The sequence below is a fragment of the Mesorhizobium sp. B1-1-8 genome, assembly GCF_006442795.2.
In the GTDB taxonomy this organism is placed as follows: Bacteria; Pseudomonadota; Alphaproteobacteria; order Rhizobiales; family Rhizobiaceae; genus Mesorhizobium.
Map to the genome: position 1 here is coordinate 4,286,781 of NZ_CP083956.1, position 108,712 is coordinate 4,395,492.

The 108,712-nt window shown below is 63.5% G+C and carries 123 protein-coding genes (2 of these 123 only partly in view); 37 read left to right on the plus strand and 86 right to left on the minus strand.

The annotated features are described in order from the left end of the window. From FJ974_RS20875 to FJ974_RS20930, 12 genes are all read right to left on the minus strand, one after another. Positions 1–287 carry the 5' portion of a hypothetical protein gene (locus FJ974_RS20875; protein ID WP_226891320.1) on the minus strand. It extends 157 nt beyond the left edge of the window, so the window shows 287 of its 444 coding nt (coding positions 1–287); the start codon lies at positions 285–287; its stop codon lies beyond the left edge, outside the window. Between the two features lie 92 nt (positions 288–379). After that, entirely contained in the window at positions 380–571 is a 192-nt protein-coding gene (locus FJ974_RS20880; RefSeq protein ID WP_140536723.1) for a hypothetical protein, read from the minus strand. 2 nt (positions 572–573) lie between these two features. Further along, positions 574–963 (minus strand): SMI1/KNR4 family protein, encoded by a 390-nt coding sequence (locus FJ974_RS20885; RefSeq protein WP_140536725.1) that lies wholly within the window; start codon positions 961–963, stop codon positions 574–576. Beyond that, positions 960–3,389, minus strand: coding sequence for a hypothetical protein (locus FJ974_RS20890; RefSeq protein WP_181177234.1), 2,430 nt, complete (start codon positions 3,387–3,389; stop codon positions 960–962). Before FJ974_RS20890 ends, FJ974_RS20885 begins: the two co-directional genes overlap by 4 nt. A gap of 1 nt (position 3,390) precedes the next feature. After that, positions 3,391–3,903, minus strand: a complete 513-nt coding sequence (locus FJ974_RS20895) for a hypothetical protein (RefSeq protein ID WP_226891321.1) — start codon at positions 3,901–3,903, stop codon at positions 3,391–3,393. 3 nt (positions 3,904–3,906) lie between these two features. Then, positions 3,907–4,551, minus strand: coding sequence for a hypothetical protein (locus tag FJ974_RS20900; RefSeq protein WP_140536728.1), 645 nt, complete (start codon positions 4,549–4,551; stop codon positions 3,907–3,909). 325 nt (positions 4,552–4,876) lie between these two features. Further along, positions 4,877–7,357, minus strand: coding sequence for a hypothetical protein (locus FJ974_RS20905; protein WP_140536730.1), 2,481 nt, complete (start codon positions 7,355–7,357; stop codon positions 4,877–4,879). Further along, positions 7,357–7,956, minus strand: coding sequence for a hypothetical protein (locus FJ974_RS20910; protein ID WP_140536733.1), 600 nt, complete (start codon positions 7,954–7,956; stop codon positions 7,357–7,359). Before FJ974_RS20910 ends, FJ974_RS20905 begins: the two co-directional genes overlap by 1 nt. A gap of 179 nt (positions 7,957–8,135) precedes the next feature. Next, positions 8,136–8,729 carry an outer membrane protein gene (locus tag FJ974_RS20915; RefSeq protein WP_264296774.1) on the minus strand — a complete coding sequence of 198 codons (594 nt, stop codon included), beginning with the start codon at positions 8,727–8,729 and terminating at the stop codon, positions 8,136–8,138. 315 nt (positions 8,730–9,044) lie between these two features. After that, positions 9,045–10,034: a Coat protein gene (locus FJ974_RS20920; RefSeq protein WP_140536738.1), complete on the minus strand. Its 990-nt coding sequence runs from the start codon at positions 10,032–10,034 to the stop codon at positions 9,045–9,047. A gap of 45 nt (positions 10,035–10,079) precedes the next feature. Beyond that, positions 10,080–10,985 carry a hypothetical protein gene (locus FJ974_RS20925; protein WP_140536741.1) on the minus strand — a complete coding sequence of 302 codons (906 nt, stop codon included), beginning with the start codon at positions 10,983–10,985 and terminating at the stop codon, positions 10,080–10,082. Between the two features lie 217 nt (positions 10,986–11,202). Beyond that, positions 11,203–11,775 carry a hypothetical protein gene (locus tag FJ974_RS20930; RefSeq protein WP_140536744.1) on the minus strand — a complete coding sequence of 191 codons (573 nt, stop codon included), beginning with the start codon at positions 11,773–11,775 and terminating at the stop codon, positions 11,203–11,205. A 67-nt stretch (positions 11,776–11,842) separates the two neighbouring features. On the opposite strand from FJ974_RS20930, the gene FJ974_RS20935 reads away from it, so the two are divergent. The 3 genes from FJ974_RS20935 to FJ974_RS20945 all read left to right on the plus strand — a co-directional run bounded on the left by FJ974_RS20935 (position 11,843) and on the right by FJ974_RS20945 (position 12,956). Next, positions 11,843–12,031 carry a type II toxin-antitoxin system HicA family toxin gene (locus FJ974_RS20935; RefSeq protein WP_140536747.1) on the plus strand — a complete coding sequence of 63 codons (189 nt, stop codon included), beginning with the start codon at positions 11,843–11,845 and terminating at the stop codon, positions 12,029–12,031. Positions 12,032–12,035: 4 nt separating this feature from the next. Beyond that, the gene (locus tag FJ974_RS20940) at positions 12,036–12,437 is read left to right on the plus strand and encodes a type II toxin-antitoxin system HicB family antitoxin (RefSeq protein WP_140536750.1); all 402 of its coding nucleotides are present in this window, start codon (positions 12,036–12,038) and stop codon (positions 12,435–12,437) included. 201 nt (positions 12,438–12,638) lie between these two features. After that, positions 12,639–12,956, plus strand: a complete 318-nt coding sequence (locus FJ974_RS20945) for a YMGG-like glycine zipper-containing protein (protein WP_140536753.1) — start codon at positions 12,639–12,641, stop codon at positions 12,954–12,956. A 47-nt stretch (positions 12,957–13,003) separates the two neighbouring features. Here FJ974_RS20945 and FJ974_RS20950 read toward each other — a convergent pair whose 3' ends face one another. The 11 genes from FJ974_RS20950 to FJ974_RS21000 form a co-directional block, all read right to left on the minus strand. Then, entirely contained in the window at positions 13,004–14,167 is a 1,164-nt protein-coding gene (locus FJ974_RS20950) for an IS4 family transposase (RefSeq protein ID WP_140539332.1), read from the minus strand. 302 nt (positions 14,168–14,469) lie between these two features. Further along, positions 14,470–14,928: a hypothetical protein gene (locus tag FJ974_RS20955; protein ID WP_140539273.1), complete on the minus strand. Its 459-nt coding sequence runs from the start codon at positions 14,926–14,928 to the stop codon at positions 14,470–14,472. Between the two features lie 579 nt (positions 14,929–15,507). After that, a complete protein-coding gene (locus FJ974_RS20960) occupies positions 15,508–16,128 on the minus strand; it encodes a T6SS immunity protein Tdi1 domain-containing protein (RefSeq protein ID WP_140539274.1) in 621 nt (206 codons plus the stop codon). Next, a complete protein-coding gene (locus FJ974_RS20965) occupies positions 16,128–18,839 on the minus strand; it encodes a hypothetical protein (RefSeq protein WP_181177350.1) in 2,712 nt (903 codons plus the stop codon). Before FJ974_RS20965 ends, FJ974_RS20960 begins: the two co-directional genes overlap by 1 nt. Before the next feature lie 692 nt (positions 18,840–19,531). After that, a complete protein-coding gene (locus FJ974_RS20970) occupies positions 19,532–19,855 on the minus strand; it encodes a hypothetical protein (RefSeq protein WP_140539275.1) in 324 nt (107 codons plus the stop codon). Then, positions 19,852–21,660 (minus strand): portal protein, encoded by a 1,809-nt coding sequence (locus FJ974_RS20975; protein ID WP_226891322.1) that lies wholly within the window; start codon positions 21,658–21,660, stop codon positions 19,852–19,854. Before FJ974_RS20975 ends, FJ974_RS20970 begins: the two co-directional genes overlap by 4 nt. A gap of 335 nt (positions 21,661–21,995) precedes the next feature. Further along, positions 21,996–22,190 (minus strand): hypothetical protein, encoded by a 195-nt coding sequence (locus tag FJ974_RS20980; RefSeq protein WP_140539276.1) that lies wholly within the window; start codon positions 22,188–22,190, stop codon positions 21,996–21,998. Next, complete coding sequence (locus FJ974_RS20985) at positions 22,132–22,659, minus strand: hypothetical protein (protein WP_140539277.1); 528 nt, start codon at positions 22,657–22,659, stop codon at positions 22,132–22,134. Before FJ974_RS20985 ends, FJ974_RS20980 begins: the two co-directional genes overlap by 59 nt. Positions 22,660–22,839: 180 nt before the next feature. Next, the gene (locus FJ974_RS20990; protein WP_140539278.1) at positions 22,840–23,109 is read right to left on the minus strand and encodes a hypothetical protein; all 270 of its coding nucleotides are present in this window, start codon (positions 23,107–23,109) and stop codon (positions 22,840–22,842) included. Further along, positions 23,106–23,297 carry a hypothetical protein gene (locus tag FJ974_RS20995; protein ID WP_140539279.1) on the minus strand — a complete coding sequence of 64 codons (192 nt, stop codon included), beginning with the start codon at positions 23,295–23,297 and terminating at the stop codon, positions 23,106–23,108. Before FJ974_RS20995 ends, FJ974_RS20990 begins: the two co-directional genes overlap by 4 nt. A 156-nt stretch (positions 23,298–23,453) precedes the next feature. Then, complete coding sequence (locus FJ974_RS21000) at positions 23,454–23,717, minus strand: hypothetical protein (protein WP_226891323.1); 264 nt, start codon at positions 23,715–23,717, stop codon at positions 23,454–23,456. A 122-nt stretch (positions 23,718–23,839) separates the two neighbouring features. Here FJ974_RS21000 and FJ974_RS21005 point away from each other — a divergent pair, with 122 nt between their 5' ends. Continuing rightward, positions 23,840–24,211 (plus strand): nuclear transport factor 2 family protein, encoded by a 372-nt coding sequence (locus tag FJ974_RS21005; RefSeq protein WP_140539280.1) that lies wholly within the window; start codon positions 23,840–23,842, stop codon positions 24,209–24,211. A gap of 256 nt (positions 24,212–24,467) precedes the next feature. On the opposite strand, the gene FJ974_RS21010 is transcribed toward FJ974_RS21005, so the two are convergent. Further along, positions 24,468–24,869, minus strand: coding sequence for an avidin/streptavidin family protein (locus tag FJ974_RS21010; protein WP_140539281.1), 402 nt, complete (start codon positions 24,867–24,869; stop codon positions 24,468–24,470). A gap of 241 nt (positions 24,870–25,110) precedes the next feature. Here FJ974_RS21010 and FJ974_RS21015 point away from each other — a divergent pair, with 241 nt between their 5' ends. Beyond that, positions 25,111–25,665 (plus strand): hypothetical protein, encoded by a 555-nt coding sequence (locus FJ974_RS21015; RefSeq protein WP_140539282.1) that lies wholly within the window; start codon positions 25,111–25,113, stop codon positions 25,663–25,665. Between the two features lie 61 nt (positions 25,666–25,726). On the opposite strand, the gene FJ974_RS21020 is transcribed toward FJ974_RS21015, so the two are convergent. From FJ974_RS21020 to FJ974_RS21055, 8 genes are all read right to left on the minus strand, one after another. Further along, positions 25,727–26,068: a hypothetical protein gene (locus tag FJ974_RS21020; protein ID WP_140539283.1), complete on the minus strand. Its 342-nt coding sequence runs from the start codon at positions 26,066–26,068 to the stop codon at positions 25,727–25,729. Between the two features lie 229 nt (positions 26,069–26,297). Further along, entirely contained in the window at positions 26,298–26,885 is a 588-nt protein-coding gene (locus FJ974_RS21025; protein WP_140539284.1) for a hypothetical protein, read from the minus strand. Further along, the gene (locus FJ974_RS21030; protein WP_140539285.1) at positions 26,882–27,649 is read right to left on the minus strand and encodes a hypothetical protein; all 768 of its coding nucleotides are present in this window, start codon (positions 27,647–27,649) and stop codon (positions 26,882–26,884) included. Before FJ974_RS21030 ends, FJ974_RS21025 begins: the two co-directional genes overlap by 4 nt. 160 nt (positions 27,650–27,809) lie before the next feature. Further along, complete coding sequence (locus FJ974_RS21035; RefSeq protein WP_140539286.1) at positions 27,810–28,259, minus strand: hypothetical protein; 450 nt, start codon at positions 28,257–28,259, stop codon at positions 27,810–27,812. Between the two features lie 373 nt (positions 28,260–28,632). Further along, positions 28,633–29,388: a terminase large subunit domain-containing protein gene (locus tag FJ974_RS21040; protein ID WP_140539287.1), complete on the minus strand. Its 756-nt coding sequence runs from the start codon at positions 29,386–29,388 to the stop codon at positions 28,633–28,635. 191 nt (positions 29,389–29,579) lie between these two features. After that, on the minus strand, positions 29,580–30,284 hold the full coding sequence (locus tag FJ974_RS21045) for a terminase large subunit domain-containing protein (protein ID WP_226891324.1): 705 nt from the start codon (positions 30,282–30,284) through the stop codon (positions 29,580–29,582). Then, on the minus strand, positions 30,214–30,657 hold the full coding sequence (locus tag FJ974_RS21050; protein ID WP_226891325.1) for a hypothetical protein: 444 nt from the start codon (positions 30,655–30,657) through the stop codon (positions 30,214–30,216). Before FJ974_RS21050 ends, FJ974_RS21045 begins: the two co-directional genes overlap by 71 nt. Beyond that, entirely contained in the window at positions 30,650–31,039 is a 390-nt protein-coding gene (locus FJ974_RS21055; RefSeq protein WP_140539290.1) for a hypothetical protein, read from the minus strand. Before FJ974_RS21055 ends, FJ974_RS21050 begins: the two co-directional genes overlap by 8 nt. Before the next feature lie 572 nt (positions 31,040–31,611). Here FJ974_RS21055 and FJ974_RS21060 point away from each other — a divergent pair. The 4 genes from FJ974_RS21060 (at position 31,612) to FJ974_RS21075 (ending at position 33,576) form a co-directional block, all read left to right on the plus strand. Continuing rightward, the gene (locus FJ974_RS21060; RefSeq protein WP_140539291.1) at positions 31,612–31,935 is read left to right on the plus strand and encodes a hypothetical protein; all 324 of its coding nucleotides are present in this window, start codon (positions 31,612–31,614) and stop codon (positions 31,933–31,935) included. A gap of 124 nt (positions 31,936–32,059) precedes the next feature. Next, on the plus strand, positions 32,060–32,578 hold the full coding sequence (locus FJ974_RS21065; RefSeq protein ID WP_140539292.1) for a hypothetical protein: 519 nt from the start codon (positions 32,060–32,062) through the stop codon (positions 32,576–32,578). A gap of 232 nt (positions 32,579–32,810) precedes the next feature. Further along, positions 32,811–33,080: a hypothetical protein gene (locus FJ974_RS21070; RefSeq protein WP_140539293.1), complete on the plus strand. Its 270-nt coding sequence runs from the start codon at positions 32,811–32,813 to the stop codon at positions 33,078–33,080. 190 nt (positions 33,081–33,270) lie between these two features. Beyond that, entirely contained in the window at positions 33,271–33,576 is a 306-nt protein-coding gene (locus tag FJ974_RS21075; RefSeq protein ID WP_127293368.1) for a hypothetical protein, read from the plus strand. A gap of 91 nt (positions 33,577–33,667) precedes the next feature. Here FJ974_RS21075 and FJ974_RS21080 read toward each other — a convergent pair whose 3' ends face one another. The 6 genes from FJ974_RS21080 to FJ974_RS21105 form a co-directional block, all read right to left on the minus strand. Then, the gene (locus FJ974_RS21080) at positions 33,668–34,831 is read right to left on the minus strand and encodes an IS4 family transposase (RefSeq protein ID WP_140539332.1); all 1,164 of its coding nucleotides are present in this window, start codon (positions 34,829–34,831) and stop codon (positions 33,668–33,670) included. A 138-nt stretch (positions 34,832–34,969) separates the two neighbouring features. Continuing rightward, a complete protein-coding gene (locus FJ974_RS21085; protein ID WP_413468362.1) occupies positions 34,970–35,326 on the minus strand; it encodes a DoxX family protein in 357 nt (118 codons plus the stop codon). A gap of 263 nt (positions 35,327–35,589) precedes the next feature. Next, complete coding sequence (locus FJ974_RS21090; RefSeq protein ID WP_140538945.1) at positions 35,590–36,381, minus strand: tryptophan 2,3-dioxygenase family protein; 792 nt, start codon at positions 36,379–36,381, stop codon at positions 35,590–35,592. A 523-nt stretch (positions 36,382–36,904) separates the two neighbouring features. After that, entirely contained in the window at positions 36,905–37,261 is a 357-nt protein-coding gene (locus tag FJ974_RS21095) for an SPW repeat protein (protein WP_140538946.1), read from the minus strand. 156 nt (positions 37,262–37,417) lie between these two features. Then, the gene (locus FJ974_RS21100; RefSeq protein ID WP_140538947.1) at positions 37,418–38,455 is read right to left on the minus strand and encodes a sensor histidine kinase; all 1,038 of its coding nucleotides are present in this window, start codon (positions 38,453–38,455) and stop codon (positions 37,418–37,420) included. Between the two features lie 169 nt (positions 38,456–38,624). Next, positions 38,625–39,032, minus strand: a complete 408-nt coding sequence (locus FJ974_RS21105; protein ID WP_140538948.1) for an HD domain-containing protein — start codon at positions 39,030–39,032, stop codon at positions 38,625–38,627. Between the two features lie 300 nt (positions 39,033–39,332). Between FJ974_RS21105 and FJ974_RS21110 the strand changes: the two genes are divergently transcribed. The 3 genes from FJ974_RS21110 to FJ974_RS21120 all read left to right on the plus strand — a co-directional run bounded on the left by FJ974_RS21110 (position 39,333) and on the right by FJ974_RS21120 (position 41,092). Then, entirely contained in the window at positions 39,333–39,536 is a 204-nt protein-coding gene (locus FJ974_RS21110; RefSeq protein ID WP_140538949.1) for a CsbD family protein, read from the plus strand. A gap of 195 nt (positions 39,537–39,731) precedes the next feature. Next, positions 39,732–40,244: a ferritin-like domain-containing protein gene (locus FJ974_RS21115; protein WP_140538950.1), complete on the plus strand. Its 513-nt coding sequence runs from the start codon at positions 39,732–39,734 to the stop codon at positions 40,242–40,244. A gap of 338 nt (positions 40,245–40,582) precedes the next feature. Then, on the plus strand, positions 40,583–41,092 hold the full coding sequence (locus FJ974_RS21120; RefSeq protein ID WP_140538951.1) for a hypothetical protein: 510 nt from the start codon (positions 40,583–40,585) through the stop codon (positions 41,090–41,092). Positions 41,093–41,098: 6 nt separating this feature from the next. On the opposite strand, the gene FJ974_RS21125 is transcribed toward FJ974_RS21120, so the two are convergent. The 4 genes from FJ974_RS21125 to FJ974_RS21140 form a co-directional block, all read right to left on the minus strand. Continuing rightward, the gene (locus tag FJ974_RS21125) at positions 41,099–42,019 is read right to left on the minus strand and encodes a YihY/virulence factor BrkB family protein (RefSeq protein WP_140538952.1); all 921 of its coding nucleotides are present in this window, start codon (positions 42,017–42,019) and stop codon (positions 41,099–41,101) included. 30 nt (positions 42,020–42,049) lie between these two features. Then, positions 42,050–43,153, minus strand: coding sequence for a flavodoxin family protein (locus FJ974_RS21130; protein ID WP_140538953.1), 1,104 nt, complete (start codon positions 43,151–43,153; stop codon positions 42,050–42,052). Positions 43,154–43,286: 133 nt separating this feature from the next. Then, positions 43,287–43,487: a hypothetical protein gene (locus FJ974_RS21135; protein ID WP_140538954.1), complete on the minus strand. Its 201-nt coding sequence runs from the start codon at positions 43,485–43,487 to the stop codon at positions 43,287–43,289. Between the two features lie 842 nt (positions 43,488–44,329). After that, positions 44,330–44,557, minus strand: a complete 228-nt coding sequence (locus FJ974_RS21140; RefSeq protein ID WP_140538956.1) for a hypothetical protein — start codon at positions 44,555–44,557, stop codon at positions 44,330–44,332. 128 nt (positions 44,558–44,685) lie between these two features. On the opposite strand from FJ974_RS21140, the gene FJ974_RS21145 reads away from it, so the two are divergent. Both FJ974_RS21145 and FJ974_RS21150 read left to right on the plus strand, forming a co-directional pair. Further along, positions 44,686–45,198, plus strand: coding sequence for a DUF6932 family protein (locus FJ974_RS21145; RefSeq protein WP_140538957.1), 513 nt, complete (start codon positions 44,686–44,688; stop codon positions 45,196–45,198). Beyond that, a complete protein-coding gene (locus FJ974_RS21150) occupies positions 45,173–46,132 on the plus strand; it encodes a hypothetical protein (RefSeq protein WP_140538958.1) in 960 nt (319 codons plus the stop codon). Before FJ974_RS21145 ends, FJ974_RS21150 begins: the two co-directional genes overlap by 26 nt. Positions 46,133–46,325: 193 nt before the next feature. Here the strand turns inward: FJ974_RS21150 and FJ974_RS21155 are convergent, their stop codons facing one another. The 3 genes from FJ974_RS21155 to FJ974_RS21165 form a co-directional block, all read right to left on the minus strand. Beyond that, positions 46,326–47,273: an IS1595 family transposase gene (locus FJ974_RS21155; protein ID WP_140538959.1), complete on the minus strand. Its 948-nt coding sequence runs from the start codon at positions 47,271–47,273 to the stop codon at positions 46,326–46,328. Positions 47,274–47,547: 274 nt separating this feature from the next. Further along, a complete protein-coding gene (locus tag FJ974_RS21160; RefSeq protein ID WP_140538960.1) occupies positions 47,548–47,862 on the minus strand; it encodes a hypothetical protein in 315 nt (104 codons plus the stop codon). An 18-nt stretch (positions 47,863–47,880) separates the two neighbouring features. Continuing rightward, positions 47,881–48,876 carry an SDR family oxidoreductase gene (locus FJ974_RS21165; RefSeq protein ID WP_140538961.1) on the minus strand — a complete coding sequence of 332 codons (996 nt, stop codon included), beginning with the start codon at positions 48,874–48,876 and terminating at the stop codon, positions 47,881–47,883. A 478-nt stretch (positions 48,877–49,354) separates the two neighbouring features. Here FJ974_RS21165 and FJ974_RS21170 point away from each other — a divergent pair, with 478 nt between their 5' ends. Together FJ974_RS21170 and FJ974_RS21175 are read left to right on the plus strand one after the other, a co-directional pair. Next, positions 49,355–49,648, plus strand: a complete 294-nt coding sequence (locus FJ974_RS21170) for a DUF982 domain-containing protein (protein WP_140538962.1) — start codon at positions 49,355–49,357, stop codon at positions 49,646–49,648. A gap of 50 nt (positions 49,649–49,698) precedes the next feature. Continuing rightward, positions 49,699–49,932 carry a DUF6894 family protein gene (locus FJ974_RS21175; RefSeq protein WP_140538963.1) on the plus strand — a complete coding sequence of 78 codons (234 nt, stop codon included), beginning with the start codon at positions 49,699–49,701 and terminating at the stop codon, positions 49,930–49,932. Positions 49,933–49,996: 64 nt separating this feature from the next. On the opposite strand, the gene FJ974_RS21180 is transcribed toward FJ974_RS21175, so the two are convergent. Continuing rightward, positions 49,997–50,230 carry a hypothetical protein gene (locus tag FJ974_RS21180; protein WP_140538964.1) on the minus strand — a complete coding sequence of 78 codons (234 nt, stop codon included), beginning with the start codon at positions 50,228–50,230 and terminating at the stop codon, positions 49,997–49,999. A 113-nt stretch (positions 50,231–50,343) separates the two neighbouring features. Then, positions 50,344–50,715 (minus strand): response regulator, encoded by a 372-nt coding sequence (locus FJ974_RS21185; RefSeq protein ID WP_140538965.1) that lies wholly within the window; start codon positions 50,713–50,715, stop codon positions 50,344–50,346. Between the two features lie 118 nt (positions 50,716–50,833). On the opposite strand from FJ974_RS21185, the gene FJ974_RS21190 reads away from it, so the two are divergent. The 3 genes from FJ974_RS21190 to FJ974_RS21200 all read left to right on the plus strand — a co-directional run bounded on the left by FJ974_RS21190 (position 50,834) and on the right by FJ974_RS21200 (position 53,602). Continuing rightward, positions 50,834–51,574, plus strand: coding sequence for a Crp/Fnr family transcriptional regulator (locus FJ974_RS21190; RefSeq protein WP_140538966.1), 741 nt, complete (start codon positions 50,834–50,836; stop codon positions 51,572–51,574). Then, positions 51,561–52,589 carry a sensor histidine kinase gene (locus FJ974_RS21195; RefSeq protein WP_140538967.1) on the plus strand — a complete coding sequence of 343 codons (1,029 nt, stop codon included), beginning with the start codon at positions 51,561–51,563 and terminating at the stop codon, positions 52,587–52,589. The genes FJ974_RS21190 and FJ974_RS21195 overlap by 14 nt, the downstream gene beginning before the upstream one ends. Positions 52,590–52,705: 116 nt before the next feature. After that, positions 52,706–53,602 (plus strand): alpha/beta fold hydrolase, encoded by an 897-nt coding sequence (locus FJ974_RS21200; RefSeq protein WP_181177336.1) that lies wholly within the window; start codon positions 52,706–52,708, stop codon positions 53,600–53,602. A 41-nt stretch (positions 53,603–53,643) separates the two neighbouring features. Here FJ974_RS21200 and FJ974_RS21205 read toward each other — a convergent pair whose 3' ends face one another. Next, positions 53,644–53,880 (minus strand): hypothetical protein, encoded by a 237-nt coding sequence (locus tag FJ974_RS21205; RefSeq protein WP_140538968.1) that lies wholly within the window; start codon positions 53,878–53,880, stop codon positions 53,644–53,646. Between the two features lie 270 nt (positions 53,881–54,150). Continuing rightward, positions 54,151–54,384 (minus strand): hypothetical protein, encoded by a 234-nt coding sequence (locus FJ974_RS21210; protein WP_181177339.1) that lies wholly within the window; start codon positions 54,382–54,384, stop codon positions 54,151–54,153. A gap of 205 nt (positions 54,385–54,589) precedes the next feature. Here FJ974_RS21210 and FJ974_RS21220 point away from each other — a divergent pair, with 205 nt between their 5' ends. From FJ974_RS21220 to FJ974_RS21240, 5 genes are all read left to right on the plus strand, one after another. Continuing rightward, positions 54,590–55,087, plus strand: coding sequence for a hypothetical protein (locus tag FJ974_RS21220; protein WP_140538969.1), 498 nt, complete (start codon positions 54,590–54,592; stop codon positions 55,085–55,087). A 20-nt stretch (positions 55,088–55,107) separates the two neighbouring features. Beyond that, on the plus strand, positions 55,108–56,034 hold the full coding sequence (locus FJ974_RS21225) for an isocitrate lyase/PEP mutase family protein (protein ID WP_140538970.1): 927 nt from the start codon (positions 55,108–55,110) through the stop codon (positions 56,032–56,034). Positions 56,035–56,141: 107 nt separating this feature from the next. Then, positions 56,142–56,351, plus strand: a complete 210-nt coding sequence (locus FJ974_RS21230; RefSeq protein WP_226891326.1) for a hypothetical protein — start codon at positions 56,142–56,144, stop codon at positions 56,349–56,351. Positions 56,352–56,378: 27 nt separating this feature from the next. Then, entirely contained in the window at positions 56,379–56,576 is a 198-nt protein-coding gene (locus FJ974_RS21235) for a hypothetical protein (protein WP_140538972.1), read from the plus strand. Between the two features lie 38 nt (positions 56,577–56,614). After that, positions 56,615–56,932, plus strand: a complete 318-nt coding sequence (locus FJ974_RS21240; protein WP_140538973.1) for a plasmid stabilization protein — start codon at positions 56,615–56,617, stop codon at positions 56,930–56,932. Positions 56,933–56,991: 59 nt separating this feature from the next. Here FJ974_RS21240 and FJ974_RS21245 read toward each other — a convergent pair whose 3' ends face one another. The 10 genes from FJ974_RS21245 to FJ974_RS21290 form a co-directional block, all read right to left on the minus strand. Next, positions 56,992–57,354: a hypothetical protein gene (locus tag FJ974_RS21245; protein ID WP_140538974.1), complete on the minus strand. Its 363-nt coding sequence runs from the start codon at positions 57,352–57,354 to the stop codon at positions 56,992–56,994. A gap of 114 nt (positions 57,355–57,468) precedes the next feature. Beyond that, entirely contained in the window at positions 57,469–59,586 is a 2,118-nt protein-coding gene (locus tag FJ974_RS21250; protein ID WP_140538975.1) for an EAL domain-containing protein, read from the minus strand. A gap of 149 nt (positions 59,587–59,735) precedes the next feature. Further along, entirely contained in the window at positions 59,736–60,248 is a 513-nt protein-coding gene (locus tag FJ974_RS21255) for a sigma-70 family RNA polymerase sigma factor (RefSeq protein WP_140538976.1), read from the minus strand. 306 nt (positions 60,249–60,554) lie between these two features. After that, positions 60,555–61,601 carry a nucleotidyltransferase domain-containing protein gene (locus FJ974_RS21260; RefSeq protein ID WP_181177337.1) on the minus strand — a complete coding sequence of 349 codons (1,047 nt, stop codon included), beginning with the start codon at positions 61,599–61,601 and terminating at the stop codon, positions 60,555–60,557. 221 nt (positions 61,602–61,822) lie between these two features. After that, a complete protein-coding gene (locus FJ974_RS21265) occupies positions 61,823–62,806 on the minus strand; it encodes a branched-chain amino acid ABC transporter permease (protein WP_140538978.1) in 984 nt (327 codons plus the stop codon). Between the two features lies 1 nt (position 62,807). Further along, positions 62,808–63,695, minus strand: a complete 888-nt coding sequence (locus FJ974_RS21270) for a branched-chain amino acid ABC transporter permease (RefSeq protein ID WP_140538979.1) — start codon at positions 63,693–63,695, stop codon at positions 62,808–62,810. A gap of 7 nt (positions 63,696–63,702) precedes the next feature. Then, entirely contained in the window at positions 63,703–64,407 is a 705-nt protein-coding gene (locus FJ974_RS21275) for an ABC transporter ATP-binding protein (protein ID WP_140538980.1), read from the minus strand. After that, positions 64,400–65,152 carry an ABC transporter ATP-binding protein gene (locus FJ974_RS21280; protein ID WP_140538997.1) on the minus strand — a complete coding sequence of 251 codons (753 nt, stop codon included), beginning with the start codon at positions 65,150–65,152 and terminating at the stop codon, positions 64,400–64,402. The genes FJ974_RS21275 and FJ974_RS21280 overlap by 8 nt, the downstream gene beginning before the upstream one ends. A gap of 44 nt (positions 65,153–65,196) precedes the next feature. Further along, a complete protein-coding gene (locus tag FJ974_RS21285; protein ID WP_140538981.1) occupies positions 65,197–66,405 on the minus strand; it encodes an ABC transporter substrate-binding protein in 1,209 nt (402 codons plus the stop codon). A 251-nt stretch (positions 66,406–66,656) separates the two neighbouring features. Next, positions 66,657–67,256, minus strand: a complete 600-nt coding sequence (locus tag FJ974_RS21290; protein WP_140538982.1) for a YdeI/OmpD-associated family protein — start codon at positions 67,254–67,256, stop codon at positions 66,657–66,659. Positions 67,257–67,451: 195 nt separating this feature from the next. Between FJ974_RS21290 and FJ974_RS21295 the strand changes: the two genes are divergently transcribed. Next, on the plus strand, positions 67,452–68,174 hold the full coding sequence (locus FJ974_RS21295; RefSeq protein WP_413468317.1) for an SDR family oxidoreductase: 723 nt from the start codon (positions 67,452–67,454) through the stop codon (positions 68,172–68,174). On the opposite strand, the gene FJ974_RS21300 is transcribed toward FJ974_RS21295, so the two are convergent. Together FJ974_RS21300 and FJ974_RS21305 are read right to left on the minus strand one after the other, a co-directional pair. Further along, positions 68,125–69,063 (minus strand): LysR family transcriptional regulator, encoded by a 939-nt coding sequence (locus FJ974_RS21300; protein WP_140538984.1) that lies wholly within the window; start codon positions 69,061–69,063, stop codon positions 68,125–68,127. The genes FJ974_RS21295 and FJ974_RS21300 overlap by 50 nt on opposite strands. 10 nt (positions 69,064–69,073) lie before the next feature. After that, on the minus strand, positions 69,074–69,976 hold the full coding sequence (locus FJ974_RS21305; protein WP_140538985.1) for a S1C family serine protease: 903 nt from the start codon (positions 69,974–69,976) through the stop codon (positions 69,074–69,076). Between the two features lie 255 nt (positions 69,977–70,231). On the opposite strand from FJ974_RS21305, the gene yghU reads away from it, so the two are divergent. Then, the gene (gene yghU / locus FJ974_RS21310; protein WP_140538986.1) at positions 70,232–71,101 is read left to right on the plus strand and encodes a glutathione-dependent disulfide-bond oxidoreductase; all 870 of its coding nucleotides are present in this window, start codon (positions 70,232–70,234) and stop codon (positions 71,099–71,101) included. Between the two features lie 168 nt (positions 71,102–71,269). On the opposite strand, the gene FJ974_RS21315 is transcribed toward yghU, so the two are convergent. Further along, positions 71,270–71,815, minus strand: a complete 546-nt coding sequence (locus tag FJ974_RS21315; RefSeq protein WP_140538987.1) for a YbhB/YbcL family Raf kinase inhibitor-like protein — start codon at positions 71,813–71,815, stop codon at positions 71,270–71,272. A gap of 196 nt (positions 71,816–72,011) precedes the next feature. Between FJ974_RS21315 and FJ974_RS21320 the strand changes: the two genes are divergently transcribed. After that, the gene (locus FJ974_RS21320; RefSeq protein ID WP_140538988.1) at positions 72,012–72,329 is read left to right on the plus strand and encodes a hypothetical protein; all 318 of its coding nucleotides are present in this window, start codon (positions 72,012–72,014) and stop codon (positions 72,327–72,329) included. Positions 72,330–72,678: 349 nt separating this feature from the next. On the opposite strand, the gene FJ974_RS21325 is transcribed toward FJ974_RS21320, so the two are convergent. Beyond that, positions 72,679–73,848: a PLP-dependent aminotransferase family protein gene (locus FJ974_RS21325; protein ID WP_181177338.1), complete on the minus strand. Its 1,170-nt coding sequence runs from the start codon at positions 73,846–73,848 to the stop codon at positions 72,679–72,681. A 300-nt stretch (positions 73,849–74,148) separates the two neighbouring features. On the opposite strand from FJ974_RS21325, the gene FJ974_RS21330 reads away from it, so the two are divergent. Both FJ974_RS21330 and FJ974_RS21335 read left to right on the plus strand, forming a co-directional pair. Continuing rightward, a complete protein-coding gene (locus FJ974_RS21330) occupies positions 74,149–74,424 on the plus strand; it encodes a hypothetical protein (protein ID WP_140538990.1) in 276 nt (91 codons plus the stop codon). 227 nt (positions 74,425–74,651) lie between these two features. Continuing rightward, entirely contained in the window at positions 74,652–75,392 is a 741-nt protein-coding gene (locus tag FJ974_RS21335; protein ID WP_140538991.1) for a sulfotransferase family protein, read from the plus strand. A 669-nt stretch (positions 75,393–76,061) separates the two neighbouring features. Here the strand turns inward: FJ974_RS21335 and FJ974_RS21340 are convergent. The 15 genes from FJ974_RS21340 to FJ974_RS21415 all read right to left on the minus strand — a co-directional run bounded on the left by FJ974_RS21340 (position 76,062) and on the right by FJ974_RS21415 (position 92,996). Then, on the minus strand, positions 76,062–76,517 hold the full coding sequence (locus FJ974_RS21340) for a GFA family protein (RefSeq protein WP_140538992.1): 456 nt from the start codon (positions 76,515–76,517) through the stop codon (positions 76,062–76,064). Positions 76,518–76,532: 15 nt separating this feature from the next. Beyond that, positions 76,533–77,081: an isochorismatase family protein gene (locus FJ974_RS21345; RefSeq protein WP_140538993.1), complete on the minus strand. Its 549-nt coding sequence runs from the start codon at positions 77,079–77,081 to the stop codon at positions 76,533–76,535. Positions 77,082–77,163: 82 nt separating this feature from the next. Then, positions 77,164–78,369: an integrase core domain-containing protein gene (locus tag FJ974_RS21350; RefSeq protein WP_140539330.1), complete on the minus strand. Its 1,206-nt coding sequence runs from the start codon at positions 78,367–78,369 to the stop codon at positions 77,164–77,166. Between the two features lie 128 nt (positions 78,370–78,497). After that, complete coding sequence (locus FJ974_RS21355) at positions 78,498–80,510, minus strand: amidase (RefSeq protein WP_140539191.1); 2,013 nt, start codon at positions 80,508–80,510, stop codon at positions 78,498–78,500. A 252-nt stretch (positions 80,511–80,762) separates the two neighbouring features. Next, entirely contained in the window at positions 80,763–83,006 is a 2,244-nt protein-coding gene (locus FJ974_RS21360) for a xanthine dehydrogenase family protein molybdopterin-binding subunit (RefSeq protein WP_140539194.1), read from the minus strand. Then, entirely contained in the window at positions 83,006–83,509 is a 504-nt protein-coding gene (locus tag FJ974_RS21365) for a (2Fe-2S)-binding protein (protein ID WP_140539190.1), read from the minus strand. The genes FJ974_RS21360 and FJ974_RS21365 overlap by 1 nt, the downstream gene beginning before the upstream one ends. Then, positions 83,509–84,882 (minus strand): cytochrome c, encoded by a 1,374-nt coding sequence (locus FJ974_RS21370; protein ID WP_140539189.1) that lies wholly within the window; start codon positions 84,880–84,882, stop codon positions 83,509–83,511. The genes FJ974_RS21365 and FJ974_RS21370 overlap by 1 nt, the downstream gene beginning before the upstream one ends. 735 nt (positions 84,883–85,617) lie before the next feature. Beyond that, on the minus strand, positions 85,618–86,388 hold the full coding sequence (gene xth, locus FJ974_RS21380; protein WP_140539187.1) for an exodeoxyribonuclease III: 771 nt from the start codon (positions 86,386–86,388) through the stop codon (positions 85,618–85,620). Between the two features lie 3 nt (positions 86,389–86,391). Further along, a complete protein-coding gene (locus FJ974_RS21385) occupies positions 86,392–87,036 on the minus strand; it encodes an alpha/beta fold hydrolase (RefSeq protein WP_140539186.1) in 645 nt (214 codons plus the stop codon). A gap of 72 nt (positions 87,037–87,108) precedes the next feature. Further along, positions 87,109–87,606, minus strand: coding sequence for a hypothetical protein (locus FJ974_RS21390; protein WP_140539185.1), 498 nt, complete (start codon positions 87,604–87,606; stop codon positions 87,109–87,111). Beyond that, entirely contained in the window at positions 87,542–87,787 is a 246-nt protein-coding gene (locus tag FJ974_RS21395; RefSeq protein ID WP_140539184.1) for a hypothetical protein, read from the minus strand. Before FJ974_RS21395 ends, FJ974_RS21390 begins: the two co-directional genes overlap by 65 nt. 1 nt (position 87,788) lies before the next feature. Beyond that, entirely contained in the window at positions 87,789–88,910 is a 1,122-nt protein-coding gene (locus FJ974_RS21400; RefSeq protein ID WP_226891327.1) for a tetratricopeptide repeat protein, read from the minus strand. Beyond that, a complete protein-coding gene (locus tag FJ974_RS21405; protein ID WP_140539183.1) occupies positions 88,907–89,812 on the minus strand; it encodes a Ku protein in 906 nt (301 codons plus the stop codon). Before FJ974_RS21405 ends, FJ974_RS21400 begins: the two co-directional genes overlap by 4 nt. A 219-nt stretch (positions 89,813–90,031) precedes the next feature. Continuing rightward, positions 90,032–92,536 (minus strand): DNA ligase D, encoded by a 2,505-nt coding sequence (ligD, locus tag FJ974_RS21410; protein WP_140539192.1) that lies wholly within the window; start codon positions 92,534–92,536, stop codon positions 90,032–90,034. A gap of 235 nt (positions 92,537–92,771) precedes the next feature. Further along, positions 92,772–92,996, minus strand: coding sequence for a hypothetical protein (locus FJ974_RS21415; protein ID WP_140539182.1), 225 nt, complete (start codon positions 92,994–92,996; stop codon positions 92,772–92,774). 346 nt (positions 92,997–93,342) lie between these two features. Between FJ974_RS21415 and FJ974_RS21420 the strand changes: the two genes are divergently transcribed. The 3 genes from FJ974_RS21420 to FJ974_RS21430 all read left to right on the plus strand — a co-directional run bounded on the left by FJ974_RS21420 (position 93,343) and on the right by FJ974_RS21430 (position 96,977). Continuing rightward, positions 93,343–94,290 carry a substrate-binding domain-containing protein gene (locus FJ974_RS21420; RefSeq protein ID WP_140539181.1) on the plus strand — a complete coding sequence of 316 codons (948 nt, stop codon included), beginning with the start codon at positions 93,343–93,345 and terminating at the stop codon, positions 94,288–94,290. A 102-nt stretch (positions 94,291–94,392) separates the two neighbouring features. Further along, positions 94,393–95,964: a sugar ABC transporter ATP-binding protein gene (locus FJ974_RS21425; RefSeq protein WP_140539180.1), complete on the plus strand. Its 1,572-nt coding sequence runs from the start codon at positions 94,393–94,395 to the stop codon at positions 95,962–95,964. Beyond that, on the plus strand, positions 95,961–96,977 hold the full coding sequence (locus FJ974_RS21430) for an ABC transporter permease (RefSeq protein ID WP_140539179.1): 1,017 nt from the start codon (positions 95,961–95,963) through the stop codon (positions 96,975–96,977). The genes FJ974_RS21425 and FJ974_RS21430 overlap by 4 nt, the downstream gene beginning before the upstream one ends. Before the next feature lie 54 nt (positions 96,978–97,031). Here FJ974_RS21430 and groL read toward each other — a convergent pair whose 3' ends face one another. Beyond that, positions 97,032–98,663, minus strand: coding sequence for a chaperonin GroEL (groL, locus tag FJ974_RS21435; RefSeq protein WP_140539178.1), 1,632 nt, complete (start codon positions 98,661–98,663; stop codon positions 97,032–97,034). Positions 98,664–98,991: 328 nt separating this feature from the next. Between groL and FJ974_RS21440 the strand changes: the two genes are divergently transcribed. Together FJ974_RS21440 and FJ974_RS21445 are read left to right on the plus strand one after the other, a co-directional pair. Beyond that, entirely contained in the window at positions 98,992–99,489 is a 498-nt protein-coding gene (locus FJ974_RS21440; RefSeq protein ID WP_140539177.1) for a GNAT family N-acetyltransferase, read from the plus strand. A 74-nt stretch (positions 99,490–99,563) separates the two neighbouring features. Next, the gene (locus tag FJ974_RS21445; RefSeq protein ID WP_140539176.1) at positions 99,564–100,571 is read left to right on the plus strand and encodes an aldo/keto reductase; all 1,008 of its coding nucleotides are present in this window, start codon (positions 99,564–99,566) and stop codon (positions 100,569–100,571) included. 24 nt (positions 100,572–100,595) lie between these two features. Here FJ974_RS21445 and FJ974_RS21450 read toward each other — a convergent pair whose 3' ends face one another. Next, entirely contained in the window at positions 100,596–100,823 is a 228-nt protein-coding gene (locus FJ974_RS21450; protein ID WP_140539175.1) for a hypothetical protein, read from the minus strand. 355 nt (positions 100,824–101,178) lie between these two features. On the opposite strand from FJ974_RS21450, the gene FJ974_RS21455 reads away from it, so the two are divergent. Further along, complete coding sequence (locus FJ974_RS21455) at positions 101,179–101,706, plus strand: Hsp20/alpha crystallin family protein (RefSeq protein ID WP_140539174.1); 528 nt, start codon at positions 101,179–101,181, stop codon at positions 101,704–101,706. A gap of 35 nt (positions 101,707–101,741) precedes the next feature. Here FJ974_RS21455 and FJ974_RS21460 read toward each other — a convergent pair whose 3' ends face one another. From FJ974_RS21460 to FJ974_RS21470, 3 genes are all read right to left on the minus strand, one after another. After that, positions 101,742–102,371, minus strand: a complete 630-nt coding sequence (locus FJ974_RS21460) for a glutathione S-transferase family protein (protein ID WP_140539173.1) — start codon at positions 102,369–102,371, stop codon at positions 101,742–101,744. Positions 102,372–102,642: 271 nt separating this feature from the next. After that, positions 102,643–103,743 carry a flavin-containing monooxygenase gene (locus tag FJ974_RS21465; protein WP_226891328.1) on the minus strand — a complete coding sequence of 367 codons (1,101 nt, stop codon included), beginning with the start codon at positions 103,741–103,743 and terminating at the stop codon, positions 102,643–102,645. Positions 103,744–103,848: 105 nt separating this feature from the next. Further along, positions 103,849–104,088 (minus strand): hypothetical protein, encoded by a 240-nt coding sequence (locus FJ974_RS21470; protein WP_140539171.1) that lies wholly within the window; start codon positions 104,086–104,088, stop codon positions 103,849–103,851. Positions 104,089–104,207: 119 nt separating this feature from the next. Here FJ974_RS21470 and FJ974_RS21475 point away from each other — a divergent pair, with 119 nt between their 5' ends. Beyond that, entirely contained in the window at positions 104,208–104,792 is a 585-nt protein-coding gene (locus FJ974_RS21475; RefSeq protein WP_140539170.1) for a DUF922 domain-containing Zn-dependent protease, read from the plus strand. 50 nt (positions 104,793–104,842) lie between these two features. Here the strand turns inward: FJ974_RS21475 and FJ974_RS21480 are convergent, their stop codons facing one another. Both FJ974_RS21480 and FJ974_RS21485 read right to left on the minus strand, forming a co-directional pair. Continuing rightward, a complete protein-coding gene (locus tag FJ974_RS21480) occupies positions 104,843–105,262 on the minus strand; it encodes a VOC family protein (protein ID WP_140539169.1) in 420 nt (139 codons plus the stop codon). Positions 105,263–105,485: 223 nt separating this feature from the next. Continuing rightward, the gene (locus FJ974_RS21485) at positions 105,486–106,691 is read right to left on the minus strand and encodes an integrase core domain-containing protein (RefSeq protein ID WP_140539330.1); all 1,206 of its coding nucleotides are present in this window, start codon (positions 106,689–106,691) and stop codon (positions 105,486–105,488) included. Between the two features lie 231 nt (positions 106,692–106,922). On the opposite strand from FJ974_RS21485, the gene FJ974_RS21490 reads away from it, so the two are divergent. Further along, positions 106,923–108,134, plus strand: coding sequence for an MFS transporter (locus FJ974_RS21490; protein WP_140539070.1), 1,212 nt, complete (start codon positions 106,923–106,925; stop codon positions 108,132–108,134). A 158-nt stretch (positions 108,135–108,292) separates the two neighbouring features. Here FJ974_RS21490 and FJ974_RS21495 read toward each other — a convergent pair whose 3' ends face one another. Beyond that, positions 108,293–108,712 carry the 3' end of a cation:proton antiporter gene (locus tag FJ974_RS21495; RefSeq protein WP_226891329.1) on the minus strand. Its footprint extends 1,779 nt past the window's final position, so 420 of the gene's 2,199 nt are visible here — the last part of the coding sequence; its start codon lies off the right edge, out of view; its stop codon occupies positions 108,293–108,295.

Genomic DNA, 108,712 nt, shown 5'->3' on the forward strand with positions numbered 1-108,712 from the left:
ACAAGCGGTGGGAGCTTTACGTTGGAAAAGACGTCGCGAAAATTATCGGAGATTGTGATTTCGACGTCTGCGAATGTAGCGCCGGAGAAGCCGGCTTTTATCAAGGCGCGCTTGGCCTCCTCCGTCACAAGAAAGCAAGGAAAGCTTTCTATGAGAACGTCGCCCGGCCAGCCATCGATCTGATAGACGAGTTTGCTTACGATCGGCGGATGTACGCTTCTGTCCATAACAGTTCCGCGATCCATTCCGCCGGCACTAACGGGATCTACGTAAAAGTATTTCATCATTCACCTATTGGAGAACAGATGCCCGTACTTCTTGTCGATTTCGGTGGCTTATTAACCTGCTGACGGGTACCTATCGGCAGCCTCACCGCCGCCTACTCTTCCGGCCGCGCCGCCTTACGCAGAATCCCGATAGCTCGATTCCAGTAGCGTACCGCTTCAAAATGCTCTTGTCTGGTCAACCAGGTTTTGTTCTCCAAACTGACTGCATCGCCCCCGACGATAATGGGTGTAATCTCAAACAGTTCCATGCCCTTAGGGCGCGAATATCCGTTCTGGTCGCTCATTTTCAGGCCGCCAACCAAGCAAATAGATCGGCGAGGTCACGCGCTATTGTCTCAGCGGATTGCCGATCCATACCTATGAATGGGATGCGCACGATTGGCATGGCTGGATCTTCGGTGTCAAAGCCATAGCCTTCACCACCGCCGTTCGATGCGAATAAGAGGATGCCCGGCGCATATTTTTCAACCTCATATTCTCGATTGAAGTCAGCCAATTCTTCAGCTTTAAAGAAAATAATGTAGTTATCGTGGACGAAGCCTTCACCTCCATTATGCTTTTTGAGGAAGTCGGTGTAATCCTTGGGCAGATCGACTCCCAAGCGTGCAGACAGTCCGTCAACGACTGCGGATTCAGCCGGCGCGTCAAACTGTCCCTCGGTTAAGATATATCTCACTGTGGTCCTCCCAAGTCTTTAAGTAGCTGATTCCACCATGGCGTAGCCTGTTGTCGATGGACATCGCGAGACAGAACGATCTTGTTGGTCGGGTCAATCGGATTCCCGCCAAACCTCACCGGATTGATTTCATGCACATCCACAGACTGACCGACAAGCCCTTGCTCTCGGCGAATGATGCGGTTGGCCTTGTTGGCGGCGTTTCTAGCAGCATTGTATTCTGTACCCTCTAACAATCTGAATGGCCCTTTCGGCTTCGGAATTAACGCCGGATAGCCTGTCCAATCTGAAATCGAGAAACTACCTGAGGGGAGATCTGACCCAACCTTGCGTAGATCGTCTACGCTTCTGTAAAGATCTGCACCTTCAGAAAGAACCTCTTCCGTCGAGTTTGCGAGTTTGCCGCTGCTGCCGCGAACAAGTACCTCAGCCCCTTCAGCCAGCCCTTCAGGCCGCTTCGAAACATGCAAGAGTTCCCTAACTGAGGGACCGGCAAAGATGGGAGCCGCTAAGCGGTCCGCCGCGATCACACTCATCGACTCAATCGCTTGCGGCATCCCTTTCTCGGCAACAGTAGCTCGACCAAAGGCGGGCCACGGTATCGCCCAGCTCAATGCATCAGATCCCTGATGCATCATCAGATTCTCAACTCGGTTCGCCGGCTTGTAGTAGGCATCCGTGAAATCGGGAGGGCTGATCCTTGCCTGGTTATTGCCGTTGGCAGCCAAGGTAACTGCGTCGGCAGCGAGTTCGGCCGCCCCGATACCCGCATTCGCAACGGCCTTGCCAAGCCCCTTGGCCTGCGATGCCAACACTGAACGCGTCGACATAGGCCTGTAGCCAGATTCAACTGGTATAATCCAGCCCAGATCGGCATCGGCCAGTTGCCGCGCCACGGCTGCTCGAGCGACAGGGCCGGACGTTCCTGCAAGCAGCGCGCTTATCTTCGCATTTTTGTCCTGCTGATAACTGCTCTTGCTGTCATAATTATTCGAGAGATCGCGGAGAAAGGATTGCGGCACGGGTTGAAGGTTCTCGATACCCAAGTGTTCCTGCGCGGCGATGGTCATCGCGACCGCCTTGTCATAGGCGTCCTTGTCGTAGCCGTTTGGATCCTCAAGCCCTCCACCGATCACGGCCTTCCAGGCGGCATCGATATTCGGGAACGCTTCTCTGACGAAGCCGCCGGCATCGGCTCGCCTGTGGTTCATGACCAGCCCCGCTGCAACAGCTGTCGCCTCGCGGCGGTCCTGGTCTTTCTGCGAACCGCTCGGCCCCGAATCGGCATCGCGAAGCGCGGCGTGGATCGCTTGGTTCGACATGATGCGCATGCCGAAAACCTGACGGCCGACATCGGCCCGCCAGTCGAAAGCCCGGAAGCGTTCGTCGCCCTCCTCAAGGCCAAAGGCGATCCTGAAGGCGTCCCGGCCGGGCATCTTGCCGGAATATGTGCCAGTCCTTGCGATATCGTCCGGCGCGTTCTGCTCGGCGAGACCGAGTGCGGTGCGAATGTCAACCTGCTGAGCAGCTCTGGACACCTCCGCCTGTCGGGCCATCTCTGCCTGTTCGTTCTGCGGAACGTCGTCGCTGAACGCCTGTACGATCGCTTCGTCCGGCGTCTTGTTGCGGCGCCAATCGCCTTTTGCGGCGGCCTGCTCACGTTTGGAGGATATGGCGAGTTGCATCCGCACCGTTTCACCCATGCCGTCGCTCGCCGCCGGCCCGGCGCTCAGCACCTCGGCGGCACGGTGCGGGTCCTGCGCGATCAGCGCTTGCATCCGCGCCTTCGCCGTGCTGGCGCGCCAGGCTGCTTCGGCCTGCAGCCTGATCTGCGGATCGAGATCCATCTTGGCGAGAAGGTCGAGACCGGCCTGGCGAGAGGCATCGAAGGCGGCGGTGTCGTTCGGGTCGCTTTGCGCGATGTTTCTGAGCTCGGCGGTGTGAACCTCCGACACCTGATCCTGCTCATATTGCTTGCGGCGCTGAATTTGCTGGACCGCCATGCGTATAGCGCCGGCCTCTCGCAGCGCTTCCTTGCGGCTGGCGAGACCGGCGCGCAGTTCGGGCGGCGCCTGCTTCAGGAAATTGCCGAACAGCGTGTCGAACTGGCCGGTCTTCACCACCTGGCCAGTGTACGGATCGACCTGGCCGTACATGGCTTCGTGCAGGCCGGCGCCGTCGGCGGGGGAATTGGCTACCGTCTCGGCCTCAGCCTGGGCAAGCTCGCCGTTCAACCGGCGCGCGGCGATCTCAGTGTCGAAGGCCTGCTGCTGCGCCTTGCGCTGCTCGTAACGCTCGGCGGCGGCCTGCCACCTGTCGCCGAACTGCTGCATCGCCTCGCCCACCGGCGAGGAGTCCGGATATTGGACCACATTGCCGGTATCGAGCCGGCGCTCGCCGACGAACAGGGGGATGGTGTGGACCATTTCAATAGAGCCCCGCATATCCGCCGGCGATGGCCCTGCTCGCCCGAGGCGAGAGCGACGATCCGCCGAAGGTCACAGCTTTGGCCGGGTCATAGAGGCCTGACAGCCCATCGATGAGGTTGTTGCCGGCTTTGAAGATCGAGGCCGCCATCGCCTGTTTGCCTTGGAAGCGCGAGATGGCGGCCTGGGTGTTGAGGTTGTTTTGGCGCAGGCGTGAGTTGTACAGAGTCGCGTCGAGGTCGATCTGACCCTGGCGGGCGTTGGCCGCCAGCACCTCGGTCGGCGAGCCGGCAATGCCGACGCCCGATGCGCCGGCCTGAGCGCGCGCCTGCGCCTCGAGCAGATCCTGCTTGTGGCGCTCCTGGCTCCGCTCGAAGGCGGCACTTTGTGCGTCCGCCTGCGCTTGCTGCTCGTAGGCCTTGGCCTGGTAGTTGGCCAATTGCTGTTGCTGAGCCCCCTGCATCAGGGCGCCGCCGACCGAAATGGCCGTGCCGAGAAGGGCTAATGTGCACATGGTTCAGCCTCGCCGGGTCTTGGGTTTCTTGGCCGCCACGGGCGCCCGCAGCGACGGGCGCGGGTCAAGCGCGCCGCCGGGACCGATTAGCGCCAGCAGCAGCCGGTCGGCCTCGAGACCGGCGCGGCTGAGGCGCGCGGGCGCCGCTGCGCGCGGGCCGGCCATGGCAGCGCGGCGGGCGGCAGCCAGGTTTATCCTCAGGCGCGGCAGGCCGGCGGCATCGAACAGGCCGTTGGCGGTGGCAATCGCGCGCGTCAGCGCATCGGCCTCGAACAGTTCCTCGCGCAGTTGCTCGACCAGCCGGCGGGCGGCGCGCCAGCGGGCGCCCAGCAATGCCGCCTTGCCCTCGATCTCTTCGCCCAGCGCCTCGATATCGGCGCGGGCCTCGCTCTCGGCCGCGGCGGCACGACGGCTGCTTGCGGCGGCGATGGTTTTTTCCAGCATCGCGATGGCCATGTTGCAGTCGTCGAGCCTGGCTCGCGCGGCGGCGAGATCGCCATCGCCCAGAATGGCGCGGTCCTCCGCCTGCTGAAGGTCGCGGCGGCTGGCGACGGCGCAGCTCAGGTCGGTGTCGAGCAAGGCGATGACGGCGGCGAAATCCGCAGCTGTCCGCGCCCTGCCGAGATGCTCGGCATGGGGGAGTGTCATTGGGGTGGGTTCCTTGGTGGTTGGAATCTCCCCCCTCGAGGGGGAGATGTCGCCGAAGGCGACAGAGGGGGTCGCCGCGCATAGAGCGCCAACTTCGTTCGTCATAGGTCGCGTCAGGACGAACCAACCCCCTCTGGCTGCCCGTCCTCCGCAGCAGCTGCGGAGGGTGGACCGGCCATCTCCCCCTCAAGTGGGGAGATCAGCAGCATCGAGGAGGTCGCCGCGCGTGAAGCGCCGGCGCCTTTCGGTCGCGAGGCGGTCGAGCCCGGTCGAACCGACCCCCTCTGTCGCCTTCGGCGACATCTCCCCCTCAAGGGGGGAGATGTTACGGCTCCGCCTCGAATACCGGCGTGAACGCCCGTATCGTGCAGGGCGTCGGGTTGACGTGCCGGATCCTCACCCGGCCCTGCCCCTCCCAGCTGTCGTCGATCGGCACCTCGATATTGCCGGTGTAGAGCTTTGCCTTGCCGTCGGGCGCGACGATCGAGGGCATGCGCACGGCCTCCCAGCGGCCGCGCAGGAAGGACTGCACCTGAAGCCCGGTCGTGTCGGTTTCGAGCAGCGACAGGATCAACTTTGCCACCTTCTTGCGGCGGCCGATGAGCGAGCCGTCCTGGCCGCCGACGTCGAGTTCCAGCGTGTCGGCCTCAGACTGGAATGGTAGACCTACCTGCCATTTCGCCGCGGTGGCGCCGCCGGGCAAGGTCACCTGGCCCGAAGCGACGGTGAGCCCGCGAAAAACCTTGCCGCCGGCGAGCACGTCGACTTTTTGCCCATTGAGGTGGCCGAGGCCGGAGACGACGTTGACCGCAGCACCCGAATAGGTCAGGCCGCAATCGACCTGGAAGGCGTCCTCCAGCAGGCCGTATTCGAAGGGCGGCTGCATGATCTCGATGAAGCGCTTGGTCACGCCGCCGATGGTGCGCTTGACGAACAGCCAGATGTCGTCGACGCCGTTCTGTCCGGGGGTTACCGCCGCACTTTCGACAATTGCCCAAGTCGTGGGATCAGGGGCGGAGCCCGAGAAGGTTCCACCAAGGCGGTGGCGGTGCATGCCGCGCACCTCCTGGCTTGGCTGGTGCGTATAGCCGCCAAGCTCGCCATTATCGAGCGGGAACCACAGCATCGGGTCCGGATCGGTCTGGAAGGCGAGCTCGACCACGCCCTGCTTGGCGATGTGTTCGGAAACCTGGCCGATATCGTCCGACTGGTAGCGGCCGGTCTGCACCTGGGTGAGCTCGGCAATGGCGCGGCGCGAGCGCGTGACATAGAGGAAGGATTGCCCCGCATCCACCGGGCGGATGCGGGCGCAGCCGAGCGTGCGCGAGCGGCGGTTCTTGAACGAGGACGGCGTCAGCGCCTCGTCGATGCCGGAGCCCGACAGCGCGCGGATGCCGCCGGAGGTGCCGATCAGCAGCGCGCCGTCGGAATCGGCGATCCAGACGATGTCGTTGGCCTGGCCGCCGCCGGCCTGGACGAATTCCAGCGCGTCATCGTCCTTTTCGCCCAGCGCGAAATTGTCGAAGTCGCCGGTGACCGACGCATACACCGAAAAGCGCCGGCTGAAGGCCAGGCGCTCCTCATAGAGCGAGCCGGACTCGACATATTTGCCGGGCACGAAGGTGCCCAGCCGCCAGCGCGTGATCGGGTTGGTGTTGGGCAAGGCATGGCCGTACAGCACGATTTTGACGACGGTGGTGCTGGTGCGGCTGGTGATCCTGGCCCAGCGCCAGACTCCGTCGGAACCAAGCAGCCGGATGGCGCGGCCGACATCGGTGACCTGGAAGCCGGCGCCGTCATTGATGCCGGCGGTTCCCGATGCGGTGAGGTCGAAAGGCGTCTGGTCGGAAGCCGCGACGTGGAAGGCGAGTTCGGCGGCGATCGAATTGTTGGCGTCATCGCCGCCGCCGCCGCTGAAGACCAGCTGGTGGTATTCGAAGGCGGACTTGTTGGGGAAATCATAAAAGCGCGTCTCGCCGTTGCCCCAGCCGAGCTCGCCGGTGCGCGTGTCGAGCGTGGTCCAGGATACGCCGTCGTTCGAGCCCTGGATCTCCCATGCCGTGAAGAAGTCATAGGCCTGGGTGGCCTTGCTCGATGCCGTCAGCCAGTAGGCATCGACCACCCGCTGAGCGCCGCCGGCGGTGCGATAGCGAATGAAACCGTCGCCGCCGCCGGACAAGATGAGGTGCTGGGTCTTGTCGCGATCGAACATCTTGTAGTCGTCGGCGCTTGCGGCGGTCGCCGAAGCCGTGCCGGACGGCGTCGTGTTCGAGGTCATCTTCGGCGTCAAATGGCCGGTATCGGACGGCGTCAGCGTGGTCGCGGTGTCGTTGATGTCGTCATAGGGGCCGTCCTGGAACTCGAAATCGTCAAGCGTCCAGACGGTGTGCGCGGTGCGCGTCAGCACCTTGGGCGGATAGTTGCGGTGGGTGATCCACATCTGGTCGGCCGACTGCACAAAGGCAAGGTCGAACAGGTCGGCCTCCAGATAGGGCGAGGCGATCTCGACCGTGCCGACGCGCGCGCCATAGGCATAGACGCGGATGTAGAGGTCGCCGAACTCCAGGCAGTAGGCCTGGTCGGAGGAGAAGATGAAGGGAATGCCGCGCGTTTTCCTGGCCGAGTTCTTCACCTCGTTGACGAAGTAGGTGCCGCCGCGGGCCCGGATGCCGCCATGCGGCAGCGTGACGAAGTTCTCGCACTTCGCCAGCGCGGCGCGGTAAAGGTCGAGCGAGGCGCGGGAATGGAGCCTGGGCGAGATCTCGCCGCGGGTGAAGACATCCTGGATCGGATAAAGCGCCGTCATTAACGAAGACTCCGGAAATCACCGCGCTGCGTCGCCCAGGCGCCGGCGTAGAGCCGGCCGCCGCGCTGGATGGCGTTGGCCGAGAACGCGGCGTCGAGCGCACGATCATAAGCGGCACGGGCGACATCGATCATGCCGGCCTTGTGGGTCAGCGGATGCGCAATCTTGATGGCGAGCGCCGCCACCAGCACTTCGGTGAACAGCGCATCCCAGTCGTTGGGGTCCGTGAGGTTGGCGATGTAGCGGATGGTCAGCGGACCCGAGCGATCGGAATAGATCAATCCAGCCTCCTGGCGCCAGGAGATCGGCACGCCGTCCGGCTCGCCGTTGTCGGTCAAGGGAAGCGGGCGGATGCAGTCGGCCGGCAGTTCATAGACAAAGTTCAACGTGCATTCGCCGCTGCCGGTGTCGGAGGCCGGGACCGAGGCCGAGAGGATGGCGAACACCCAGGCATGCTTGGCCAACTCGCCCTCGCGGGTGAGGTCGAAATGCAAGTTCAAGAGCCGGGCCGCCTTGACATCCTGATCGAGACTGTCGATCGGCGCCTCGTCGAGAACGGCTAAAGCCATGTTGGCGATGTCGAGCGGGGTGATGGCCATGGGTCGGTGATCCGTGGTGGGTGGGAATTGCAGGCATGAAAAAAGCCGCCCGAGGCGGCTTGGATTTCGAAAGGATAAAGGATGTGCGCGAAGTGGAATCCGACGTGATTGAGGGGCGGCTCAAATGAAACGCGCCGGAGGAAACCCCCGGCGCGTCGAAGGCAGAGCTTGGCTGCGGTCTAGAATTTCATGCCGACGGCAACCCTGAAATCATGCGTCTGGACCGTATGTTCCAACAAGCAGTTGCCGGGGCAGTAGCTCAGCGTCTTCTTGCCGAAGAAAGAGAAATCGTATTCGCCACGCAGGAAGACGTTGTGGGTCAGCGCCACGTCGACACCGGCGCCGACAATGCCGCCAACGACAGTGGCGTCCCGCTCGGCCGAGCCGCCGGGCCAGAAGGTCTTCAGCTTCGCCGCGGTGACGCCCGCGGTCAGGTACGGCAGATAATTTCCCATGTCCATGCCGACCCTGCCCTTCAGCGATCCAAAAAGGCCGGTCGATACGTTCAGAGTGCCTGGACCAGTAACCCCGGTAAAACTCGATTTCTTGAAGCGGTAGCCAAGCTCGCCTTCAACGCCATAGACGATCTTGCCGGATTGGAAATTATAGCCCGCAAAGCCGCCGAGGGTCGCCGAGCCGACATTCTTCTTGGTGTCGGTGAATGCGGGAGCGCCGGGAGCATGGATCTTGAAGTGCTCGAGCGTTCCGGCGCCGAAGGCACCGGCATACGGACCTTGCCACGTCCATTCCGGTGTGACGATAGGTGCCGTCAAGTCAGCGGCCATTGCCGGTGCGCACAGTGCAACGCCAAGGGCCGAAGCAAGCAAAATGGATTTCATTGGATTCCCCGCAAATTCGCTGCGAGGAACCATAAGCAAATATCGGGTTAGGGTGCTGTAGCAAACGGAACACAGTGTCACGAAAACCACACTGCCCAGACGCTCGGCAGGGGGCTGGAGTTTCTCGCCCCTGCCCCTGCCAGTTTGGACCCCTTGCTCCCTCCGCTCACGGACGAGAGCTTTGCTTTCGATGCTTGCGGGCGGGGCTTCTCTCCGGTCGCCTGTGGTCGAAAGCCTTCGGTCTTGCCCCTACGCCTCGGTCGTCTTCAGCGCGATGAAGCTCATGTTCTTGACGCTCGACGCGGTGCGGTCCCAGTTCGCCGCCAGTGCCAGTTCCGCGTCGGTGGCGAATTCGCCGGCGGTGGAAGCGTCGAGGAAGCGGGTGCCCGGCACATGCGCCACGAAATGCCGGCGGCCGACCATTTCGGTGACGCCGCCGCCATGGCCCTGGCGCGGCTTGCGGTCGAACTCCAGCGGACCGCCCTCGGAGTTCACCGGCAGCTCGTTCCACAGGATCGCCTTGTCCTTGAACATGAAGGCGGTGTAGACGCCCGCAGCCTGCGGGATGTCATCGTCGACCACGCAGCGCAGCCCCATGTAATAGGGGATCAGCGGCCCGCCCTGCTCCGAGGACGGCACGTAGTCGATGAGGTCGGCGAGCTTCAGGGCCTTCATCTGCTTGGAATGCATCCAGATGGTGCGGAACTTGTCCGCGCGATCGCCCATCAGGTAGGCCGCCTCGATGATGTCGGTGTCGACGATGGAGGCGCCGGTGGCGCGCACCAGGTCGCCGCCGTCATTGGCGACGTTGTCGGCCAGCACGCCCTTCAGGATGCCGAGCAGGGTCAGCTTGTTGGCGCGCTGCCAATATTCGGTCTGGCGGCGCACGATGAGCTTCTGCGGGTCGTCGCCGGCAAGGATCGCGGTCAGATCCGGAACGCCCCACGCCTGGGCGCGGACATTGCGGGCGGCGACCTCGCGGCGCGAGCCGATCTTCTTCATCTCGATGGAATCGGCCGGATCGTCGTTGACCGGCTCCGACGGATCGTTGCCGAGGTCCTTCCAGCCGGGCATGTCGACGGAGCGGCCGCCCATCGAGAGTTTGGCGGAAATCGCCGGGTCGGAAAACAGGATGCCGGCCTGGTAGATCTCGAGCGACTGGACGTGCTCCTCGAACGAGTACTGGGCATAGACGGACGGAACGATCGCGTCCGCGATGCGGGTATAGGCGTCTGCCATTCTTTTGTTCCTTTGAGGGTTGGTTGAGGCGGTGAAATCGCCCGGCTAAAGCGGGTTGTTGGGCATCCAGAGATCGGGGTTTTCGCCCGCATCCCTGGCCAACCGCCGGGCGCGTTGAGGGTCGCTTTTGACAAGGGCGGAGATGGCCGAAATGTTGCGCTCGCCGGCTGCGTTGCGGCGGAAGGGGTTTTGGCCCCTGGGCGCTCCGTCGGCGTCGATCGTGTCTTCGCGGAACATCGCCTCGCCGATGGCGTGAAAAGCCCGGGCGATCTGCGGATCGGTCAGCGCGCCGTCGGGCAGAAGGATGCCCTTCTGCTTGTAGGCGTTGACCAGGCCGAGCTTCTTCATCGCCCGGTTGGCGACCTCCAGCTTCTGGCGAAAACCGTCGCTGTCGGTCGGCCCCCAGTCGCGCACCAGTTCGTCATGGGTGGCTTCGACCGAGCGCGACAGCGCCGCCTGCTGGGCCGCAGCCTGCTCGGCCATGTAGCCGACGAAGCGGTCGTGATAGGCCTGCGCGATCTTCGGGCTGGCGCCCGCTTCGACCGCCCAGGCCTTGGAGGCATTGGCGAGTTCGTCCGAATAGGCGAAGTTTTCCGGCAGGTTCTCAGGCCGCCGGTATTCGACCTTCTCGGCCGAGGTCAGCGGACGCATCGCCTCCGGCAATCTGGAATGGAACCTGTCCCACTCCTCCTTCGGCGCGTCCTTGGCCGGAACGCGCAGGCTTTCGCCTTGCTGGCGCTCCAGTTCCGCATAGGATGTGAAAACCCGATCGAGGCTTTCGGCCTTGTTCCAGCCCTTGGCTTCAGCGAGCTTGCGGTTGCCTTCGGAAAGACCGTCAAACCAACTTCTGCCGGCCGCCGGGGCGGACCCGTTGTCCACGGAAGCCGGAGGCGCCGCCAGGTTGCCCGCCGGCCGAGCGGCCGCGGACCCGGCCTCTGCCAGATCTGTCATGTGATGTTCCTTTGTTCAGACTCGAGATGTGAGTGATGGGCGCCAGCGTCGCGGCGCGAAATCTCCCCCCTTGAGGGGGAGATGGCCGGCAGGCAGAGGGGGTCGCCGCGCATGGAGCGCCAACGTGCTGCAAAGCAAAAGGAGGTCGGCGTTCTACGCGCACGGACCCCCTCTGTCGCCTTCGGCGACATCTCCCCCTCGAGGGGGGAGATTTCGCTCACGCATTATCGCCCCAGTTCTCCCACAGCAGCGTGATCGTTCCCGTCACAGCAATCGTGCCATCAGCGTCGATATCGGTTCCCGTTGCAAACGCCAGGTTGAGATAGAGGTCGACCGGCGTCGCCGTGCCGTCGAGTGTCGAGGCGGCAGCGATGTCGGCGGTGGAAGCCGTGGAGAGCGCAGCACCCGCGCCGTCCAGCGCGCGGGCGGTCGAAGCGAGCACGTTGGCCATGGTGCTGGCGAGCGTGGCGCTGGACGCCGGAGCCGAGCCCAGCGACCATGTGAGCGCGGCGTTGTCGTTTATAGTGGAAGCGCGCGTGGTCAGCACGGCAAACTGCAGCCTTGCCGTGCCGCCTTTGATGCGCACCTTGCCGTCGGAAAAGTCGAAGATCTTCTGCGAGGCATAGGCCAACGCATCGGTGACCGGCACCTGCATGCCGGAGAAGGTGAAGACGGTTCGGTAAGCACCGCCCTGCCCGCTGGTCACAGCCTTCAGCCCGAGTTTCGGCGGCGCAACGCCGGCCTCGCGGGCGGCGGCACGGGAAAGGGTCCGGGGAAGTCCTCGGGTCATGTTATTTCTCCATTCTTGGGGGGAATTCTGTGGACGGCTTCTTGAATTGTGTGTATCGATACACAACATGAAGAGCGCGGATGTCATCGACAGTTTGTTGGCCGATGGCTGGTTCGAGGTGGGTCGCAAGGGCAGTCATGCCCAGTTCAAACATCGTCGCAAACCGGGCCGGGTGACCGTCCCGCATCCCAAGCGCGACATCCCGATCGGCACGCTGAAAAGCATCGAGAAGCAATCCGGCCTGAAGCTGAGGTAGAGAAATGCGTCACTATATCGGACTGATTCACAAGGAAGCCGACAGCGATTTCGGCGTCTCCTTCCCTGACTTTCCGGGCGTGGTCACGGCCGGCACGACCCTTGATGATGCCCGCGCCATGGCAGAGGAGGCGCTGGCCTTTCACGTCGACGGCCTTGTCGAGGATGGTGAAGCCATTCCCGAGCCGTCATCCCTCGATGACGTGATGGCCGACAGCGACAACCGCATGGGCGTAGCCATCCTGGTCGCCCTGAAAGCCGAAGCGGCGAAGGTCGTGCGCGTCAACGTCTCCATTCCGGAGGACGTGCTCAGCGAAATCGACCGCTATGCCGAACGCCACGGCTACAGCCGTTCCGGGTTCCTGACTGCGGCCGCCAAGCAGGCGATGCGTAACGAGGCCGCCTAGGAACTTCGCATTCTGATTCAGGCGGGAGCACCATCCTTTTGTTGATGCTGATCTTTCCGGTTTGGAAACCATGGCGTTCAACCGCCTGGAAACCGTGACTCACTTCGTGAGCGGGCTTCGCCGCCGTTCCGCCGCAATGCGACCGCACTTGGCGCAATCGCCCCTTTTCTCAGTCCCTGGGGCTTCAGAGGAGTTCTAGAGATGATCATCAAAAAGGCCATTCTCGCGGTTCTGATGACTGCCGCGCTCGCCGGCTGCGAGACGCAGACCGAAGGCCAGCAGCGGGCCACCACTGGCGCATTGCTGGGCGGCGCCGGCGGCGCTCTCGTCGGCCAGGCGATCGGCGGCAACACCAAGAGCACGGTGATCGGTGCCGCCAGTGGCGCCCTGCTCGGCGCTGTCGTCGGCAGCGCCACCACCCCGCAGCGGCGCGGCGACCAGCTCTGCCGCTATCAGGACCGCTACGGCCGCATCTACACCGCGCCCTGCGACGACCGGTATTACAACGGCGACTATTGATTGTTAGCCACCTTCTCCCCGTTCAACGCAGGGCTGTCCGGGGAAAGTTATTCATAATCGAAGCCCAACTGGTTTGGGGATGTTCGATCCCTTCGGCGGCTCGAATTGATCGGAGGCGGCTTGTTGATGGCCTCGATTCTTCGGCGCTCGAGCAGGCATTGGCTAACCAGATCGGTGAAGCGCAGGATGGGCATGGCGATGCGGTAGGTCCGGGCGGCGATGCGCAGCAGCGCATAGGCGATCATGGCGGCGAAGAGCTGCAGGCGGATGGCGTTGTCGTTGTTGCCGAGGAACCTGCGTATCTTGAGATGCTGTTTGATCCAACGGAACAAGAGTTCGATCTGCCAGCGGCCCTTATAGAGCGCGGCAATCTCAACGGCCGGGCGCTTGAGATCGTTGGTCAGCAGCGTGATGGTGTCGCCGTCCTGGCGCTTGACGATCAGGCGGCGCAATTTGATCGGCAGCTTGCAGTGGGTTTTGCCGGCAAGGCTCACCTCAGCGTCGTCGAGAACGGTGAAGCCGTCGCCCCGCGCGACCTTGACGGGACGTTCGGAGAGCACCTCGAGCCCCATGTTGGATTTGGGTCGGGTGACGAAGAAAGCTTGGGCTGCGGCGATCTGCGTCCACCAGCCGTAATGGCAATAACCCTTGTCGAACACATAGGTCGCGCCCTTCTCGATGGCGATCGTGCGGCCGACCTGGGCATCGTTGACGTTGGCATCGGTGATGTCGAGGATGCGCGGGCAATCGGCGTTGGGATCATAGACGACGTGCATCTTCATGCCGCGGATGCGACCGTTCGACTTGGCCCAGCCGCACAACTTGCCGAGCGGGATCGGTGTGGAATCGATCAGCCGCAGCATAGCGGTGCCCTCACGGCGTGTCTGCCGGTCGAGTTGGTTGGCGAGCAGGCCGAAGATCTCGGCAAAGACGGCGACGGGGCGCCTGCGGCCGGCATCCGACAAGGTCGAGCGCCGCAACACGTCACTGCCCAGATGGTAATGATGCTGGCCGTTGGCGTTCCAGCCGGCTTCCAGGCTGCGAAGGCTCGCACTACCGCTGAGCTGGGCATAGATCAGCACCATGAGATGGTCCCAACTTCTGAACGACTTGTCGTAGGCGTCCCCGCCATGGCTATCCACAATCGTCTGGAAGCGGCGGCGATTGATCGGTTCAACCAGCTTGCCAAGAATGCTAGGCGTAAAGCGCATGCCCCGTCCCCTTTCTGAGTCTCGACAACCAGAAGGTAGACGGAAAATCCCCGTCTTACGGGGCATGCGCCTGCGGTATTTCGATTCACCAAACACTTTCCCCGGACAGCCCTGCGTTCAACGGGGAGAAGGGTCCCGGCAGGGGGATGAGGGGCAGCGCGAAGGTCTGACATGCTGGCGCTGTCGAGCGCTGCCAAGAGCGCAGACAGCCCTCGACCTATGGCCGCATCGACAACGGATGCACTGTCACCGTAATTTCCATTCGATCGCCCGGCCGCTAAAGCCAAGACGGCTGACATCGCTCAATTACCTTTGAGCTCCGGCAAAATCCTCTCGTCGAGGAACTTGAGGCGGCCGGCCAGAGTTGCATCGACGTTGACCGGTATCAATTCCGCCACCGATTTCCCCTCTCGCGCTGCCTCGACCCATTCTTCAAGGGCACCGATATAGCTGTCTAGGACCTCGAAGGGCGTGGTAGCGTCATCAGCAGGGAGAAATGCCGGCGGCACGTCGCCGACGATCACCCAAATCCATCGGTTCACCTCCGGACGCCCAGGCTCTATCTCGAACAGGAAAATGTAGATTATTCCTTCGGCGCCATATCCAAGGTACTCGCCTTTAATGGATAGGACCCAGTTGTAAAATTCGAGATATTGACGGGCCTCGACGCGGGCAGAATAGAGGTCGTCGTCTCCAGTGCTGACATCAGCAGGGGGCAAGCGCGTGACACTGCTGAAGTCTGGCTTTGCAAGTTTGTCCATTGGCTAGGGATCAATCCAGGTGCTTGAGATTCGCCACGATCTATGCCTCGTCAGCTCGCAGGCTGGCTTTGCCGGCGGCGGCCGCGAATAAAATCCACGACAAGCCAGATCAACTGAGCGACGATGTAACTAGTCTATGAGACCAATCGGGCGCCCCGTTATCCGAGTAGCCGTAAGCGGACGCGGCAACGGCGAGCACCCCGCAAATGACATGCACCAACAACAGGCGGGGCACGCCACCGTTCCAGCGCCTTGTGATCCATAGCAGCAAGCGGCTCAGCAAAAATGTCGGAACCAGAGCCCCGAGCAGCATCGCGGCAGAACCTGCACCCATTTTTACCCCCCCTTAGTTTCGAATGGCGAGGATAGTCGTCTTTCGGTCCTCAACCTTACGCCCAGCTGCAATCTTAGATTGTATAGATTTAACTAATCTACATTTTCGGCTGTGCGCAACCATATCGTGTGAGGGCATGACCACTGATATCTATAGCCTACTCCCAGCGAAAGCCGCCGCGTACCTCCCAGCGACCCCGGACTATGGCGCTAGCATCAAACTACAGAGTAAACTCTGTCGGCGTCTCAGCCATCCTTGAGGTTTACGGGCGTCCCCGGCGGCAGTCCTTTTACCTTAGCTATGATCTGCCCCATGATATGCCAGTAAACTTCCAAGTCCGTTATTTCCATGTTGGAAATGTCATCTTCGCCACCGAGGAAAAGCGGTGTCTTGTAGCCGATACATTGGTCATAAGCCGGCTGCGCTCCACCACTCGGCAACCAGTCCTCTGCATATATGTTCGCAGCCAGCGCTGCGTCGGGATTTTCAATCACCAATGCATCATGGAAAGTCTCGATGTTGGCCGGTATTTTAAGAGCCTTGCCGGTGCCCGGCTCAAATAGGACGACACCAGGCTGTCCCTTTTCCAGCCTCTGGTTGTCAATCGCGAATGCAGAACCCTGCCAGTCGTAGCCAAAGCAAGCAACCCGCCCGATAGTCTCCGGAAATCCCAAGTTTATCCTGGCGTTCCAGACCGAAATATCCTGCCCACGGATGATGCGGTATAAGCCTTGTTTGAATGAGCCCCCTCCGAAATCGCGCAAGAGTTCGTTCAAGCTCGCGACACCCGTGTCTGGGCCGGCCTTTCCTGGATCCTCGGCTACCCTGCTGTCTATCGCAAAGCTCTCTCGGAATTTTTCGAACACTATCGCTCTCCAATTGTGACCTTATTAATCACTGTTCCGATGGGTAAGTCTTTTATTTGATGCCAAATTTGTGCGCCTAGACTTCGATTTACACTCGCGTCCAGCGGCATAAAATTGGACAGCTCGTGAAGGCCTCCCAGTTGCAGGTCAATCATATGATCGATATCGCTGCCGAATGGAATCAACAAACTGGCGTCCTCGAAGATTTTCCTAGCAGATTTCCCGGCACGGACCGCATGGCTAACCACGGTGGCGACCTCCGTCAATATTTTTACCTTTAGATCAGCTGCCGCTCGCTGCGCCGCGGTCCAGTGAGACATATAGGTTAGATGTAGATCTTGGCCGCCGGAAGCTCCATTGGTTGGGCCGCGTTCCGTCGCTGAGCTTGGACTAGCCTCTGCGGTCGGTTGGTTCGATGCACCTTCCGGGGTTGGTGGCTTTGATGGCTGCCGGGCAGAAAGGACATCCGCGGCGGCCGCGTTCTCACCAACAAATGGCTGGCCGGCGGGCGGATCAACTGAGGTCCGTGTGCCCGGTAAGGGATAGGCATTTGAGCTGTTTACGACGGTGTCCGAAGCAGGACCGCCGAACAGCTTTCTCGCGACCTGCCCGCCAATCGCATTAAGGCTCTCAGCGAGCGCATTGCCGCCCGAGCCGAGAACCACGCCGGAGGCCACTTCCGGTACGACGTCCCGGCCGTTGAGAGCGGCATCGACGCCACCGAGCACGGCGCCGTCGGCGGCTGCCGTAGCGCTTCGCGCAAACAGACCTCGCAGGCCCCCTACGGCTTCAGCTCCGAATTTTCCCGTGAAAGTAAGGCCCGCGCTCTGAAGGCCGTGGCCTGTGACGAAAGCGCCAAGTAGTTTCGCGGCGGTACCTGCCGAGCCGGCACGGTCCTCGGCGTCTTCGGTTTCGGCTTGTTCGGCTGCCCGTAGTTCGGCGTAGCTCTGGTCGGAGAAGAGCGAGTTCAAGCCGGCGGAAATCGTATCCGCCTGACCGAAAGTCGCGCTGTTGGCCATGAGCCTGACAGTGTCGTTCGCCGCCGCAAATGGCTTTTGCCACCATGAGCCGGCGTCGAACCGCACCCGAGCGGGATGCTCGGCCATCTCGAGCAAATTAGCTTGGAGAGCTCTTTCCTGGGCTTCCAACTCTGCGGGGGAAATCTTTGGATCGTCCGCCGCGTTTTGCCGGATGCGAGCCAAGGCAGATTGAAAGACCTGTCCGGCGAAGGTGAAGCGCGCCTCAGGGTCGCGCACTGCCTTGAATTTCTCGCTCAGCTCGATGATGCGCTGCTGCAGCGGCACGCTCTTATCGACGTATCTTGCGCCCAGGTTGTCCGAGAACTCCTGCGGGACAGACAACACCGTCCTGAAACCCATTTGCTGCTGAGCAGCCCGGGCCCAGTTGACGGCAGCTTGGAAATCCTCCGGCGTCGAGATCTTGTTCCAGTCTGGAGCAAAGCCGCGAAACAGTTGACTGACGTAGGCGACGGGATCAGCGTCGCGGGCGACCATGATCAGTTGGGCGGCACCGGCCTTTACTTCGTAGCGTTCACGCGCTTCCAGTGAACTGCCGGAGCCAGGCCTGGAGTGCAGGAGTTCGGCATGTATTGCCTGGTTCGAGGCCGCGTACATATCGGAGTACGCCTTCGCGACGCCGGTGGTGATCCGGAAATGCTCGAAGCGGTTCGAACCCTCGTCGGCGCCGTAGACATTGACGAAGTCCTGAGCGGTCGGCTCTTCCTCGGGGTACTTGCCGATGGTGGCGATGACGGCCGGCGCGTTCTGCTCGGCAAGCATGACCCGCGCATTGGCACCGACCATCTGGGCCGCAGTGGCGTTGTTGGCCTGAGCCTTCAGCGCCGCGATATCGCCGGGGTTCAGGTACGTGATGGCATCGAGAGGTATAGATGCCGGGCCATCCCGCGACGGCCGTTCGCCAAACGCCTGAGCCCCGGCACCAAGCTGCGCCCGCACCGTTTCGCCCATGCCGTCGCCGGCCACTGGTCCGGCGCTCAGCATCTCGGCGGCGCGGCGGGGATCCTGCGCGATCAGCGCCTGCATGCGCGCCTTTGCCGTGCTGGCGCGCCAGGCGGCTTCGGCCTGCAGCCTGATCTGCGGGTCGAGGTCCATCTTGGCGATGAGGTCGAGGCCGGTCTGTCGGGAGGCGTCGAACGCGGCGGTGTCGTTCGGGTCGCTTTGCGCGATGTTGTTGAGCTCGGCGGTGTGGACCTCCGCCACCTGATCCTGCTCATATTGCTTGCGGCGCTGATTTTGCTGGAGCGCCATTCGTATCGAGCCTGCCTCGCGCAGCGCTTCCTTGCGACTGGCGAGACCGGGGCGCAGTTCGGGCGGCGCCTGCTTCAGGAAATTGCCGAACAGCGTGTCGAACAGGCCGGTCTTCACCACCTGGCCGGTGTACGGATCGACCTGGCCGTACATGGCTTCGTGCAGGCCGGCGCCGTCGGCGGGCGCGTTGGCCACGGCATCGGCCTCGGCCTTGGCGAGCTCGCCGTTCAGCCGGCGTGCGGCGATCTCGGTGTCAAAGGCCTGCTGCTGCGCCTTGCGCTGCTCGTAACGCTCGGCGGCGGCCTGCCACCTGTCGCCGAGCTGCTGCACGGCCGCGCCGATCGGCGAGGAGTCCGGATATTGCACCGCATTGCCGGTATCGAGCCGGCGCTCGCCGACGAACAGGGGGATGATGTGGACCATTGGCTGTTTCCTGCCCGGGCGGTTTGAGAGCGCGCGCGGCGACCAGCCGCCGAGGCGGCGGCCGGTTCGGTTGCGGATGGTGAGGTTCGGCTGGAGCCTGGATGGTGAAAGGAGCGAGGTTGGTCCGTAGGGCGCGGCGCGCGCGACAGCTGATCTCCCCCTCGTGGGGCCCTCGTGGGGGAGATGTCCGGCAGGACAGAGGGGGGCGCCGTAGAGCACCTGCCTCGAGCGGGCCTGGCTGGGCTTCAACTAAGAAACCTGGCGAAGGATATTGAGAAAGCGCGGCAAGGCCGGCGGGACAGCGCCCCCCTCTGCCCTGCCGGGCATCTCCCCCCACTTGGCACGCTATGCATACATTTTCTGTGACTGGCGTGACTGATCAGGCCGAGGCTTGATTGCCAGGTGGTTCCCCCAATCCGTCGCTGCTTCGCAGCGCCACCTTTCCCCCTCCGGAGGGAAAGGAAGGGAGCGTTGCTGGCCGAGCGTTGACGGCAAAAAGCTTGGCGCCTTCCTCTACCCCGTCGATCGGGGGAGAGGTGGCTCGGCGAAGCCGAGACGGAGTGGGGGTCGACCAGCGCTACATAAAACAATGCATGCGCCAAGCTGCCATGCACGCTATCGCCAAAAGCCAGCCGCTTGGAAATGTGTGCATGCCGTAGCCCACTTGGGGTGAGATTGGCAGCCTCAGCGCCTCACCTCTCCTCAGCCCGTGCCGCTTTCTCCAGCGCGGCGAGGTCGGCGTCTTCCAGCGTCAGAAATCCCATGATGTGCTGCACCACTTCGGCGCGGGCATTGCTCAGCGCGCTGTGCAACTCGAAGCCTTCGGGCGTTTTCGTGCGCGCCAGCCAATCGCCATAGGAGGGGCGGCGGTAGTAGCCGGTGGTGGCGGTGAGGTCGGCCAGCACAAGCTCGCCGTCCTCGCCGGAGAAGACGCGGCGATAGGCTTTCGTCAGCGCCTCGCGCGCGGCCAAAGGGCCGCCGGCGTCCGATGGCCGGGCAAAGCGTTTGCGGCTCATGCGGCGCCACCCGAGGGGCCAGGGCCCTGTGCGCCGGGCATCGCGCCTTGTGCGGCGGCTGCAGTAGCAGCGCCGCCGCCACCGGCCCCACCCTGGGCGCCCTGCATCATCGCCTGCAGGCTGTCGAGCAGACCGCTGTCGCGCGCCTGCACCGCGGCGGGCACCGCGTCCTTCGCCACCTTGCCGGCGGCGGCGATCGCCGCCATGCCGGCCTGCGCTTGTTGCGCGTGCGCCCTGGCTCCGCGCAGACCTTCCACCTCGTCCTTGCGGCGGAAGATGCGCTGCGGGCTGCGGCCGGCGCTCTGCACGACCCGGATCGCCTCGTCGCCGTCGATATTGTCCATGATGCCGGGATCGAACTGCGCCATCTGCATGGCGGTGGTCACCACCTGGATGGTGTCACGCGCCTCGGCCGAGCGGCGCAGCACGTCGAGCGGGCCGGTGAAGGTCGGCCGCACCGCCTTGCCGGCGAGACTCTGAGGCGGCGCGAAGCGGCTGTCCTCGTCGTAAAGGCCCTTGTCTTCGAGGATGGACAGCTCGCGGTCGAGATTGGCGGCAAAGCCCGCCTGGATGATCGAGCCCGACGGCCCGAGCAGCGCGCCCTTTTCTTCCTGGCGGATCAGGGCCTCCGTGGCGGTCATCTGCGGGTTCTGAACCAGCGTCTGGAACAGGTTGACGAACATCATGTCGCGGATCTCCTCCGCGCGGCTCGCCGCATAGTCGAAGGCATAGCTCGGGTTCTGCCCGGTGGCGATCGGCTGGATCAGCGGCCGGCCATTGTCGTCGATCAGGCCCGGATAGTTCTCGCCGGGATTGAGCACCGGCACATAGTCGAGCCTGGCTTTAGAGGCCGTCGGCGGATCGGTGATCTGCTGCAGGGCGCGCAGCCCGGAGCGGCGCACGGCGTTCTCCTCGCGCACCGTGGTCAGCGCCTCGATGGTCGGCGAGATGCCATAGGCATCGCCTTCATAACGGCGCCAGTTGAAGGTCGAGACCGGGAAGGTGCGAAAACCGCTTTCGCGCACGATCTCCTCCTCGTCCTCGATGACGTGGTAGGAGGCGAAGGCCGCGTCGAGATACTGGTAAGAGCCGCCCGAGCGATACATGCGCCGCTCGTCCCGCGGCTCGATGCACTGGATCAGAGAAACCTTCTCCTCGCATTTGGCGGGATCGTCGACCAGAGCCTTGATGCGCGCCGGCAGTTTTTCGTAACCCAGAAGCTGCGCCGCCTGGCGCGCCGTGCGCTCGTAGCGGCGATGGAAGATATCTACCTGGCCCCAGCGGTCGCGCGACAGATAGCCTTCGACGACGGGGATCGAGGCGTAACGGATCAGCGTGCCGCCAAAGCCTTCCTCGGCATAGAGATAGGCCGGGCCGTAGCGCACGACATTGCGCAGGCAGGCTTGCGTCGCCGGCACGAAGTTGGAGTTGGCGGAATAGCGCAGCGCGAACAGGAAATCGCGGAGCGCTTCCGCCCATTGCTTTTCCTCGTCGGTCTCCTCGTCGTTCATCTCGGCCGTGGTCAGCCCGTGCCATTTCTCGGACTGCGGGATGATCAGGCTTTCCAGGCCAGCGGCGAGCCGGTTGGCGGCGGAGTTGATGGTGTTGGCGTAGACACGGCTGCCGCGCCGCTCCTGCCGCCCGGCCTGGCTGTCCGTGCGGCTCGTGCGGCGGCCCGACCAGATGTCGGGCGCATCCGGATCGCAGAACTCCGCCACCGCCTCCCAGACGGGCTCGTAGGCGGCGCGCTCGGTCTCAAGTTCGGCCTGTCGCGACAGGATATCGCGGGCTCGGGAATCGGTCATGATCTGCCTCGTTGAAGCTTGGAAATCCCCCCCCCTTGAGGGGGAGATGGCCGGTCTACCCTCCGCAGCTGCTGCGGAGGACGGGCAGGCCAAAGGGGGTCGGGACGACCTGACGCGGCGCTTTCCGGCGCGGCAACGCATATGAAAGAAGAAGCGGCGCTTGAGGACAAAAAGGACGTCGCGCTCCACGCGCGGCGACCCCCTCTGTCGCCTTCGGCGACATCTCCCCCTCAAGGGGGGAGATTATCCACGCTTTTTCACCAGCCGCGCGTGTTTTCGCCAATACCACCAGTCGAGCACCCGCCGGCGAAAACTGCGTTTCATCGCGGTCATAGTCAGACTCCGAGCAGCACGCGGCGGCGGCCGGCGAGGTCGCCGGGGGCGAGGTCGGTCTTCACCGTGCTCAGCGTGCCCTGGCGCTGTTCGAGCTCAGCCCGCAAGGCGGCTTCCCGCGCCTGCACGTCCTTGTCTTCAGCGGCCGGCGGCGTGGGCAGCGGTTTCAGTTCCGGCGGTTTTTGAAAAAGGCACATGGTTCCAGCTTTCTCTTGTCCAGTCATAGAGGAAGAAATCTTCGCCGTTCCTGCCGTAGCCCGGCAGGCGGCAGCGTTGGGTGGCGCCCAGCCTCTCCAGCCAGCGCAGCGCGAGCTCATTAGCGGCAAGCGCCCTCGCCTCGACCCGCCAGGCGCCGCGCGCCGCAACCTGTGGCCCGAGCACGGCGTGAAAGAAGCGCGTGATCCCGGGCACGCAGCGCCTCATCCGGCGCGTGCCCCAGCTCCAGGCGATCCACAGTCCGCTCCGCTGCTCGGCGGCGCCGAAGCCTGCCTCCGGATTGCCGTCGAGCTCGGCGACATAGGCAAAGCCCTGCAGTGCCGTCAGCGCCAGCAGCGCCGGCGACCAATGGTCGAGCTGGCAGTCGATCTCGGCGCGGTCTTCGGGGCGCAGATTGGCGGCGATGTAGGAGAGGTCGCGCAAGGTGGCGGGGATGATGTGGATGGGCATTGGAGACCTTCGTCATCCTAGAGCGAAGCAAGGAGCGAAGCGACGCGGCGCAGACCCCCAGGATCCATTCCGTGACCTTGATCGACGAGAGGCCGCGAGGCAGACATTCAGAAGCTACGGCACGGACCCTCGGAGTCAGGCCCGGGTCAGGCTCGAGGATGACGAAGCGATAGGCAGCAGCTAGAGGCCCTTATATCGGCGTTTTGCATGCTCGATCATGGACGAGATTTTTGCTGAACGGCCATGACGTTCTGCCTTGACGATCATCTCGGCCTCAATCTCCTCGATTGATGAGCCAGCCGATATTTCTGCCGGAACGTTGTGGAATATATCCGCCAAAATTCGCGCAATTTCCAAATCTTCCGTTGCCCGTATCTCTACCAAGGCGAGGCCAATGAGATAGAATACGTACGAGTAGTAACTCGTTTCATTCCGGGCAGCTGCTGTCATTTATTTTGCAAATCTCTCTGCAAATCGGTGAGCTTGGCCAAGATGCCTTCCTGCGCCCGCACCATCGCCTGTTGAACGCGGATCAGCTTGAAGGTGAGCCAGATCGATACCGACAGCTGGGCTATCAGATAAATCAGGAATGGCACCCACGATATGATGTAGCCGAGAAGTGTATTTTCCGATTCCATGTTTACCCTCAATCTTCCCACCGGAATGCTTCTCTATTGCCGCCTGCTGTGTCCAAACGCAACGTGCTGACGTGGAAAGATAGAGCCGGCTTTGAAGATTCGAATTACGGCGGCAGTGCACTATTTCCGTTCGTCGATCTGAAACAATAGCGGATTTCAACAAGCGGAAATCGCATCAGAGAACGAGTGCACTGTCACCGCAATTCCCAGTCCGCTCCGCTGCTCGGCGGCGCCGAAGCCTGCCTCCGGATTGCCGTCGAGTTCGGCGACATAGGCAAAGCCCTGCAGCGCGCTCAGCGCCAGCAGCGCCGGCGACCAATGGTCGAGCTGGCAGTCGATCTCGGCGCGGTCTTCAGGGCGCAGGTTGGCGGCGATGTAGGAGAGGTCGCGCAAGGTGGCGGGGATGATACGGATGGACATGGGCAGAGCAGTCAGAATGCGTTTCCGGCGACCTCGGAGGCCTTGACCGGCATGACCGCCGGTGACCTACTTCGATGATCGAACGTGCACATTATCGGCTATCCGACTGGAGGAGACGGGGAATGGACATTCGATCGACGCTGATGGAGCTATGCGACGCCTTCAACGCCCACGATCTCGATCGGATCATGGCATGCTTTGCCGATGACTGCGTCCTGGAGATGCCGAGGGGGAGCCAGCCCTGGGGTTCCCGCTTCGAAGGCAAGGCAAACGTCCGAGCTGCGCTCGCCATACGCTTCGAGGGCCTGCCCGATGTCCACTATGGCAACTGCGAGCATTTCGTCGATGCAGCCGCCGATACCGGCATCTCGAAATGGCTCCTCACCGGGACCTCTCGCGACGGGACGAGAAAGGAAGTCCGGGGTTGTGACTTCTACACGTTTCGCGACGGCAAGGTGATCCGTAAGGATTCTTACTGGAAAATCGTGGAGTAAGAGCTGGTCGATGGCGCCGCACGCCCGCGACCGGCGGTTAGGATGACAGCCGATCTCGACCGGTCCCCGGGGTGTAGATTGGCGGCGATGGAGAGATTGTGCAGGTGGCGCGGATAACGTGGGTAGGCATGGGGAGCTGAGCTTCGCTCGGCTTGATGTTATGCATTTCCCAAGTGGACTTCACATTAGCGACGGGTTCAATGGAATTGATATCGAAGTCAAGGAGCGCCCGTCTCCTCGTGGCAGACTGACGACTTCACTTCGGATGGAAAACGTTACTCTTTTTGAGATGGGTGGGCAGCCCGGTATCCGAGGCGGTGTAGACTAGATCCCAATCAGTGTAGAGCTTGTTCGAAGCGTAGTAGCCCGTCCAGGTCGTGATCGAAGCGCAGTCTTTATTGGCATTTTTCCAGCGCACCGAGAAGCTGATCAGATTGCCATCTACCCATCCGTTTACAGCCATCGGCTCGTTTTGACAGTCGAAGCCGGAGACCTTATTCACATACGTCCCTGACAAAGCACCATCGGCTCCGACGGCAGAGATCGTGAATTCTGAGCCGCCTTCATTTACCCACGAGGTCCCCGGTTGAAGCGACTGAGCCGATACAGCCGTCGCCAAACCGAACAAAAATATGAACGTCAACGCGACAAGTCTCATGCCAGCCCCCTGAAATCGACAGTTTTGCTACTCTGACACTTGGCGGCTTCGGGTTCAACTACTTTCAATGCGGAGCTAAATATGCGTCACAGCGATGCCAGCGTAACCCCAGGTTCACGTTAAACGGAGCTAGACTTTCAATTGTGATCGGGGCCTGCGGACGACAGAATTCCATTGACATTTGCGGAGCATGCGCGCGCTAATTTGTTCCTGCAATGCCTGATGGGTGGAGACCAGTGCAATGAAAGGCTCTTCGACAATACGCCGCCTGCTTGCACGGACAGTTGTTGTATGCAGCGCCTTTTTCGCAACATTTCTCGTCGCTTATGATGCAAATGGAACTGAGTTCATCAGTAATGGCGGCTTCGAGGATCCCGGCTGCGCTAAGGAGAAAGCTGATGGCTGCGTTCCTTGGGTTTTCACAGGGAACGGAGCAGTCAACGACAAACCGCACTCAGGATTGCTTGCCGCGACTGTTGGTGGGCAAGGACCGGGTGCCGGGACTGTAAGCCAAACGGTGAAATTGGTAGAGGGCTTTTATAGCTTTTCCTTTTGGTATTTTCCCCGGAAAATCGCAAATGGAATGACTCCGGCCATTGCGAAAATCGCAGGCAAAATAGTTTTTGCAAAAATGCTGCCGTCGCAGGAGGACTATACGATCTGGACTAAGTGCGAGATCGTTGTGCATATTGCTAAAACGGAAGAGGGGGAGAAAACAATCGAGTTTTCTGCTGGCGTTGCTCCAAATTATGCCGGACCCTTGTTCGATATCGATGATGTCAGCTTAGAAAAGTGACGAGCGCGGCTTCGGCCGTAGCGGTGGCGCTGGGATGAAGGGGGATCTAAGTCGCTTCAGGCTATTCTTCAATCTTTGGCTGCTGGCCCAGCGGAATCTTCTCCAGGTAGGAGCGGTGCGGTTCGTCAACGGGGCAGATGTGCCTTACAGGCCCCTTTGATCGCCGCCAAATTGCATCCACGATCTCCGTCCGTCGCGCGCTCTTCGGCGGATTTTTCGGAAGGTCGGTCTTCTCCCGAAACACAATGTGCGAATGAGCGTTCTCGCCCATTTCAGGTGCGTGCTCGGCATAGGCGTCGTAGACATCATTGGCTGCGTCAACCGCAGCCGAGACCGGAAACTCGTAGTAGCCGAGATAGTGAACCGTGTCCTGCAGCGGGACAATCGCCTGACCCTTTTCCAAGGCTTCCTCGGCTCGGCGCTCATTGCTGTTCGCCGCTGTTCTGCACCCGTAGGCGTGTACGTCAGCCTCAGCCGGGAGGTTAGCGCGCCAACCAACCGAGAGGAGCCACGTTCTGGGAACGGTCTTTGCCTTGGGTTCTCTGAAATAGAGCAGTCTGTCGAATGCGAAGGATTCCCGATTTCCGTCCGGATCGGAAAATTGAGGAAATATGGCACATCTCGCTACGACTTCATTGCTGCCTAACAAACTCGGTTCCGCCGCCATACTCCCCCGCCATTTTCAGAAGCCCAACGATCGACGGCTCATGCAGAGACGAATGTTCCAGAATCTCGCTCTTGGTTGAACTGGTCCGGAGCAACGAGGCGACCCCTTCCGAAACTGTAATATACTGCCGATCAGAGCCGCGCGCCCAACTGAATGTCACCGATTCTGAGTCGTGCGAAAAGACCTTGGGCACCGCAATCCCCATTATGTACAGGAGAGACAGCGCAAAATGAGCGCCTTCAGCAGTTGCCTCGTCGATGTGATAATCTTCGTCGACCGGGATCGCCGCCATAGTTTCGATCACGTTGTGCACGTTGACATAGGCAGCGCGGCGAAAGAGATCGGTCAGATATCCGTTCGTCGAAGTTGCACCCGAATAAAGCACTATCCTCGGAGCGTCATAGAACGAGGGAGTCGCGGCGGCCGGCGTCGCTGCTACAAGGCTGGCAACCGCGCCCAACAGAAACACGGAACTCGCACTAGCAATATGATGGCTGCTTTGGATATCGAGAGGATAGCTTTCCATGTGAAAGAAGGGTGTCACGCCACTCATTTGACGTCTCCAACGCTCTCAAAGGCTACGCACCGCTGCACAACACTACCCAACTTTTCCAGCACCGAAATCTGCCCACCTGCATCGAATGATTTGCCATTGGGCACGGTATTTATGTCCATAACATAGGACACCATGTGAGCTGTGCCAACAACAGCACCTGCAGGAATCCCTTGAGACCCGGCAGCGAAAGAAACTTGCTGAACTTGGGCAATTTCAGCCGCCCACCTGAGAACGCGATTAATGTCGTATTGCCCCAGTCTGACAATCTTATTGAATTGGAAGACAAGGTCGGAGGCTCCACCAAGGTCGTAATCGACCCCGAGGATTTTCCGAAATTCAGGCCCGAAGGCGGATGCGTCGGGCAAGCGCTTGGCAAGCCTCACAATAAATGACTGTCGAACTGTACTAGAGCCGGTGAACTGGCAAAAAGATTTGGCTTTTGCCAGGCTTTCTGGAATTATTCCGAAGTCGCTGAAATACGGGAACTGCAGGGGATCATTCGATAGTGGCTCAATGAACAAATCCACTCGCCCAGGAACGACCTGAATCCTAAACTGTGTCCCGGTCGTACTTTGGGTAGCAGAAGCGACAAGGATCGGCACTGGTGTCGCCGGCGGACGCTGTCGTTGCACCTGGTCGGGATCGAGTCCTGTCACGCTACGAAACGTGGTTTCGATGTCCTTCGTGGCTTTGTCTTCAGGCGTGAACCACGCAAATTGCAGCGCATGGATTTCGTTAAAGGCCGACAAAGAATCCCCCACCCTTGCCATTTCCCTAGGCGATCTTGTCCTATTACATCAACTCCGCCTTAGCAAATGGTGAGTTCTTGTGCGAGAAATCGACGTTTTAGCCCACCTCCTCCGTTAGGTAATTCCCGCGATGGTTAATCCGACCAGGACGAGCGCGGACCAACCGACGATTTCAAGCAGTTGGCGGCTGACTGTCTTCCTCGGCTTGGCGCTGATCTCGCAGCGCCTCCTTGCGGCCCGCAAGGCCGGGGCGAAGCTCGGGCGGCGCCTGCTTCAGGAAATTGTCGAACAGCGTATCGAACCGGCCTTTCAGGACAACACGCCCGGTATGGGGATCGACCTCGCCATACATGGCGTGGTGCAGGCCGGCGCCGTCGGCGGGCGCATTGGCCACGGTGTCGGCCTCGGCGCTGGCGATCTCGGCGCCCAGCCGGCGCGCCGCGATCTCGGTGTCGAACGCCTGCTGCTGCGCCATGCGCTGCTCGTAGCGCTCGGCAACAGCCTGCCAGTGGTCGCCAAGTTGCTGGACGGCCCCGCCGACCGGCGAGGCGTCGGGATATTGCGCCGCATTGCCGGGATCGAGCCGGCGCTGGCCAACGGACAGAGGAATGATGTGTACCATTGGCTGCTCCGGCCGAACTGGCGCTGAACAAAACGAGAGGCCGCGCGCGGCGATCACGGCGCAGCCGATCGCGCGCACGCTGCGGCGTTCGCGGGCCTTGTCGGATTGAGGATTTTTGGAAGATCGGCGAGTTTGCCGATGCTGCGGATTACAGGCGCCGGCAGCGCCGATGGCCCCACCTTCGTCATCCTGGGGCGGAGCAAGGAGCGAAGCGACGCGCGCAGACCCTAGGATCCATGCCGTGACGCTAAAGCGTTGCAACGGTTCAGAATTCTGCTCTGCCACACTCCGTGGGACGTCACGGCATGGATCCTCGGGTCAAGCCCGAGGATGACGAAGCGAGGGCACCACGGCTAATCTCCGGGCCGAATCCCTACCGAAACGCTCTCAGCGGATCGCTCTGTCCCACCGGCCGTTTCGCCGCCTTGAACTCTGCCGGATCGACCACCGCTTCCCGCAGCATCATCACGCCGTAGCGCGTCGCGGCCATCAGATCGTCGCGCAGTTTAACAACCTGACCGTTCTTTCTATGAAAAAGCCTGAACTCCTCGAACCAGGCATGGAGGGTGGAAAACACCTTGAAGCGGCCGGTCTGCATGCGGTCGAGCATGTCCATCAGCCCGGCCTCGACCGAGACAGAGCCGTCCGCAAAGCGGGCGTGGCCCGAAAGCATGTTCAACCCGTGCGCGGCATATTGCTTGGCCAGCGCGACGCCGGCGGCTTCGAGCGTTTCGCGGCGGCCGTCGCGCGGCCAGGCGAAGGGCAGCCATTCGCCCCAGGATTTCAGCGCCAGCGCCTGCATGGCCGGCGTCTGCTGGGCGGCGCGGTGCGCCTTGGCGACGTAGACGACATCGGCCTCGGTGTCCCAGGCGAGCTCGACCGCGGCCGACGGGTGGTCCCAGCCGAAATCGAGCGCGCCGAGCCTAGGCCACCAGCGCGGCAACCGGAACGGCTCGCAGGCAATCATTTCTTCCGGCACCGGAAAGATGCGGCCGGAGCCCAGCACCGGAATGCCTTTCGCGCGCGCCTCGCGCTCATGCTCGGGATAGGCTGCGATGATCGCGGCGCGCTGCTGAGGCGAATAGTGCCCGGCATCGTCGATGGTCATGAAGGTGACGTGTCGGGACATGGGAGCTGCCTTCTCCTTCTCCCCTTGTGGGAGAAGGTGGATCGGCGCGTAGCGCCGAGACGGATGAGGGGTGCGTGAAGGAACGCTGCGCCGGCGATTTGCGGACCGTGAGCGTCAAGCTGGAACACCCCTCATCCGACCGAGCTTCGCTCGGCCACCTTCTCCCACAAGGGGAGAAGGAAAGCCGGCGCTCACTCTTTACCAATCCTCTCCACCTCACCCGCCGACAAGAACCTCAACACCACATCCGACATTCCGAGCAGCGGCGTGAAGGTGACGATGGTGATGCCATCAGTCGCGTTGGTGCGGGTCAGGCCTTCGGAATAGATATCGAGCGGCGGCTCCTCGTCGAACCAGACGCCGTGCAGCGTCTCGCCCTGCCATTTCTCGCGACCCTTCTCGTAGGACTTGAACGACAAGACACTCTCGGGCGCCTGCACGTCGCCGCCACCGCCATGGCGCACGACGACGCTGTCGATGGCACCGGGAACACTGCGGCCCATCACCATGCCGGCAATGGCATCGGCCGGGATCATTCCGGTGCCCCAGGCGGCCTGCTGCTGCGGCGGGCCGACCAGCACGCGCTGCGGGTTGTCGCGCGTGCCTTCGCCGGTGACGCCCGCCGCCCACAGCCGCACCGGCCGGTCGAACACCTTGCCGACCCACCAGTCCGGATAGCGGCCGGTGAGGTGCATGGCCCATTCGGCACCCCCTGCCCTGGTCTTGCCGAGCTGGTTGCCGGCCATGAACAGGCGCTCGCGATTGGCCGCGCCCGCGGCGTGGAATTCGGCCTGCCTGGCATAGGGCCGGTAGGCGGCCAACAGATTATGGCGGCTTCTGCGCTCCACCTCCCCGAGCAGCGCCAGATAGGCCCGCATCTCCTTCGAGGCCCGCATCTCCTTCGAGAAACGGCCTGACGATCGCTTCGAGGCCGCGGATGCGGCTGCGGATCTCCTCATCGCTCAACTGCTCGAGATTGTTGCTGTTGGCATCGAGACCTTGCGAAAAATGCTTGGCCGAAAAATCCTTGGGCAGCAGCGACAGCACGACCTTCAGATACTGGTCGGGCTTTTCTGCCCGCACCGCGGCGATGACGCCGGCGCCGTGGGCGCGGAAATCGGCGCGCAGTGCCGCGGCGAAATCATCGCCGAGCGTTTTTTTCGATCGCTTTGGCCGGGCACGGGCGGCGGCGGTGACGGACGATGCAGGCTTGCGCTTTGCGCTCGCGGACCTGGCGCCGGCCGTGCGGCGCGCCGGGCCGTCAGCCACGAGCCACCGCATCGGATGCCGGCTTTGCAGCCGCCCGTGCCTTGCCGGCTTTACGGCGCGCCGGCTTCTTGCGCGGCTTTGCGCGGCGCGGCTTCGGCGAGGCCGGTTCGCCGGACGACGCGGCTTGTTGGAGCGGGCCGGGCTCTGATCCCGCCTTCAGCTTTGCGGTGACGATGCCGATCGCCCGGGCGTCGATACCCTGATGCGGAAAACCGAAGCCTGCGACGCCCTCGACCGAACCGCTGCGGACCATGCCGATGCGCACGCCGGGCGCAATCTCCTCGACGCAGCCGGCGCGACGCGGCAGGCCTTCGAACTCGCCGATGGCACTGACGACCTCGTGACCGTCATCGGCGGTGATGATTGTGGCATAGCGCGGCATGGGACTCTCGGGCTCAACTGATTAACTAGAAGGGTCGCATTCCTTCGCGCCCCCTCTGGCCTGCCCGTCCTCCGCAGCAGCTGCGCTGCAGCTGCGGAGGGTGGACCGGCCATCTCCCCCACAGGTGGGGAGATCAGATGTCACGACCGCTTTCGCCAATCGCCAGCGTCAAAGGAAAACGCCGCCAGCCACGCTGCTAATCCCCCTCGTGGGGGAGATGTCCGGCAGGACGGAGGGTGCGCTGTCCCGCCAGCTTTGCAGCTTTGGATGGCTCCGCGTCGGAAACAAAAACCCGCCGGGTGGCGGGCCGTTGGCGCAAATCAGCACCATGAGCAAAATCATAGCAGAGCTGCCCTCACCCGGCAATAGCTTTCAAGGAAATTTTTCCTATCGGTGCCTGCCACCCCACTTCGGCGACTGCCCACTACTTACCCGAATGCGTTGATTTTCCAGCGGAAATCAGGCTGAATTTTTGGCGGAACCAACCTTGGTCCGACGGGTTCTAACCATAGTCGCATCGCGACAACCATCTCCGACGAAGGAGAATCGTCTCGCAACGAAGGAGAAGATCAATGCTCACAAAAATCCTAACGGCTTCGGTCCTCGCGCTTGGTCTCGCCACGGCGGCGATGGCCCAGAACGCCCCGGCCGCCGGCGCGTCCGGCACACCGGGCAGTGGCCAGACAGTGACCGTGGAGCCGAAGACGCCTGCCACTCCGTCGCCTGACCAGGCCTCACCCGACATGGGCACGACCGGCAGCGTGACCACCGGCGACATGAATTCCAACGCCGACCGGAATTGCCCGACGAACCCGCAGGGCGCGCAGGGCGACGCCAACAGCACGGCGCAGGGCACGACCGCGCCGACGGTGAATGACAGCAATTGCGGCAAGTAGCTCGACCAGGTTACGTTCATTGCCGAACAAAGGCCGCGGAGCATGCTTCGCGGCCTTTGCTTTTGAACCGGCTCAGGGAACCATGGACGGCCGTGCCCGTTGCTCCTGAAAAAGGAGAGACCCGATGGCAGATAACGAGAGCACCCCGGGCAACCAAACCAATACCGCCCAAGCGAGAAACGGCAGCTCGAAGAGCCAGACCAACGCATCGCGCAGCAGCGCGGCCCGCAGCGCCTCACGTGGCAGCGCGCGTGCTTCCGGCGCCTCGGAAGCGGCGATGAAGAAGCAGATCACGGAACTGAAGCGCGAGGTGAGCCGGCTGAACCGTGCGCTTTCCAACCAGGCCGAGGAGGCCGCCGGGACGGCCCATGGCTGGTACGAAAGCGCCGCCGACCGGGCGCATGGCTTATACGACGACGCCTCCCAGCGCGCCTCGCGCGCCGCAAGGCAGCTGCGCAGCCAGGCGCACAGCGTGTCGGAAACGGTGCAGCAGAACCCGGGCACCTTTTCCACCGCCATGGTGATCGGCGGACTGTTCGGCTTGCTGGTCGGGCTGACCATGGCCAGAAGTTCGGAGCCGGACCGCGACTGGTTCCGCCAGATGCGAGACAGCATGCCGTCTCGTCGCCTATGGAGCCACTAGGCGCGATAGGCGGGGCAAGTTCTGCTCGCCGCCTCGCAAACATCACAAGGCCGGGCTTTCGCGCCCGGCCTTGTCGCGTGGATCTGGTCTCCTTGCCTGACGCAACTGCGGACGGAAGGCTACGGCGAAGTCGCCGAGCCTGACGTCTGCGCGCTTTTCTTGGAATTGCTCGGGACTGGTCATTAGCCCGCCCTTATGGAATCATTCCGCAAGGGAATCGCGGAGAGCGGGCATGGACAGACCTGCCATGGCATCCGTCTTTCGGATGCGGCATGTGCCAGCAAGCATTTCGGGCGTTCGCAGCCTGGGCAGAGGCCAGGCGGATCCGATCTTCCACTCGAGGCCGCTCGGCGAGGCGATCCGCTTCGTCGTCCAGGCCGACGGCCAGTACGACCTCAGTGCCGTCACGGTCTCCTATGGCGACCGCTCGACACCGCCGCTCGGCGGCTATGAGATCAAGCGGCTCTGGGCCGAATACGGCCAGCGCTGGATGGAGGCCTAAAGCATGTCTCCCGAAAGTGTGTGCAGCGGTTTCGGGACAAAGACATGCTTCAAATCAAAAACCTGAAGCATCTCGCGTGAATCTTTTTCACGCGAGATGCTTCAGGGCTGGCTTCGCATTCGACCGGGTCACCTGTCCTGGATCGTAACTGCCGCTTGCGCGTTTCAACCCGGTCAATGGGAGCAAAGCCATGAATGTCGCCAATCTGCAGCTCGAGGGTCTCCTGATGGCCGTCGCATCGATCAACCAGGTGCTGGTGCGCAAGGGCGTGCTGAGCGTCGAGGAGATCGACATCGCGCTGCGCAAGGCCGAAGCCAGCGAAACCAGCGAGGAACGCTCTGAAGGCATGTCGGCCTCGAGCCGCGACGCCGTCAACTTCCCGATCCGGCTGCTCGAACTCGCCAACCAGTGCCAGCCGGAGGCCGACATGCCGTCCTTCTCGAAACTGGCGCGCATGGTCGGGCAGATGAAGGAACCCTACAACGACCAGATGTGAGGAAAGCGCCTTCGCTGGTGATGTCGGCGCTGCCCCTCATCCGCCCTTCGGGCACCTTCTCCCCGTGAACGGCAGGGCTGTCCGGGGAAAGTTATTCATAATCGAAGCCCAACTGGTTTGGGGATGTTCGATCCCTTCGGCGGCTCGAATTGATCGGAGGCGGCTTGTTGATGGCCTCGATTCTTCGGCGCTCGAGCAGGCATTGGCTAACCAGATCGGTGAAGCGCAGGATGGGCATGGCGATGCGGTAGGTCCGGGCGGCGATGCGCAGCAGCGCATAGGCGATCATGGCGGCGAAGAGCTGCAGGCGGATGGCGTTGTCGTTGTTGCCGAGGAACCTGCGTATCTTGAGATGCTGTTTGATCCAACGGAACAAGAGTTCGATCTGCCAGCGGCCCTTATAGAGCGCGGCAATCTCAACGGCCGGGCGCTTGAGATCGTTGGTCAGCAGCGTGATGGTGTCGCCGTCCTGGCGCTTGACGATCAGGCGGCGCAATTTGATCGGCAGCTTGCAGTGGGTTTTGCCGGCAAGGCTCACCTCAGCGTCGTCGAGAACGGTGAAGCCGTCGCCCCGCGCGACCTTGACGGGACGTTCGGAGAGCACCTCGAGCCCCATGTTGGATTTGGGTCGGGTGACGAAGAAAGCTTGGGCTGCGGCGATCTGCGTCCACCAGCCGTAATGGCAATAACCCTTGTCGAACACATAGGTCGCGCCCTTCTCGATGGCGATCGTGCGGCCGACCTGGGCATCGTTGACGTTGGCATCGGTGATGTCGAGGATGCGCGGGCAATCGGCGTTGGGATCATAGACGACGTGCATCTTCATGCCGCGGATGCGACCGTTCGACTTGGCCCAGCCGCACAACTTGCCGAGCGGGATCGGTGTGGAATCGATCAGCCGCAGCATAGCGGTGCCCTCACGGCGTGTCTGCCGGTCGAGTTGGTTGGCGAGCAGGCCGAAGATCTCGGCAAAGACGGCGACGGGGCGCCTGCGGCCGGCATCCGACAAGGTCGAGCGCCGCAACACGTCACTGCCCAGATGGTAATGATGCTGGCCGTTGGCGTTCCAGCCGGCTTCCAGGCTGCGAAGGCTCGCACTACCGCTGAGCTGGGCATAGATCAGCACCATGAGATGGTCCCAACTTCTGAACGACTTGTCGTAGGCGTCCCCGCCATGGCTATCCACAATCGTCTGGAAGCGGCGGCGATTGATCGGTTCAACCAGCTTGCCAAGAATGCTAGGCGTAAAGCGCATGCCCCGTCCCCTTTCTGAGTCTCGACAACCAGAAGGTAGACGGAAAATCCCCGTCTTACGGGGCATGCGCCTGCGGCATTTCGATTCACCAAACACTTTCCCCGGACAGCCCTGCGTGAACGGGGAGAAGTACAACTATCACGCCCTGCCCGGCCAGCCCTGCTTGAAGGCGAGCACGCTGCCCGGTCCATGGACCGCTGCGAAGAGCAGGCCGGCGGCGAATGGGAAATGGGACATGAACGCGCCGAACTCGGCCTGGTTCGAGCCCCAGTGCGAAGGGCCGTGGAAGGCAAAGGCAAGGAAGACGACGTAGACCGCGCCGATCAGCGCCGCCGGGGTCAGGAAGGCGCCGGTCAAAAAGGCGATCACCAACAGCGTTTCGAGGATCGCCGCGCACCAGGCCAGAAACAGCGCAAACGGGAAGCCGGCGGCGGCGATATAGCCGGCGGTGGCGTTCATGTCCATGAACTTGAAGGCCACCGCCATCGCGAACATGGCGGCGAAGATCAGTCGGGCGATGAGAATGGCGGCGGTCTGCCAGGTCGATTGTTCCACGATATCCCTCCGGGTTTGCTGCGGTCGATGTGCTCCAAGGACGGACGAAGGGCGATGGTTCCGACAGGGGGAAAATTTTGTTTTGGATGGAGGCGCAGCGCCTCTCCTTCTCCCTTGTGGGAGAAGGTGGATCGGCGCGCAGCGCCGAGACGGATGAGGGGTATTCCAGCGGAGTGAGACGTCTGCGTTCCCTGGAGCACCCCTCATCCGGCCGCTTCGCGGCCACCTTCTCCCACAAGGGGAGAAGGGGAAAGTTGCGGCGGATGGCTGATCGAGTCCCGCACGGTGCCATATTCGGCGCCCCAGCGGTCGGTCATGTCGCAGCGAATGTCCCATAGCTCGGGGAAGAAGCGGTGGCGGGCGCCGCCTTCCAGGATCTCCACCGGCCGGCCCTTCAGCGATTTCGCGCCGAGCCCGATCGAGCGGTGGATGAGATAGAGGTGGTTGGCGCGGAATTTCTGGAACAGCTCGTCGAACTCGATCAGCGCCTCGGCCACGACGTAAGCATCGCCATGGTCGTAATGGGCGTCATAGACATCCTCGACGGACAGCCCGCGGCCGTCGAGATAGGAATTCTTGAAGGCCCGCCAGAGGTCGGGCGGCAGGCGCAGGATGAGCTTGAAGCCCGGCGATTCCTGGCCGCTGCCATTGCCGAGCTGCAGGCGGATCTGCTGGTACTCCTTGGGCGACATCGTCTCCAGGAGCTCGAGCTGCACCGTCATCATGCGCATCAGCCGATGCACCCGGCCCATCAGCGTGACGATACGGTGCGTGTCCTGTTTCTCCAGATAATCGATGACGTCGACCAGCGTGTAGGCGATGAGCTTCATCCAAAGCTCCTCCACCTGATGCACGATCTGGAACTGCAATTCGTCGGCGTTGACCATGTCGCCGAGCGGCTTCTGGCAGGACAGCAGCTGGTCGCATTTGAGGTAAACGCCATAGTCGCGCATTTCGGGTGTCTCGATGCGGGCGTGATAGTCAGATTTGTCCATGGCTTTACTCCTCGCGCTCGGCCTGGTTTCGCTCGACTTTTGGCTTAAACATTGTTCCTTTCTGTTGAAGTCGGCAATTGGCGAAAGCCGGCGCGACATCCGATTTCCCCTCGTGGGGCAGATGGCCGGTCCACCCTCCGCGGCTGCAGCGCAGCTGCTGCGGAGGACGGGCAGGACAGAGGAGGCACGAAGGATCGCGATATCTATGCGCTGTTCACCTCTGCTGGCGGACTAGGGGCTGGGATTCGACAATGCCAGGCTGCCGGCTCCGTCACGCGCCACCTCCGCCTCCTTCTCGGCGTCGGCCTTTCGCTTGGGGCAGTCCTCGAACTCGTGATCGCGGCCGCCACAATAGGAGCAGCATTTGGCAGGGGTGCCGGGATTGAGCAGCGAGGCCATCCCCAAGAATGCACGAAAACCTTTCCGGTTGCAGCAATTCGTGAAGCTGCACCGTTTCAGGCCAATGGCCGACAATCAATGGGAGCTCGCCGCTCGCGCGGCGGGCTCCCCGCTCAATCACCGCTCACGCATGCGCTTGCGGGTGACGGACGTCCCAGACGGCCCAGGCCGATGCCGCGACCACAAGCACGCCGAGCACGACGTGCGTGACCATTACGTTCCTGTCGGCCGCGAAGTGCAGCAGCCAGGGCGAGACGATCAGCCAGAGCCCGAGGACCAGATTTACCCATTCCTCCCATTCAGCGAACACCGAAAGCGTTGCCAGGGCAAGCGCACCGAGCAGGACGCCAACAATCCAGGCGTTCCACGCGGGCACCATTGCCGCGGTGAATCCGATGACCCAGGGTGAGATGAACAGGCAGATTGCGAGGACCAGAGTAACCCAGTCCTTGCTCTTCCTTTCTTCCATCATGTTTGCCATGACAACCTCCATCGATGAAGCTTGACCAAAAGCAACTACATGGCGTGCGACGCGCACGCTCTGTTAAATGATGTAATACAATTTTACGAAGCTGCAAGGGAGTGGCCCGCGGCGGCTTGCGCCGGTGCCTGACGGCAAATACCCGCCACCCGCCTCTCAAACGCTGAAGTCGCCTTCAGTCCCCAACTGCGGCACGATGATTGCCTCCAGTGGCGTGGTCAGCGACCATTTCACCAGGCCGGGCGAGCGCTCGAGGCTCGAGCTGCCGCTGAGCGATTGCGGCGCCACCCGCTGCAGCACGACGGTGCCAAAACCCTTGCGCGCCGGCCCCGCCGCGCCGGCGGCGGTCGATGTTTCGTGCCAGACGAGGTGAAACTTTCGTTCAGCCGACGGGCCGGTTTCAACGGCCCAGGTGATCTCGATATGGCCGCCCTCGCTTGCCAGCGCGCCGTATTTCGACGAGTTGGTGCCGAGCTCGTGGAAAGCCATGCCAAGGTTCTGCACGGCATTGGACTGCAGCGTCAGCAGCGGGCCGGAGAGTGATATCCGCTCTTCATGGCCAAACGGCTTGAGATGCTCCTGAATAAGGTCGAACAGGCTGGCGCCCGCCCATTCCGACGTGACGAGAAGATCGTGCGAGCGCGACAGCGCCATGATGCGCTGGCGGATCAGCTCCTCGAACTCGCCGGGATGGGTCGAACGCTTGCTGGTCTCCCTGATCATCGAAAGGATCACCGCGAACTGGTTCTTCACGCGATGATTGACCTCGCGCATCAGCAGCCGGATGCGGCGCTCGCTTTCCTTGGCGGCGGTGATGTCGCGAGCGATCGTGGAGGCGCCGATGATCTCGTCATTGCGGTTCTTGATCGGCGATATCGTCAGCGACACGGCGACCAGCGGGCCGTCCTTGCGCCTGCGTACGGTTTCGAAGCTCGCTAGCCGCTCTCCCCTGCGTATGCGGGCGATGATGTCTGTTTCCTCGCTCCAGAGGTGCTCGGGGATAAGCATCAGGATCGATTTGCCGATGATCTCCTCGGCGCTGTAGCCGAACATGCGCTCGGCGGCGAGGTTCCAGTTGGTGACGATGCTGTTGAGGTCCTTGCCTATGATGGCGTCGAAGGACGAATCAACGATAGCCGCCAGCCGCGCATCGGCATTGATATCTTGTGGTTTTCTGCCCCCGGAGCCTGCCATCGGCGCTAGTTAGGGCAAGCGGGGATCAAGGCAACTGCCCGGAACAATTCGAGGAAGAAAAAACAAGTGCTTAGAGGTCCCGACGATTCCCAGAGCTCGGCGCTTTAGCTCTTGGGCTGTGCATCGCCGCAGCTCGCCGCGGGATTTCCGGCGGTGCCACTGCGGCCGGTTATTCGCTCAACCCGTCCAGCAACCGCAGTCCGGTTTCGTACTTTGCCGGCTCGACCCCGGCCTGGTGCGCCTGCCACAGATTGTCCTTCAGGTCGGCTTCCTTGACCCGCCGCGCCAGCGGGTCCGAAGCGGCGCGGCAGATGAAGCCCTGCTCCGTCTCGTCGAGCCTCCTCGTCAGGGCATCCACCGCCGCGATGACTGAAACGCCGAAGCCCGCCCTCTCGAGCCGGTCCAATGTCCAGCCGTCGCCTTTCTCGACCACGTCATGCAGGTAGGCGACGGTCTTTTCGTCGAGCGTTTCGACCGCGTCGGCGACGCGCCTCAAATGTTCGATATACGGCCGGCCGGTCTTGTCGGTCTGCCCGCTATGGGCCTGTTCCGCGATCTTCGCCGCCTGATGAAGCATGTCTTTCCCGGTCTTATCGAAATCCCTGGTCGAACAGAGTCCCCTCGAAACATCGTCCGTCTGAATAGAGCCCGTCCCGGCGAGGGACAGCCGGGGCGAGCTGGCACGGGCTTGCGCCCGGCCCGGCGGCGCGCTTTTCGCGGGGGACGGGGCCGCGCGCCGCCGTTTCGTTTTTCCAACATCGAGGTCTGCCGATTGTTCCCATCCCCCCGAATTTTGTAGCGCTGCGGCGAAAGCCTTCCGCGGGAACCTCCGCGCCTGACGACCGTTCCGCTCACGGTCAAACGAAGGAGCCAGGCCATGGATTGGAACCGCGTCGAAGGCAACTGGAAGCAGGTCAAAGGCAAGGTCAAGGAAAAGTGGGGCAAGCTCACCGACGACGACCTCGACCGCATCGCCGGCAAGCGCGACCAGCTCGAAGGCATGATTCAGGAACGTTACGGCCTCGAGAAGGACCGTGTCCGCCGCGACGTCGATGATTGGTACAAAATGCAGCGCTGGTAGCCCTGATTTTTCGCAATCATAAGAAAGGCGCTGCCCGAAAAGACAGCGCCTTTCTTGCGTAACAATTGTGTCCTTGGGGCCCTTCGCTTCATCAACAACAACGGTTGTTCGTGAAAAAATTCTCGGCGAAATTCTCTTCGGAACAAGTTGATGTGCGCCGGGTTGGAGTTGATCAACCTCACCGGAGAACCACCAATGCCGACAACGAAAACGGCCTCGAAAAAGGGCCTCAACGAACTTTTCCACGACACGCTGAAAGACATCTACTTCGCCGAGAAGAAAATCCTTTCGACGCTGCCCAAAATGGCCAAGGCGGCACAGGACGACGCGCTGAAAGCGGCCTTCGAAAAGCACCGCGACCAGACCGAAGAACACGTCGCCCGTCTCGAAGAAGTGTTCGAGGTGATCGACAAGAAGCCGGCAGGCAAGACCTGCGCCGCCATCATAGGCATCACCGAGGAAGGCGCCGAGATCATGGAGGAATATAAGGGTTCGCCCTCGCTCGACGCCGGTATGCTGGCGGCCGCCCAGGCGGTCGAGCACTATGAGATCTCGCGCTACGGCACGCTCAAGACGTGGGCGCAGGAGCTCGGCCTCACCGAAGCCGTCAACCTTCTCGACAAGACGCTGACCGAAGAGAAGGAAACCGACGCCGCGCTCACCGAACTTGCCGAATCCGCCGTCAATGTAGCGGCCGAGGCTGCATAAGGGCGCGATGCGGAAGGCAGGATCCTCCCTCGATCCTGTGCCGCCCGAGCCCTGGTAATCCCATCGCCAGGGCTCGTTGCAATCCTCGAGATCATTTCGCGTGGAAAAGGCGTTCAACTGAATGGCCGTGTAGGCCACCGGGCAAGCCATGGGCTTTCGCGCCTTGCATGGCGTCCGTCATTCTGCGGGCGGCAAGCGGGCCGGTTTTTCAGACTATTCCGAAACCTGGCGAAACGCGCCTGCCCTTCCTGCGAGTCCAGTCGCGCCGGAAGCGCATTGCGGAGATGGAACTTCGGTCAACGCCGAATGTTGCCCAATGGAGGACCGGAAATTGTGAGATGGCTAAAGTTTCGCCGCATACGCTCAAAGGTATTGGCTACCTGGTATCGACCATAAGTGTATTCCTGCTGGCCATCGTCAGCTGGTCGAGCGCATCGCAAACCGCCATGTTGACGGCCTGCCTGCTTGCAGGTGCGGCGACATCGATCGTCGGCATGTTCTGCCGCTGGCTGTCCTACGAAATCGAAAAGCGCCGCAAGGAGCAGCAACCCTCGACCAGCCGAGACTTGCGGCCGGATATAGTAAAAAAGGGCGGCGGATATGGCATGGCGCGCGAACAAGAAAGCAGCAAGTGGGCCGACGTGGAACTGCTCGTTATGTTCCTGATCAAGGAAACCGGCATCAGCGAGGCACAGGCGTGCCAGGTCGACCGTGATCTTGCGTCAGGGAGCTATCCGACGGCCCGGCCTGCTTTTTTCGTCGTGACACAGGAATGCAGACCGGGCCGCGCCTCTGTGAGGGAACAAAGGCCGGGACATCCTGCGCCGCGATCAGCCGCCTTGCCTTAACATAGGTTATTGCCGCCGCCCTCGGCTTGCCGATGCGGCGCCGCGCGATGACTGCCCGGCTGCGACCACCGGCGCCAGATCCTTGCGGCTGCCGCGCCGGACCGAGTAGGCGCGCGTGATCTCGGCGCCAAAGAGAAAAATCTGCGCCGAATAATAGACCCAGAGCAGCACGACCATCAGTGCGCCGGCGGCGCCGTAAGAGGTGGCGATGGCACTGGTGCCGATATACCAGCCGATCAGCGACTTGCCGATGGTGAACAGCACCGTGGTGACCAGCGAGCCGACGGCAACGTCACGCCATTTGAGCGACCTGTCCGGAAGGACCTTGTAGATCGCCGCGAACAGCAGCGCGATCAGGACAAAGGAAACGACGGTGTTGATGGCGCTGACGATCAGTTCGCCGAACGGCAGGCGGGCGTTGATGAATTCGCCCAGCGCCGAGATCGCGGTGCTCGCGGCAAGCGAAACCAGCAGCATGAAGCCGAGCGCGGCCACCAGGCCGAGGCTCGCCGCCCTCGCCCGCACCAGGCGCGAAAGCGAGACGCCATCGGGCCTGACCTTCCAGATCTCGTTCAGCGATTGCTGCATTTCGCCGAAGACGCCGGAAGCGGTGACAAGGAGCGCGATCAGCCCGATGATGGTGGCCAGCGTGCTGGACCCGCGATGCGAGGCGGTCTCGATCGTTGCCTTGAGGAGGTCGGCGCTCTGCTGGCCCATCACACCGGAAAACTCGGCCGAAAGCGCGAGTTGGGCGGCGTCGTTGCCGATCACGATTCCGGCGATCGCCACCACGATCAGCAGGATCGGTGCCAGCGAGGTGGTGGCGTAGAAGGCCATCGCTGCGCCATGGCTCAGCGCATTGTCATTGAGAAAGCCGGTGACGCTCTCCCTCAGCAAAATCCAGGCTTCCTGAAACCAGCGCCGCATGTCCTACACCGTCGGCTATTCTCCTGTCGGCTATTTCGGGCGCGGATCCACGAGCCCTGTCCCGATCGTCGGGAACGACCCGGCCCGGCGTTTTTCGACGGCCTCGGCCAGCGCCAGCACCGCGTTCCTGACCTCGGCTTGGACCGCCTCGTCGGTGTCGAGCTCGTCATGGCTGGTCGCATAGGGTTTCCAGTAGCCGATATAGCGGTCCAGCTCGGCGATCTCCCCGACCGGGTCGAGCTTCATCGAACGCAGCCAGCCGGCCAGCCCGCGGCGGGCATTCCCGGCGCCTTCCGTGTCGCCGTGGACGACGACCGAGAACAGCCGACCCTGGAGATGGCGCGGATAATCCCAGCCGGCCAGCTCGGCCTTTTTGGCGAGCGCGGCGTCCTTGCCCTGGGTGAGCGAGGGATCGGGATTGCCGCCATCGGCGCAGACCAGGCGGTCCATCATCAGCTTCAGCGGCGACGAGGTCTGGTACCAGTTGACCGGCGTGACGATCATGATGCCGTGCGCCTCGACCCAGAGCGGATAGATCTCGTTCATCCAGTCGTTGACCTGGCCGAGCGAATGGTTCGGGTAACATGAGCACGGCCAGTGACACAGCGGCGGTGCCGTCGAAAAGCACGCCTTGCAAGGATGGATCTTGCGGCCATACTCCGACGCAAGCCGCGACAGGTCGAGCACCTCGACCGAGAAGCCCGGCCTGGCCGCAATGGCGCCGTAAGCAAGTTCGACCAGTCGAAAACTCTTCGACATCTCGCCCGGACAGGTATGCTCCGAGCGCGAAGATCCGTTGATCAACAGAATGCGCGAGGGCGCCGACTTGTCCTCGCGGCGGCGCTGCGCTGCCTCGACTGCCTCATGCGTGGCGATCCATTCGACCGACAGGTCGTAATCCGGGTCGTGAAATCCCTCCCCTGCCTTTCGGGTGATCGGGCTCTTGCGCTCGTCCTTGTAGGCCTGCCAGGCGATCTCGGCGAGGCTGTCGATCGCGTCAGCAGCCGACGCAAAAGCGGGATCGTAGAATTGTGCGCGGTAGCGGTTTTTGAACTCGCTTTCGCCGAGGAGCGGGCTGGGCATCCCTTTGCGCGGCTCGACGGCCATCGTGTCGGATTTGCTGCTTTTTGCCATCTGCTGCCCACCGCTTACGGAGCGGGCCGGGTGGACCCCGCACGGGATCAATTCGGCGCGGGCCGGATGGTTCCTCCCGGCGCAACCGTGAAGACCGGTCCGGTCACGACGAGCGCGAGGCGATTATGAAAAATCATATGTTCGACAGACCCGGATAATTATCGGCGTCTCTGGATGATCCTCGCGCCAACCCATCGAGCAGCATGCGGGAGCGCTCAATGTTTCGGTGGGTCTCCCGGATGTGGTCGTGCATCTCATCCAATTCCGTCAGCGCCGCGCTGCTCTGCTTGCGCGAGGCGCCGATGACGATTTCAGAGGTTTTGCCGATATCCATTACGTCGCAGATAGGGCGATGTCCGCGTCTTCGACAGGGCGCGCCCACCCGGCGGACCATCAAATATTTACAATCCCGCCCCGCGCGGGCGTTGGCCGGCGAGGTGTTTGTGCTTCTCAAACAGGGCCAGCTTCTCGGGGTAGCCGAGCCGAAGCGCGGCCCCACAGTGGTTGCAGTTGAATCTGGAAATCACCTTGAACCATGAGCCCTTCCGGATAATTGGATGCCCGCACTTCGGGCACTCAAATCCAAGCGGAATGTCGCGTAGCTCGTTGGGTATAGGCACGGTCACCCCGTCAGCTTGGATGCCCGCCATATCGCAGGAGGTGGCGGGCATCCATTGAACCGGCGATGAAGGGACTGTTTCTCGCCAGCCGCTCATAAAATGACACCGGCCAGCCAAGGTTTCGTCGCTCGGACCTCTGCCTTTGGCCATGAGACCTAGGTCGCATGATGTCATGGGCCAAAACCGGCGTCGGGGCCGGCAAACTCCTTAAACGGATTCACACATGTTATTTCGCTGCGGCGTTTGCGGCCTTAGCAATCGTCGGTGCAAATCCCGCCCGCCATTCCCCGAGAGTCCAACAGCATCCACGTTGTGGACGACGGCGCCGAATGGCACGTCCTGATTGTTGAGGATGGCCGCGAGACAGCCCGCACATTTTTCCTCGAAGTCTATGCGCTGGCATATGCTGAAGGCCAGCGCATTCGGCTAGGGCTGGAAAAGTACAATAGGCTCTAAAGCATTTTGCATGAAAAAGGATTCACGCGACATGCTTTAGGTTTTTGATTTTACGCATTTCTTTGCCCGGAAACCGCTGCACAATTTCGGGAGACATGCTTTAGCGTGCTGGCCCTGTCCCGTTCCATCGAATGAACGGTGCATCTGTGCCGGTGATTTCCCGCACCGACTTCAACAGGGCCGCATGCACCATCTGCATCGAGCGGTAATGCTCGCATTGCGGCGATATCAGAGACCGGGTGATGCTGGCATGCAGCGCCTCCGCTGCCTTGAGAAACTGCTCTAAATCCGCACCTGACAGCTGCTTGGGTTTGTTGCGCCTGACCACCGCGGCCTCCTATGAGAATCGCTCCTAGGACTATAATCCGCATATTGTACTTTGCGTACCCAACTTCCCTTTTGTTAAGAAAGCTCTGCCAGTATCCCCTTTGGGAAAGGGAGCGGTGGCGGGGCTACATGGCGGCTGGAAGGAAGCCTGACTTTCCGCCTTTGCTCGCTCCGGGCGCGCACTACCTTGATATCTTGGCCATTCGAGCGCTCGCGGTGGATAGGTTTTCTGGACAGGACCGCTCCTATCGGGAATTGCTGTTCCATCAGTTGGAAGAATTCGTTCAATGGCTTTTGAGAGCGAAGATTCCAGGCGATCTAGCAGTAGATGGAAGTTTTCTTACAGAAAAATCAAGACCATCGGATGTGGACGTCTTGTTTACTTTTGATCTAGACGTTTCAGAGAAGTTGGATGCGGAGCAAGAAGTCTATATAACCGAAATAAATAGTACAAAAGTGCTTGAAAAGATTGACAGTTTTGCAGCCGTTCGCTATCCTAGACACCATCGGTTCTACCGAACACCAATAGACGTTGCAAGCATGAGCGACCACTACGGCATTGAGAACGGCGAAGAGTGGTTGAAGGGTTACGTGGTTCTCAGATTGTGGGAAACAGATGTGGGCCGCCGCATCCGCAGTTGAGCGAGCGAGAAAGGCATTCGCCACCGTATCGCAGCTTGAAGAGGCCGTGTCGCGTGAGCCTACCAGCCGCGCGCTACAGATAAATCTGTCTGCCGCGCGCAAGTTCGCGGAGCAAACCCAAGCACGCGTTCTAGAGCTTGCTGAACAGGACCACGTTGAAGTCTGCAATTACCGGCTCCTCCCGGCAAAGGCTGTTGGCTATGCGCTCGCGTCGGTGTCCAGTTCATTACTGGGCTACCAGAACCTTTTCAGTCAGATTCATGACGCCATCCGCAATGGCCCGAAATTGAAAGCGGTCATTGGAGCGGAGGCCATGGAAGAAAGTCTTTTGGAGTTTGGCTACTCCTATAGCGGCTCTTTGGGCGTAGTCCTGTTTGTCCCAAGCGAGAAGACCCTGCTCGATGGCACTTTAGATGCCTCTATCGACGCGCTGTTTCAGGTGGTCGATCTCTCCGACCAGCACGATGTGCGCGACATCGCGCGCACTCTGGGCACACCGGTTCTGAAGCGCGTATATGACTGGTCTGAGAGCAATGCCAAAGGCGGCTTCTCAGCGGATTTGAAGTGGCGACGTTCGGATGGACGGCAACTTGGAGAGCTAATCACACTCGACCGTATGCAGCGCATGGTCGAAGTGATTGGGCGAACCTCCGACGTGGAAACAATCAATCACCGCGTTACAGGTGTGCTAGTCGGCCTAGACGTAAAGAGCGGTCGTTTCAGGCTGACAGTTCCGGACGGGGAGGACTTTGTAGGCATGCTCGGGGACAACTTCCCGAGAATGCTGATGTTTACGGTCAATCGCCCGTACGATGCCCATATCGTGGAAAGTAGGACCACCAGATACGCAACGGAGACTGTCGAACGGAAGTTCGCTTTGGTAACTTTGCAGCCGCCGTTGGGGGATGCGGTCGCAGTGGAAAGCGAGAGCTAGTCTTTTCGCGCTGGGTGGCCGGGCAGGATCTTATTGATCGCTCGCTGGAAAGCTTCTCCGCTTTCATCAACATCAAGCTCCCGAGCGGTCTGCTTAAACCGCTCCGATTGCTCTTTCTGACTAAGCTTTTCCGCCTTTTTGCCGGGTGGCTTTCGGGCGGTATTTGGACGGTCGCCAGACGCCATAGGGTGCCTCACCTTGCACTAGTCGTTCGATAGGTCAGGCGCTTGCCGACGACGCCATCAAGGATGCGGCCGGCGCGCGCCACGTCATTCACGCCAAGGGCTACGCGCGAATTATGGCGGAAGTCAAATTCCGCAAGGTAGCGGTGCAGGTGCTTTTCAGCGCAATGCTGGTAGGTGCCGCGCATGCCGCGCTTGAACACCGAGAAATAGCTTTCGATGGTGTTCGAATGCACCACGCCGCGAACGTACTCGCCAGCCGAATGCTTGACCGAGTCGTGAGCGGCGAAGTGGTCGCCCATGGTAGTGTAGAGGCGGCTTTCGTCGGTGTAGAGGGTGCTTTCGTGGTGGACGTTATCAGTCACCAGCTCGGCAACGTTGATCTTGGTAGCTTGCGCAACATGGAAGGTGCGCACATTGCCGCCGCGTTCGATAAGGCCAAGCACGGCGCGCTTGTTGGACGGGCCGGTCTTGCCTTTCTTGATGAACGGTTCGCCGCTGGTGCGGGTGGTGCGCTTTTCGGCGCGCGAACCGAAATAGGTTTCGTCGGCCTCGACGACCATGCCGTTGCCGCCAAGCGGACCAAGCTTGCCGTCGCGCATGGCTTCACGAATGCGATGCGAGATGAACCAAGCGGTTTTCAGGGTCACGCCAAGGGTGCGATGAAGCTGGTTGCTCGAAATGCCCTTCTTTGACGAGGCAATAAGGAAGATCGCCTGTAGCCAATGGTTCAATTTGACGTGGCTGGCTTCGAAGATGGTGCCGATCTTCACGGTGAAGGGCTTCCGGCACTGGTAACACTTGTAGGTGCCGATGCGGGTGCTCTTGCCTTCCATCTTGGAAATGCGCTCGAAACCGCCGCAATGCGGGCAAACGGGGCCGTTCGGCCAAATCCTGGCCTCTACAAACCTGTAGGCGGTGGCTTCGTCGTGAAAGTGGCGGTCTGAAAGCACGGACATCGGTCTAACTCCTTATGGAATCAACCTATTCCGTTTATGTGGGTACGTCAAGTATAATATGCGGACTATAATCCTACAGCGAAGCCGGAACAGGCAACAGGTCGTTCAGCCAGGTTTTCTGGTGGAGTCCGGAAACTCGCTGGAGGCGCTGCGCCACGGGGCGGGTAAATCGGCCCAGGACCGGGCGGCGGATCAGCGGATTGCTTGGGCGCCGCCAAAGGGCAACTGAAACAGCCGACCGACTGTCCTGAAACCGGCAGGCAAGCTGCCGCGGTCACTTACCCGTTTGCGGCGGCACCTGGCCTGGCTTGATCACCGGCATATCGCCGGTCGCCGGTGGAACGGCGGTGTTCTTGTCGCCGGTCGGCGGCGGCTTCAGCACCCCGCCGCAGGGCTGCAGGCTGCCTGTCAGGTCGTTCGACGGCGCATTGGGCTGCTTGCCGTTCTGCATCTGCGCGCCGTTGTTGCCGTTATTGCTGTCCGGCTGGGCCTGGCAATTCCGCGGGTCCTTCGGCTGGTCGCCGGTCTGGGCCGCCGCCGGCAGCGCCGGGATCAGGATTGCGGCCGCGATAAGAAGCGCTTTGTTCATGAGGGATCTCCTCTTCAGTCAATAACCCCCGATGATCGGCAGGATCTCGCCGGTGATGTAGCTTGAGCATTGCGGCGAGGCTAAAAACACATAGGCCGGCGCGATCTCTTCCGGCTGCGCCGGCCGCTTCATCGGCGTCTGGGCGCCGAATTGCGAGACGTCCTCGGCTTCCTTCTCGGACGGGTTGAGCGGTGTCCAGACCGGGCCCGGCGCCACCGCGTTGACGCGAATGCCCTTGCCGATGAGGTTGCCCGAGAGCGCCCGGGTGAAGGCGTGGATGCCACCCTTGGTCATTGAATAATCGATCAGTTCCTTCGAGCCCTCGATGCCGGTGACCGAGCCTGTATTGACGATGGCCGAGCCCGGTCTCATGTGCGGCACCGCCTCCTGCGCCATGTGGAAATAGCCGTAGAGATTGGTCTTCAGCGTGGTGTCGAAATGCTCTTCGGTGAGGTCTTCGAAATCGTTCGAGTGCACCTGGAAGGCGGCGTTGTTGACCAGCACGTCGAGCCCGCCAAGCCTCTTCACGGTCTCGGCGACTGCCTTGCGGCAGAAGGCCCGCCTGGCGACATCGCCGCGCATGACGATGCAACGCCGGCCCTCGGCCTCCACCGCCTGTTTGGTCGTCTCGGCGTCGCGGTCCTCGCTGAGATAGGCGATAGCGACATCGGCGCCTTCGCGCGCGAACAGCACCGCCACTGCCCGGCCGATGCCGGAATCGCCGCCGGTGACCAGCGCCACCTTGCCGTCGAGCTTCTTCGAGCCCTGCCAGAACGGCGCGTCATAAAGCGGCGCCGGCTCGATCGCCCATTCCTCTCCGGGCTTGGGATGATGCTGCTTGGGGAAAGGCGGCTCGGGATATTTGCGCGCGCCGACCTGCATGGCGCCTTGCGACTTCGATTTGCCGTTCGGCTTGGCGCGGTCGCTGGCGTCGACCTGGCGCTGGACGCTACGCTGTTTGCTGGCTGCCTGTCCGGTGTCGGATTTCGTCGGAGTGGCGGAATTGCTCGGCATCGTTTTCTCCTTCGGTTTCAAAGGACAACGCATGCCGCCTGAAAAGGTTGGCTTCCAGGTCACGGGCCTCCGGCCGAGGCCTTGCCGGGACATTCCCCGGCGAGCCGGGCATACATCAAAATTAAATGACAAACTGCCGGCAGCATTGCTCGGCGGGCGCAATACACCTTCACCAAAATGTTCAGGCCGATCCGCGCCTCGCTCGCCGACGTGCCGTTGAGACCGCGCCCGCGGCCGCCACACCGGCCGGCGCCGCCGATCCAGCTGGTGGGCAATATGTAGCTTTTTTGCGTTGCTCGAATGCAACCAGCGGCACGGCTCTTCGTTTAATGACTCCAAATCTCAGCGGTGGGCAACACATGAGATTCGTTGCGGACAAACAATCCCGTTTTCGTTCTGGCTGCGGCGGTTCTGACAGCGGTGCCCTTCGTCGGCCTGGCGTGGCGGACACGCGGATGGCTCGGCTGGTGAGGAACGTATGGGCCGGTTCCTGCCACTGACCATCCGCTTCGTCAACGGCGGCACCATGGTGGTCGCATCGATCGCCGACGCCAGGAAGGCCCTCAACGGAGCATGGAAGGACAAGGACGCGCCGGCCTATGTGGCGGCGGCGCGGCTGGTGGACGACGCCATCAACGGAATCTGCCGCCCGGCGATTGCCTTTGCCGCCTTCAAGAAGGCCGCCGCCGAACAGGGCTTGCTGAAAAAGGCCGACCCGAGCGCGGCGCTTGCCATGCTCGACCAATTGTGGTCCCGGGATCGGCGCGGCTGATGCCTCCGCGGCCATGAACTGAAGGTCAAAACTGCCGGATGCCCTCACTCATGGAACGCTTCTATTTTGACCTCTACAACACCGACAACTCACAGCTGGATCCGGAAGGACAACTCTTTGCGACGCGCGAGCACGCCGGCATGGAGGCGCTGCGGATATTGCATGATGTCGCACTGGACGAGATGCCGGCCGGCAAGCACCTGAAGATCACCGTCAAGGTGCGAGACGAGGAAAAAAAGCAGATTTTCGAGGCGTCCCTCACCCTGTCTTCGGCCTGGACTTGACTGGGCAACGAAAAAAGCCGGACACCGCCTGGCGCCCGGCTTGACTTCAATGAAATGAACGGCGTCAGGCTGCTTCGGGCGGCGAAAGGTCGAAGGCCAGGTTGCGACGCCGTGCGATCGCCGCACTCGCGACCAGGTCGGCGATCTGGCGGTCGGAAAGCGTGCATTGCGGCAGCACGTAGCGGATTGTGGTTACCGCCTGGGCGGTCGAAATCGGCCAGTCGGGACTTTTGCGGGACTCGACGTACTGATCGATAACGCGGGACAGGCTTTTGGCAGGCAGGTCGATCGCGGGCATTTGCCTCCTCCTAGTTTTTGTTATTACCCTCGACCCGACAATGGCGGTCGGCCCGCCGCTCGACTATTAAGATTGTTAAGAACCGAAAAGATTCCTGCGGCAGATACGCCTGTTCAGGTCATCGCCGACAGGAAAGCGGCCAGCGTCTTGCTGTCGAAGGGTTTTTCCCAGCACGGGACATTGCGAAACCTCTCCGGAATGGCCCTCGCATCGTAGCCGGTCGCGAAGACGAACGAGATGTTGCGGGCCTCGAGCTCGGCCGCCAGCGAGAACACCATCTCGCCGCGCAGATTGACGTCGAGCACCGCCCCGCTCGGGTGGGAGTCGGCCAGGATGCTCAAGGCGTCGTCCAATCGCGCTACCGGCCCAAGCACGCGCATGCCGCGCTTTTCCAGTGCCAGCGCTATCTCGCTGGCGATGAAATACTCATCCTCGACCACCAGAATGGTCCGCGGCTTCGAATCGTTTTCGCTTTTGGCGGACATCCAGGGCTCCAATGAAATGACCTTGTATGCCACTGGTCCGGAATTGAAAGTAACATATGTGAGCATGAGTATGGCACGGAAGGGCTATCATAACACCAGCTGATCTAAAGAACGGTCGATGACGGACGCACTGGTCAAGAAACTGGAACACTTCGTGCGCCTGTCGAGCCACGACAAGGAGATACTCGCCAGGGCGGCCGCCGAACGCGTCCGCAAGCTCGGCTCACATGAGCCTATCGTCCTGGAGGGCGACAAGCCCGCGGTGATCTATCTCGTGCTGGATGGCTGGGCATGCCGCTACAAGCATCTGGAGGACGGCCGCCGCCAGATCGTCAGCTTCTTTCTTCCCGGCGACCTATGCGATCTCAACGTCTTCATCCTGCGCGAGATGGACCACTCGATCGCCAGCCTCGGCAATGTGACGGTCGCCGAGATCAGCCGGCCGAATTTCGAGGCGATCCTCGAGGGGCATTCGCGCATCGCTCAGGCGCTGTGGTGGGATTCGCTGGTGACGATCGCAATTCAGCGCGAATGGACCGTCAATCTCGGACAGCGCGACGCGCTGGAACGCGTGGCGCATCTGTTCTGCGAGCTTTTCATCCGCCTGCGCACGGCCGGGCAGACGCGCGGCAAGAGCTGCGATTTTCCAGTCACGCAGACGGAACTTGCCGACGCGACCGGCATGTCGACGGTTCACGTCAACCGGACGCTGCAAGAGCTTCGCAACATGAGGCTCATCAACCTCGCCAACCGCACGCTGACCATCCACGACCTGTCCCGGCTGATGCAGACGGGGCTGTTCAACCCCAACTATTTGCACCTCGACCACGAAGGCGCGCATCTCGATGCCAACGAATAAGCAAGCCACCTTGCAGCGGACCGAAGACGGGCTGATGCAGTTTGCCGAAGCCTCCGGGGATGTGCTCTGGATCCGCAACGCCTCGGACTTGCAGTGGACATTCCTAAGTCCGGGGTTCGAGAAGATCTACGGCATCAGCAGGCAGGAGGCATTGAAGGGCGACGATTTTGCATCGTGGACGGAACTGATCGTGCCGGAAGACCGGGAGGCGGCGACGGCAAGCATCCACGAGGTGATCAAGGGCAAGCGCGTCGCCTTCGACTATCGCATCCGGCGGCCCATCGACGGGACGATACGCTGGCTGCGCGACACCGACTTTCCGATCCGCAACGCACAGGGCGAGATCGATCGGATCGGCGGCATCGGCCACGACATCACGCCGCTGAAGGAGGCGGAGGAGCACCAGAAATCCATGCTGCTGGAGCTGCAGCACCGCGTCCGCAACACGCTGGCCGTCGTCAGGGCGATCGCCAGGCGCAGCGCCGAATGCAGCGAGACAGTGGAGGATCTGGGCATGCATCTCGACGGCCGCATCGCGGCCTTTGCGCGGGTGCAGACGGCGGTCACCCGCGATCCGCTGGCGGGCCTCGACCTGGAAACGCTAGTTGCCGATACGCTGCTTACCGCTTCGGCGCGAGAAGGCGAGCAGCTGTCGATCCAAGGACCGTCGGTGCTTCTGGCCGCCAAAGCCGCCGAAACCATCGGCTTGACGCTGCATGAACTGACGACCAATGCCGTCAAATACGGCGCGTTGTGGCAGCCCGGCGGACATATCGCCGTCTGCTGGACACTGGAGAAAACATCCAGGGGCGGGTCTGCCATTCTCGCGCTCGAATGGACCGAATCCGGGCTGACGCTCAGCGGCGCGGAACCTAAGCGCAGCGGCTTCGGCACCGAGCTGCTGACCAAGACGCTTGGCTACGACCTCAATGCAAATGTCGAGCGCGAATTCAGGAAAAGCGGCGTGCGGTACCTGATCCGCATTCCGGCCACCGCGCAGATCGTGAAGTCCTAAGCAGGTCTTTGATTTCAAGCATGTCCTTGTCCCGAAACCGCTGCACACTTTCGGGAGACATGCTTTGACACCGCAACCATCCCTTGCCTCGACCGTTGCGTGTTGCGGAGGCGATCATGTTCGAGGGTTTCGAGAGCGCCGAAATCGACGCCGGAGAAGCGCGGATCTTCATCCGCCGCGCAGGTGACGGGCCGGGGCTGCTTCTGCTGCACGGCTTTCCTGAAACGCATCTGATGTGGCGAGACGTGGCGCCAAAGCTCACGGACCGCTTCAGCGTTATCTGCGCCGATTTGCGCGGTTACGGCAGAAGCTCCTGCCCCGCAACCGCTCCAGATCATGCGCCTTACGCCAAGCGCACGATGGCCGCCGATCTTGTGGCGCTGATGACGAAGCTCGGCTTTTCCCGCTTCATGGTCGCAGGCCACGACCGCGGCGGCCGGGTCGCCTACCGGCTGGCGCTCGACCACCCCGACAGCGTCGAGAAGCTCGCCGTGCTCGACATCCTGCCCACTGCGGAAGTCTGGGACCGAGCCGATGCCCGGCTGGTGCTCGGTTACTGGCCGTGGTCGCTGCTTGCCCAGCCGGAGCCGTTGCCGGAAAAGATCCTGGCCGGGGCGGCAGAAGCGATCGTCGACAATGCGATTGATGCCTGGGGCCCGGCGCCTTCAACCTTCCCGGCCGGAGTGCGGCGGGCCTATGTCAATGCCTTGAACGACCCCGCCCACGTCCATGCCATTTGCGAGGAATACCGGGCGGCGGCGACACTGGACCGCGAGCACGACCACGCGGACCGGGCCGCGGGACGGCGCGTTGCCTGCCCGCTGCTGGCGCTGTGGAGCGGGCACGGCGCGCTGGCCGAGTGGTACGGCCAAGACGGCGGACCGCTGGCGCTGTGGCGCAACTGGGCGGACGACGTCAGCGGCGGAGCCATGCCCGGCGGACATTTCTTCCCCGAGGAAGCGCCCGCCGAAACGGCGACGCGCCTGCGAGAATTTCTTTTGCCGGAAAAATAGATACGGTGCCGAATCCCGCACGAGGGCGGAGACGCGGTCCGTTACATCCCGTAGATCAGGGCGACATAGACAGCCGGCGCAAGGGTGAGCCAAAGAGCCATCGCGATTACCACCGCATTGCCCAGGCGCTCCGCCCGCCTGGCGATATCGGCAACATCCTCGTCGCCCGGAATGAGGTCGAGGATAGAAATCTCGGGCTGAACGACGGCACGATGATTGTCATTTGCAGCTTGGTTTTCGGCTTCGGGCAGTTCTGGTCGGATCGAGATATGGGTCACACTTCGCCTCTCAGTCAGAAACGTCAATGGGTGCCTGCAAGCGGGGGGTTGCTGGCAGGCACCCAAACTGGCCGTCGACGGAGGGGGCTTCGCCGGCAGCCGCTCATCAACTCAAAGCTCGGGTCTTGGTTGCGCGGCCGGGCCCAATGCGCGCGATGATCGGACTTCAGTCGGATGCCCGTTCATGCAACGACGATCAGAAAGGAAAAGTCCCGCGCCGGGTTCACGAAATATTTCGCCGGGAACATCGGTTGCGGAGGGAGATTTCCCTTACTCAAGGAGGTCGAATTCCTTGAATCCAACCGTTAGACCAATCCGCAAGCCAAACGGAGCATGAACATGGCCAATCAAGGCGGAAGCCACGAACAGCATGTCAAAGCCGGCCAGCAGAGCCACAAGAACCGTGATCAGAATCAGCGTCGCGGCAGTGGCCAGCAGCAGGCTGAAGATATGAACAAGAGCCAGCACAGGGGCGGCAGCGGCAACTTCGCCGAGGACCGTCAACGCGCCTCGCAAGCTGGCCGCAAGGGCGGTCAGTCCTGACTCTCAAAAACACAAAAACAGCGCCCGTAGCCTCGCGGGCGCCCCTGCCGGGGGGTCGGAAATGGAACCACTTTCGTCTCCCCCAGTTCCCTTAGGACCATCCGGCGACTGGCGGCATCGATCGGCTCGCGGTCGCTGCAGGCAGGACGGTTTTAAGGAGGCACCTATGTCCTTGCAAACGCTTCACCCCGAACGTGTCGACGAGACACGCATGAGCGCCTATTCGACGTTCGCGCCCGCGCTCATCAACGCGCTGACGCAGCGCCTGGCGCGCTGCCAGGGAACCAAGGAACTGGACAAGGTGGAAAAGTCGCTCGTGCGCCTCGTCGAGGAGACTGATGTCGCAGCACCCGAGGCCGAAGCGATGAAGGAGTTCGCGATCGAGCTCATCGTGTCGACGATGAAGAACGTACGCGAACATCCCGACACCAAGAGCGATCTCGAAGAGATCGACGGCCGCCGCGCCGAAGGACGTTCGGAGAACCAGGAGACGCTGGAAGAACAGCTCCAGTCCGGCCTCGAGGATTCCTTTCCGGCCAGCGATCCGCCGGCCGTCGTGTCGACCGCCATTTCCGGCGGCTCGAAAGACATTGTGGGAACCGACGAGGTGCTGCGCCGCAAGAAGGAGGCCTCCCAGCGCCGCGAAGAAAAGACCTCGGCATAGTGTATCGCGGGATTGGGCCGATGCGCCTCAAAGACGGCGAAAGACCCTCTTGGAAGTCGGTCCTGGACAAACATGCGCCGCTGATTCTGCCGTCGGCGCCGGATGCCCTGACGGCGCGGCTTATAGAGCGCGCCGGCTTCCCGGCCTATCAGATCGGCGGCTTCGCCCTTGCCGCCCATATGCATGCGGTCCCCGACATCGACCTCGAGCAATATGGCGAGAACCATGCCAAAGCCAAGGAGATCATCGACGCCTGCGGCCTGCCGGTGCTGGTCGACGGCGACGACGGCTATGGCGACGTGAAGAACGTCACCCGCACGGTGCGCGGTTACGAGGCCATTGGCGCTTCGGCGCTGTTCATCGAGGACCAGCAGCCGCCGAAGCGTTGCGGTCACATGGCGGACAAGCGGGTCATTTCCGCCGAGGCGATGGCGCAGAAGATCCGCGCCGCCGCGGCGGCACGGCGGAGCCCCGACTTCTTCATCATGGCGCGCACCGATGCGGCCGAGCCGGACGGCATCGGCGATGCGATCGAGCGCGGGCAACGCTATGTGGAAGCAGGCGCCGACGGCGTCTATGTCGAGGGGCCGACCAGCGTGGACGAGCTGAAGCAGGTGGGCGCTGCATTCAAGGGCGTCCCGCTGGCGACGAGCATCCTGGAAGGCGGCGGCAAGACGCCGTGGCTCTCGCCGCGATCGATGCATGAGCTCGGTTTCAGCATGATTCTCTATCCGACATCGGTTCTGTTCCGACAGGTCCGCGCGGTGCAGGACGCGCTTGACGATTTGCGGAACGGCCTTGCCATGAAACCCGAACAGGCCGTCACGCTCGAGACCTTCGAGGACATCGTCGGAATGCCGGAATGGGCTGACATCGAGAACCGCTTCATGGGTCAGTCCGAACAAGGCGGCATCGTCACCAGGATAAAGCAGAAGCTGACCGGCTGATGCGACCGGCGTCGAGCCGTTGCCGAGATCGGTTTGACCCGACCTGACACCCAATGGAGCGAACGGAACAAGTCCCCTCTCCGAGGGTTGGTTATCGGAAGGAGAAAATGATGGACAAGAGCGAACTTCCACATCGTCCGGGGGCCGCCCCGCGAGGCGGCCGGCTACCAACCAAGGACGGCGACGATCCGGATGTGCGGTTTCTGGCAGAGAACACCGACCTCTCGCCGAAGCAGGCGCGCGAGCTGATCCGCGAGCATGGGCATGATCGCGAGCAGCTGCTGAAGATCGCACGAACCATGAAGGCGGAGGGCTGATTTGGCCCTCGAGCAAGTGAGGCTGAGATGAGCGATACACCACGCAAGGGACAACCGGGAACTTCGGACCAATGGCCGCGCTGGGAAGGCCCGAGAGCCAATCGTCCCAGGGGCTACCTGCCCGCGAAGGACGATCCCGACGAAAATCGCGATGCCGCCGGCGAGAATAACAAGGATCCCGAGAAGTCCGATCTCGCGGATGTCGCCAAGACGAAGAAACCCTGAGGATCCCTTGCTCATCCAAACCGAGGCAGGAGGCAAAAATGCCACGTGGAGACAAGTCGAAATATACCGACAAGCAGGAGCGCAAGGCCGATCACATCGCCGAAGGCTACGAAAAACGCGGCGTTTCGGAAAAGGAAGCCGAGCGGCGCGCCTGGGCCACCGTCAACAAGGACGACGCCGGCGGCAAGAAGGAAGGCGGCTCCGGCCGCGGCAAGCACACCGGCAATCCTGCGGCGCACAAGGGCGGCAGGACGGGCGGCAAGGCTTCCGCCTCGCGCTCGGCGGCGGACCGCTCGGCTTCGGCCAGGAAGGCGGCGGCGACGCGCAAGCGCAATGCGGAACACGCACATCATTGAAGATGTACTGCAGCTTCCGCTCTCCTTGTGACGGAGAGCGCAGTCTTGATGCCTGAAGCTCAGTCGTCGCCACCACCATCGTGGCCGCCGCTGTCGTGGCTGCCACTGTCCCCATCGCCTTCGTGGCCGCCATCGCCGCTACCGTCATCCCCTTCATGGTTTCCACCGGTGGCCGCGCCGTCATGGTCGTCGTCCCGGTCGCTGTCGTGCGAACCCGCAACACCGTCCTTGTCATCATTGGCATCGTCGTTTTCGACGCCGTCGTGGTTCTCCTGGTCGGCCTTTGCCTCCTGGCTGTCATCATCCGTGGCGCCAACAGTCTGGCCGCCGTGATCCGAGACCGGGCTCGACATGGACGGCCCTGCCGCAAGAAGTGCAAGGAGGCCGATGGGGATCGCAGCCAGCAAAGGGTATTTCTTCATCCGGGTCTCCTCCTGGGCCGACGGCGACAAACTCGATAGGCCGGCTGCTACCGTGACGACTCTGCGGCCACCCGACTTACGACAGCCTTAAGTTGGCGGATTTAATTTTAGCAATCACGTAGGTATTGAGCGAAACGAGCGGCGCTGCGGTTTTTCGGGCATCGGCACAGCCCGCGCCACGATCGCTTCCAGAGGCTCGGGGCGGTGCAGGAAGAAGCCCTGGCCGTAGGCGACGCCCATGCCTTGCAGGATTTCGAGCGCACTCTTTTCCTCGATCTTCTCGGCCACGACGGCGCAGCCCATGCTCCTGGCGATGCCGGAGATCGCCGAGACGATCTCGCGGTCGAACGGGCTGTCGGCGATGTGCTCGATGAAGGAGCCGTCGATCTTGATGGCGTCGATGGGGAAGCGCCGCAGATATTCGAACGAGCTCATGCCGGCGCCGAAATCATCGAGGCTGACGCGGCAGCGGCGCTCGCGCGCCTTGCGCACGAATTCCGCCGCCGCCTCGAAATTGGTGACGGCGGCGGTCTCGGTGATCTCGAAGCCGACGCCGGAGGACGGCGCGCCGCTCTCGGCGATGGCCGTATCGACGAAATCCCAAAGCTGCGGGTCGGAAAGCGTCTGCGCCGACAGGTTGAAGCCGAGCGAGATGGCGCCCGAGCGCATGGCCTTGCCGTGACGCCACAACGCGGTGCGGATGATCCAGCGGTCGAGCCTGGCGGCGATGCCGAAGCGCTCGGCCACCGGCATGAAATCGCCGGGCGGGATCAGCCTGCCGTTGCGCGCCTCGAGTCTGGCCAGCACCTCGACATGGCGGCTTTCCTGCCAGGGTTGGCCAAGCTTGTGGATCTCCTGGCCGTAAAGCTTCAGCCGGCCATCCTCCATCGCATCGACCGTGTCGGCGGCGAGCCGCGCGGCGTTGAGGCCGCCGGAACCCGAAGCCGCGTCGGGCGAGAAAACCGCGAAACGGTCGCGCCCGGCAGCCTTGGCCGCGTAGCAGGCGTCGTCGGCGCAGGCCAGCGCGTCGGCGACGCTCATCTCGCGATCCTCGATGAAGGCGATGCCGACGCTGGCCGCGAGCCTGCGCGAGGCGACGCCGGCGCCGAGATCGGCGTCGCGGACCGCAGCCAGCACTGCGCCGGCCAGCCGCTCGGCGCAGGCGGTATCGCACCCAGGCACCAGCACCGCGAACTCGTCGCCGCCAAGACGCGCCGCATGCGCCGATGGCGGCAGGCTGGCGAGAATGCCGGCGGCGACGCCCTTCAGCGCCAGATCGCCGGCGGCATGGCCGGCGAAATCGTTGAGCGCCTTGAAGTAGTCGAGGTCGACATAGAACACGGCGAGCGGCAGCCGGTCGATCGCGTTGATCTTCTCGGCCAGCAGCCGGTCGAAGGCGGAGCGGTTCAACAGCCCCGTCAGCGCATCGTGACGGGCGGCATAGGCAAGCTCCTCGGCGCGTTTCTTGTCCTCGGTGATGTCGCGCACGGTACCCAGGATCTGGCCGGCCGAGCCGACGCCGGCGATGAAGCGCAGCAGCGACTCGACATGGCGGATCTCGCCGTCGCGGCGGATGATGCGGTATTGATTGGCAACGACGGTGTCGGAGCCGAGCGGCACCTGATGGGTCTTTTCGGTGGCCTCCTTGTCGTCGGGGTGCAGGAAAGTGTGCCAGAGATCGGCGGTGACCTCGTCGCTGTCGGCGACGAGGCCGAAGATGTCGCGCGTGCGTGCGTCCCAATAGCTCTTTTGGGTGCCGACATCGTGGTGCCAGATGCCCGTGCCGCTGGCGGCGAGCGCCAGGCGGAAGCGCACATTGACCTGTTCGAGCGCCGCCTCGGCCTCCTTCTGCCTGGTGATGTCGGTCTGCACGCCCATCAGCCGCAGCGGCTTGCCGTCGGCGTCGCGCTCGACGATGCCGCCGCGGTCCAGCACCCAGACCCAGTGGCCGTCCTTGTGGCGCAGCCTGAGCTCGGTCTCGATGGAAGGCGTCAGGCCGGCGAGGTGGCTGTCGCCGCTCGCCAGCGCGCGCTCGCGGTCGTCCGGATGGGTAAGCATCAGCCAGAGGTCGGGCGTGTTCGCCAACTCGCCTTCCTCATAGCCCAGCATCTTCGACCAAGTCGGCGAATAGTAGCAATCGCCGGTCGAAAGATTCCAGTCCCAAAGGCCGAGATGGGCGCGATCGAGCGCCACCGCCCAGAATTTGCCGCTGCGTTTGTCGTCGTCCGCCATGCCCTGTTTTTCTTCGCCCCCCGTCGGCGCATTGTGAAGGAAAGCAGACAAAAAAGGGTTACCGGCCGCGCCGGCCGGGCGGAGCCCAACGCCGCGGCGCTGTCCGGCCGGCTTTGCGCTCAGCCGGGCGCGATGGCAATTCGCAGGCTTTATGAAATCGCGGCGGTTCGTTGCGGCTCGAGGTCAGGCAGCAGGCGGCGCAGTTCCTCGCGGCCGCGCGCGATGCGCGACATCAGCGTGCCGGCCGGAACGCCCAATATGTTGGCGGCCTCGGCATAGGAGAAGCCTTCGATGGCGACCAGCACCAATGCCGCTCGCCGGTCCGGGCCGACCGCTTGCAGGGCATCGATGATTTCGCGCGAGGCGATGGCCTCGATCTGGTCGGCGGGTGCGGCCTGAGCCTCGCCCGCCTGCAGCGGCAGCGTGCCCGCTTCGCCGCGCCGCTTGACCTTGCGCATCTGGTCGATGAACAAATGATGCATGATGGTGAACAACCACCGCCGCGGGCTTTCCGCCGTCCGCCAGTTGTCCAGCCGCATCAGCGCGCGCTCCAGACAGTCCTGGACGAGATCGTCGGCGCGATCGGCATCGCGCGTCAGCGAGCGCGCGTAGCGCCGCAGACGCGGTATCTCGCCAAGGATCGCCGCCGTCTTTTCGTCCATGGCCGCCATGGTCCGCAAGGATCTCAGGACCCGTTGATGACGGAGACCACAACGACCGCAGTGATGGAGGACAAGCGCTCGCGCCTTTCGAGCTTCGGCTTCTCATGGGTCTTGTTCATCGCGAGCTTCATTGCCGGGTTCTTCTCCAGATGTTGCCGGCGCGGTCTAAACCAGGCAGGACGGCAAGGCTTGGGGCGGGCGGAACAGAGTTTTGGGAAATGCGGCCCTATGGGATGGCGATCTCCTCGTTCAAGGGGGAGATTACGCGCGCCCCGGCGCCGAGGCTCGTCCCCGCCTAAACTGTCGCTACCAGTCCGGCTCGATTGGCGAGCCTTCCGAGAGCCCTGGCGCATCATTCAACGGAAGCGCTGACAGAGCGATCTCTCTAAGCGGCGCCGGAAAGGCTGCCACGTATTCGCTGTCCAGCGGAAGGTTCAAATACGCCCTGGCAATGAGCGCAGCCGCCTTCGCCTGTTCACGATCGCGAACTGCCTTCACTGCGGATCGATCGGGCCGTCTGGCCAGCCATGCCTTGTGAAGGGCAAACATCCGCGGATCGATCGTCGGTATCCTGACGGGATAGCCGCGCTCGTCGATTGCTATGGCGTCCGTCTTCGGCGCATTGATAAGCCATTGCAACCCGTCCATGGGCGCGCTGTCGAGATCGTCGGGGATCGAGCTGATCGACGTCGGTCCCTTGTCCTTGAGAACATTTTTCGCCTGCGGTCGAATGAGGTCGACCAGATAGCCGTCCCGGTTCGTTGCCCTGAAGGCCCTGGGCTGCAGCGGCTTGAAGGACCTGTCCACCTTACGCAGGACGCCTATCAGGCCCGACTGCGTTATCTTCTCTTCGGTCACGAAGCTGATGCGGCGACGTGAATCGAACAGCAGGTCGATGTCTCCGGTTGCCGTGAGGCCGCTTGAAATCTGGACGCCCGCTAAAGCCTCGTAGGCGAACAAGGCGTTCGTTCCAACGACCAGCAATTGTCTGCCGAGCAAGCTCGTCTCGGCGATGCGCCGCAATATGCGGGCCGCGATGGCAGGCACCCTGCCCAAGCCTATTGCTACATTGATCTTGGCCAAGCTGTTCAGGCGATCGGACAAGCCGGCCAGCATATCCCTATTGCGCTCCCTGCCCTCGGAGAAAGCCGCGAATGACTTTTCCGTCTGCTCGCTTCTCAGGCCGAGCGAGGTCTCGGTCTGTCTTATTTTCCGCAATAGATAATCGGAGCCGTTGCGATCGACCCAGCGCATGCTGCCGACGAAGCGCCGCTGGCGCTCGTCCTCCGCGCTCAGCCAGGCCTGGTAGACCTGTTGGGTGTCTATGAGCTGGCGCCTTTGTTCGCCGGTCAATTCCCTCAGCAACATTTTCCACTCTTCCGCCGATTTCCATAATATAAAGTGGAAAAAGCATATTTTTCAGCGTGTTACATAGCTTTTTCCACTTTTCATAGCTGTTTTCTGCCGAATGGTGGAAAATAATATAAACACAATATGTTAAATTCGAAAGCATGCGCTGAAACCGGCGTCGCTCGGTTGCGCAGCCTCGACCCGCCTGGCCATCGTTTCTTGAATCAGTTCCTGCCGCCCCCATGCTGCGCCGGCGCCAGCCACCTTGCGTAGATCTCGCCGACGATGCCGCGCCGGAAGATGAGCACGCAGACCATGAAGATCAGCCCGGTGGCGATCGTCACCGGGAAGCCGGACGTGGCCAGCGTGTTTTCCAGGCCGACGACGAGGCCGGCGCCGAAGACCGGGCCGACCATGGTGCCGATGCCGCCGAGCAGCGTCATCAGGATCACCTCGCCCGACATCTGCCAGGTGACGTCGGTGAGCGTGGCGAACTGGAAAACGATCGCCTTGACTGCGCCGGCCAGGCCGGCAAGCGCGGCCGACATGACGAAGGCGGCGAGCTTGTAGCGGCCGACCGAGTAACCCAGCGAAATGGCGCGGTTCTCGTTCTCGCGGATCGAGCGCAGGATCATGCCGAAGGGCGAATTGACGATACGCCAGACGGCGAAGACGCCGATGAGAAAGATCGCCAGAACAAAATAGTAGATGTTCGTGGTGACGTTGAGGTCGATGATGCCGAACAGATGCCCGCGCGGCACGCCCTGGATGCCATCCTCGCCTTCGGTGAACGGCGCCTGCACGCAGAAGAAATAGAACATCTGCGCCAGCGCCAACGTGATCATGGCGAAATAAATGCCCTGGCGGCGGATGGCCAGAAAACCCATGACCAGCCCGAGCAGCGCTGCACCCGCGGTGCCGAGCAGGATGCCGGCTTCCGGCGGCCAGCCCCAGGCTTTCACCGCATAGGCGCAGAAATAGGCGGCGGCGCCGAAGAAGGTGGCGTGGCCGAAGGAGAGCAGGCCGGTGTAGCCGAGCAGAAGATTGAAGGCGCAGGCGAACAGCGCGAAGCACAGCATCTTCATCACGAAGATCGGGTAGACCAAGAAGGGCGCGGCGATGAGCGCCACGATGCCCAGCGCGACAAGAGCCCACTCCAGCCTGACGGTCGCGGACGCCGCCTGCCTGTCGTGAATTGCCTCGCTCATCTCAGGCGTCCCTTCCGAAGAGGCCGGCGGGCCTGAGCAAAAGCACGACCGCCATGATGACGAAGACGACGAGGTTCGAGGCTTCCGGGTAAAAGACCTTGGTCAGGCCTTCGGCGAGGCCGAGCATGTAGCCGGTGACGATGGCGCCGAGGATCGATCCCATGCCGCCGACCACGACGACGGCGAAGACGACGATGATCAGGTCCGAGCCCATCAGCGGGCTGACCTGGTAGACGGGCGCGGCGAGGATGCCGGCTAGGCCCGCGAGCGCCGCGCCCAGCCCGTAGGTCAGCGTCAAGAGCAGCGGCACGTTGACGCCGAAGGCCTGCACCAGCTGCGGGTTCTCGGTCGCGGCGCGCAGATAGGAGCCGAGCCTGGTCTTTTCGATCAAAAGCCAGGTGCCGATGCAGACGATGAGCGAAGCGACCACCACCCAGCCGCGATAGTTGGGCAGGAACATGAAGCCGAGATTGGTGCCGCCGGCAAGCAGCCCCGGCACGGCATAGGGATTGCCGGATACGCCGTAATAATAGCGGAAGACGCCCTCGATGACCAAGGCCAGCCCGAAGGTGAAAAGCAGGCCGTAGAGCGGATCGAGCCGGTAGAGCCGCGACAGTGCTGCGCGTTCGACTACCATGCCGAACAGGCCGACGGCCAAAGGCACCAGGATCAGCGCCGGCCAATAGCCGATGCCGAGATGAACGAGCAGCAGGTAGCCAATGAAAGCGCCCAGCATATAAAGCGCGCCATGGGCGAAATTGATGATGCGCAGCAAGCCGAAGATGACGGCCAGCCCGAGGCTCAGCATCGCATAAAAGGAGCCGTTGATCAGGCCGACCAGGAGTTGGCCGAGCAAGGCCTGTATAGGAATGCCGAAGATCATGGTCATGGCGCCATCATACCCCCAGCACCTCGTGCAGCTTTTCGGTGTGCGCGGAAAGCTGTCCGACCGCAAAACCTTCCACCACCTTGCCATGCTCCATCAGATAGAAGCGGTCGGCGATGCGGGCGGCGAAGCGGAAATTCTGCTCGACCAGCAGGATCGTCATGCCGCGCTTCTTCAGCGTCGCCAGCAACTCGCCGATGCGCTGCACGATGACCGGCGCCAGACCCTCGGTCGGCTCATCGAGCAGCAGCATCTCGACGCCGGTGCGCAGAATGCGGGCGATCGCCAGCATCTGCTGCTCGCCGCCGGACAGCTTTGTGCCCTGGCTGTTGCGGCGCTCTTTCAGGTTCGGGAAGAGCTCGAAGATTTCCGCGACGCTCATGCCGCCCTTGGCCACCACCGGCGGCAGGATCAAATTCTCGTCGACGGTCAGCGTGGCGAAGATGCCGCGCTCCTCCGGCACGAAGCCGATGCCCTGATGGGCGGCGCGGTGCAGCGGCAGACCGATCAGGTCCTTGCCGTTGAAAGTAACGCTGCCCGTGCGCTTGCGGATCAGGCCCATGACGGCGCGCAGCGTCGTGGTCTTGCCGACGCCGTTGCGGCCAAGCAGCGTGACGGTCTCACCGCGGAAGACATCGAGGTTGACGCCATGCAGCGCGTGGCCCTCGCCGTACCAGGCGTGGAGATCGCGCACGGCAAGCAGCGGCTCACTCATGCTCGGTCCCCATATAGGCGACGCGCACACGCTCGTCCCGGCTGACAGTCGCATAATCGCCGGCGGCAAGCACCTGGCCGCGCTGCATGACGGTGATCCAGTCGCAGAGATCGGCGACGACGGTGAGATTGTGCTCGACCATCAGCACGGCGCGATCCCTGGCGAGCGAGCGGATAATGCCGGAGATCATGCCGACGTCCTCATGCCCCATGCCGGCCATCGGCTCGTCGAGCAAAAGCACCTTCGGATCGAGCGCCAGCGTGGTGGCGATCTCCAGCACGCGCTTGCGGCCATAGGAGAGATCTCCGGCGAGCCGATCCGCGGCGTCGTCGAGACCGACGATGGCGAGCAGTTCGCGTGCCCTTGGCGTGAGCCGGTCCAGCGCCGAGACCGGGCGCCAGAACTGGTAGCCTAGCCCGCTCGGCCGCTGCAGCGCGACGCGGACATTGTCGAGGACGCTGAGGTGCGGGAAGATTGCCGATATCTGGAAGGAGCGGACCAGGCCCATGCGCGCCACCTTCGCCGGCGGGGTCTTCGTGATGTCGGTGCCGAGCAATTCGATCCTGCCGCTGGTCGGCTGCAGGAATTTGGTCAGCAGGTTGAAGATGGTCGTCTTGCCGGCGCCGTTTGGGCCGATCAAGGCGTGAATCTTGCTGTGATGAACATCGAGATCGACATCCCTTACCGCGACGAAGCCGGCGAAGTCGCGCCTGAGGCCGCGGGCGGACAGCACCACCCGCGACATCTGTTCGCTGCCGTCCTTGCGTACGGCCGTTGCGGTCTCCAACGTCACTTGCTGACGAGCGGACAGCCGCTGTCTTGAGCCTTCATGAAGGCCTGGTCGCCGGGAATGGTCGCCAGATAGGTGTAGTAATCCCAGTCCTTCTTGCTCTCCCCGGGCTTCTTGACCTGGTAGAGATACATGTCGTGCACCATCGAGCCGTCGGCCTGCACCTTGCCATTAGCGGTGAACACGTCGTTGACCGGCATCTCATGCAACTGTCTGGCCACCGCCTCGGTCTCGTCGGTGCCGGCCTTGTCGATGGCCTTGAGGTACTGAGTCACCGCCGAATAGGTGCCGGCCTGAATCATGTTCGGCATCCTGTTGGTGCGCTTGAAGAAGCGATCGGCGAATTTACGGCTCTCATCGTCGCGGTCCCAGTAATAGCCTTCAGTCAGCACCACGCCCTGCGCCGCCTGCAGGCCGAGTCCGTGCACTTCGGCCAGAGTGAACAGAAGTGCGGCGAGCCGCTGGCCGCCGGCGACGATGCCGAATTCGGCCGCCTGCTTGATCGAGTTCGAGGTGTCGAGACCGGCATTGGCGAGGCCGATCACTTTGGCGCCGGAGGACTGCGCCTGCAAAAGGAAAGAGGAATAGTCGGTGGAGCCCAGCGGATAGCGCACCTCGCCCAGCACCTTGCCGCCGCTCGCCTCGACCAGCTTGGCGGTCTGGTCCTTCAGCGAATAGCCGAAAGCGTAATCGACGGTGATGAAATACCAGCTGTCGCCGCCCTGCTTCACCAGCTGGCCGCCGGTGCCGACCGCTTGGGAGTGTGTGTCATATGCCCAGTGGAACCCATACGGCGAGCATTGCTTGCCGGTGAGATCGGTAGTCGCCGCGCCGGTGACGATGTCGATCTTCTTCTTTTCCTTGGAAAGCCCCTGCACGGCCAGCGCCACGGAAGAAGTGGTGAGCTCCATGATCGCATCGACCTGTTCGGTGTCGTACCACTGGCGCGCGATGTTGGAGGCGATGTCGGGCTTGTTCTGGTGGTCGGCGCTGACGATCTCGATCGGCGCGCCCTGCACCTTGCCGCCGAAATCCTCGACCGCCATCTTGGCGGCCTCGACCGACCATTTGCCGCCGAAATCGGCATAGACGCCCGACTGGTCGTTGAGAATGCCGATCTTGACCTTGCCGTCGGAGATTTCGCCGGCCGCCGCAGGTATCGCGGTCGCCGCAAGCAACGCGGCCGAGACGATATAGGATGCTTTCACGGTGGTTCCTCCCTTGTGGCCAACCGTCGGAAACGCGGCGGCCTCGTGATGGTTCAATTCTGCCGAAGGATTTTGCTGAGAATAAAGGCTGCGCGCCGCTCGCTGGACCTCCCTTGTTGCCATGCCACGCCGCCGCGGGCCCGTGGGTGCCCGAACCGGGACCCTAGCATCGGCCCCGCGGGCCGAGAATGCTATTTTCGTAGCATGGCGTGGCGTGCCGCGCTCGCCTTTCCGTTGACAGGATGGCGGCGCTATTTCTTGCGCCGCGGGTGGATCGTCTCGCCGCGCTTCAGCATGGCGACCAGATCGGCGATCTTCTTCTTGCGGCCGGCCTCGGTCTTCATGTTGTGGGTGCGGAAGGCGAGCGCAAAGCGGTTCTGGGCGGAAAGCTTTTCCAGCATCGCCTTGGCCTTCGGCTCGGCGTCGATCGCCGCCTGCAGGTCGGGCGGGATGGTCATCTCCTTCGACCCGCCATAGGCGCGGTCCCAGCGGCCGTCGGCCTTGGCGGCGTCGACCTCGCGCAGGCCATGCTTTGTCATGCGGCCCTCCTCGACCAGGCGGGCGACATTGTCGATGTTGATCCTGCTCCAGATGCTTTTCCTGCCGCGCGGCGTGTAGCGCTGCAGGTAGCTCGTGTCGTCGAGCGACTTGCGCACCGCGTCGATCCAGCCGAAGCAAAGCACGACATCGATCGCCTCTTTCGGCGTGATCGACTTTAATCCCGAACCGGCCTTGTGGATCTTGATCCAGACCTCGCTCTCGTCCGCGTGGTTCTCGCTCAGCCAGGCGTAAAAACTTTCGGCGTCGGGGAATTCGCGGACCTTGTCCGGATCGACTTTTATCGGCGCCATCGTCACCTCCTTTGCATTGCCCGTCCGGCTCCAATCTGGACGATTCCGGCGCTGCCATAGCCGTCATTCGTACCAGTTTTCCGTCAGTAGTCATGGAGTGCCATCGGACTTCCCGATACCGCTATCGGTTTCTTCCGTTTCCGATCCGCGTCACGGACTGCAACATAAGCGTCCATGCAACGGAAAGGCATGGATATGGACCAGACAAAAATCCTGATCGTCGGCGGCAGTTCGGGCATGGGGCTGGCGCTCGCCAGGCGCTGCCTCGACGAGGGCTTGACGGTCGTTATTGCCGGGCGCGGCGAAGCCAGGTTGAGCGCCGCGCGGGAAGAACTCGGCCGCCCGGCCGCGCTCGAAACTGCCACGGTCGATATCAGCCGCGAGGATGAGGTCGCCGCGCTGTTCGAGGACATCGGCTGGCTCGACCATATCGTCAGCACCGCGGCCGACATAGAGGGCGCCTACCGGCTGTTGCCGGAAGTCGAGCTTTCAGCGGCGCAACGGGTTGTGGAGAGCAAATTCTACGGACCGCTGCTGCTTGCCAAGCATGGGGCGCCGAGGCTGCCCCCGACCGGTTCACTGACCTTCGTCTCCGGCATCGCCGCCTACAGGCCGGCGCCGCGCGGCTCGGTGGTCGCCGCCGTCAACGCGGCGATCGAGGGGCTGGTGCGGGCGCTTGCGGTTGAGCTCGCGCCGATCCGCGTCAACGCCGTCTCGCCCGGCTGGGTCGACACCCCGATCTGGCAGCTCGTCGCCGGCGAGAAAAAGAACGAGACGCTTGCCGCCATGGCAAAGCGGCTACCGGTGGGGCGCGTCGGGCGGCCGGAAGATATCGCCGACGCGCTTCGCTTCCTGATCGGCAACGGCTTTACGACGGGAACGACGCTGCATGTGGAAGGCGGTCACCGGCTGGTCTGAGGGGTGCGAAGTTCTCGCCCGCAGCTGTCAGCAGCGCCCTGAGCGCCGGCGGCTGGACGCGCCGTCGCCGCCAGATCATGACGAGGTCCGTCGAACGAACAGGGCCCGGCCAGGACAGTTCCGCCACCTCGCCGCGGTCGAGCGCCTCGGTGACCGCAAGCCGCGGCACCAGCCCAAAACCCGCGCCTGCCGCCACCAGGCCGGCAATGGCGTCGATGCTGCCAGCTTCGGCGGCCAGCTTTGGCTTGCCGAGGCCAGCCTCGGCGAAAGCCCGGTCGACCATTGCGCGGTAGACGCACCCGGTTTCAGTGGCGACGAAGCGTTTTTCGGCAAGCGTCGCCAGATCGACATCCGCCTGGTTCGCGCCCGGCGGGCCGATCAGCACCAGTGGCTCATCCGAGATGATGCGCCTGGCGAAGCGCTCGTCCGGTTCGCTGGCGCCGAACCGGTCGAAGCAGAAGGCGACGTCGGTCTCGCCCTCCCCAAGCATACGCCGCAATTCGCCGGTGCCGGCTGTCCTCAGCTTGATACCGATGTCGGGGTGAGCGGCGCGGAAACCGGCAAGCCAACCGGGAAGCCTTGCGGAAGCGATCGACTCCAGCGCGCCGATCGACAGCGGGCCCGCTTGCCCGACTGCGCTTTCTACAGCGGCGCGCGCCTCGTCGGCGAGTGACAGAAGCTCCTCGGCATAAGGTTTCAGCGCCTCACCCGCCGGCGTCAGCTCCAACCCTTGTCGCGAGCGCGTGAACAGGCTGGCGCCCAGTTCGGCCTCGAGCGCCTGGATCTGGTCGCTGACGCTCGATTGCGCCAGATGCACCTCTGCGGCCGCGCGCGTGATGTTGCGCGTCCGCGCGACCGCGAGGAATGTCTTCAGCAGCCTTGGGTGCATCGGCTCGGAACTACTGCAGCTGCGGCTTCTTGAGGAAAGAATTGCGGTCAGCGGATTTTATTCTCAGCCAGGTCTCGCGGCCGTCGCGCACCACGCGCAGCGGGATTTCCGAACCGGCCGGATTTTGCCAGAGCTTGCGGTAGAAATCGGCAAGCCCGTCGACCTCGCCGTCGCGCACGTCGGAGATGATGTCGCCCTGGCGCAGGCCCGCCTTTGCCGCCGGGCCGCCCTCGGCGACGCTCATCACCACCACCATGCCGTTCGATTCGGCCGAGAAGGCGCCGAGCCAGGGGCGCGGCGGCCTCGCCGCCTGGCCGCGCTTGACCAGATCGTCGAGGATCGGCGTCAGAAGATTGATCGGCACGACCATGTTGATGTCGGCGACCTCGCCGGCGCGGCTCATTTGCAGCCGCAGCGAGCCGACGCCGAGCAGCCTGCCGTTCTTGTCGAGCAGCGCAGCACCACCCCAGGACGGATGCGCCGGCGCGGTGAAGATCGCCTCGTCTATGAGATATTCCCAATAGCCGGCGAATTCCTGCTTGGTGACGATATGTGCTTCGACCTGCTGGCCGACGCCGTCGGCCAGCACCACGGCGTCGCCGATATTGGCCTTCCTGGCATCGCCGAAGGCAACCGGCGGCAGGCCGAGCGGCGACAGCGCCTGCACCAGGCCGAAGCCGCTCTCCTGGTCATAGGCCAGCGCATGCGCCGGCACGACACGGCCGTCCTGGTCGGCCAGCCAGACCTCCTCGGCCTCGGTGATGAGATAGCCGATGGTGAGCACCAGCCCGTTGTCGCGGATCACCACGCCGCTGCCTTCGCGGCGGGTGCCCAGCGCATTGGCGGTGAAAGCGTCGTCCGGAACCGTGGCGCGCACGGCAACGACGGAGCGCGAAACCTTTTCGATGGTCATCGATCCATCCTTGATTGTGGGTGTTTTCCTATAGGTATGGCCGAAGGGACGCAGCGCAAGGGCAGATTTCCCCTTCTCACCGAGAGGCGCCGGCATCCACGATGGTCACAAAAATTGGTGCAATAGTTCAACAAAAATTGGACTTCCCCCAATTGAAGCGCGGGCGGCTATACCTAATTGTAATTAGGCATCTATCCCGCGCCCGCATTGCGCAAAGCGCGCCGTGAAGTCCGCCGAAACGAGAAAGCCTCGCCGATGAACCAATATATTCCCCCGAAAGTCTGGACCTGGAGCAAGCCGAATGGCGGCCAGTTCGCCTCGATCAACCGCCCGGTCGCCGGGCCGACGCACGAGAAGGAACTGCCGGTCGGCAAGCATCCGCTGCAGCTCTATTCGCTGGCCACGCCCAACGGCCAGAAGGTGACGATCATGCTGGAGGAGCTTCTGGCGCTCGGTCACAAGGGCGCCGAATACGACGCCTGGCTGATCCGCATCAACGACGGCGATCAGTTCGGCTCGGGCTTCGTCGAGGTCAACCCGAACTCGAAGATCCCGGCGCTGATGGACCGCAGTGAGCCGAAGCCGGTGCGGGTGTTCGAATCCGGGTCGATCCTGACCTATCTGGCGGAAAAGTTCGGCGCATTCCTGCCTAGGGAGCGTGCGGCTCGCGCGGAAACATTTTCGTGGCTGTTCTGGCAAATGGGCTCGGCACCCTATCTCGGCGGCGGCTTCGGCCATTTCTATGCCTATGCGCCGGAAAAGATCGAATACGCCATCGACCGCTTCGCCATGGAGACCAAGCGGCAGATGGACGTGCTCAACCGGCGGCTGGCGGAGAGCGAATACCTTGCCGGGCCGGACTACACCATTGCCGATATGGCGGTATGGCCTTGGTATGGCGGGCTGGCCAAGGGCCGCAGCTACAATGACGCCGCGCAGTTCCTCTCCGTGGAGGAATACGAGCACGTGCAGCGCTGGGCCGACGCCATCGACGCCAGGCCGGCGGTAAAGCGCGGCCGCATGGTCAACCGCATCTCCGGCGATCCGGCCTACCAATTGCACGAGCGACACGACGCCAGCGATTTCGAGACGAAGACGCAGGATAAATTGGCGACGGCGAGCTGAGCGGATGATCTCCCCCCTTGAGGGGGAAATGTCGCCGAAGGCGACAGAGGGGGTCGTCGCGCGTGGGGCGCCAACCTCCTTTTTTCGCTTCTGCCAAAGCGCTGGCGTTCTACGCGAGGCGACCCCCTCTGGCCTGCCGGCCATCTCCCCCTCAAGGGGGAAGATTAGCTATCTCCCATACGTATACGTCACGCTCGCCTCGCCCAGCGACTGCGCCTTGGCCGCCGCCTCCACCGTAGCAGGTTCGGCACTCGCCTTGGCGTCGAGCTTCGCTGTCTTGAGGGCATAAAGCGTGAAGACATAGTGGTGGGTGCCGCTGCCGGGCGGCGGGCACGGCCCGAAATAGCCGGGGCGGCCGACACCGCCCTCGCCGGACACCGCGCCCTTGGGCATGTGCTTGCCGCCCTGCGCGCCGGCGCCTTCGGCAAGGCCCTTGGCGCTCGCCGGTATGTTCCAGGCCAGCCAATGCCAGAAACCCTTGCCGCCATTGGCATCGGGATCGAACATGGTGAGCGCGTAGCTATTGGTACCGGCCGGCGGGTCCTTCCAGGCAAGCGCAATCGAGATGCTCTTGCCGCCGCAGCCGGCCTTGTCGCCGAGATATTTTGCATCCCACTTGCCGTCGGAGACCGACGGGCTGGTGATCTCGAAGGCCGCCGCCTGGTTGGCGAGGCCGAGGACGGCAAAGACGATAAGGCCAAAGCGCAGGGTCATGGCTTCCGCTCCTTCTGCTGAAGCGCCCGAGTTTAGACCGAAGGGCCGGGCGTTAAAGCGCAATTTTGCGTGAGTCGTCGCGAGGCGGCTGCACCTCTGGCGGCTGGATCACGAATTCTATCCAACGGAACATGGCGAAAAAAAATTCGTTGGACGTGTATCGCAATCAGGCGAAGCAACTTTGGAGATGTCTCAGATGATGAAGAAAATACTCGCAGCATCCGTCCTCACCATCGCGCTTGCCGGCTCGGCAATGGCGCAATCCAGCGGCACCGGCACCGGCATGGGTGCATCCGGCAACGGCGCGGTCGGCACCGGCTCCGGCGGAACCGGTGCTAGTGGCAGCGGTGGCGCTACCGTGACTCCGACCGATCCCAACGCAACGAATTCCACCACGCAGACCAATCCCGCGAACGGCATGAACGACCGTTGCAAGGACACGAGTGGCAGCGACGCCGACAACAACACCCCCAGCGGCGCCATCACTTCGAACATGCAGAACTGCAACAAATAGGCCGGCAGGCTGAAAAGCTTTTCGCGCCGAACAGCTCAAATCTCACTTCTGCTTGAGAGAGGGCCGCTTGCTACGGAGCGGCCCTATTCCACCGCGTTGCCTTCTTCCACTTGCCGGGTCACCAGCAAAAAGCCCCGCCGGTGAGGCCGTCGGGGCTCTTTCGCTAGAGCCGCAAAGGTGGGACTTCGCGGCCGGATGATCCAGGGGGTGTGGATCGGCGCGACCCTAGCCGAAGAATCGTGGCCGCCGACAATCACGCCTTTGCACCGGAAATCAATCCTTTGCGAGGATGAGGTGACAGCCGGCTATGGAGGTAACGATCTGCCCCATCGAGGGGGAGACTGGCGCCCTAACCTCTCAGCAATTTCGCCAGCCTCGGCACACCCTCGCCCACGGCCCGCGCATCGGCCAGCGTGAACGACATTCGCAGCGTGTTGCGGCCGCTGCCGTCGGCATAGAAAGCGTTGCCGGGCACGAAGGCGACGCGCGCCTCCTTGACCGAGCGGGCCAGCAGTTCGGTGGCGTCGCTGCCTTCCGGCAGCGTCAGCCAGACGAACATGCCACCATCCGGCCGGCTCCAGCTGACGCCGTCGGGCATATTGGCCTCGAGCGCGGCAAGCAGGCCGTCGCGACGCCGGCGGTAGGCATCGACCAGTTTTTCGACCTGGCCGTCGAAGATGGTTTCGGCGACGCGGTGCATGACCATCTGGTTGATCGACGGGCTGTGCAGGTCGGAGGCCTGCTTCATCAGCACCAGCTTTTCCGCCACATGGCGCGGCCCGCAGACCCAGCCGACGCGCATGCCTGGCGACAGTATCTTCGAGAAAGAGCCGCAATAGAGCGTGCGCGCCTCGTCGATGCCGCCTGAGCGCGCGCAGTCGAGCGCAAGGATCGGCGGCACGCCCTCGCCGTCATAGCGCAGCGCGCGATAGGCGGCGTCCTCGATGACGGCGATATCGAGCTCGCCGGCGAGATCGAGCACCGCCTCGCGCTGCCTGGCGTCCAGCGTGTTGCCGGTCGGATTGGCGAAATCCGGCACCAGATAGGCGAATTTCACCCGCCCGCCATTCGCTGCCGCGGCGGCTCGATAGGCTCCCGGCGTCATGTTGCCGCCGGCCGTGTTCAGCCTGTCATAGCGCGGCTCATAGGCGTTGAAGGCCTGCAGCGCGCCGAGATAGGTCGGCCAGGTGACCAGCGCCGTGTCGCCGGGCGACAGGAACAGCTTGCCGAGATAGTCGAGCGCCTGCTGCGAGCCGGAGGTGATGAAGATGTTGCCCTCGTCGCACTGGACGCCGAGCGCGCTCATGTAATCGGCCAACCATTTGCGCAGCGGCAGAAATCCTTCGCTGACCTGGTATTGCAGGGCAGCGCCCGCCTCCGCGCCGCCGAGCACTGCCTGATAGGCGTCGGCGATGGCCTCGGCCGGAAACAGCGACGGGTCCGGAATTCCGCCGGCGAACGAGATGATGTCGGGCTGGTCGAGCAGCTTGAGCAACTCGCGGATTTCCGAGGCCTTCATACGCGATGAGCGCGAGGCCAGAAGGTTCAACAGGGTCAAGGCGCACCTCCCGCGGGACGAGTTTTGCGTTTAGGTCAAGATGGCTGACCTATTATCAGGCTTTTCCAGCGAAATGAATAGCCCAGTAACGCAAACGCGCGCAGGCCAATCGCCGGACGCGCCCATTCGCCGGAGGAACCTATGGTCGACCAGCGCGTTTATTTGGCTGTCCCCGAATATAAGCTACCTCTAATTCAGCTACCATTGGCGGTACTGGTCAAGGCGCTTCGCTCGGGGTCACCATGATGGGGAGGTACAGACATGAAAACGAAGACTGCGCTTCTGAGCCTATTGACTGCCTCGGTCATCACCGGCACGGCGTTTGCCGGTATGCTCGACGAGCCGAAGATGATGGCTCCCTTTTTTACCGATAAGACCATGAAGACAATGAAGTCGGACGCCCAGATGAAGAAGGTCTGGGCCAACATGTCGAAAAAGAACCAGGCGGCGATGATGAAGGAATGCAACGACCCGTCAATGAGCAAGCCGCATGCCGAATTCTGCGCGAAGCTGAACGCGCTGGCCGGTCACGCCTGACATCGCCGGGCAGGTGCCGGCTGCATCCTGGCAGCCGGCGCAACGACTGTGGCAGCCCATAACACGGGTAGCGGTTCATCGGCATGCCGCGGGCTCGGCTGCGATCGATCCCAAACATTTTAGCGACCACGAATAGAAATTCGTTGCGCGCCCGTATCGCGGATGCAAACCTCGTTGCGGCGGACCAGGAAGAAAAAGGAAAACTGGTCCAAACCGGTGGGGAAGCAATGACACTCGAACTTATCGGAGCCGGGTTCGGCCGCACCGGAACGTGGTCGACATTCGCAGCGCTGAACAAGCTCGGCCTGCCGAGCTACCACATGCAGGAAGTCATCATCAACAAGACCAACAAGGGCCATCTCGATTTCTGGCGCAAGGTGGCCAACAGCCCGCCGGGCAGCCAGCACGACTGGAACCGGGTGTTCGCCAACTACAAGGCGACCGTCGACAATCCGGGCTGCTGCGTCTGGAGGGAATTGATGGCCGCCTACCCGGAAGCCAAGGTGCTGCTGACGCTGCACCCGCGCGGCGCCGAGGCCTGGTACGAAAGCACCATCGACACCATCTACTTCACCGAAAATGTCTGGCAGTTCAAGGTGCTCGAATGGCTGACGCCGTTCGGCCGGAAGTTCGGCGACATGTCGAGAAAGCTGGTCTGGGGCCGCACGCTGAAGGGCGTGATGGGCGACCGCGACAAGGCCGTGGCGCGCTACAATTCCTATATTGACGAGGTGAAGGCTGCGGTGCCGGCCGACAAGCTGCTGGTGTTCAAGGTGAGTGACGGCTGGGCGCCGCTCTGCGATTTCCTCGATGTCGCGCAGCCCAACGAACCGTTCCCCAACCTCAACGACCGCGCCTCGATCAAGAAGATCATCGGCGACATCATCAAGGGCGCCTACATCATGCTTGCCGCCTATATAGCGGCGGTGGCGCTGGTGATCGGCGGGCTATGGTGGTGGCTGGAGTAGCCCTCCGGCGACCGGCCCTGTCGTTCCCCAAAACCGCTGCGCATTTTTGGGCGACATGCCTCTGTTTTCACGCATGTCGTTCTCCCAAAACCGCTGCGCACTTTTGGGCGACATGCTTTACTTCAGAACGGCAAGCGGATTTCGTCGGCCTTCTCCCTCTCGGACCAGCCGATGTCCCTCTGGATCTCCGGCGGCAGTTGGTTCAGCTCACGCGTCGTACGCCGGAGCTTGGTGGCCCGCGCAAAGGCGGCCCGGATTCGGCTAAGGCTTTTAAACATCGCGACCTCCATAATCAGCGGCGGAAAGACCCGGTGCCGCCCGTTCACCGGGCCGGCGCTGCTTTTGGAGTGCGTCTGTATCCGGTCGATTGCGCGCGAACGGTGAACGACTTCACAGAACCGCGCCGGCCTGAAACATTTGCACGCAAACTAATCTACAGCACCGCCCGGCGGACCTTGCGGTCGTTGATCAGTCGCTGCCACGCCTGCCATATTCCGCGTTCACGGAAGTTTCCGCGCGCAAAAAATGTGCGATGGTTTATCCGCGGTACGAGGCCGCCGTGGTCGACGCGGACGCCCAAGCACATCCCCAACAATGCGCCCCCAACGGCTGCGTCGACCATGCAAGGCCAAACGGCGACCTCTGGGTCGCCATTTTTGTCAGGGCAAATCAGGCCTGCGTCGCGGCGTATTGCGCGACCAATCCCTCATACTCCTCGAAAGCCGGCAGCGCCGCGTAGCTGTGCATGGCGGGCGTCGTCGCCCAGGGCAGCTTCTCGCTGGTCCAGGTCTCGATGAAGGGCGTGAACCAGCTCGGATCGTCGAGCATGGTCGGGCGCAGATTGACGAACCAGTCGAGCCCTTCGGGCCGGGTGAATATCCAGCTCATGCAGTGGCCGCAGAAGTAATGTTTCGACGCGCCATGCAGCCCGCCGATCACCGGCTCGCCCTTGGTCACCTCGAAGCCCTGCGAAGGAATGGCGGCGCTCAGCGAAAAAGCACTTGCCGACATCGACTGGCAGCCGGTGCAGTGGCAGGCCATGGTGAGCAAGGGTTTTGCCGAAATCCTCAGGCGCACGCGGCCGCAGCGGCAGCCGCCTTCGGCGGGCAGGTTGGGGCTTGGCAAAGGCGGTCTCCGTGGTCAGTTGGTCAGCGATGCGGTCGTCGCCAGCCGCACGCCATCCTTCTCGAAGGCTGCGTTGTGGCGGGCGATGATCTCCGGCGCCCTCTCCGTCTGGCTGTCAAGCGTCGAGTGGGCGTCGGAGACCACGGTGACGCCGAGCCCTTCGGCAAAGGCACCCTTAACGGTCGCAGCAATGCAGAAGTCGGTCTGCGCGCCGAGCAGCACGACTTCCCGGGCACCCTGCCCCACCACCCATTCGGCAAGGGCCGGGTTGGAAAACGCATTACCGACGCTCTTGGAAAAAGTCGGCTCGTCGGCGGCCTGGCCGAGCGCCGGCCATACCGGCCAGCCGGAAGCGCCCGGCGCCAGCGGTTCGCCGACCGGCCCATCGTGGCGGACGAAGGCGACCTTGCGGCCGCTGCGCCGCGCCCAGTCGATCACCGCGCGGGCGCGCTCGGCGATGGTCTCGGCATCGTGGATCGGCGGCTCGAGCAGGCCGTCAAACATGCCGGTCTGGAGATCGATGACGATGAGCGGCGCGGCGGCGGAAGGGGCGGAGGATGGCATGGCGCGAAGATAACGTGGGCAGGGGATGGGTCAAGGTTTGTCCAGCCGATAGATGGGTAACACTTTGAACCGGATACATGGGTTACAGTTTTCTCCCTGAGTTGCTGTCCGCCGCAGTGCCGTCTGGTCGGGGTTGAACGGCACTGCGGCGGACCAGTTTCTTGTGTCGGCCGTCAATGAAGCCGAGCGGATGGGCATAGAAGTGGAGTGCCCATTCCCCATTCTCGGTCTCGGTTGCGGCAATCGCTTCACCGGCCAGCGCTTTTGAGACGTAGATGAAGTCGCCGTTCCACTTGATCTCGCCGTTTTGGCGCACGCTGCGCACCGCAGCTTCGGCCGGATAGTCCGGCTCTGGTGTCGTCTTCGGCATGGCGCGGGTCGAGGGGCGGTAATGCTGTGCCGGCGTGTCCATACCCAGCGCCTCGTGCGGGCGCTCCTCGTTATACTCGCGCCGGAAAGCCTCGAAAGCCCGAGCCTGGGCGGCCCTGTCGGCCTCCGGCGCCTTGGCCAGCGGCAGCATGGTCAGGTGGAAGCGCTCATGGCATCCGTTCTGCTGCGGTTTGCCCGGCTGAATGCGCTCCAGCACGATACCGAGCTTGATGAAGCGCACCGCAAGCGGCGTCAGCCCGGTGACGCCGGCTGACGCGAACGGCGCCCCATTGTCGCTTCTGAACCGATCCGGCAGGCCATGCTCCTCGAATGTCCGTTCAAACACCGGCCAGGCTTCACCCTCCGACGTCGAGCCGATCGCCGCCAGCGCCAACAGGTAGCGGCACGCCCCATCCATCACCGTCAGCGGCTCGCAGCGCCAGCCGTCGCCGGTCCGGAACCAGCCCTTGTGATCTCCCGTCCACAGCGCGTTCGCCGCCTCAGGCTCCGGCCATGGACCGTTGCCCGCCGCTCTCCAGCGCGCGCGCCGACGCCCGACAAGGCCATGCCGCTTCAGAATCTCGCCGGCTGTCGACACCGCCGGCCAGCTGCAGCTGGGCTCCGCCCGCTTCAGCCGGGCCATGATCTTCTTCGGCCCCCACAGCGGATGCGCTTCCTTCTGCGCCACGATCCGCTCCACCAGCTCCGCTGCCGTGGCACGGCCGTGCTCGAGCGGCGCCCGCGGCTGGTCGTGCAGGCCTTCCGGCCCGAACGCCCGGTAACGTCCAAGCCATTTGTAACCGGTCTTGCGCGAGATCTCGAAGGCAGCACAAAGCTGCGTCATCGTCTCCTCGCCAGATAGGCATTCCGCAACAAAACGAAGCCGCTCATCCATGAGCCCAGTCTCTCGCCAAACCATCGCCGGTCCTCCCGGCGGACAAGAAAACTGTCACCCATCTAATCGGTCCATTCTGTTACCTATCTATCCGGTTCGGACAGGTTGGGGTAATCTCCCCCCTCGGGGGGGAGATCAGCAGCTTCAGCGCCTCATTCAATCCCGCCGGTCACAACATATGCTCCGGCGGCGCGTCCATCCGGCAGCCGCACAATCGCCGTGACGATCGAGCCGTAGGAACCACGCCAGACACTGTGGAAGCCTTGATGCGTGGAAGCCGGGACAACAGCGCGACCGGTGTACCGGTTGTCGCTTGCCTGCAGGATAACCGGCTCGCCGTTGACATGGACCTTGACGGCAGCCGGCTCGCCCGCCTCGATGTCCAGCGCAATCGCGATCTCGTCCATGTCGCCGGCGCGGGTCGTCTCAGCAGCCAGCGTAAGGCTAAGCGGTGTGTCGCCAGTACGGCGCGTCACCCCGCCTTCGCCTGCAAACACATCGTCCGCCAGCGCCGGCGTGCGCGGCGGGACGGTGCGGCGCCTTGTTGCGCGCTCATAGTCGCCGGCGATGGTGAGCAGCGCCACATCGTCATGGGCCTTGCTGGCGAAGGTTAGCCCGACCGGCATTCCGATATCGGCCATCGCGCCCATTGGCACGGTCACCGTCGGGATGCCGAGATGGCGCCAGACCAGATTGCCGTTGGCGACCCAGGTGCCGTTGCGCCAGGCAAGGGCGGCGGAGGCCTCGTTGACGTCGGCATCGGCAGGACCGACATCGGCGACCGCGGGCAGCACCACGGCGTCGAGCCCGTTCGCATCCAGCCAGTCCTCGAAGTCGATGCGGCGCGTTTCCTCCAGTCCCTTGAGTCCGTCCTTGATGGCGGGAATGTCCTTCAGCGGCGTCACGCCGCGCTTCGCCCGCTCGACGTAGTCGGCGAGGTCGAAATCGGCGCCGCCATAGCGGTCGGGCAGCGCGCCCGGTGGCTGCGGGAAAATCTTCGGACCGTCGACAGCGCTTAGATCGGGGATGGCGAGGTCGGCGTTGGCGCGCAAAAAGTCGTCCCAGGACCAGATCGAGAGGTCCCAGATTTCGCGTTCGGAGAATTCCTCCGGCACCAGCCCGCGATCGGCCATGGTTTTCGCGCCGGGGCGGTCGCGCTCATAATTCGAGACGACAGGGAAATCGACCTCGACCACTTCGGCGCCCAGCGCTTCGAGATCGGCCGCCGCATGCCGCCATAGGTCGAGCACCGAGGCGCGGGTCTCGATCGGCCTGTCGCCAGCGCTGTCCTTGCCGATATACATTTTCGGCACGCCGAGCCGCTTGCCTTTTAGCGAGCCCTCCAGCCTGAGCCCGGCATAGCTCGGCGGCCGGAGCGCCGAAGCTTTCGCGATAGGCACCCAGGGCTGCACGCGCCAGAAATCGCCGCGCGTCTCGGTATCGTCGGCGACGATCACGTCCAGCAATTCCAGCATATCCGGCACGCTGCGCGTGTGCGGCACCACCACGTCCATGGTCGGCACCAAGGGCCAATTGCCGCGTACAGAGATGACGCCACGGGACGGCGTGTAGGCGACCAGCGCATTATTGGAGGCCGGCGCGCGGCCGGACGACCAGGTTTCTTCGCCCAGCCCGAAGGCGGCGAAGCTGGCGGCGGTGGCGGTGCCCGAACCGTTGGACGAGCCGGAGGCGAAGGCGGCAGGGAGATAGTCCTTGTTGTAAGGGCTTTCGGCGCGGCCATAGACGCCGCGCTGCATGCCGCCATTGGCCATCGGCGGCATGTTGGTGAGCCCGATCAGCACCGCACCCGCGGCGCGCAGCCTGGCGATGGTGAAGGCGTCTTCGCCGGCGACGAGATGCTCGAAGGCCGGCGAGCCGGCGGCGACCGTCAGGCCCCTGGCTTTGTAGCTGTCCTTGGCGGTGTATGGGATGCCGTCGAGCGGACCGAGCACGCTGCCCTTGCGGCGGCGGCGGTCGGAGGCTGCTGCTTCCTCGAACATGTTGGGATTGAGGATTGGCAGGGCGTTGAGTGCTATGCCGTGGCGATCGTAATGGGCAATACGCCTGAGATATGCGCCGACCAACTCGACACTGGTGACGGTGCCGTCCTCCAGCGCGCGGCGCAAGTCGGCGATCGAGGCTTCGACGAGGTGGAGGTCGGTCATGATTGTCCCGAGATCGTGCGGCTGGAAGGACGGCTCGCAACCTCGCATCGCGCGCTGTTGTTGTCACGCCTCAAAGAGCTGGGCGACGTCGAAGCTGCTGATCTCCCCCCTTGAGGGGGAGATGGCCGGCAGGCCAGAGGGGTCGCCTCGCATAAAGCGCCAACCTCCATCTCCGCAGGAGGCCGGGCCCAGTCGAACCGACCCCCTCTGTCGCCTTCGGCGACATCTCCCCTCAAGGGAGGAGATTTGGTGCTACACCCCCAGCACTGCCTTTACCCGTTCACGCGTATAGGGCAGATCGTAGATGCGCTTGCCCGTCGCGTGGCGGAAGGCGTTGGCGATGGCGCCGGCGGTTGGGCCCTGGGCGGCTTCGGCGACGCCGAGATAGGGCGAGCCGGGGTTGTCGACGACATGCACCTCGACGCTGTCGGGCACGGCGCTGAAGCGCAGGATCGGATAGGCCGACCAGTCAGGGCTCAGGATGCGCGTCCTGTCGAAATGCACCGCCTCGTAGAGCGTCCAGCTTAGCGACTGGAGGATGCCGCCCTCGGTCTGGTTGACGATCGAATCCGGCGCCACCGCCTCGCCGCAGTCGACGGCGGCAACCACATGTGAAATTCCGATCGCGCCGCTGTCGCGGTCGACATCGGCCTCCAGCGCGACGGCGAGGTAGGCGGCATGGTTCTTGTATTTGGCAAAAGCAAAGCCCCTGCCCCGGCCTTGCGGCAGCGGATCCTTCGACCAGCCGAACTTTTGCGACGCGACCTCGATCACCTTTCTGGCGCGCGGGTCCTTCAGGTGACGCAGCCGGTACTCGAGCGGGTCGGCGTTCGCCGCCAGCGCCAGCTCGTCCATGAAACTCTCGATGGAAAAAACGTTGCAATAAGCGCCGAGGCTGCGCAGTGACGAGACGCGCACCGGCATGTCGGCGATAAAATGCCAGTTCACGCGCTGGTTCGGCACGTCGTAGAGCGGGATCGCGTTGCGATCGCCGCTGCCGAGCGGCGAGATCTGCAGCTTGGCAGGGTCGGGCGGGAAATGCCGCGCCATCAGCCGGCCGGCGATCAGCGATCCGGCCGAACCCGGCCGCGTGCCATGGCTGTTGCTCCACAGGTCGTAGTGCCAGCTGACGATGCTGCCGTTCTGGTCGAGCGTGGCGTCCGCCCTGGTGAGCATCGCCGGCCCGTATGGTTCCCACAGATGCTCCTGGTCACGCATCCATTGCACGCGCACCGGCTTGCCCGGCACTTTCTGCGCGATCAGCGCGGCATCGGCCGCCGCGTCGTCGGCGCCGTTGTGGCCATAGCAGCCAGAGCCCTCGGTGTGGATACAGCGCACCTTTTCAGGTCCGACGCCGAGCATCTCGGCAATCGCCTTGCGGTCGGGATAGACGCCTTGCGTGTGCGTCCACACCGTCGTCAGTCCGTTGCCGAGCATGGCCATCGCGCTCGACGGGCCGATCGAGCCATGCATCTGATACGCGCGGGTGAACTGCGCCTGCAGCGTCTTCGCGCCCGGCGCGCTTTCGGCGCCGACCGAGGTCACGACACCGACTTCCGAAACGGCTTTCTCCAGGAAGGCCGGCATGTCGTTCTGGTCGGGAAGCGCGGGCTGCTCCTGCCACTTCGCGGCGGACGACATGGCGCGCATGGCCTTCACCGCCTGGAATTCCTGCTCGGCGACCACGGCCAGGAAATCGCCATCGCGCACCACCGCGATCACGCCCGGCATCGCCTTGACGGCGGCATCAGCGAAATCGATCAGCTTTGCGCCATAGCTCGGCGGCCGCACGACGCGGGCATGCACCATGCCCGGCGGCCGCATGTCCTGCACATAGGCCTCGCCGCCGGTGACCTTGGCCGGGATATCGACGCGCGCGAAGGGCTTGCCGATCGCATGATAGGTCTGCGGCGTCTTCAGCCTGGTGTCGGGCGCGGCGTCGACATGCAGGAAGTCGGCCGCGACCAGCTCGCCATAGCCGACCGACTTGCCGCCGGGCGCTCCGATCCTGCCGCCTGATGCCTTGAGCTGGTCGGCCGGAACGCCGAGCTTCTCGCTGGCCTTGGCGGCCAGGATCTGGCGCACCTGCGCCGAGGCGTAGCGAATGGCCGTGCCGCTGTTCTGGATCGTCTGACTGCCGGCCGTATAGCCCTCGTCCGGCGTCAGCGCGGTATCGGCGGTGATCAGCTTGATCGCCGCCGGCTCGACTTCCAGCTCTTCCGCCGCGATCTGGCGCAGAGATGTCTTGGTGCCCTGGCCAAGTTCGGCCTTGCCGGTGAAGACGGTGATCGAGCCGTCGGCGTCGATGCGGATCCAGGCATCCAGCGACGGCGTGTCGGCGAGGCTGCCCGGCAGTTTCGGTCTGGCCTCCGCGGCAGGCGCCGAAGGAGCCGCGGCCTCCTGCGCCCCGGCTGGAATGGTGAAGGACACGACCAGCGCGCCGGCGCCAGCCAGGAAGCCACGCCGCGTGACATCGGGAAAGTTCGGCGCGTCCATCATGCCCTCCCCCTGGCGGCGGCCGGGACGAGACCGGCCGATTTCGATTTCATCAGGTCGCGCGCCCGGGCCACAGCCCGCAGGATGCGCATATGCGTGCCGCAGCGGCAGAGGTTGGGCTCCAGCGCCTGCCTGATGTCGGCGTCGGCCGCGTCCGGCTTTGCCTCGAGCAGCGCCTGCGCCCGCATCATCATGCCGGCAATGCAATAGCCGCATTGCGCCGCCTGCTCGTCGATGAAGGCCTTCTGCATCGGGCCGGGATCTTCGATGGTGCCCAATCCCTCGACGGTCCTCACCTTGCGCCCCTCGACCAGCATGGCCGGCGTCAGGCAGGAAAAGACGGCCTCGCCGTCCACCATCACTGTGCAGGCGCCGCATTGGCCGAGGCCGCAGCCGAACTTGGCGCCGTTGAGCTTCAGATCGTTGCGCAGCACATAGAGCAGCGGCGTCGCCGGATCGATGTCGACGTCGTGCGCGGCGCCGTTGACGTTGAGCTTAACCATCAGTCCTTTGCTCCCACATTGTCCGGGCCGCGCTCGATGCCGTCGGAGGGGCGAACGCTGACCTGGTATTTTCCGCTCCTGGTATCGGCGAGCCGCGCCGCCGCATCCTGCCAGGCCGGCTTGCCGGCATAGGCCTCGCGCAGATAGGCGAGCAGATCGAGCACCTGGTCGTCCTTCAGCGTCGCGGCGAAGCCCGGCATGATCGCGCTCTGGCGTCCGTTTGCCGCCGGCAGACCGAACAGCACGATGTTGACGGCATTCTGCGGATCGGGCGCGTTGACCGCGCTCGACAGATGGAAGTCGATGCCGCCGAAAGGCTGCGGACGGCTGCCGTCGTGGCAGGTAGCGCAGGCCGCCTGGTAGATCACGGCGCCGCGTCCGGTCGGCTTGCCGGCAGAAGCGCTGGCCGGTATCGGCGTGGCGCCGGCATCGGCCGACAGTTTGGCGCCGATCTCCTTCGCCCTCGCGACGCGCTCAGGCGTCGGCTCGCCCATGCGGGACATGAGGTAGGTGGCGATGGCGCTGATGTCGGCATCGGGGAGCCGGCCGAGATTGCCGGTCACCTCGGCCATCGGGCCGCTGGCGACGCCATGGTCGGCCTGCCAGCCTTGCCGGAGATAGGCAAAGAGGCTGTCATGCGTCCACGGTATCGGCGCAGAGGACGAACCATCGAGCGCGAAGGCGGTCCAGCCCTCGGCCTCGCCGCCGGCAAGGTGCGATCCCCTCTCCTCGGCGCCGAGCCGGTTGCGCGGCGTATGGCAGGCGCCGCAATGGCCGAGCCCGTTGACGAGGTAGGCGCCGCGGTTCCACTCGGCGCTTTGGGAGGCATCTTCGCGATAGGCGCCCTTGTCGAAGAAGAGTAGCTTCCAGCCGGCCAACACGAAGCGCATGTTGAGCGGGAATGGCAGGTCGTTGGGCGGGCGCTTGTTCTCGACCGGATGCCGGGTCATCAGATAGGCATAGAGCGCCTTGTTGTCCTCGTCGGACACAAGCGTGAAATGGTCGAACGGGAATGCCGGGTAGAGGTGATCGCCGTCGCGCTCGATACCCTCGCGCATAGCCCGGCTGAAGGCGGCCTCCGACCAACGGCCGATGCCGGTCTTGGGATCCGGCGTGATGTTGGTGGAGTAGATGGTGCCGAACGGCGTCGGCACCGCCAGCCCGCCGGCGAAGGATTTTTCCCCCGGCTTGGTGTGGCAGGCAGTGCAGTTGCCGACCGAGGCTAACACCGCTCCCTTCTCGATCAGCGCCTGGTCAAAGGCGGCACGCTGCGGCGGCTCGACCGGATCGATCGAGGGCTTCCAGGCGTAGGCGAAGAAGCCCGCCGCGCACAGAACGACGAGGACGACAACGCCTGCCCAGAAGCGCTTCAAGGTTTTTCTCCTTGTGTGACGGCTCCGTGGCGGCAGCGGTTAATCCGGCCGTTCGGGAAAATGCGCCTGCCGACATGGAGGAAGAACTAGGTTCGAGGTGCGGGCCGTCAATCGATGCAGCGCGAAATTGAGGGCGCGTGTGATAACGCTTTCGTCAGATCACTGCGGCGCGCCGGCAAACAGCACCACACCATCCCCACCGGCCCGCCGGCCAGTCGCGGATGGTGCGATCGTTTCCGGCAACGCCGTGAGTATCCGAAAGCTTGAAGTGTCATTCCTGCAACGCGGTGTCGTAAAAGCAAGCAGAAGCGCCGGATTCCCCAAGAATAGAGGGTAATTCCTGCCGCGATGGTTGACAGCGGGCGAAGGCTTGACATTATTCGACGGGATTTAGTGGAGGGTTTGGCCATGAAGAAAACCTATGAGAAGGCGGTCCTTGTCAAGAAAGACAGGCTTTCGGCGGTAACGGCGGCCAGTGGCGTTTCCGTCGTCGTGCTCCCGCCCCCGGGTTAATGTTTTCAGCCGGCTGGCCGGATATTTGATGCCGGAAGAGGTTTCGCCGGCAGACGATTGTTTGTACTGAAACATAGGAGCGCCGGGCGGCCTGCCGATAGCATGCAGGGCAGCCAATGGCGCCCGAGCTGCTGATCTCCCCTTAAGGCCCTCGAGGGGGAGATGGCCGGTCCACCCTCCGCAGCTGCTGCGGAGGACGGGCAGGCCAGAGGGAGTCTATACTCACCCCAACTCCACCCACACCGGCGCATGGTCGCTGGCGTTATCCTGGCTCCGCACATCGCGGTCTATCCCAGCCGCTTTCAGCTTCCGCGCGAGCTTCTTCGACAACAGGATGTGGTCGAGCCGCAGCCCAGCATCGCGCGGCCAGCGGTTTCGGCGGTAATCCCAAAAGGTGTAGAGCGTCTCTCTCGGATAGACCTTGCGCAGAGCATCCGTCCAGCCCTGTTCGATGAGTGCTGCGAAGGCCGCCCGACTTTCCGGCTGCACCAGCGCGTTGTCGTCATAGGAGCGGGTTTGATAGATGTCGCGCGGCTCGGGCACGATGTTGTAGTCGCCCGCCAGCACCACCGGCAGGCCGGTGTCGAGCAGCTGTTCGGCGTGTGCCGCAAACCTTTCGTGCCAGGCGAGTTTGTAGGCGAATTTCGGCCCCGGCTGCGGGTTGCCGTTCGGCGCATAGAGGCAAGCAATGACGATCCCGGCGACCGCCGCCTCGATGTAGCGGCTCTGCCGGTCGGCATCGTCGCCGGGGAGAGCGTCGCGGGTCAGCACCGGCTCGGCGCCCCGCGCCAGGATGGCAACGCCGTTCCAGGTCGGCTCGCCCTTCCACACCGCACCGTAACCGGCCGCGGCGAGCGCGGTGCGCGGAAACTGCGTGTCGCGCGCCTTCAGCTCCTGCAGGCAGACGACGTCGGGTTTTGCGTTGGCCAGCCACGCCAGCAGGTTTTCAAGGCGGCTGTTGATGTTGTTGACGTTGAAGGTGGCGAGTTTCATGGATCAGGCGGCAAGGCGCGCCGCCCATGCCTTCACCGTCTCCGCCACCGTCTTCAGATGGTCGGCGGTCGAAAAGCCCGACACCGCCTTGCGCGGCTTCAAGTCGTGGTCGCCGTCCTCCAGCCAGATCACCTCGATCGCGTCCGAAAGACCGTAGGTCGCGACCTCGTCCTTCGTGCCGAACTCGTCGCGCGTGCCCTGGAAGATCAGCGTCGGCGTCCTGAGACCGGCGAGGTGTTTTGTCCTCAGTTGCTCCGGCTTGCCCGGCGGATGAAACGGGTAGCCGAGGCAGACCAGCCCACTAATCTCGCCCTTGGCGGACATCTCGTCGGCGACCATCGAAGCGACGCGCCCGCCCATCGACTTGCCGCCGATGATGAGCTTTCCGGACATACCCTTGGCGCGCAGGTCGGCAATCGCCTTGACATATTCCGGGTTCACCGTCTCGGCGCGGGGCGGCGGCTTGCGGTGGCCGTAGCGGCGCGCGGCCATATAGTGGAATTCGAAGCGCGCGACGCGGAAGCCGGCGGCGGCAAGAGCCTTCGCCGTGGCGGCCATCGAGGAGGAGTCCATCGGCGCGCCGGCGCCGTGGGCGAGCATGATGGTGACCGGGGCGGTGTCCGGGCCGTCGAAGAGGAAATAGGTCATGAGAAGGCCTTCTCAAAAAGGCGGCAGAGGGTGCTCAAGCGCAAACATCGCGATCGCTTGTTCCGTCGCCCACTATGGCTGCGCGGCCGCCGCATCGCAAACCTGCGACTGCAGATATTCGACCTGCGCTGCCAGCAGTCCGGGCCAGCCGGTCGCGTCGATCTTGCCAACCCATTTGCAGGCAGCTTCCCGCCCGTGAACCTGCTCCATCAGGCAGAAATAGGCGGTGTCCCGCCGTGAGCCGCACAATTGTTCGTTGCCATCCATCACATCCAGCGCCGAGGTCCAGGTGAACCAACGCCTTATCCACGCACCGACCTTGCCGTCGAGGTCGGTGACGCATCGAGCTATAAAAGCATCGAGATCAGCCTCGGTCGCTACCCAGAATGTGCTGCGGCTTTTAACGAATTCGCCGTCGATGGCATCAAATCCTTTCCGGAGGAATTGGCGGTTCAGCTGGCGAGAACCTCGGGTTTTGAACTGAGCCGAACTTGGATTCTTGATTTCATACCAGGCGTCGAAAATCCTTCCACAGTTTCGCGAACTTTTTCCATTTGAAGACGACGTCAATCGAACAGTCATATTCGCCGTAACGACGGTCCGCATAACAATCCAGCTCGATAGTGAAATCGGTCAGATTGTCCGCCGACGCGACGATCAACTTGGCGCCACCCGGCTTGAACCATCTCTCGCCAAGACGCGTATGGAGCTCTTCGGCAACCCGCATTCGGATGGTCTTTGCGTCGAGCATTTCAGGAGGCCGACATCCGCGCCAGCTGCAGATCGACGAACTGAATCCCCTTCTGCGCAATCCGAGCCCATTCGGACTCCGCGTCGAGTTCCAGATACCTCGCCCAAAGCCGCCGCGCCTCCGCCAGATCGCCGGCGTCGAATTCAAGCTTCGCAAGGTTGAACACCGGGTCGGCATAGGTCTTGTCGAGTGCAATCGCTTTCTGCAGGTGACGCCGCGCAGACGCCACCTTGCCCTCGTCATTCATCAGGCCGGCGAGGTTGAACCAGGCTTCGACGAACCCAGGGTCGAGCTTTATCGCGCGGGCGTAGTCATGCGCTGCCTCAGCGGCGCGCCCGGCGCCGCGCAGGCAGTTGGCGCGGTTGAAGGCGGCGACGGCATCGCGCGGGTCGATAGCGAGGCAACGCTGATAGAGTGATGCCGCATCGTCGTGGCGCCCCTCCTCTTCCGCTTCCTCGGCCTCAGCGAAGAGGTCTTCCAGCGTGTCGTCTTCCGCCGCCCCCAGATCGAACAGCAATTGGCCGTCGAGCTCGCTCCTGCCCTCGTCAAGATAGATCGCGTCCGGGCGGCCGTGCTGGGAGCCGAGATTGAGCGACTTGGCGGTGAGCGAGGCGACCGGGCCGGAGCGGTGCACGGAGCGCGCGATGGCGCCCCAGGAGGCGCCGCTGGCGATCAGCCCGGCATATTTTCGGGCCAGGATCAGGTCACGGAAGGAATAGGGTTCGCCGTCATGCTCGAAGGCGTCGAACAACGACAGCATGTCGAGATCGTCGGCGGCAAGCCGGGACTGGTCGATGAGCGATTGGCGGGAAAGCGAGGACGCCTCCGGCCCTTTCAACAGGCCGAGCAGGCGCAAGAAACCGTTCTCGCTGACAAGCATGCGCCCAGCCCCGCGCTCGGCGGCGACGCGGCGTTCGATCTCGGCGTCGCCGGTCTTGGCCAGTGCGGCTTTGACGAGCAACGCGCGCCCGAACACGACATGCGTGGTGCGCCTTGTGACGCCTCGCCTCAGCTCCGCATGACGGCGCTCGACCTCGCGCGCGGCGAGCCTGAGCGGAAAGGCGGCCAGCGCGCCGACGACGCCAAAGACCGCGCCGGGAACGATGACTGGGCTGCCCGTCACGCCTTGCTCTTGCCGACAGCCTTCAGCAGGTTCGCCTTCAGCGGATTTTCCTTCGGCGCCGCCTTGCCCTTGGCGGCGGGCTTGGCCGGCGCCTCGTCGGCCTTGCTCTTCGATTTGGCCGGCGGCTTGGCGGACTGCGACAGGCTCGCCTTCAGCGCATCCATCAGGTTGATGACGTTGCCGCGCTCGGGGGCGGCCGCGATGATCGGCTTGTGGCCCTTGAGCTTCTCGCGGATCATCGCCATCAGCGCCACCTCATAGCGATCCTCGTAATTCTTTGGATCGAAGTGGGTTTCCTTCTGCTTGATCAGCGCCTCGGCCAGCTGCAGCATTTCGGGGTCGGGCTTGGCATCCGGGATGTTGCCGAAATATTCAGCCGTGCCGCGCACTTCGTTGGGATTCCTCAAGGTGCAGACGAACATGCCGTTCTCGCGCGCGCCGATCGTCACCACGCGCTCGCGACTGGAAAGCACGAGGCGGGCTATCGCCAGCTTGCCGGATTGGCGCATGGCCTCGCGCAGCACCGCGAACGTCTCCTCGGCCATAGCGCCGTCCGGAGCCAGGTAATAGGGCGCGTCCTGATAGATGACGTCGACCTCGTCCTCGTCGACGAAGGCCTCGATGTTCATCGTGTGATTGGATTCGATCCTGACCGTATCGAGGTCGGCATCATCGATGATGATATACTGCTTGTCCTCGTATTCGTAGCCGCGAACCAGGTCCGAGCGCTCGACAAGTCCGAGCTCGGGATCGACCGGCTTCATGTTGATGCGGTTGTGGGTCTTCTTGTGCAGCTGGTTGAACGAGATGCGCTCGCTGGCGCTGGTGGCCGGATAAAGCCGGACCGGACAGCTGACGAGGCTGAGCTTGAGGTAACCTTTCCAACTTGCCCTGGGCGCCATGATGAACTCCTACGCGGCCATGCACCGACAGTTATTTGCAGCGCTCCCGCTTAAGGACGGTTGGCGCTGTGGAAATCCTACACCGACCCCGCACCTTACGGCCAAATCCCTAGCGAAGTGTTTTGGAGCGGGCTGGCGCAGAGGATAATTCAAATTATAGGCATCGTCGATGGAGACGAATTTCAGACGCCGGCGATTGGCCGAGCCGCCATCCGCGGCTTACTTCGGCGCTGCCAATGTCGGCAAATCCCTGGCGAACTCATCAATGTCCGCCCACGGATCCCCCGACGTCTCGAGCAACCCCGGCAGCGAGGCGTAGTTCAGGTCCTCGGGCGCGTCGATCGCTTCCAGATCCGTCCAGCTCACCGGGGTCGAGGCCGGGAGGTTGGTGCGGGCGCGCAGCGAATAGGGGGCGGCGGAGGTGTGGCCGCGGGCGTTGCGGTGAAAGTCGATGAAGATGCGCTTCTTGCGGTTTTCCTTGCCCATGGTGGTGGTGAAGGTGTCTGGCGCGGTGGCGGCGAGGAAAGTCGAAATCGCGCTCGATACCTGGTGCAATTTCTTCCAGTTCTGCTTCCTCGTCACCGGCACGGTGATGTGGATACCCTTGCCACCCGACGTCTTGGCGAACGGCACCAGGCCAAGGCCCTCCAGCCCGGCCTTGATGTGGACCGCCGCCTCGACCACCTCGCGCCAGGAAATCCCCTCGCCCGGGTCGAGGTCGAAGACGATCTGGTCGGGCTTGTCGAGTTTGGTCCGGTGCGTGCCCCAGGTGTGGAATTCCACGACGCCGAATTGCGCCAGCGCCAGGTAGCCCCTGGCGTCCTCGACCGACAGATAGGTTTTTGTCTCGCCCTCCGAATTGGTGCTCTCGAACACCGCCACCGAAGGCGGCATGCCGGTGAAGGCGTGGCGCTGGAAGAAGCAGTCCTGCGGCTTGCCGGTCGGGCAGCGCACCAGCGACACCGGGCGGCCGATGATGTGCGGCAGCATGAAGTCGCCGACCAACGCGTAGTAGACGGCGATGTCGAGCTTGGTCGGGCCGGTCCTGCCGAACAGCCGGCGCTCCGGATTGGTGACCCAGATGGTGGCGAGGTCCGACTCCGCGATCAGCCGCTTGCGCTTGACAGGGACCGGCGTGGTCAGCCCGCCGACATCGCGCAGGCCGCGGAAGACCCCGTGGCGGATCGCATTGTCGGCGGTACGGTTCGAATAGCGGACGCGGGCCGACAGCAGGGGCTTGACCCAGCGCATCTCGCGCATGATCTCGCGCGGCACGCCTTCGGGAGGACTGGCGCCGGCGGTCAACCGCTCCAGCCGGGCGAGCAGGTCAACCGCCATGTCGCGGTCGAAGCCGGTCCCGACCTTGCCGCGATAGTGCAATTCGCCATCGACGAACTCGGCCATGCCGAGCGCCGCTAACCCTTCCGCCCGGTCGGATACGGTATAGCCGGCGATGACGAAATCATCCGTCTTTTGCGCCTTAACCTTGGTCCAGCTCTTGGTACGGCCGCTCTGATAGATGGCGTCGGCGCGCTTGGAGACGACGCCTTCCAGCCCGAGATCCGAGGCCTGTTCATAGAGTCCCCGCCCGTCGCCCTCGACATGGTCGCTGTACTGGATGGCGGCGTTGGCGGCCTGGCCGGCAAGCAGCTCGGCAAGCAAGGCTTTCCGCTGCTGCAACGGCGCCTTGCGCAGGTCCCAGCCATCGAGGTGAAGCAGGTCGAAAGCGTAGAAATGCAGCTTGGAGCCGGCACCTTCGGCCAGCGCGTCCTGCAGCAGCGCGAACCGGGAGATGCCCTTCTCGTCGAGCACCATGATCTCGCCGTCGATGATCGCCTGTTGGACCGGCAGCCGCGAAAAGGCCTGCGGGAGATCGCCATAGCGCTTCGTCCAGTCGATGCCGCCGCGGGTGACAAGCCGCGCCTCGCCGTCGACGACATGCGCCATGGTGCGGTAGCCGTCGAACTTGATCTCGTGCAGCCACAGCTCGCCGGTGTCCTCGGCAGGCCCCTCGCCGCCCGGCGGCTTCGGCACTTGCGTGGCCAGCTGCGGCTCGATGCGGGCGGGCGGCGGCGCCTTGACGGCGCCAGGCAGCGCGCCGGGCTTCAGCGAGCCGGGTTTCGGCGGCAGCCGCGCCGGCTTTTTCGGCGGCGCTACCAGTTCCTCGATGCGGCGGCCGGACTTCACGCTTTCCGGCCGCGCCTCGAGGATGTCGAGCGTGGTGTCGGAGGCGAGATCGCGCTCCTTGAACAAGAGCCAGTTCTTCTTCGCCTCATCCTCGCCAGGCTTGGGCTTCAGCCTGGTCAGCATCCAGCCGCCGTTCAGCTTCTGGCCGGCCAGCCGAAATTTGAAGGCGCCGGTACGCAGGCTTTTGTCGACATCGTCCATCGGCGCCCAGGTGCCGCTGTCCCAGACAATCATCGGCCCGCCGCCATATTCGCCCTCGGGGATGACACCCTCGAAGTCGATATATTCGAGCGGATGGTCCTCGGTCTCGACCGCCAGCCGCTTGTCGGCCGGGTTGAGCGAAGGCCCGCGCGGCACCGCCCAGCTTTTGAGCACGCCGCCGACTTCGAGACGCAGGTCGTAGTGGTCGGCTGTGGCATGATGCTTGTGGACGACGAAACGGTTGCCCTCCTCGTCGACCGTCCCGCCCGCCGGCTCCGGCGTGCGGCTGAATTCGCGCTTGGCGCGGTAGGTTTTGAGTTTGGGCGGGGCTGGCATGGTTAGGCGGGGGTGGCGGAAAGCGCGGCTTTCCGGCGCCGCGTTCCCGCGAACCCTGAGGTCGTCATCCTCGGGCTTGACCCGAGGATCCATGCCGTAACATCAGCCGTAGAATGCAGCGAAGCAGGTTTTGGACCGCAGCGGCGCTTTGATGTCACGGCATGGATCCCAGGGTCTCCGCGACGTCGCTTCGCTCCTGCTCCGCCCTGGGATGACGAAGGGATGGCTGCCACGCTCAATCGTCGGTGGCCGGCGTCAGTTCGAGCTCGGCTGGCGACAGGCCCTGCCTGAGCTGGGCAAGCCGGAATTCGTCGACCCAATAGGCCTCGCCATCAACCAGCACGCGCGCCCTGTAAGTGCCGTCGGAAAAGCTCTGCGCGGTGACATAGACCTTGTGGCGATCGAGCGCTTTCTTCACCGCAGCGCGGCGGGACTTCTCTCTGGCACCGGGACTGGCCATGGCCTCACTCGCAACACGCTGCCGCCGAGTTAGCGGCTGTCCAACAAGGATGGCCGAGAGCGAGGGGCGAGTCAATTTCGCAAACGGTGATGGGCCGATCCACCTTGCGGGAAGATCGCCAGCCTCGCCGCCAATTTCGGCCCCTCGCCCGTTCTTGCGCAATCGTTTGCCCTTGGCTAGCATCCTTGCGCCGGCGCCGAGCGGAGGAGAACGTCGCGGCGAACCGGCTGGAGCGCCGTGCGTCCCCATGGGCGCTCACAGGTCACTCCATTGTTGAACCGACGCTGACCCTTCCCGAAGCCGGTTTACGGCTTTCGCGGTCACGCGTCCCTGTGGAGGATGATCGATGAACAGACGCGAATTTTTGCTGTCGTCCGTGGCGACCGGCGCCGTCGTGCTGGCAGCGCCCCTTGCCTTTGCCGCCGACAAGCTCAGCGTGCTCGGTTCGGTGCCCAATCTCGGCTTCCCGTTCTTCGTGCATATGCTGAACGAGATCAAGGCGGAAGCCCAGGCGCAGGGCGTCAACCTGACCGAGAGCGATGGCCAGAACTCGGCGCCCAAGCAGACGGCCGACATCGAGGCGGCGATCGTGCAGAAGGTCAACGCCATTGTCATCTCGCCGCTTGACGTCAACGCCTTGGCTCCGGCCATCGACGAGGCGGTCAAGGCAGGCATTCCGGTGGTCACCATCGACCGCCGCGTCGACGGGGTCGAGGGCATCCTTGCCCATGTCGGCGCCGACAACGTCAAGGGCGGCGAGGCCGAGGCCAAGGCCGTGGTGGCGGCGTTCCCCAACGGGGCCAAGCTCTTCCACCTGCAGGGCCAGCCCGGCGCCGGTCCGGCGATCGACCGCAACAAGGGCGTGCACAATGTGCTCGATCCGCTGAAGGACAAATACCAGATCATCTACGAGCAGACCGCCAACTTCGCCCGCGCCGAAGCGCTGACCGTGACCGAGGCGGGCCTCGCCGCCAATGGCAAGCCGGACGGCATCATCTGCGCCAATGACGACATGGCGCTAGGCGCGCTGGAAGCCTGTGCCGCCCGCAACTTCAGCGACGTCAAGATCTTCGGCTTCGACGCGCTTCCGGAAGCCCTGGTCGCGGTGCGCGACGGCAAGCTTGCCGGCACCGTCGAACAGTTCCCCGGCGAGCAGTCGCGCACCGCGGTGCAGATCGCCGTCGCCTACGCCAAGGACAAGACCGAGCCGAAGGAAAAGCTGGTGCTTTTGACGCCGATCGTCATCACCAAGGACAATCTCGACAAGGCGGAACGGCTGAACGAGACGAAGTAGGCCGATTGCGAAGGTCGGCGGGACGGCACCCCCTCTGCCCGGCAGAACAGAGGGGGTGTTCGAGCGCCGTGTTGGCGTGACATTGCAACAAAGGAGCCAGCTTTGTCCCTAGCCGAAGCCGCATCGCCGGCGCCAGCGCTGCTCGCCGTCGAAGGCGTCACCAAGCGCTTCGCCGGCGTGACCGCGCTGAGCGATGTCTCGCTCGATGTGCGTGCCGGCGAAATCCTCGGTCTGCTCGGCGAGAACGGCGCCGGCAAGTCGACGCTGCTCAAGATCCTGTCCGGCGTGATGGCGCCCTCCAGCGGCCGCATCCTGATCGACGGCGCCGAATACAGCCCGGCCAGCCCGCAGGACGCCAAGCGGCACGGCATCGTCACCATCTATCAGGAGCTCAGCCTGATACCGTCGCTGACGGTGGCCGAAAACATCTTCATCGGCCGCGCGCCGCTCGGGCCGCTGGGGCTGGTGAGCTGGCGCAGGATGGAGCAAGATTCGCGCGGCATCATTGCGCGCGTTGGCCTCGACCTCGATCCGGCGACGCCGGTGTCGGCGCTGTCGGTGGCCGAGCAGCAACTGGTCGAGATCGCGCGCGGGCTGTCGCTGCAAAGCCGCCTGATCATCATGGACGAGCCGACCTCGGCGCTCACCGAGACCGAGGTGCAGCGGCTGATGTCGATCATGGACCGGCTGCGCAAGGCCGGCGTCGCCATCATGTTCGTCACCCATCGGCTGGAGGAAGCGTCCGCCATCTGCGACCGCATGACGGTGCTGCGCGACGGCCGGCTGGCTGGGCATCTCGACCGCCAGGGCGGGCCGATCAAGCTGCCCAAGATCATCGAGAAGATGGTCGGCCGCGCCGCTTCCGAGCTCTATGCCAGGCCGACCCAGCGCGACGTCGCCGGCGATGTCAGGCTTTCGGTGCGCGGCCTGCGAACGGTGCGCGACCCGCAGGCGCCGCACGCCATCGTGCTCGAAGGCGTCGACCTCGACGTCAAGGCGGGGGAAATCCTCGGAGTCGCCGGCCTTGTCGGTTCCGGCCGCACCGAGCTTGCCCGCGCCATCTTCGGCGCCGACCGCATCGCCGCGGGCACCGTCGCGCTCGACGGCCAGCCGATCGCGCCGGCCTCGCCGGCCGATGCGATCGCGCTCGGCATCGGGCTGGTGCCGGAGGACCGCAAGCAGCAGGCGATCTTCGCGACGCTCGCTATCCTCACCAATTTCTCGATCGCGGCGCTTGGCCGCTACAGCAATGCCGCCGGCTTCATGACCGAGCGGCGCGAGCGCGAGGCGCTGGCGAACTACCGCAAGGCACTGTCGATCCGCATGGCCTCGCCCGAGCAGGCGATCGAGGGACTTTCGGGCGGCAACCAGCAGAAGGTGATCCTTGCCCGCTGGCTGGCGCGCGACCCCAAGGTGCTGATCGTCGACGAGCCGACGCGCGGCGTCGATGTCGGCGCCAAGGCCGAGGTGCACCAGATCCTGGTGCAGCTTGCCGCCCGCGGCATCGCCGTCATGATGATCTCGTCGGAGCTGCCGGAAGTGCTCGCCGTGTCGGACCGCATCGTCACCATGCGGCGCGGCCGCATCACCGGCGAGATGCCGGGCATCGAGGCGACCGAGGAGAAACTGATGGAACTGATGGCGCTCGACCGCAGGCAGGAAGCGATAGAATGACCAGCACCACCGAACAGCCCCGGCGCAGCCACGTCAGTTTCGCGCGAATTCTGATGAGCTTCGGTCCGCTGATGTTCCTGGCGGTGCTGATCGTCGTCTTCACCGTACTGAAGCCGAGTTTCATCGACCCGATCAACCTGTTCAACATCCTCAGGCAGATCTCGATCACCGGGCTGATCGCGCTCGGCATGACCTTCGTCATCCTCACCGCCGGCATCGATCTGTCGGTCGGCTCGCTGCTTGCCTTCTGCGGCATGGTCGCGGCGGTGGTGGCGAAGGGCGGCACCGCCAACACGCTGTCGCTGTCGACCAGCGGCACGCAAGGCTACGGCTGGTTCGCGGCACTTCTGGCGGCCGTCGTCGTCGGCGCCGTGGCCGGCGGCGTCCAGGGCCTTGCCATCACCAGGCTCAAGGTGCCGCCCTTCGTGGTGACGCTGGGCGGGCTGACGGTGTTCCGCGGCCTGACGCTGACCATCTCCAGCGGCGGGCCGATCTCCGGCTTCGACGCCTCGATGCGATGGTTCGGCACCGGCCTGATCGGCCCGGTGCCGGTGCCTGCGCTGATCTTCGCGGCGGCGGCGATCCTTTGCCACATCGTCCTGCGCTATACGCGCTACGGCCGCGCGGTCTATGCCGTCGGCGGCAATGCCGAGGCCGCAAGGCTGTCGGGCCTGCGCGTCGACCGCGTCCTGGTCTCGGTCTACGTTATCGTCGGCTTCTTCGCCGGTCTTGCCGCCTTCGTGCTTTCGGCACGGCTGAACTCGTCCGAGGCGGTCGCCGGGATCGGCTATGAGCTGACGGTGATCTCGGCCGTGGTCATCGGCGGCACCTCGCTGTTCGGCGGCATCGGCAGCGTCGGCGGCACGGTGGTGGGCGCCGCGCTGATCGGCGTGCTGCAGAACGGACTGCAGTTCAACAACGTTTCGTCCTATACGCAAAGCATCGTCATAGGCCTGATCCTGATCCTCGCCGTGGCTTTCGATCGCTGGCTGAAATCGCGCGTAAGGCGATGACGATCAGGCACTGCCCAAGAGGCAAATGGCGCCGGCCAGAGGAGAAGGCCGCCCTCAGTAACCCGTGCCGCCACCGGGAGGCATGGGCGGGCCGGCGGCTTCCTTCTTCGGCTTCTCAGCCACCATCGCCTCGGTGGTGACCAAGAGGCCAGCGATGGAGGCGGCGTCCTGCAATGCGGTGCGCACCACCTTGGCCGGGTCGATCACGCCCTGCCCATAAAGGTCGCCATAGTCGCCAGTCTGCGCGTTCCAGCCGAAGGAGAATTGCGGGTTCTCGCGCAGCTTGCCGACGATGATCGAGCCTTCAGCGCCGGCGTTCTCGGCGATCTGGCGCACCGGCGTCTCCAGCGCGCGACGCACGATCTCGACACCGGTCCTCTGGTCGGGATTGGCGACATCGACTGCGTCGAGTGCCTTCGCCACCCGCAGCAGCGCCACGCCGCCACCGGGCAGGATGCCTTCCTCGACCGCGGCGCGGGTGGCGTGCATGGCATCGTCAACGCGGTCCTTGCGCTCCCTCACCTCGACCTCGGTCGAGCCGCCGACGCGGATGACGGCGACGCCGCCGGCGAGCTTGGCCAGCCGCTCCTGCAGCTTCTCCCGGTCATAGTCGGACGTGGTTTCCTCGATCTGCGCCTTGATCTGGCCTATGCGGCCCTGTATCTCGTCCTTGCGGCCGGCGCCGTCGACAATGGTTGTGGTCTCCTTCTCAATTTCCACCTTCCTGGCGCGACCGAGCATCTCCAGCGTGACGTTCTCCAGCTTGATGCCGAGATCCTCGGAGATCGCCGTGCCGCCGACGAGGATGGCGATGTCCTCCAGCATTGCCTTGCGACGGTCGCCGAAGCCGGGCGCCTTGACGGCGGCGACCTTGAGGCCGCCGCGCAGCTTGTTGACCACCAGCGTGGCCAGCGCCTCGCCTTCGACATCCTCGGCGATGATCAAAAGCGGCTTGGCCGACTGCACCACCGCCTCCAGGATCGGCAGCAGTGCCTGCAGGTTGGACAGCTTCTTCTCGTGGATCAGCAGATAGGTTTCTTCCAGCTCGACGCGCATCTTGTCCTGGTTGGTTATGAAGTAAGGCGAGAGATAGCCGCGGTCGAACTGCATGCCTTCGACCACTTCGAGCTCGGTCTCGGCGGTCTTGGCTTCCTCGACGGTGATGACGCCTTCGTTGCCGACCTTCTGCATCGCTTCGGCCAGGAAGCGGCCGATCTCGGCATCGCCATTGGCCGAGATGGTGCCGACCTGGGCGATCTCGTCATTCCTGGTCACCTTGCGGGCATTGGCCTTCAATTCGACGACAATGGCCTCGACGGCCTTGTCGATGCCCCGCTTCAAATCCATAGGGTTCATGCCGGCGGCAACCGCCCTGTTGCCCTCCTGAACGATGGCTTGGGCGAGAACCGTGGCGGTGGTGGTGCCGTCGCCGGCGACGTCGCTGGTCTTCGACGCCACTTCGCGCACCATCTGCGCACCCATGTTCTCGAACTTATCGAGCAGTTCGATCTCCTTCGCCACCGTCACGCCGTCCTTGGTGATGCGCGGGGCGCCGTACGACTTGTCGATGACCACGTTGCGACCCTTGGGGCCGAGCGTCACCTTTACCGCGTCGGCCAGGATATCGACGCCGCGCAGCATCTTCTCGCGCGCCTCGGTGTGGAATTTTACTTCCTTGGCAGCCATGGAACTCTCCCTCCGCGAGCCTTTTTTGCCGGACCCCGCGCGCCTATCGAACTAGTCTGGCGCCGAGGGGTTTCAAGGGCGGCGGCCTGGAATCTTTCGACATCCGCCGGTATTTCAACGCCCTGTAATCATGGGGTTATTCGGGATTGCGGAGCAGGCGCAGGGATGTCCCGGGAACGAGATGACCTTGTGCGACGCAGCATCGGAACACTCTGCCCCATCGGCCCGTTCAGGTGGAGGCTGGCTACCGGCCTTGCCAGGAACGCGCGCAAGCTGCAGTAGTGCGCCGCGGCGCCGCCCTTGCGCCGGCGAACGAGGGAGATGGCGAATGGTCCACATCCGAGCGATGACGAAAACGGACGCGTCAACGGTATCGCGGCTGCTCGGCCAATCCTGGCGGCGGACCTATTCACCGATACTGGGCGATGAGACCGCGGCGCAATTGTCCGACGACAGGCACGCGCCCCAGAAGCTGGCGGCGGAACTTGAGGACGACAACAAAATGTCCTTCGTCGCCGAGCGGCCCGACGGCTCGATCGCCGGCTACGCCATGGCGGAGATGGACGATCGTGGCGACGTCACGCTCAACCGGCTGCACGTCGAGCCGCAGGAATTCGGCAGCGGCCTCGCCGTCGATCTTTTGCATGCGGTGCTGGCCGCCCACGCCGGCATCCCATCGATCGCGCTGGAGGTGATCGAGGGCAATGACCGGGCGATCGCCTTCTACCGCAAGCACGGTTTTGAGGTGGTCGAGCATCGGCCGGCAGCACATGGCGTAGCCGGCCATGCCTCGCTGATCATGCGCCGGCTGCTGCCAAGGGCTTGAGGCGCCAAAGCTGGACGCCTCGCCTAAGGACCCTATCATTTAGCCGGGCTGCAAATTCCTCCGGAGAAAAATCCATGAGCCTCGGCACACACAAACTCGGCGGCCAGGGGCTCGTCGTGTCGGCGATCGGCCTCGGCTGCATGGGCATGAGCCAGTCCTACGGGCCGGCCGACGAGGCGGAATCGATCGCCACGCTGCATCGGGCGATCGAGCTTGGCTGCACCTTCCTCGACACGGCCGAAGTCTACGGGCCCTTCACCAACGAGGAACTGCTCGGCCGCGCCCTGAAGGGCCGGCGCGACGCGGTTACCATCGCTACCAAGTTCGGTTTCTTGATCAGGGACGGCAAGCAGGCCGGCACGGGACGCGACAGCCGGCCCGGGCATATACGCGAGGTGGTCGAGGCGTCGCTTCAGCGGCTCGCCACCGACCATATCGACCTGCTCTACCAGCACCGCGTCGATCCGGCGGTGCCGATGGAGGATGTCGCCGGCACGGTCGGCGAGTTGATCGCGGAGGGCAAGGTGCGTTTCTTCGGCCTGTCGGAAGCGGGCGCGGCCAACATACGCCGCGCGCACGCCGCCTACCCGGTCTCGGCGCTGCAGAGCGAATATTCGTTGTGGGAGCGCAATCTGGAACCGGAGATCATCCCGCTGCTGAAGGAGCTCGGCATCGGCCTGGTGCCGTTCGCGCCGCTCGGCCGCGGCTTCCTCGCCGGCGACATCAAGCGCGCCGAGGACTATCCTGAGGGCGATTTCCGGCGCGGCGACCCGCGCTACCAGGGCGAGAATTTCGACGCCAATGTCGCGGCGGCGAGTGCCGTGCGCGACGTGGCCGCCGCCAAAGGCGTCAAGCCCGGTCAGATCGCGATCGCCTGGCTGCTGGCCAAGGGACCGGAATTCGGCATCGACATCGTGCCGATCCCCGGCACCAAGCGCCGCACCTACCTGGAGGAAAACATCGCCGCCGCCGACATCAGCCTCGACGCCACCGAGATGCTGGGGCTCGACATGGCGCTGACGCCGGACAAGGTTTCGGGGCCGCGATACAACGAGCGGACGATGTCGATGGTGGATCGGTAGGGCAAGCGCGCAGGACTTCGGGGCCTACTTCGTCTTGCAATCCGGCATCGCCTCCATGGCTTTCTTGGCCTCGGCCTCGCTGGCGTATTTCTTCTTGCCGAGATCGACGACGAGCGTCCCGTCGGGTTTCTTCGGCACGATCTCGCACTGCTTCGAGACGGCGTCCCTGGCGACCCAGTATTCCTCGGCCGCCATGGCAGGAAAGCCGGCAATGCCGGTGGCAAGTATTGCGATAGCGACGGTGCGAGCCATTGCTGGTCTCCGTTAGCTGAAAAAGCAGGTTGCCAGGCCGAGAGACGGCGCCGGTCTTTCGAAACGCTGGCCCTGGACTTCCGTTCCGGTGCGCTGACTTCGGCGAAGGAAAGCCTCGGCTTTGCGGGAAGAAAAATCCGCGAGCCGCGGGGAAACCGACCTTGACTTTGGCTCGCCCGCCTCCAAATCGGCGCTTGCCGATCTCGTGCACAAGCACCGTACACGCCCAGGTCCGTTCGACCGGGCTGACCCGCTGAACGACCAGTCGGGCTGACGCAGGAAGCACAGCCAGCAGGCTGTCCGATGCCCAGGCACCCGCATCGCCCCATACCAGTCGAGAAAGGAGAACATTGAAATGGCAATTCGTGATCTCATTCCCTGGACCCGGGAGGGCGTCCCTGGCCCTTATCGCGACAATGATCGCGATCCGTTCATGGCGCTGCATCGTGAGATGAACCGCCTGTTCGATGACGCGTTCCGCGGCTTCGGCAGCAGACTGCCTTCGCTCGGCGAAGCCTATGGCGCGCGCGCCGGATGGCCGAGCCTGGAAATCTCCGATACCGGCAGCGAAATCCGCGTCACGGCGGAAATTCCCGGCATGGAAGAGAAGGATATCGAAGTGATGCTCGATGATGGCGTGCTGACGCTGCGCGGCGAAAAGCGATCGGAAAGCGAGGATAAGGACAAGCAGTTCTCCGAACGCTTCTACGGCCGTTTCGAGCGACGCATTCCGCTCGGCAGCGAGGTCGAGGAAGACAAGGTGAGCGCGAACTTCCATAACGGCGTGCTCACTGTGATGCTGCCGAAGACCCAGCGTGCCCAGGCGAAAGGCAGGCGCATTCCGATCGGCGGCGGCGCCGGTTCGGCCAAGAGCAAGCATTGACATCCGATCGCCGGGCGCCAGCCGCGCCCGGCCCTTCACCCAGCCGAATGCGGATCGATGCTGTAGGGATAGACCGGATAGCCGGGCCCGATCGCGTCTTGCACCCGCCCCATCCAGGCCGTGACCGCCGGGTAATCGGCAAGCGCAAAGCCGCAATCGTCGGCGCGGTGGCTGTAGGCATGGACGGCGATGTCGGCGATGGTGAGCGAACTGCCGACCAGGAACGGCGTGCCGGCCAGGCTGCGCTCCAGGGCGGCCAGCGTGCGGGCGCCAGCCTCACGCTTGCCAGCGATCATCGCCTGGTTGCGCTCCAGCCGCCCGGTCAGTGTCCAATAGCGCAGCGAGCCGATGACCGGCTCGACATGGTACTGCTCGAAGAACAGCCACTGCATGATCTTGGCGCGCGAGAAGCGGTCCGCCGGCTGATAGGGCGAGCCCTCGGCAAGGTAGGTGAGGATCGCGTTGGACTCGGCGATCGCGGCGCCGTCTTCCAGGCCGAGCACGGGGACGGCGCCGGCCGGATTGAGTTTGAGGAAGACTTCGGTGTGACTCTCGCCCTCGAAGATCGAGACAATGCGGGTTTTGTAAGCGATGCCCAAAAGCCCGAGCAGGACGCGCACCTTCCAGGCATTTTGCGAGGGGAGATAATCGTAGAGCGTGAGCATGATGGGGCTTCCTCGTTTGGCTGGGTTGCTTCGCATGGCGCGAGTGAAAGGCGCCACCCGATTCAGGCGCCGGTTAATCTCCCCCCTTGAGAGGGAGATGTCGCTGGAGGCGACAGAGGGAGTCGCCGCGCGTAGAGCGCCAACGTCTTTTCTCGTCTCTTGAGGGCGTCAGCGCTTCACGCGAAACGACCCCCTCTGGCCTGCCGGCCATCTCCCCCTCAAGGGGGGAGATCAGCAGCTTCGACGTCGCGCATCCCGCCGCGGCCACGCCTCACCCCCGCCCCGCAATATCGTTCGCTACAGCCTTCGCCTCGATGCCGATCTCGCGCAGCAAGCCCGTCACCGGATTGTAGAAGCCGACCAGATAGAGGCCAAGCTCGGACGAGCGGGGACTGAGCCCGCTCTTGGCCGGCCGCAGCTCCGCCGGAACGAAACTGTCGTAGCCCGGCCGGTAGCCGGTGGCGAGGATGACGGCGTCGAAGCTTTGCTCGCGCCCGTCGGTGAATTTCGCGCCGTCCGCGGTGAAGCGCGCGATGTCGGGCACAATCCCGATCCGGCCGGCCTTGATCGCCGCTACCGTGCCGACGTCGATGACCGGGATGCGGCCGCCGCCGATCTGCTTGAGGATGCCTTCCTTCGGCCTGACGATGCCGTATTTCTCCAGCCTGCCCAGCGCAAGGTCGAGAATTTTCGGAAACATCCAGTCGTTCAGCGCCTGAGGCATCGCCCGGCTGGCGATGCCGACCATCTGGATCGGCACGCCGAACAGTTGGCGCGGCACGATGTGGACGCCCTTGCGCACCGAGATCGCCGGGTGGGCGCCGGACTCGGCAAGGTCGAGCGCGATCTCGGCGCCGGTGTTGCCCAGGCCGACGACCAGCACCTTCCTGCCGACATAGGGGGTCGCCTCGGTATAGGCGGCGCTGTGCAGCACCTTGCCCTTGAACGCCTCGATGCCAGGAAAGGCCGGACGGATCGGCTCGGCATTGTTGCCGGTGGCAACGACGACTTTCCCGGCGCTGATCTCACCGGCATCGGTCTCGACCAGGAATTTTCCGTCCGCGCGCCGGACCGACTTCACGGTCACGCCGAAGCGCGGGGCGAGGCCGAAATGTCGAGCATAAGCATCGAGATAGGCGACGACCTTCTCACGCGGCACATAGCGCGGGTGGCTTTTCGGGAACGGCATGAAGGGCAGCGAGGAAAACGACTTCACCGTATGCAAATGCAGCCGCCGGTAATGCCGCCGCCAGGCCGGCGCCACTTCGTTGGCCTTTTCGAGGATGACAAACTCGACGCCCGCCTGTTTCAAGCAAGCGCCGACAGCGAGCCCCGCAGGGCCGGCGCCGACAATGACGACATTGGGGTCCAAGCGATTTTCCTCCCCCGCCATGGCCGCGAAAGGTTATGCCGGGAGGCGTACGGGGGACAAGTGGGGAGAAACACCTATGCTTCTCCCGGCGGGAGCGGAAAGAGCTTAATCCATCCCGATCCCGCCCTGCACCTCGGGCTCATCCTCGGGCGGCTCAAGGATCTCGATCAGCCGCGCCACCTTCGTCCCTGGCATGGCGCGACCTTCATTGACCAGCGCCTCGTCGGCGCCGATCCAGGCGAAGGCCTCGCGCAATTCCTCGAGGCTGGCGCCGGTCATCGCGATGTCGGCGATGACGGCCTCGTCGACGGGTCCAAGCACGGAAATGATGTCGTTGCGGGTCATCGTGTCCTCCCCCATGGGTCGAGACGATGCCAAGGAAACGAGCGTGGCGGCGGCTGGTTCCGGCGCGACGGGAAATCCGCTAGTGGAGCATATCGGTCGAACACCACGAAAGCGCCGCCATGAAATCACTTGTCACGCTGGTCGTCGCTCTCCTGCTGCCCGCGCCCGCCCTCGCCGACTGGAAGCCGGTCGAGAAGGTCGAGACTTATGCCGTCCCGGGCGAGACGGCGCGCGAGCTCTATGATGCGATCGGCGAGGCCGGTCCTCTGCTCGGCAAGGGCCGCGTCATTGCCCATACCAATTTCAAGTTGACCTGGCAGAGGGACTACCGGCCCGAGGGCGGCGCCTGCGTGCTGAAGACGGCGCGGCCGAAGCTCATCATCACCTACACGCTGCCGAAGCCGGCCGCAAAACTTCCCGCTGCCGTGCAGGCGCGCTGGGATGCGTTCGCCGCCGGCCTGACCGCGCATGAAAAGGTGCACGGCGACAGCATCGTCGACATGGTGCGCAAGATCGAAGCGACGAGCATCGGGCTGACCGTGGCCGACGACCCCGGCTGCAGCAAGATCAGGACCGACTTGACGAGACGGCTTGCCGAACTCTCGCTGGCGCAGCGCCAGGCGAGCCGCGACTTCGACAAGGTCGAGTTCGGCCGCGACGGTAACATGCTGAAACTGATCGCAGCGTTTCTGAGCGGGGGATAGGCGCGCTTTATCTCCTTCCTTGTGGGGGAGATAGGTGCCGGCGTCAGCTCTCAAAAACTGATCTCCACCGCGGCGGCGCTCCGCTTCGCCTCGCCGTGAAACACCGCCTCGATGTTGTTGCCATCGGGGTCGAGCAGGAAGGCGGCGTAGTAGCCGGGGTGGTAGGGACGCTCGCCGGGCGCACCATTGTCCTTGCCGCCCGCCGCCAGCCCGGCCCTGTAGAAAGCATCGACCATGGCGCGGTCCTTGGCCTGGAAGGCGAGATGGTGGCGCCCGGTCAGCACGCCGCGCGCCGTGCGGCTATCTATGCTGGAGACGAACAGCTCGTCGGCCCAGAAATAATCCTCGGCCTCGCCGCCGACCGGAATAACCAGCACCTCGAACAGCGCGCCATAGAAGCGCCGGCTCGCCTTAAGGTCCCGCACCACCAGCTGGAGGTGGTCGATGAGCCGGCCGCGATAGAGTTCCATGGGGTGTCCTCCTGGTTGAAAGGTCAATTTAGAGGTGGCGGGGACTTGGTCAATGCGGGCGCCTTGTCTCCCCCCTCGAGGGGGAGATGTCGCCGAAAGGGGGTCGCCTCGCGTGGAGCGCCAACCTTCATCTGCCGCAGGACGCCGAGCCCGGTCGGACCGACCCCCTCTGACCGCTTTGTCCAGCCGATAGATGGGTAACACTTTGAACCGGATACATGGGTTACAGTTTTCTCCCTGAGTTGCTGTCCGCCGCAGTGCCGTCTGGTCGGGGTTGAACGGCACTGCGGCGGACCAGTTTCTTGTGTCGGCCGTCAATGAAGCCGAGCGGATGGGCATAGAAGTGGAGTGCCCATTCCCCATTCTCGGTCTCGGTTGCGGCAATCGCTTCACCGGCCAGCGCTTTTGAGACGTAGATGAAGTCGCCGTTCCACTTGATCTCGCCGTTTTGGCGCACGCTGCGCACCGCAGCTTCGGCCGGATAGTCCGGCTCTGGTGTCGTCTTCGGCATGGCGCGGGTCGAGGGGCGGTAATGCTGTGCCGGCGTGTCCATACCCAGCGCCTCGTGCGGGCGCTCCTCGTTATACTCGCGCCGGAAAGCCTCGAAAGCCCGAGCCTGGGCGGCCCTGTCGGCCTCCGGCGCCTTGGCCAGCGGCAGCATGGTCAGGTGGAAGCGCTCATGGCATCCGTTCTGCTGCGGTTTGCCCGGCTGAATGCGCTCCAGCACGATACCGAGCTTGATGAAGCGCACCGCAAGCGGCGTCAGCCCGGTGACGCCGGCTGACGCGAACGGCGCCCCATTGTCGCTTCTGAACCGATCCGGCAGGCCATGCTCCTCGAATGTCCGTTCAAACACCGGCCAGGCTTCACCCTCCGACGTCGAGCCGATCGCCGCCAGCGCCAACAGGTAGCGGCACGCCCCATCCATCACCGTCAGCGGCTCGCAGCGCCAGCCGTCGCCGGTCCGGAACCAGCCCTTGTGATCTCCCGTCCACAGCGCGTTCGCCGCCTCAGGCTCCGGCCATGGACCGTTGCCCGCCGCTCTCCAGCGCGCGCGCCGACGCCCGACAAGGCCATGCCGCTTCAGAATCTCGCCGGCTGTCGACACCGCCGGCCAGCTGCAGCTGGGCTCCGCCCGCTTCAGCCGGGCCATGATCTTCTTCGGCCCCCACAGCGGATGCGCTTCCTTCTGCGCCACGATCCGCTCCACCAGCTCCGCTGCCGTGGCACGGCCGTGCTCGAGCGGCGCCCGCGGCTGGTCGTGCAGGCCTTCCGGCCCGAACGCCCGGTAACGTCCAAGCCATTTGTAACCGGTCTTGCGCGAGATCTCGAAGGCAGCACAAAGCTGCGTCATCGTCTCCTCGCCAGATAGGCATTCCGCAACAAAACGAAGCCGCTCATCCATGAGCCCAGTCTCTCGCCAAACCATCGCCGGTCCTCCCGGCGGACAAGAAAACTGTCACCCATCTAATCGGTCCATTCTGTTACCTATCTATCCGGTTCGGACAGCTTCGCGGCCATCTCCCCCTCAAGGGGGGAGATCAGGCGCGCGCACCCCTCCAAAAAATCTGGATAAAAAATGCAACCGGATTGTAGGATCGGCGTCGCCGCGAGCGTCCTTCGGACGTCAAACAGGTGCCTTATGGCATGGGAGAAAACCATGAAGCTTTCCTATCGTTGGGTCATCGTCGCGGCCGGCGCGCTGATGACTTGTGTGGCGCTCGGCGCGATGTTTTCGCTGGCGATCTTTCTCGAGCCGATGTCGCTCGACACCAATTGGTCGCGCGCCGGCATTTCCAGCGCCATGACGCTGAATTTTTTGGTGATGGGCCTCGGCGGCTTTGCCTGGGGCGCCATCTATGACCGGGTCGGCGCCCGGCCCGTCGTCCTTGCCGGCGCGGTGCTTCTCGGCCTCGCGCTCGTGGTGGCAAGCCATGCCGGTTCGCTGCTGGTCTTCCAGCTGAGCTACGGCATCATCGTAGGACTTGCGGCCAGCGCCTTCTTCGCGCCGATGATCGCGCTCACCACCGCATGGTTCGACACCAACCGCAGCCTTGCGGTGTCGCTGGTCTCGGCCGGCATGGGCGTGGCGCCGATGACGATTTCGCCCTTCGCGCGCTGGCTGATCTCGGCCTATGACTGGCGCACCGCGATGTTCGACATCGGCATCATGGCCTGGGTGCTGCTTCTGCCCGCCGTCTTGCTGGTGCGCCAGCCGCCGGCAGCAAGCGCGGCCGCCGATGGCAGTCCGCCCGCGCCTGCTGCCGACGATCCCGGCTGGAGCGTCGGCCAGGCGCTGCGCTCGCCGCAATTTCTGGTGCTCGGCCTCACCTTCTTCGCCTGCTGCGCGGCGCATTCCGGGCCGATCTTCCATATGGTCAGCTATGCGATGGCCTGCGGCGTGGCGCCGATGGCCGCCGTGTCGATCTACAGCGTCGAGGGGCTTGCCGGCCTCGGCGGGCGCCTGCTTTACGGCGTCGCCGGCGACCGTTTCGGCGTCAAGCCGGTGCTGATCACCGGCCTTGCCATCCAGGCCGCGGTGATCGCCGCCTATCTCGCGGTGGGCCAGCTCGAGCAGTTCTATGTGCTCGCCATCATCTTCGGCGCCACCTACGGAGGCGTCATGCCGCTCTACGCGGTGCTGGCGCGCGAATATTTCGGACCCCGCATCATCGGCACGGTGTTCGGCGCCGCCACCATGCTGTCCAGCCTCGGCATGTCGTTCGGGCCGCTGGCCGGCGGCATGATCTACGACGCCTATGCCAGCTATTCCTGGCTGTTCATCGGCTCGGCGCTGGTCGGCCTGGGTGCCGCCGGCATCGCGATCGCCTTCCCGCCGCAACCGAGCCGGCAGCGGTTGCAGGTGGCTTGAGGCCGAAATCTCCCTCCTTGAGGGGGAGATGTCGCCGAAGGCGACAGAGGGGGTCGCTTCGCGTAGAGCGCGAACCTTTGATCTGCCGCAGGACGGCGAGCCCGATCGAACCGACCCCCTCTGGCCTGCCGGCCATCTCCCCCCTCGAGGGAGATCGCCTACCCCGTCCCTGTCCCTGACCGCAGCGCCTCCCTCTCCTCGTCATCGCGGCGCAGGCGTGCGTCGGAGATCAGCACCACCGGGCCTGGGCAGCGCTGCAGCACACTTGTCGTCGTCTCGCCGAAGATGAGCTCGTCGCCCGGCCGCCGCGCCACGCCCATGACGATCAACGCCACGCTCCTGCCGGCCTGGCGGGCGATGGCATCGGCGGCGGCGGCCCTTGAGCGGATGGCAGTCTCGATCTCGACGCCATAGCGGTCGGCAAGCGCGACGATGTCCTTCAGCAAAGCCTCCCTGCGGCGATGCGAGACGGTGTCGCGCGGCTCATCGCGGACGGCGCGCGCAACATAGAGCATCTTGACAGGCGCGCCGGTGACAGCGGCGATCGCCAGCGCCAGCTCGGCGCCACGGCGTGCGAC

What these genes read in the sequence shown, in the direction of transcription:
- FJ974_RS20880 (WP_140536723.1), bottom strand. Translation starts at nt 571, where the DNA reads ATGAGCGACCAGAACGGATATTCGCGCCCTAAGGGCATGGAACTGTTT.
- FJ974_RS20890 (WP_181177234.1), bottom strand. Translation starts at nt 3,389, where the DNA reads ATGGTCCACACCATCCCCCTGTTCGTCGGCGAGCGCCGGCTCGATACC.
- FJ974_RS20895 (WP_226891321.1), bottom strand. Translation starts at nt 3,903, where the DNA reads ATGTGCACATTAGCCCTTCTCGGCACGGCCATTTCGGTCGGCGGCGCC.
- FJ974_RS20900 (WP_140536728.1), bottom strand. Translation starts at nt 4,551, where the DNA reads ATGACACTCCCCCATGCCGAGCATCTCGGCAGGGCGCGGACAGCTGCG.
- FJ974_RS20905 (WP_140536730.1), bottom strand. Translation starts at nt 7,357, where the DNA reads ATGACGGCGCTTTATCCGATCCAGGATGTCTTCACCCGCGGCGAGATC.
- FJ974_RS20910 (WP_140536733.1), bottom strand. Translation starts at nt 7,956, where the DNA reads ATGGCCATCACCCCGCTCGACATCGCCAACATGGCTTTAGCCGTTCTC.
- FJ974_RS20920 (WP_140536738.1), bottom strand. Translation starts at nt 10,034, where the DNA reads ATGGCAGACGCCTATACCCGCATCGCGGACGCGATCGTTCCGTCCGTC.
- FJ974_RS20925 (WP_140536741.1), bottom strand. Translation starts at nt 10,985, where the DNA reads ATGACAGATCTGGCAGAGGCCGGGTCCGCGGCCGCTCGGCCGGCGGGC.
- FJ974_RS20930 (WP_140536744.1), bottom strand. Translation starts at nt 11,775, where the DNA reads ATGACCCGAGGACTTCCCCGGACCCTTTCCCGTGCCGCCGCCCGCGAG.
- FJ974_RS20935 (WP_140536747.1), top strand. Translation starts at nt 11,843, where the DNA reads ATGAAGAGCGCGGATGTCATCGACAGTTTGTTGGCCGATGGCTGGTTC.
- FJ974_RS20940 (WP_140536750.1), top strand. Translation starts at nt 12,036, where the DNA reads ATGCGTCACTATATCGGACTGATTCACAAGGAAGCCGACAGCGATTTC.
- FJ974_RS20945 (WP_140536753.1), top strand. Translation starts at nt 12,639, where the DNA reads ATGATCATCAAAAAGGCCATTCTCGCGGTTCTGATGACTGCCGCGCTC.
- FJ974_RS20950 (WP_140539332.1), bottom strand. Translation starts at nt 14,167, where the DNA reads ATGCGCTTTACGCCTAGCATTCTTGGCAAGCTGGTTGAACCGATCAAT.
- FJ974_RS20955 (WP_140539273.1), bottom strand. Translation starts at nt 14,928, where the DNA reads ATGGACAAACTTGCAAAGCCAGACTTCAGCAGTGTCACGCGCTTGCCC.
- FJ974_RS20965 (WP_181177350.1), bottom strand. Translation starts at nt 18,839, where the DNA reads ATGGTCCACATCATCCCCCTGTTCGTCGGCGAGCGCCGGCTCGATACC.
- FJ974_RS20970 (WP_140539275.1), bottom strand. Translation starts at nt 19,855, where the DNA reads ATGAGCCGCAAACGCTTTGCCCGGCCATCGGACGCCGGCGGCCCTTTG.
- FJ974_RS20975 (WP_226891322.1), bottom strand. Translation starts at nt 21,660, where the DNA reads ATGACCGATTCCCGAGCCCGCGATATCCTGTCGCGACAGGCCGAACTT.
- FJ974_RS20980 (WP_140539276.1), bottom strand. Translation starts at nt 22,190, where the DNA reads ATGTGCCTTTTTCAAAAACCGCCGGAACTGAAACCGCTGCCCACGCCG.
- FJ974_RS20985 (WP_140539277.1), bottom strand. Translation starts at nt 22,659, where the DNA reads ATGCCCATCCACATCATCCCCGCCACCTTGCGCGACCTCTCCTACATC.
- FJ974_RS20990 (WP_140539278.1), bottom strand. Translation starts at nt 23,109, where the DNA reads ATGACAGCAGCTGCCCGGAATGAAACGAGTTACTACTCGTACGTATTC.
- FJ974_RS20995 (WP_140539279.1), bottom strand. Translation starts at nt 23,297, where the DNA reads ATGGAATCGGAAAATACACTTCTCGGCTACATCATATCGTGGGTGCCA.
- FJ974_RS21000 (WP_226891323.1), bottom strand. Translation starts at nt 23,717, where the DNA reads ATGTCCATCCGTATCATCCCCGCCACCTTGCGCGACCTCTCCTACATC.
- FJ974_RS21005 (WP_140539280.1), top strand. Translation starts at nt 23,840, where the DNA reads ATGGACATTCGATCGACGCTGATGGAGCTATGCGACGCCTTCAACGCC.
- FJ974_RS21010 (WP_140539281.1), bottom strand. Translation starts at nt 24,869, where the DNA reads ATGAGACTTGTCGCGTTGACGTTCATATTTTTGTTCGGTTTGGCGACG.
- FJ974_RS21015 (WP_140539282.1), top strand. Translation starts at nt 25,111, where the DNA reads ATGAAAGGCTCTTCGACAATACGCCGCCTGCTTGCACGGACAGTTGTT.
- FJ974_RS21025 (WP_140539284.1), bottom strand. Translation starts at nt 26,885, where the DNA reads ATGAGTGGCGTGACACCCTTCTTTCACATGGAAAGCTATCCTCTCGAT.
- FJ974_RS21035 (WP_140539286.1), bottom strand. Translation starts at nt 28,259, where the DNA reads ATGGTACACATCATTCCTCTGTCCGTTGGCCAGCGCCGGCTCGATCCC.
- FJ974_RS21040 (WP_140539287.1), bottom strand. Translation starts at nt 29,388, where the DNA reads ATGTCCCGACACGTCACCTTCATGACCATCGACGATGCCGGGCACTAT.
- FJ974_RS21045 (WP_226891324.1), bottom strand. Translation starts at nt 30,284, where the DNA reads ATGCGGGCCTCGAAGGAGATGCGGGCCTATCTGGCGCTGCTCGGGGAG.
- FJ974_RS21055 (WP_140539290.1), bottom strand. Translation starts at nt 31,039, where the DNA reads ATGCCGCGCTATGCCACAATCATCACCGCCGATGACGGTCACGAGGTC.
- FJ974_RS21060 (WP_140539291.1), top strand. Translation starts at nt 31,612, where the DNA reads ATGCTCACAAAAATCCTAACGGCTTCGGTCCTCGCGCTTGGTCTCGCC.
- FJ974_RS21065 (WP_140539292.1), top strand. Translation starts at nt 32,060, where the DNA reads ATGGCAGATAACGAGAGCACCCCGGGCAACCAAACCAATACCGCCCAA.
- FJ974_RS21070 (WP_140539293.1), top strand. Translation starts at nt 32,811, where the DNA reads ATGGACAGACCTGCCATGGCATCCGTCTTTCGGATGCGGCATGTGCCA.
- FJ974_RS21075 (WP_127293368.1), top strand. Translation starts at nt 33,271, where the DNA reads ATGAATGTCGCCAATCTGCAGCTCGAGGGTCTCCTGATGGCCGTCGCA.
- FJ974_RS21080 (WP_140539332.1), bottom strand. Translation starts at nt 34,831, where the DNA reads ATGCGCTTTACGCCTAGCATTCTTGGCAAGCTGGTTGAACCGATCAAT.
- FJ974_RS21085 (WP_413468362.1), bottom strand. Translation starts at nt 35,326, where the DNA reads ATGTTCGCGATGGCGGTGGCCTTCAAGTTCATGGACATGAACGCCACC.
- FJ974_RS21090 (WP_140538945.1), bottom strand. Translation starts at nt 36,381, where the DNA reads ATGGACAAATCTGACTATCACGCCCGCATCGAGACACCCGAAATGCGC.
- FJ974_RS21095 (WP_140538946.1), bottom strand. Translation starts at nt 37,261, where the DNA reads ATGGCAAACATGATGGAAGAAAGGAAGAGCAAGGACTGGGTTACTCTG.
- FJ974_RS21100 (WP_140538947.1), bottom strand. Translation starts at nt 38,455, where the DNA reads ATGGCAGGCTCCGGGGGCAGAAAACCACAAGATATCAATGCCGATGCG.
- FJ974_RS21105 (WP_140538948.1), bottom strand. Translation starts at nt 39,032, where the DNA reads ATGCTTCATCAGGCGGCGAAGATCGCGGAACAGGCCCATAGCGGGCAG.
- FJ974_RS21110 (WP_140538949.1), top strand. Translation starts at nt 39,333, where the DNA reads ATGGATTGGAACCGCGTCGAAGGCAACTGGAAGCAGGTCAAAGGCAAG.
- FJ974_RS21115 (WP_140538950.1), top strand. Translation starts at nt 39,732, where the DNA reads ATGCCGACAACGAAAACGGCCTCGAAAAAGGGCCTCAACGAACTTTTC.
- FJ974_RS21120 (WP_140538951.1), top strand. Translation starts at nt 40,583, where the DNA reads ATGGCTAAAGTTTCGCCGCATACGCTCAAAGGTATTGGCTACCTGGTA.
- FJ974_RS21125 (WP_140538952.1), bottom strand. Translation starts at nt 42,019, where the DNA reads ATGCGGCGCTGGTTTCAGGAAGCCTGGATTTTGCTGAGGGAGAGCGTC.
- FJ974_RS21130 (WP_140538953.1), bottom strand. Translation starts at nt 43,153, where the DNA reads ATGGCAAAAAGCAGCAAATCCGACACGATGGCCGTCGAGCCGCGCAAA.
- FJ974_RS21135 (WP_140538954.1), bottom strand. Translation starts at nt 43,487, where the DNA reads ATGGATATCGGCAAAACCTCTGAAATCGTCATCGGCGCCTCGCGCAAG.
- FJ974_RS21145 (WP_140538957.1), top strand. Translation starts at nt 44,686, where the DNA reads ATGGCGGCTGGAAGGAAGCCTGACTTTCCGCCTTTGCTCGCTCCGGGC.
- FJ974_RS21150 (WP_140538958.1), top strand. Translation starts at nt 45,173, where the DNA reads ATGTGGGCCGCCGCATCCGCAGTTGAGCGAGCGAGAAAGGCATTCGCC.
- FJ974_RS21155 (WP_140538959.1), bottom strand. Translation starts at nt 47,273, where the DNA reads ATGTCCGTGCTTTCAGACCGCCACTTTCACGACGAAGCCACCGCCTAC.
- FJ974_RS21160 (WP_140538960.1), bottom strand. Translation starts at nt 47,862, where the DNA reads ATGAACAAAGCGCTTCTTATCGCGGCCGCAATCCTGATCCCGGCGCTG.
- FJ974_RS21165 (WP_140538961.1), bottom strand. Translation starts at nt 48,876, where the DNA reads ATGCCGAGCAATTCCGCCACTCCGACGAAATCCGACACCGGACAGGCA.
- FJ974_RS21170 (WP_140538962.1), top strand. Translation starts at nt 49,355, where the DNA reads ATGGGCCGGTTCCTGCCACTGACCATCCGCTTCGTCAACGGCGGCACC.
- FJ974_RS21175 (WP_140538963.1), top strand. Translation starts at nt 49,699, where the DNA reads ATGGAACGCTTCTATTTTGACCTCTACAACACCGACAACTCACAGCTG.
- FJ974_RS21180 (WP_140538964.1), bottom strand. Translation starts at nt 50,230, where the DNA reads ATGCCCGCGATCGACCTGCCTGCCAAAAGCCTGTCCCGCGTTATCGAT.
- FJ974_RS21185 (WP_140538965.1), bottom strand. Translation starts at nt 50,715, where the DNA reads ATGTCCGCCAAAAGCGAAAACGATTCGAAGCCGCGGACCATTCTGGTG.
- FJ974_RS21190 (WP_140538966.1), top strand. Translation starts at nt 50,834, where the DNA reads ATGACGGACGCACTGGTCAAGAAACTGGAACACTTCGTGCGCCTGTCG.
- FJ974_RS21195 (WP_140538967.1), top strand. Translation starts at nt 51,561, where the DNA reads ATGCCAACGAATAAGCAAGCCACCTTGCAGCGGACCGAAGACGGGCTG.
- FJ974_RS21200 (WP_181177336.1), top strand. Translation starts at nt 52,706, where the DNA reads ATGTTCGAGGGTTTCGAGAGCGCCGAAATCGACGCCGGAGAAGCGCGG.
- FJ974_RS21220 (WP_140538969.1), top strand. Translation starts at nt 54,590, where the DNA reads ATGTCCTTGCAAACGCTTCACCCCGAACGTGTCGACGAGACACGCATG.
- FJ974_RS21225 (WP_140538970.1), top strand. Translation starts at nt 55,108, where the DNA reads ATGCGCCTCAAAGACGGCGAAAGACCCTCTTGGAAGTCGGTCCTGGAC.
- FJ974_RS21230 (WP_226891326.1), top strand. Translation starts at nt 56,142, where the DNA reads ATGATGGACAAGAGCGAACTTCCACATCGTCCGGGGGCCGCCCCGCGA.
- FJ974_RS21235 (WP_140538972.1), top strand. Translation starts at nt 56,379, where the DNA reads ATGAGCGATACACCACGCAAGGGACAACCGGGAACTTCGGACCAATGG.
- FJ974_RS21240 (WP_140538973.1), top strand. Translation starts at nt 56,615, where the DNA reads ATGCCACGTGGAGACAAGTCGAAATATACCGACAAGCAGGAGCGCAAG.
- FJ974_RS21245 (WP_140538974.1), bottom strand. Translation starts at nt 57,354, where the DNA reads ATGAAGAAATACCCTTTGCTGGCTGCGATCCCCATCGGCCTCCTTGCA.
- FJ974_RS21250 (WP_140538975.1), bottom strand. Translation starts at nt 59,586, where the DNA reads ATGGCGGACGACGACAAACGCAGCGGCAAATTCTGGGCGGTGGCGCTC.
- FJ974_RS21255 (WP_140538976.1), bottom strand. Translation starts at nt 60,248, where the DNA reads ATGGACGAAAAGACGGCGGCGATCCTTGGCGAGATACCGCGTCTGCGG.
- FJ974_RS21265 (WP_140538978.1), bottom strand. Translation starts at nt 62,806, where the DNA reads ATGAGCGAGGCAATTCACGACAGGCAGGCGGCGTCCGCGACCGTCAGG.
- FJ974_RS21270 (WP_140538979.1), bottom strand. Translation starts at nt 63,695, where the DNA reads ATGACCATGATCTTCGGCATTCCTATACAGGCCTTGCTCGGCCAACTC.
- FJ974_RS21275 (WP_140538980.1), bottom strand. Translation starts at nt 64,407, where the DNA reads ATGAGTGAGCCGCTGCTTGCCGTGCGCGATCTCCACGCCTGGTACGGC.
- FJ974_RS21280 (WP_140538997.1), bottom strand. Translation starts at nt 65,152, where the DNA reads ATGTCGCGGGTGGTGCTGTCCGCCCGCGGCCTCAGGCGCGACTTCGCC.
- FJ974_RS21290 (WP_140538982.1), bottom strand. Translation starts at nt 67,256, where the DNA reads ATGGCGCCGATAAAAGTCGATCCGGACAAGGTCCGCGAATTCCCCGAC.
- FJ974_RS21295 (WP_413468317.1), top strand. Translation starts at nt 67,452, where the DNA reads ATGGACCAGACAAAAATCCTGATCGTCGGCGGCAGTTCGGGCATGGGG.
- FJ974_RS21300 (WP_140538984.1), bottom strand. Translation starts at nt 69,063, where the DNA reads ATGCACCCAAGGCTGCTGAAGACATTCCTCGCGGTCGCGCGGACGCGC.
- FJ974_RS21305 (WP_140538985.1), bottom strand. Translation starts at nt 69,976, where the DNA reads ATGACCATCGAAAAGGTTTCGCGCTCCGTCGTTGCCGTGCGCGCCACG.
- yghU (WP_140538986.1), top strand. Translation starts at nt 70,232, where the DNA reads ATGAACCAATATATTCCCCCGAAAGTCTGGACCTGGAGCAAGCCGAAT.
- FJ974_RS21315 (WP_140538987.1), bottom strand. Translation starts at nt 71,815, where the DNA reads ATGACCCTGCGCTTTGGCCTTATCGTCTTTGCCGTCCTCGGCCTCGCC.
- FJ974_RS21320 (WP_140538988.1), top strand. Translation starts at nt 72,012, where the DNA reads ATGATGAAGAAAATACTCGCAGCATCCGTCCTCACCATCGCGCTTGCC.
- FJ974_RS21325 (WP_181177338.1), bottom strand. Translation starts at nt 73,848, where the DNA reads ATGAAGGCCTCGGAAATCCGCGAGTTGCTCAAGCTGCTCGACCAGCCC.
- FJ974_RS21330 (WP_140538990.1), top strand. Translation starts at nt 74,149, where the DNA reads ATGAAAACGAAGACTGCGCTTCTGAGCCTATTGACTGCCTCGGTCATC.
- FJ974_RS21335 (WP_140538991.1), top strand. Translation starts at nt 74,652, where the DNA reads ATGACACTCGAACTTATCGGAGCCGGGTTCGGCCGCACCGGAACGTGG.
- FJ974_RS21345 (WP_140538993.1), bottom strand. Translation starts at nt 77,081, where the DNA reads ATGCCATCCTCCGCCCCTTCCGCCGCCGCGCCGCTCATCGTCATCGAT.
- FJ974_RS21350 (WP_140539330.1), bottom strand. Translation starts at nt 78,369, where the DNA reads ATGGTTTGGCGAGAGACTGGGCTCATGGATGAGCGGCTTCGTTTTGTT.
- FJ974_RS21355 (WP_140539191.1), bottom strand. Translation starts at nt 80,510, where the DNA reads ATGACCGACCTCCACCTCGTCGAAGCCTCGATCGCCGACTTGCGCCGC.
- FJ974_RS21360 (WP_140539194.1), bottom strand. Translation starts at nt 83,006, where the DNA reads ATGGACGCGCCGAACTTTCCCGATGTCACGCGGCGTGGCTTCCTGGCT.
- FJ974_RS21365 (WP_140539190.1), bottom strand. Translation starts at nt 83,509, where the DNA reads ATGGTTAAGCTCAACGTCAACGGCGCCGCGCACGACGTCGACATCGAT.
- xth (WP_140539187.1), bottom strand. Translation starts at nt 86,388, where the DNA reads ATGAAACTCGCCACCTTCAACGTCAACAACATCAACAGCCGCCTTGAA.
- FJ974_RS21385 (WP_140539186.1), bottom strand. Translation starts at nt 87,036, where the DNA reads ATGACCTATTTCCTCTTCGACGGCCCGGACACCGCCCCGGTCACCATC.
- FJ974_RS21395 (WP_140539184.1), bottom strand. Translation starts at nt 87,787, where the DNA reads ATGCTCGACGCAAAGACCATCCGAATGCGGGTTGCCGAAGAGCTCCAT.
- FJ974_RS21405 (WP_140539183.1), bottom strand. Translation starts at nt 89,812, where the DNA reads ATGGCGCCCAGGGCAAGTTGGAAAGGTTACCTCAAGCTCAGCCTCGTC.
- ligD (WP_140539192.1), bottom strand. Translation starts at nt 92,536, where the DNA reads ATGCCAGCCCCGCCCAAACTCAAAACCTACCGCGCCAAGCGCGAATTC.
- FJ974_RS21415 (WP_140539182.1), bottom strand. Translation starts at nt 92,996, where the DNA reads ATGGCCAGTCCCGGTGCCAGAGAGAAGTCCCGCCGCGCTGCGGTGAAG.
- FJ974_RS21420 (WP_140539181.1), top strand. Translation starts at nt 93,343, where the DNA reads ATGAACAGACGCGAATTTTTGCTGTCGTCCGTGGCGACCGGCGCCGTC.
- FJ974_RS21430 (WP_140539179.1), top strand. Translation starts at nt 95,961, where the DNA reads ATGACCAGCACCACCGAACAGCCCCGGCGCAGCCACGTCAGTTTCGCG.
- groL (WP_140539178.1), bottom strand. Translation starts at nt 98,663, where the DNA reads ATGGCTGCCAAGGAAGTAAAATTCCACACCGAGGCGCGCGAGAAGATG.
- FJ974_RS21440 (WP_140539177.1), top strand. Translation starts at nt 98,992, where the DNA reads ATGGTCCACATCCGAGCGATGACGAAAACGGACGCGTCAACGGTATCG.
- FJ974_RS21445 (WP_140539176.1), top strand. Translation starts at nt 99,564, where the DNA reads ATGAGCCTCGGCACACACAAACTCGGCGGCCAGGGGCTCGTCGTGTCG.
- FJ974_RS21450 (WP_140539175.1), bottom strand. Translation starts at nt 100,823, where the DNA reads ATGGCTCGCACCGTCGCTATCGCAATACTTGCCACCGGCATTGCCGGC.
- FJ974_RS21455 (WP_140539174.1), top strand. Translation starts at nt 101,179, where the DNA reads ATGGCAATTCGTGATCTCATTCCCTGGACCCGGGAGGGCGTCCCTGGC.
- FJ974_RS21460 (WP_140539173.1), bottom strand. Translation starts at nt 102,371, where the DNA reads ATGCTCACGCTCTACGATTATCTCCCCTCGCAAAATGCCTGGAAGGTG.
- FJ974_RS21470 (WP_140539171.1), bottom strand. Translation starts at nt 104,088, where the DNA reads ATGACCCGCAACGACATCATTTCCGTGCTTGGACCCGTCGACGAGGCC.
- FJ974_RS21475 (WP_140539170.1), top strand. Translation starts at nt 104,208, where the DNA reads ATGAAATCACTTGTCACGCTGGTCGTCGCTCTCCTGCTGCCCGCGCCC.
- FJ974_RS21480 (WP_140539169.1), bottom strand. Translation starts at nt 105,262, where the DNA reads ATGGAACTCTATCGCGGCCGGCTCATCGACCACCTCCAGCTGGTGGTG.
- FJ974_RS21485 (WP_140539330.1), bottom strand. Translation starts at nt 106,691, where the DNA reads ATGGTTTGGCGAGAGACTGGGCTCATGGATGAGCGGCTTCGTTTTGTT.
- FJ974_RS21490 (WP_140539070.1), top strand. Translation starts at nt 106,923, where the DNA reads ATGAAGCTTTCCTATCGTTGGGTCATCGTCGCGGCCGGCGCGCTGATG.